The following is a 115,343-nucleotide window of genomic DNA, read 5'->3' on the forward strand; positions in this document are numbered from 1 at the left end:
CCTCGACATTGGTTTTCTCGACGCCCTTGAAGCGGATGCCGACGTCGCGCGACAGGATATCCGCGTTGTAATAGGGGCTGTTCGGGTCGACCGACAGGCGGTCCGGAAATTCGTCGCTCATGATTGTCTCGCTCATAACAGGGTCTCGATTTGATTCCGCAGTCCTTCGGGCCTTGCGGTCGGCGCATGGCGCGCGACCACCTTTCCGGCACGGTCCACCAGGAATTTGGTGAAATTCCATTTGATGGAGGCGCCGAGCAGGCCGGATTGCTGATGCTTCAGGTACTCATACAAGGGGTGCGCGTGGGCGCCGTTGACGTCGATCTTCTCGAACAAGGGAAAAGTGACGTCGTAATGCGTCGAACAGAACGCCTGGATCTCGCTCGCCGGCCCCGGCTCCTGCGCGCCGAACTGGTTGCAGGGAAAGCCGAGCACCGCGAAGCCGCGCGGCGACAGATCGCGGTGCAGATCCTCCAGCCCGCGATATTGCGGCGTGAAGCCGCATTTGCTCGCGGTGTTGACGATCAGCAGCACCTGCCCTTCGAAACGTTTCATCAGCACCTCCTCGCCTGCAAGCGAGTTGGCCTTGAAGTCGTAGATCGCAGACATCGCTAACCTACGGGGTCGATCGGCGACGGCGGCACGCCGCCGGCCTCGATCGCTTCGCCGGCGAGCAGGCAGAGATCCTCGCGATAGCGGCCGGAGACGATGTGCACGCCGACCGGCGCCTTGCCGACGAGGCCGGTGGAGACCACGAGGCCCGGAAGGCCCATGAAGGGCGTCGCGATCTGCGGCATCTGCGCTTCCCAGACGCGCTCGAACGATGCCGCATCCTTGCGGTCGAGGTGATCGGGGAACGGCAACTCGCCGGAGACCGGCGTCAGCACGACGGCATATTTTTCGAAGAACAGCATCCAGTCGCGCGTCAACGTGGCACGGCGGGTCAGCGCCTGCGCGTAATTGGCCTGGTCCATCGGCGTCACCTTGGCGCGGTTGCCGCGGAGACAGGCCAGCGCGCCGGGATCGCCCTCGCGCTCGGCCATTTCGAGCTGTGCTTCATAGGCGTCGCCGAGCCAGAGCTTGCGCTGCCATTCGACGGCTTCGCGCATCGGCGGGGTGTTCTCGATCGTCTCGACGGTCCAGCCGGCGCGCTCGAGCCGCTTGCCGGCGTCGATCACCGCCGCCTTCACCTCCGGCGTGGTGGCAAGGCCGTCCGGATTGAGGCAGAGCGCGGCGCGCTTCGGCACGGCCGGGCCTTCCAGCGGCGCCGGCACGAACCAGGGATCGCGGATGTCGCGGGCCGACATGGCCGCGAGCGAGATGCGGAGGTCGTTCACGGTGCGCGCCAAGGGACCCGAGACTGCCATGATCTGCGGCCCGATCGGGCGCTCCGGCAGCGCCGGGTTGAAGGCGGGGATACGGCCGAGCGTCGGGCGCAGGCCGTGCACGCCACAGGCATAGGCGGGATAGCGGATCGAACCGGCGATATCGGTGCCGTGGGCGATGTGGCCGATGCCGGCCGCGACCGCGGAACCGGCGCCGCCGGACGAGCCACCCGGCGTCAACGAGGCATCGCGCGGGTTCTTGGTGTCGCCATGGACCAGATTGGTGGTGAACCAGCGGTAGGAGAAGGCCGGGCAATTGGTGCGCCCCAGGAGAATGGCGCCGGATTTGCGGAAATTGGCGACCACCGGATTGTCCTCGCGCGCGATCAGGTCGCGCTGGAGTTTCAGGCCGTTGGTGGTGGCAAAGCCCTCCTGGTCGACATTGGCCTTGATGGTGACGGGGACCCCGGCGAGCACGCCGGGATCCTCGCCCCTGCTGATGGCGGCATCGACGGCATCGGCCTGCTTGAGCACGTCCTCGGGCCGGTGGTCGATCACGGCGTTGAGCGCGGGATTGACGGCATCCAGGCGGGCGAGGCCGGCCTTGGCGGCCTCCCGGGCGGACACTTTTTTGGACCTGACGAGAGTGGCGAGGTCGGCGGCCGACAGGCGCCAGAGATCTTGCATGGCTTGCTCCGTATGACCGGCGTCTTTTAGCGCCGGGAACGCAGCAAAGCCATGCGGATTTCGCAGGGGCGAAGGGCGGGTTTGGCGCCTCATTCTCCGTCATTGCGAGCGCAGCGAAGCAATCCAGACTGCCTCCGAGGAAGCAGTCTGGATTGCTTCGTCGCTACGCTCCTCGCAATGACGGGGAGAGAGCGGGGGGTGGCGCTTAATGCCTCGTGGCGGACTGGTCCGGCATGTCCAGCAGGGCCTCGGTGAAGGGGAATTCGAGCACGATTTCCCCGTCGTCGTCGGTGACCTCGATCACCGCCTCCATCAGGGCCGGCTGGGCGCCCTCGGATTTCACGACTTCGAGGATCATCTGGCGGGCGACCTCCCAGGCGCGGTCGGGGTTGCGCAGGTCCTCTCCTTCAGGATCCACGATCAATTCGTCGCCGATGCGGGTGTTGAAGAAGTATTTGGGCATCACCGAATTCCACTTGGGTCGCCTGTACCGGATTGAAAGCTGCACTGAACTCACAACTGCTTTATCAGGACAGGGTTCGCGACCGAATGCGCCAGGCGCAAGGCAGCGTCTCCAGAAGTGATGTTCCACCATGATTTTTTGCGGCGCAACATGACTTTCTCGGGAAAATTTCACTGGCGAACTTTTGCGCCCGCATTACTTTATCCCTTGGGCGGATACGTCCGAATTCGCGAATATGGAGAGCCGAAATGGCCTGGAAAGCCCCGAAGATCGTCGAAGTGCCCTGCGGCATGGAAATCAACATGTATGTGAGCGCCATCCGCAAGTAAGCGGTTGGTGAATTTGCGTTCTGCGCAGGTGGATCTTTCGGTCACGATGCATGTCCGGACGTCAGGATTTGTGTCGGCGTGAGGTCCACCTCGCGACATTGCCTCCAGGAGACGTAGTATGCTTCGCGTCGTCGTCCTGGGCGCCGGGGCTGGCGGCGGAGTCCCGCAATGGAATTGCGGGTGTGAGGGCTGCCAGGCGGCCCGTGCTGGCGGACATGACCTTTTTCGAACCCAAGCCTCGGTCGCCTTCAGCGGCGACGGCGAGCACTGGTTCCTGATCAACGCCTCCCCTGACCTACGCCAGCAATTGAATGCCACGCCGCAGCTGCATCCCAAGGCGGGCGCGCTGCGCCATACGCCTGTTGCAGGCGTGATCCTGACCAACAGCGAAGTGGATGCGGTGGCGGGCCTGCTCTCGATGCGCGAGGGCTCGCCGTTCACCGTCTATGCGCACGAGAAGGTGCTGGCGATCCTGGCCAGCAACAGCATCTTCAACGTGCTGAACGAGAAGAAAGTCAAACGTCAGCCGGTCGGAATCAGCGAGCCGTTCGAGCCGCGATTGCCTGATGGCGCGCGCTCAGGCCTCGAAGTGCTGCCCTTTGCGGTGCCGGGCAAATCGGCGTGGTATCTCGAAGGCAAGGCCCATCCCGGCGGCGAGAGCGGCGACGGTGATACGCTGGGGCTGAAGATCACCGACAAGGCAAGCGGCAAGTGCTTCTATTTCATCGCCGCCTGCGCCGAGGTCACCGACGCGCTCAAGGCCGAGATCGACGGCGCGTCGCTGGTGTTCTTCGACGGCACGGTCTGGCAGGACGACGAGATGATCAAGGCAGGCCTCGGCCACAAGACCGGCAAGAGTATGGGACATGTCGCGATGTCCGGTGACGACGGCGCGATCGCGCGGCTGGCCGACCTCACACTCGACAGGAAGATGTTTCTGCATATCAATAACTCGAATCCGGCGCTGCTGCCCGGTACGCCGGAGCGCCAGGCGCTCGAGGCCGCGGGCTGGCAGATACCGACGGACGGAACGGAGATCGTGTTGTGAATGCCGCGTCCAAGACTGGACCAAACATGACTGGAATGACCGCGCTCTCTGTCGGCAAGGACATCCGCCTCAACTCGGCGGAGGAGCTGGAGGCGACGCTGCGCCATATCGGGGCGACGCGCTATCACAGCTTGCATCCGTTCCATAAGCTCTTGCACGGCGGCAAGCTGAACAAGGGCCAGGTGCAGGCCTGGGCGCTGAACCGCTACTATTACCAGAGCACGATCCCGATCAAGGACGCGGTGGTGATCTCGCGTTTCCGCGACCGCGCCACGCGGCTGGAATGGCGTCACCGCATCGAGGACCATGACGGCGATGTCGGCAGCGAAGGCGGCATCGAGCGCTGGCTGAAGCTGACCAGTGGCCTCGGCCTCGACCCGGGCTATGTGGAATCGACCGAGGGCATCTTGCCGGCGACGCGCTTTGCGGTGGAAGCCTACGTGCATTACTGCCGCGAGAAGTCGCCGCTGGAGGCGATCGCCTCCTCGCTCACCGAATTGTTCGCGCCGAACCTGCACGAGGAGCGCATCTCCGGCATGCTGGAGCATTACGACTTCGTCAATCCTGACATCATGAGCTATTTCAAGCGGCGGCTGGCGCAGGCGCCGCGCGATGCCGGTTTCGCGCTCGACTACGTCAAGGCGCATGCGACGACACCGGAGCAGCGCGCCCAAGTGTGCAACGCGCTGATCTTCAAGACCAACGTGCTATGGGTGCAGCTCGACGCGCTCCAGCACGCCTATGTCGAGGGCCACATTCCGCCGGGCGCGTTCGTGCCCAAAGCGGGTTAAGGAACACGAGCGATGGCCGGGCCGCGGAACATCAGCGTCAGCGAGGCAAGCCGCCCGGTGCTGCCGCGGCATGCCAAGCTGAAATATGACGAAACCCGACAGGTCTGGGTGATCCTGGCGCCGGAGCGGGTGCTGGCGCCCGACGAGATCGCGGTCGAGGTCTTGCAGCTCTGCGACGGCAAGCGCAGTGTCGGCGACATGTCGGATCAGTTGGCCGTGAAATATGCCGCGCCGCGCGAGGCGATTCTCGCCGACGTCATCGTCATGCTGCAGGATCTCGCCGACAAGGGCTTTCTCACCGAGATCAGGGAGAAGACGCCATGAGCGATGTGCTCCCGATCATTCCGCCCGACGCGAGCGACAGCCTCGCGGTGCTGGAGAAGAGCCGCTCGACCGCGGAGACGTTCGGCATTCCGCTCGCGGTGCTGCTCGAGATCACCCATCGCTGCCCGCTGCAGTGCCCCTATTGTTCCAACCCGGTCGAGCTCGACAGGTCCGGCAAAGAGCTGACGACGGATGAGTGGAAGAAGGTGCTGAGCGAGCTCGCCGAGATCGGCGTGCTCCAGGTGCATTTCTCCGGCGGCGAGCCGACGGCGCGCAAGGACCTCGTCGAGCTGGTGAAGCATGCCAGCGACGTGGGCCTGTACACCAACCTCATCACCTCGGCCGTGCTGCTGACGCGCGAGCGGCTGAGCCAGTTGGCCGACGCCGGGCTCTGCCATGTGCAGATCAGTTTTCAGGGCATCGAAGAAGGTCTCGCCGATCGCGTTGCCGGCTACAAGGGCGGCCACCGCAAGAAGCTCGAAGTCGCTAAGTGGACGCGCGAGCTGGACCTGCCGCTGACCGTGAACGCGGTGATGCACCGGCAGAATTTGCACCAGCTTCCCGACATCATCCAGATGTCTGTTGATCTCGACGCCGACCGGCTCGAGGTCGCCAATGTCCAATATTACGGCTGGGCGCTGAAGAACCGCGCCGCGCTGATGCCGACGGTGGAACAGCTCGATGAGACCACGCGCATCGTCGAAGCGGCGAGCGAACGGCTCAAGGGACGGCTGACGATCGACTACGTCATGCCGGACTATTACGCGCTGCGGCCGAAGAAATGCATGGGCGGCTGGGGCCGGCAGTTCTTCAACATCTCGCCCGCCGGCAAGGTGCTGCCGTGCCACGCCGCCGAGAGCATCACCGGGCTCGACTTCGAATCCGTGCGCTCGAACCATTCGATCGCCTGGATCTGGCAGAACTCCGAGGCCTTCAACCGCTATCGCGGCACCGGCTGGATGAAGGAGCCGTGCAAGTCTTGCGAATTCCGCGAGATCGATTTCGGCGGCTGCCGCTGCCAGGCGTTTGCGCTGACGGGCGATGCGGCCAACACCGATCCGGCCTGCGCGCTGTCACCGCTGCACGAAACCATTTTCAAGCAGGCCGAGCACGAGGCCGAGGGCGAGACCAGCCGTTTCCTCTACCGCAATTTCGCCGGCGGCACTCTGGAATCCGGGAATGATGCCTGACGCCGACGCGGCCGCATCGGCCAAACGCGCCGATCCCTTCGCGCCGCTGACCTCCGAGATGCTCGACGTCGGCGACGGCCACGAGCTCTATGTCGAGAGCGTCGGCCGCGCTGAGGGCGTTCCCGCCATCTATCTGCATGGCGGTCCCGGCAGCGGTTGCCAGCCCGATCATCGCCGGCTGTTCGATCCCGAGCGGATGCATGCGGTGCTGTTCGACCAGCGCGGCTGCGGCCGCAGCCGTCCGAAAGGCTCGCGCGCGCACAACACGACGGCGCATCTGATCGCGGACATGGAGACAATCCGCGAAAAATTCGGCTTTGAGCGCTGGATGGTGGTCGGCGGCTCCTGGGGCGCAACGCTGGCGCTGGCCTATGCGGAGGCCCATCCCGAGCGCGTCGCCGGCATTGCGCTGCGTGCAACCTTCCTCGGCACGCGGACCGAAGTCGAGATCGCCTTCACCTCGCGCCTGTCGCAGTTCTATCCCGCGCTGTACGAGGATTTCCTGAGCGTGCTGCCGCCGGAAGAGCGCGCACGTCCGATCGACGCCTATTGGCGCCGCATCCTCGATGCCGATCCGGCCGTGCATGGCCCGGCCTCGCGGGCGTGGCACGACACCGAGCGCGCGCTGTCCGAGCACAAGGCGGCCAAGACGCGGATCGACCTCGCCTCGCTGAACGTCTGGCGTACGCTGCCCGCGACGCCGTTCATGGAGGCGCATTATTTCGTCAGCAACTCCTTCATGAGCGAAGATCAGTTGTTGCGAAACGCCGGCCGGCTCGAAGGCATTCCCGGCATCATCGTGCAAGGCCGCTACGATCTGTTGTGTCCTCCTGAGACATCCGAGCGGCTCGCGAAAGTTTGGCCGGGTTCCGAGATCAGGATCGTGGAAGAAGCCGGGCATTCGCTCTATGATGCCGGCGTGCGGGACGCGGTCATGAAGTCGATCGCCGATCTCGCGTCGAAGGCTGCGCGCTGAGGTCTACCTCCTCATCCTGAGGAGCGCTCGAAGAGCGCGTCTCGAAGGATGAAAGGCCGAGACGTAGCAGCGGGGCCTTCATGGTTCGAGACGGCGCTTGCGCGCCTCCTCACCATGAGGGTCAGGGTTCGCATGGGAAGGACAACAAGAAAATGCCGCTCGCCGGGCAAGGCATGCTGCTGACGTCGATGAATATCGACGCGGCGGAGGAAGCCGATTTCAACCGCTGGTACGATCGCGAACATCTGGAAGAGCGTGTCGCGATCGAGGGATTTCTGGAGGCGCGGCGCTATGTCGCGCATGCCGCCAATCCCAAATATCTCTCGCTGTATTCGACCGCGACACTCGACGTGCTCGACAGTCCCGCCTACCGGGCGCGGCTCGCCAACCAGACCGAATGGTCGCGGCGGACCATGGCGCATTTCAAGAACATGCTGCGCGTCGTTGCGCGCATCACCCTCAGCAAAGGCACCGGTCGTGGCGCTGCGCTCGGCCTCGTGCGGCTGCGGCCGACGGCCGACAATGCCGGCGCGTGGCGTGATGCACTGCAAGAAAAGCTGGCACCGGAGACGCGCGAAGGCATCATCTCGATGCATCTGCTCGAAAGCGAGCCGGAATTGTCGGGCGCAACGGCGGATATTCCGGCGGTGCGCAACGAAGGCGCGCGCGACTGGTTCGTGCTGATCGACGGCACGCATGTCGGAGCGGTCTCCGCTGTCATCGCCGAGCGCTTCACCGGTCCTGCTGCCGCGCCCTTCCCGCTGCCCGTCTCCGTCGGCACTTACAGCCTGATGTGGGACCTCGCGAAGAGCGACATCGCACAGAGCTGACGTCGGGAGATTGCCGCGCCTTCCGCCGCCGCCGTCATTGCGAGCGCAGCGAAGCAATCCAGACTGTCTCCGAGGAAACAATCTGGATTGCTTCGTCGCAAGAGCTCCTCGCAATGACGGGGATGGAGCGCAGCGCAACATATTGCAGCGCCGCATGACTTCATGCGGCCGTTAATGCTGTGCGCGCGCAGCTCCCATGAAAGCATGTGATCGCGAAAATTTGCCGTTGTACTTCGGAACGGTTCTAATAAGCTAACCCAATGACGTCATTCAGAAACCAGATCGAGCCGCGTTAAGCGTCCGACAAGCTCAAAGAGGCCGCCGGGTCTTTGAGCCTGCGCGGACAGGGTAGGAATGAAACCGACCGATATCGCGGCCCCCGACTACTTTCACAAAGTGGTCGATTGTCAGTGGGCCTGTCCTGCGCACACTCCGGTTCCCGAATACATCCGACTGATCGCACAAGGCCGCTACAGCGACGCCTACATGATCAATTGGAAATCGAATGTGTTTCCCGGAATCCTGGGACGCACCTGCGATCGTCCATGCGAGCCGGCGTGCCGCCGCGGTCGCGTCGAGGAAACGCCGGTTGCGATCTGCCGCCTCAAGCGCGTCGCCGCCGATTTCAAGGACGACATCACGCAGCGCCTGCCGCGTCCGACTGCGAAGAACGGCAAGCGTGTCGCGTTCGTCGGTGGCGGTCCGGCGTCGCTGACCGTCGCGCGAGATCTGGCGCCGCTCGGCTATCACTGCACCGTGTTCGACGGCGATCCGCAAGCCGGCGGCATGATGCGCACGCAGATCCCGAAATTCCGTCTGCCCAATTCCGTCATCGACGAGGAGACCGGCTACATCCTCAACCTCGGTGTCGACTTCAAGGGCGGCCAACGCATCGACAGCATGAAGGCGTTGCTCGCGGAGAAATATGACGCGATCTTCGTCGGCTCCGGCGCGCCGCGCGGCCGCGAGCTCGACATTCCCGGCCGCAAGGAAGCAGCCGCCAACGTCCATATCGGCATCGAGTGGCTGGCCTCGGTCTCGTTCGGCCACATCGACAAGATCGGCAAGCGCGTGATCGTGCTTGGCGGCGGCAACACCGCGATGGATTGCTGCCGCACCGCGCGCCGCCTCGGCGGCGAAGAGGTGAAGGTCGTCGTCCGCTCCGGCTTCGAGGAGATGAAGGCCTCCCCATGGGAGAAGGAAGACGCGCTGCACGAGGACATTCCGATCCTCAACTTCCTCGTCCCGGTCGCCTTCGTCCACGACAACGGCAAGCTCACCGGCATCACCTTCCAGAAGGTGAAGGCCGAATACGATGCCAAGGGCAAGCGCAACCTCGTTCCCTCGGGCGAGCCGGACCAGACCATCGAATGCGACGACGTGCTGGTCGCGGTCGGCCAGGAGAACGCCTTCCCCTGGATCGAGCAGGATTGCGGCATCGAGTTCGACAAATGGCACATGCCCAAGGTCGATCCGACGACGTTCGTCTCCACCAATCCAAAGGTCTTCTTCGGCGGCGACGCCGCGTTCGGGCCGAAGAACATCATCTGGGCGGTCGCGCAGGGCCACGACGCCGCGCTGTCGATTCACAAGATGCTGTCGGGCGAGGACATCACCGAGCGGCCTTTGCCGGACGTGCATGTCTCCTCGCAGAAGATGGGCATCCACGAATGGAGCTATGACAACGACATCTCCAACGACAAGCGCTACAAGGTGCCGCATCGCGACAAGGTGATCGCGCTGAAGGACATCCGCGCCGAGGTCGAGCTCGGCTACGACGTCAAGCTCGCGCTGGGCGAAGCCGAGCGCTGCCTGAACTGCGATGTGCAGACGGTATTCTCCACCTCGCTCTGCATCGAGTGCGATGCCTGCGTCGACATCTGCCCGATGGATTGCATCACTTTCACCGCGAACGGCGAGGAAGACGATCTGCGTCATCGGCTGAAGGCGCCCTCGCCGCATCCGGACCAGGACCTCTACGTTTCGTCCGACCTGAAGACCGGGCGCGTGATGGTCAAGGACGAGGACGTCTGCCTGCATTGCGGGCTGTGCGCCGAGCGCTGTCCCACCGGCGCCTGGGACATGCAGAAATATTTCATCGAGATGACTCACGCAGGTTCGACATGTCCGACAAAAAGCCGCTCAGCAGCGTAAACGACTTCGTCGTCCGCTTCGCCAACGTCAACGGCTCGGGTTCGGCCAGCGCCAACGAGATGTTCGCGCGCGCGATCCTGCGCCATGGCGTCCCGGTCTCTCCGCGCAACATCTTCCCCTCCAACATCCAGGGCCTGCCGACCTGGTACGAGGTGCGGGTGACGGAAGACGGCCATCTCGGCGCCCGCGGCGGCGTCGACATGATGGTGGCGATGAACCCGCAGACCTGGGACAAGGACGTCGCCGGTATCGAGCCCGGCGGCTATCTGTTCTACGATTCCACCAAGCCGATGCCGTCGACCAAATTCCGCGACGACATCACCGTGATCGGCGTGCCACTCACCGCCATCACCAACTCGACCTACACCGATCCGCGCCAGCGCCAGCTGTTCAAGAACATCATCTATCTCGGCGCGCTCTCGGCCCTGCTCGACATGGATCCGAAGCTGATCGAGCAGCTGATTGGCGAGCAGTACAAGGGCAAGGAGAAGCTCTTGTCCTCCAACGTCCACGCGCTGCATCTCGGCCGCGACTGGGCGCTGCAGAATTTGAAATGCCCGCTGGGCTTGCGTATCAAGAAATCCGACAAGGTCGGCGACCGCATCTTCATCGAGGGCAACAGCGCCGCCGCGCTCGGCGCCGTCTATGGCGGCGCCACCGTGTGCGCATGGTATCCGATCACACCGTCCTCCTCGGTGGCGGAAGCGTTCACCGCCCACTGCAAGAAGTACCGGCACGATGCGGAGACAGGCAAGGCGAAATACGCGATCGTGCAAGGCGAGGACGAACTGGCCTCGATCGGCATCGTCATCGGCGCCTCCTGGAACGGCGCGCGCGCCTTCACCGCGACCTCGGGCCCGGGCATCTCCCTGATGACCGAGTTCATCGGCCTCTCGTATTTCGCCGAGATCCCGGCCGTGATCATGAACATCCAGCGCGCGGGCCCCTCGACGGGCATGCCGACCCGCACCCAGCAATGCGACATCATCGCCTGCGCCTATGCTTCGCATGGCGACACCAAGCACGTGCTGCTGTTTCCGGAAGATCCGGCGGAAGCGTTCGAGTTCGCTGCGGCGGCCTTCGATCTCGCCGAGCGGCTTCAGACCACGATCTTCCTGATGCTCGATCTCGACATCGGCATGAACCACCGGCTCTGCCGTCCCCTGAAATGGGACGATGCCAAACAGTATGATCGCGGCAAGGTGATGACCGCGGAGATGCTGGACGAGGGCCGCGACTTCGGCCGCTATCTCGATGTCGACGGCGACGGCATTCCCTACCGCACCTATCCCGGCACGCATCCGACCAAGGGCTCCTATTTTACCCGCGGCACGTCGCGCGATCGTTATGCGCGCTATTCCGAGGAGGGCTCGGTCTATGCCGACAACATGCAGCGTCTGGTGCGCAAGTTCGAAACCGCGCAGGATCTGGTGCCGCGGCCGCTGCAGGCCAACGCGGAACGGCCGACCAAATATGGCGTGATCTATTTCGGCTCGACCTCGCCGGCGATGGATGAGGCGGTCGGCTTGCTGGAAGCGCGCGGGCATCAGCTCGATCGCCTGCGCATCCGCGCCTTCCCGTTCCACTCCAGCGTCGCGAGCTTCCTCGCCGAGCACGACTTCGTCTATGTCGTCGAGCAGAATCGCGACGCGCAGCTCCGTCAGCTCATCGTCAACGAGAACGGCATCGATCCCGTCCGCCTCGTGCCGATCGTGCATTACGACGGCACCCCGATCACCGCCCGTTTCATCGCAAAAGCCATTGGCGACCACCAGGATCACCTCAAGGTGACCCCGCTCCGCAAGGCCGTGTCATGACCTACATTGCAAAACCGAAATTCCACCATCCGGGCCTCAAGAAGAACGAGCTCGGCTACACGCATCGCGACTACGAGGGCAAGATCTCGACGCTGTGCGCGGGCTGCGGCCACGATTCGATCACGGCCTCGATCATCGAGGCCTGTTACGAACTCTCGATCGAGCCGCATCGGGTCGCAAAGATTTCCGGCATCGGCTGTTCGTCGAAGACGCCGGACTATTTCCTCGGCAATTCGCACGGCTTCAACACCGTGCATGGCCGCATGCCGTCGGTTCTCACTGGCGCCAACCTCGCCAACCGCGATCTGATCTATCTCGGCGTCTCCGGCGACGGCGATTCCGCCTCGATCGGCTTCGGCCAGTTCGCGCATTCGATCCGGCGCGGTGTCAACATGACCTATATCGTCGAGAACAACGGCGTCTACGGCCTGACCAAGGGGCAGTTCTCGGCGACCGCCGACCGCGGCTCGAAGAGCAAGAAGGGCGTCACCAACACCGACAACGCGATCGATCTCGTCGCGATGGCGCTGCAACTCGGCGCCACCTTCGTCGCGCGCTCCTTCTCGGGCGACAAGACCCAGCTGGTGCCGCTGATCGCCGCCGCGATCGGTCACAAGGGCGCGTCGTTTATCGACGTCATCAGTCCCTGCATCGCCTTCAACAACCACGCCGGCTCGACCAAGAGTTTTGATTATGTTCGCGAGCACAATGACGCGGTGAACCGGCTCGACGTGCTGGTCGGCCGCGATCCCATTGCGGTGGACTATGCGCCTGGCACAGTGCAGGTGGTCGAGCAGCACGACGGCAGCAAGATCGCGCTACGCAAGATCGACGCCGACTACGATCCGCATGACCGGCTCGGCGCCCAGACCTTCCTCGCGAGGCACGCCGCCAAGGGCCAGATCGTGACCGGCCTGCTCTACGTCGATCCCGATGCGGAAGATTTGCACGCGCATCTCGACACGGTCGAGACGCCGCTCAACACGCTGGAAGCGGACACGCTGTGCCCGGGCTCGGCCGCGCTGGACAAGTTCAACGCCAGCCTGCGGTGAGGCATCCGTAGGGTGGGCAAAGCGAAGCGTGCCCACCATGTCTATCAATTGCGTAGAGAGATCGTGGGCACGGCGCGTTGCGCCTTTGCCCACCCTACGACACCTCGCAATGACGGCGGAGACAGCGGCGCCAAGCCGCATCCCGCTTAATTGACGGGCTCAGCCGCAAGCTCAGCCACCGCCACAGGCTCGTCCACAGGGGCCGGTCGCCCGGCACCCCAATATTGCTTGCAGGTCTCGAGCAAGGTCTCGACGTCCATGGTCAGGCCGCCCGCATTGACGATCACGCCGTCGGCGCCGAGTGCCTTGTTCATCAAGGCGCGCGTCAGAAATCCCCCGGAGCATCGCTGAGCGATGAGCGGATCGACCTTGAGCACCACGCATTTCTGCGTGCGCTGCTCTGAAAGCAATATCTTCCTCACCGCGCTCCAGGCGATGGTCTCCTCGGCGAGCCTGGTGTCGCGAATGCCGACGCGGGTGATGAACACCACGGGCTGCCTGGCGGTGGTCAGCCGCCAGAGCATCCGACAGGTGGCAAGGCCGAAAAACACCGCGCCGACATAGCAGGCGGCGAGCTCGAACGTGGTGACGCCCTTGCCCTGCTGCCAGGTGAATGCGAGCCCGGCACAGAGCAGCGTCAGCAGCAAATTGCCGCCGAAAAACATCAGCAGCCGTCCGCGGGAATAACCGATCGTGATGTTGGGCAAGTTCTGACTTACGGACATGGTCGACCGCCACCAGCCTGTTGCAACAACCTGGGGTTTACCAGCGCCCCTTCCTCTAAAATATTAGGGCGGGAACCTTGCGCGAAGCTGCCCGCGGGCGGGCCATGCGGACCTGAACGCGCGGCGTTCGGCTGGCGACTAGCGGTCGATTGGCCCTCATTGTCCCCGATGACCGCGAAGAGCTCGCTGCGCTGCGCCACAAATGATATGTCTCCGGCAAATTCAGGTCAGGGAGATCGCCATGAATCGCCGGAACATCTTGTGGAGCACCGTTACGGCTTTGGGCGAGGCACTCGGCGCCTCCCGCGCGAAAGCTGCGACCGAGGCTCCCGCATCGAACAAGCTCAGGGTCGTCTACCATCTCAGCGATGCCGAGAAGGTCAGTTTCGTGCTCGGCAACATCCAGAACCACATCGACGGCGTCGGCGGCCCCGAGCATGTGACGATCGCGCTGGTGATTCACGGGCCGGCGCTGAAGGCGTTTCAGTGGGTGCAAGCCAACCCCGATATCAGCAAGCGCGTCGGTGATTTCTCCAAGGACGGCGTCGAGCTCGCCGCTTGCGGCAATACAATGAAGGCGCAGAACGTCACGCTGACGGATCTGCTGCCGGGTTTTGTCAGCGCGGAGAAAGGCGGCGTGGTGCGGCTCGCCGAGCTGCAGTCGCAGGGATATCTGTATCTGCGGCCGTAAGGGTCGCGCGGGGCGCCGTCGCCCCATTCTCCGTCATTGCGAGCGCAGCGAAGCAATCCAGAATCCTTCCGCGGAGGGACTCTGGATTGCTTCGTCGCTTTGCTCCTCGCAATGACGGGGAGAAATCACGCTTGACTTATCCATAACCCTACGGTTATGAGTTAATCCATAACTTACTGGTTATGGATTCCACATGTCGACCGCCCCCGATCTCTTGTTCCGGACGCTCGCCGACCCGACCCGGCGGGGGATCTTCGAACGGCTGTGCCGCGACGGCGAGCAGACGGTCGGGGCACTGACGGCGCAATCAGGCGTTTCCCAGCCGGCGGTCTCAAAACATCTCGGCGCGCTGAAGCAGGCGGGCCTGGTGCGCGACCGCCATGAGGGACGCCAGACCCATTACAGCGCGCAGCCCGGCGCACTGAATCCGCTGCTCGACTGGACCAGCCAGATGGCCGGGTTCTGGCAGAACCGGCTCGATGCCCTCGACGATCTCCTGAAGAGGATGGACCAATGACCGAACACGCGACCGAAACGCGCTCTGTCGTCGTCGAGCGCGAATTTGCTTTTCCGGCCGAGCGCCTGTGGCGCGCGCTGACGCAGCCGCATCTGATCGAGGAATGGCTGATGAAGAACGACTTCAAACCCGATGTCGGCCATCGCTTCAATCTGCGCGGCGAATGGGGCGGCGTGCTCGATTGCGAAGTCCTGACCATCGAGCCGGAGAAGACGCTCGCCTACACCTGGAATTTCTCGCATGAGGACGCGGCGTTCGATTTGAAGAGCATCGTGACCTTCACGCTGACACCGACGGGCGCGGGCACGCATCTGCGCGTCGAGCAGGCCGGCTTCAACCCGACGCAGAAGCAGGCCTATGGCGGCGCGCATGCCGGCTGGAAGCAGTTTTTCGCAAGGTTGGACGAGGTGCTGGCGCGGGTGGACTAGCCCGGCCGGCGGCGTTCATTCGATCATCCCGAGAGGAGGTTTCATTGACCGGAAATATGTGGGTTCGGCAGATCCATCGCTGGCTGTCGATCGTTTTCACGCTCGCCGTCATCGCCAACATCGTCGCCATGACGCAGCAGGTCCAGGCAACGTGGATCGGCTTCCTGGCGCTCGTCCCGCTGATTCCCATGCTCATCACCGGGCTATACCTGTTCGCGCTGCCCTATCTCGGCCGGCGCGACGACGCTCGACGGGAGGCGCGGTCATGACGAAGGCCGTGACCGCGAAGAAGGCCGGCGCAAAGGACGCGACCGGGCCCTCGCCCTCCAGGATGATCGACGGCCGGATCAAGGAGCTCGGCGACTGGCGCGGCGAGATGCTGGGACGGGTCCGCAACCTGATCAAGGACGCCGTGCCGGATGTGGTCGAGGAATGGAAATGGCGCGGCGTTCCCGTCTGGGAGCACGACGGCATCATCTGCACCGGCGAGACCTACAAGGAAGTGGTGAAGCTGACCTTTGCCAAGGGCGCAGCACTGGATGATCCCGCGGGCCTGTTCAATTCAAGCCTCGACGGCAATTTGCGACGCGCGATCGATATTCGCGACGGCGATGAGATCAACGAGAAGGGGTTGAAGGCGCTGATCCGCGCGGCGGCGGAGCTGAATGCGTCGAAGGTCAAGAAGAAGCCAGCAAAGCGTTCGGCGTAGAGCGCCCTAAGTCGATCCAAGTATTCCTGATGGCCGCCAGAGCAAGCGCATCGTCCTTCGAGACGACCGCTCCGCGGTCTCCTCAGGATGAGGCTAAGCAGCATCTCTACTGTCGAAATTTCTGCCGCACCCTCCGTCCTCATCCTGAGGGCCCGCCAAAGGCGGGCGTCTCGAAGGATGGCCGCGAGCGAGCTAAAGCCCGATGAGCTAGAGCTGCCGCCGGCCTCAAGCCACCGCCGCCGGGATCGGACGCGGGCTTACGACGTATTCGCGCAGCACCTTGTCCTGGGCATCGACCTCGATCAGCGAGACGTCGTAGGTCCAGAGATCGGCAAGGTGCTGGAGCACGCGCTTGGCGTCGGTCTCATTGAGCTGCGAGCCCTTGATGACGTGGTGATGCAGGATCAGCCGGCGGTCGCCGGAGAGATCGACGTCCACCACCTCGATATTGGCGTCGATGTAGCCGACATCGTGCTGCCGTGCCAGCTCGCGGCGGACGCGACGGAAGCCGCGCTCGTCGTGGATGGCATCGACGCGAATGCCGGCGCGCTCCTCGGGATCGTCGTGCAGGTGGAACATGCGGAGTTGCCGCATCAGCTTCGGACTCAGGAACTGGCCGATGAAGCTCTCGTCGCGGTAATTGGCCCAGACGTCGCGCAGCACGCCCATCACGTCGTTCTTGCCCGCGATGTCCGGGAACCATTCGCGGTCCTCATCCTCGGGCCTGGTGACGATGCGCTCGATGTCCTGCATCATGGCGAAGCCGAGCGCATAGGGATTGAAGCCCGAGAAACGCCGATCGTCGAATTCGGGCTGAAACACCACATTGGTGTGCGATCCCAGGAATTCGAGGAAGTTGCCGTCGCTGATGCGACCCTGCTCGTGCAGCTTGGTCATGATGCGATAGTGGACGTAGGTCGCCGTCCCCTCGTTCATCACCTTGGTTTGGCTCTGCGGATAGAAATATTGCGCTATGTGGCGGACGATGCGCAGCAGCTCGCGCTGCCACGGCGCCAGCCGAGGTGCGCTCTTTTCCAGGAAGTAGAGCAGGTTTTCCTGCGGCAGGCCGAGCAGCTTGCGGCGGCGTTCGAGGGAGATCGCCGACCGGGTCTTCGATGCCCCCTTGGGCACGGTGCGCCAGAGATCGTTGAAGACTTCCTCTTCATGCTGGCGCCGACGGCCGGCACGCTTCTCTTCCTCGCGCAAATCCAGCTTCTTCTTGCCGGGATAGCGGTCGATGCCGTGCGACATCAGCGCGTGCGCGGCATCGAGCGTGCGCTCGACCTCGGTGCGGCCGTAGCGTTCCTCGCAGCTCGTCACATACTTCTTGGCGAAGTCGAGGTAATCCAGGATGCCGTCGGCGTCGGTCCACTGCTTGAACAGATAATTGTTCTTGAAGAAGTGGTTGTGGCCGAAGGCGGCGTGCGCGATCACCAGCGTCTGCATCGTCGCCGTGTTCTCCTCCATGAGGTAGGAGATGCATGGCGAGGAGTTGATCACGATCTCATAGGCGAGCCCCATCAGGCCCTTGCGGTAGGACGCTTCGTGATACGCAAATTGTTTGCCGAAGGACCAGTGCTTGTAGAACAGGGGCATGCCGACCGAAGAGTAGGCATCCAGCATCTGCTCTGCGGTGATGACTTCGATCTGGTTCGGATAGACGTCGAGCCCGAGATCGTTCTTCGCCACCTCCTCGCAGGCATCGGTGATGCGCTGCAAGGTGTGAAAATCCCAATCCGCGCCTTCGAACAATCTTTCCGTCATGGAGCGGCTTTCTCCTGGGCCGTTTCGCGGCGCTGGAACAGGTCGTGGAACACCGGGAATATCTCGCTCCGCTCGCTGACCTTGCGCATCGAGAGCGGTGCGCCGCCGTTGCGCAGGCGATCATAGAGGGTCCAGAGCGAGGAATCGGAGAGATCGAAGGCGCTGCCGCCGGATTCCCCGACCTCGAGATAGGCGAAGAACTGGCAGGCCGGCAGGATCTTGTCGGTCAGCAACATGCCGGTGAGCTCGCCGTCGGAATAGGAATTGTCGCCGTCGGAGGCTTGGGCTGCGTAGATATTCCAGTCCGACGGGTTGAAGCGTTCGCGCACGATCTCGTGCATCGCCTGCAGCGCGCTGGAGACCAGCGTGCCGCCGGAGGCGGGGCCGTAGAAGAAAGTCTGCTCGTCGACCTCCTCGGCGCGGTCGGTGTGGCGGATGAAGACGATCTCGACGTGCTTGTAGCGGCGCTTCAGGAACACGTAGAGCAGCATGTAGAAGCGCTTGGCGAGATCCTTCATGTGCTCGGACATCGAGCCGGAGACGTCCATCAGGCAGAACATCACCGCTTGCGCGACCGGCTTCGGCACCGTCTCGAAGCGACGGTAGCGGATGTCGAGCGGATCGATGAAGGGAATGCGCTTGGTCTTCGCCTTCAGCTTGTCGAGCTGGGCGAGCAGCACCACACGCTCGTCCTCGTCCGTGCAGGCGGCGATCGCGGCTTCCAGCTCCTCGATCTCCTCCTTGCTGGGACGCTTGAGCGCGATGCGGCGCGCCAGCGCACGCCGCACAGTCCGGCTCACCGAGATGTTGGCAGGCGAGCCCGAGGTGGTGTAGCCGGCGCGCTGGACGCCCTCGCTCTCGGTCTGCGCGATCTTGCGCTTGGCCAGATCGGGCAGTTCGAGATCGTCGAGGAAGAGATCGACGAACTCGTCGCGGGAGAGGACGAAGCGGAAGGCGTCCTCGCTGTCGCCTTCGCCGGGGCCGGAATCCTTGGCGCTGCCCTGGCCGGAACGCTGGAGGTAGTCGCCCTCGATGAACTTCTTGTTCCCGGGCAGCACCATGTCCCGCGTTCCGCCTTCACGGCGGAAACGCGGCTCGTGCATGCCGTCGAGCGGTATCGTGATTTCACCACCCTCCAGGACGTCCTTGATGTCGCGTTCCTGCGAGGTCTTCTTGACGGCGCCCTGCACCAGGGATTTGGCCCGACGCAAGAACCGCTGCCGGTTCTCGAGACTCTTGCCGCCTGGATTCAGGCGCCTGTCAATAATGTGAATCGGCACTTTTCCATCCGCCTCAACCGGCCTGCTTCACGCGCATGTACCATTCGACGAGCCGGCGAACCTGACGCTCGGTGTAGCCGCGCTCCACCATGCGTGCGACGAACTCGCCGTGCTTCTTCTCCGTCTCGCCGTCCTTCTTCGACCCGAAGGAGATGACCGGAAGCAGGTCCTCGACCTGGGAGAATATCCGCTTTTCGATCACGTCGCGAATCTTCTCGTAGGAGATCCAGGTCGGATTCTTGCCGCCGTTCTGGGCCCGCGACCGTAACGAGAATTTGACCACCTCGTTGCGGAAGTCCTTGGGGTTGGCGATGCCCGCCGGTTTCTCGATTTTCGTCAGTTCCTGGTTCAACAATTCGCGATCCAGCAGCTGGCCGGTGTCGGCGTCCTTGAAGTCCTGGTCCTCTATCCAGGCGTCGGCATAATCGACGTACCGGTCGAACAGGTTCTGGCCGTAATCCGAGTAGGATTCGAGGTAGGCCTTCTGGATCTCGTTGCCGATGAACTCGGCATAACGCGGGGCGAGATCCGCCTTGATGAATTCGAGATAGCGCTTCTCGACTTCCTCGGGCAGCTGCTCGCGCTTGATCGACTGCTCCAGCGCGTACATCAGATGCACGGCGTCGGCGGCGACTTCCTGCGGATCGTGGTTGAAGGTCGCAGCCAGGATCTTGAAGGCGAAGCGGGTGGAAACGCCGTCCATGCCCTCGTCGACGCCGGCGGCATCGCGATATTCCTGGACGCTGCGCGCCTTCGGATCGGATTCCTTCAGGCTCTCGCCGTCGTAAACCCTCATCTTGGCGAACACCGTGGAGTTTTCGTGCTTGCGCAGGCGCGACATCACCGAGAACCGCGCCAGCGTCTCCAGCGTCGAGGGTGCGCAGGGCGCGGCCGCGAGCTCGGAGCCCTGGATCAGCTTCTCGTAGATCTTCTGCTCTTCCGTGATCCGCAGGCAATAGGGCACCTTGATCACGCAGATGCGGTCGATGAAGGCCTCGTTGTTCTTGTTGGCCTTGAAGCTCGACCACTCGGCTTCGTTGGAGTGCGCGAGAATGACGCCGGTGAACGGGATCGCGCCGATGTTCTCGGTGCCGATGTAGTTGCCTTCCTGCGTTGCGGTCAGCAACGGATGCAGCATCTTGATCGGCGCCTTGAACATCTCGACGAACTCGAGCACGCCCTGGTTGGCGCGGTTGAGGCCGCCGGAATAGCTGTAGGCATCAGGATCGTTCTGCGCGTAGGTCTCGAGCTTGCGGATATCGACCTTGCCGACCAGCGAGGAGATGTCCTGGTTGTTCTCGTCACCGGGCTCGGTCTTGGCGATACCAATCTGGCGCAGCCGCGACGGCTGGATCTTGGCGACGCGGAATTGCGAGATATCGCCGCCGAAGGCTTCCAGCCGCTTGTAGCACCACGGGCTCATCAGGCCGGTGAGACGCCGGCGCGGAATGCCGTACTTCTCTTCGAGCATCGGTCCGAGTTGATCGGGATCGAACAGGCTGAGCGGGCTCTCGAACACGGGCGAGAGTTCATCGCCGGCCTTGAGCACGTAGATCGGGTGCACTTCCATCAGCGACTTCAGCCGCTCGGCGAGCGAGGATTTGCCGCCGCCGACGGGCCCGAGCAGATAGAGAATCTGCTTGCGCTCTTCGAGGCCCTGCGCCGCGTGCCGGAAGAAGCCGACGATGCGCTCGATGGTTTCTTCCATGCCGTAGAAGCCGGCGAAGGCCGGATAGGTACGGATGGTGCGGTTCAAAAAAATACGGCCAAGGCGTGGGTCCTTCGCCGTGTCAATCGTCTGGGGCTCACCGATCGCTGCTAGCAGTCGTTCGGCCGCGTTGGCGTATTTCATGGGATCGCTTCGACACGACTCCAGATATTCCGCCATCGACATGTCGTGCTGGCTTCTCGCCTCGAACGACTTAGCGAAAGCGTTGAATAGAGAATCGTTATACATGATCCCTCTCCGCGTGAGCTCCGCTACACAAGCTGAAACGAAAGCGTTACCGGACCGTTCCTCAGGCCGTTTCGAATCAGCGTGAGCACATGACGATCATTGGACACCCTGGTGCCGACGCGACGCAACGCACAAGGTAGGCACTCGCTGAATTACGAACAGGCACTTGCCTGTAATTTGTGCGAATCTCTATCCATCTTCGCTCATTTCCAGAATTTGTCACTCGCTCGCCACATCCGGGCAATACCGGGGATTCCTCCCCCGGGCACCGCAACATAGGGCGATCCGCGAGCGGCGATCTTATGACGCTTGTAGGGCGATGCCTTGAGCGCCGCCTTGCGCGCGGCGTTCATCTTCGTGGTGCAATGCGGCGCATGAGCTGCTTGCAGCATGGCAATCGCGGCAGGCGCGCAGCAGTGTGTCAAAATCGGTCGCCAGACCCTCCGAGCGGATAACAACCCGACTGTTTTGCCGACTGTCCTGTCGATCGTTCTGCGCGCGGCGCGCCGGGCTGCGGATGGTGCCGAGCTGGCGCTGCAAGGCCGGCGTCGGCGTCAGCACGATCATCTTGTGCCCGCGGCATTCCTCAGCCGAAATCTCCGCGACCGAGTCCCACAATAGAAATTCATTGCCGATGCGGAGGTCGCGGATGCCATAGGGAGTGACGATCACCACGGGCCCCCGTTCGGCGGGCAGCATCCAGATCAACCAGCTGGTCAGCGGGCCAAACAGCGCGACACCGGCATAGCCGATCGTCGTGTCGTAATCGCTACCGCCGTCCCACCAAAGGCCGTCCCACCAGTCGAACGCGAGGCTCGCGCTGAGCAGGGTCATCGCGAATCCCGCCGCGACCAGCAGCCGCAGCCGGGTGGTACATGAACTGATTTCGAGATCGTGAGACGCGTCGATGACAGCGCCCGGCGTGACCGGTTGCGAGCGGTCGGCGACGGCGAGTGCCAAGCCGTCATGATGTGCGTGCATGCTTTCCCCCAGCATGGTCATTCGCGACCGAGCCACGATGACGTTACGCAACGAGACCTTGGCCAACTCCTTCCGGCCAACGACTTTTTACGCAACAACGCCACTTCCACCTGGATCGCCATGACCGCGGCGGAGTTACACTGAGAGTATGACGCTTGTACCCTTGATTGGTTCCCTCGCGGGAGCATGTAGGCTAGAGGATAGCGCGTCAGGACCGGCGCGGAAACCCCTCGCCCGCAGGCTTGGAGATAAATAAGCACCATGAATCCCGTCAAAGAACTGGAAAAGCACGGACAAGCCGTCTGGCTGGACTTCCTCGCCCGCGGCTTCATTGCCAAAGGCGACCTGAAGCGGCTGATCGACACCGACGGCGTCAAGGGCGTCACCTCCAACCCCTCGATCTTCGAGAAGGCGATCGGGAGCTCGGACGAGTACGACGCCCCGATCGGCAAGGCGCTGAAGCGCGGCGACCGGACCGTGGCCGACCTGTTCGAGGCCGTCGCCATCGAGGACATCCAGGCGGCCGCCGACGTGCTCCGTCCGGTCTATGACCGCCTCAAGGGCGGCGACGGCTATGTCAGCTTGGAAGTCTCGCCCTACCTGGCGATGGACACATCAGGCACGGTCGCCGAGGCACGTCACCTCTGGAAGGACGTCAACCGCAAGAATTTGATGGTGAAGGTGCCGGCGACCCCGGAAGGCCTGCCCGCGATCGAGACGCTGATCGGCGACGGCATCAGCATCAACATCACGCTGCTGTTTTCGAAAGCGGTCTACCTCCAGGTCGCCGAAGCCTATATCGCCGGTCTCGAAAAATACGTCGCCGGCGGCGGCGATCCCTCGCATGTCGCGAGCGTCGCAAGCTTCTTCGTCAGCCGCATCGACTCGGTCGTCGACAAGCAGCTCGACGAGAAGATCGCCCGTGCCAACGACCCATCCGAGAAGGAACGGCTCGCCGCGCTCAAGGGCAAGGTCGCGATCGCCAACGCCAAGGTCGCCTATCAGGATTACAAGCGCCTGTTCTCGGGTCCGCGCTGGGACAAGCTCGCCGCCAAGGGCGCCAAGCCGCAGCGCATGCTGTGGGCCTCGACCGGCACCAAGAACAAGGACTACAGCGACGTGCTTTATGTCGAGGAGCTGATCGGCCCCGACACCGTCAACACCGTGCCGCCGGCAACGCTGGACGCTTTCCGCGACCACGGTAAGGCGCGCGACAGCCTTGAAGAGAGTGTCGAGGACGCCTATCGCGTGCTGGAAGAGCTGGAGCGCTCCGGCGTTTCGCTCGACGCCATCACCGAGGAGCTGGTCAAGGACGGCGTCAAGCAGTTTGCCGACGCCGCCGACAAGCTCTACGGCGCCGTCGCGCACAAGCGCGCCACCGTGCTCGGCGCCGCCATCGACCGCCAGCTTCTCTCGCTCGGCGACGGCCTCGGCAAGGCCGTGGCCAAAAGCACCGAGGAATGGCGCGCATCGGCCAAGATCCGCAGGCTGTGGCAGCGTGACAAATCGGTCTGGACCGGCACCGACGAGAACAAATGGCTCGGGTGGCTCGACAGCGCGGCCAAGGCCGACGTCGCCGACTATGAGGATTACGCCAACCGCGTGAAGGGCCAGAAATTCTCCGACGCCGTCGTGCTCGGCATGGGCGGTTCGAGCCTCGGACCTGAGGTGTTGGCTGAGACCTTTGCGAAAAAGGCGGGCTTCCCGAAGCTGCACGTGCTGGACTCCACCGACCCGGCGCAGGTGCGGGCGATGGAGGCCAAGATCGACATCGCCAACACATTGTTCATCGTGTCCAGCAAGTCTGGCGGCACCACCGAGCCGAACGCGATGAAGGATTATTTCCACGAGCGCGTTGCGCAGGCTCTCGGCCCGAAGGCCAAGACCGGCTTCCGCTTCATCGCGGTCACCGATCCCGGCTCGTCGCTGGAGAAGGCGGCGAAGAAACTGAACTACGCCCGCATCTTCCATGGCGAGCCCTCGATCGGCGGACGCTATTCGGTGTTGTCGCCGTTCGGCCTGGTGCCGGCGGCAACCGCCGGCATCGACGTCAAGACCCTCGTCAAGCATGCGCTGGCGATGGCCCGCTCCTGCGGGCCGGACGTGCCGCCAGCCGAGAACCCCGGCGTGCAGCTCGGCCTCGCGATGGGTCTCGCCGGCCTCGAAGGCCGCGACAAGGTGACGATCCTGTCGTCGAAGAAGATCGCCGATTTCGGTGCCTGGGCCGAGCAGCTCATCGCGGAATCGACCGGCAAGGAAGGCAAGGGCCTGATCCCGATCGCCGGCGAGCCGCTCGGCGAATCCTCGCTCTACGGCAACGACCGCTTCTTCATCGACATCCGTACCGAGGGCGAGGCGGACGCCGCACACGATTCCAGCCTTGCCGCGATCGAAGCGGCCGGCCATCCGGTCGTTCGCATCGTCATGAAATCGATCGACCATCTCGGTCAGGAGTTCTTCCGCTTCGAGATGGCGACGGCCGTGGCAGGCAGCATCCTCGGCATCAACCCGTTCGACCAGCCGGACGTGGAAGCGGCCAAGATCAAGACCCGCGAGCTCACCGCCTCGTTCGAGAAGACCGGCGCGCTGCCTGCGGAGAAACCCGTGATCAGCACCGCCGAAGCCGATCTCTACACCGACGAGGCCAACGCCACCGCACTGCGCGCCGCCGGCGCCAATGGCGACCTCACCTCGTGGCTGAAGGCGCATCTGTCGCGCTCCAACCAGGGCGACTACGTCGCCCTGCTCGGCTACATCGCCCGCGACAAGGCGACGATCGACGCACTCCAGGCCATGCGGCTCGAGGTGCGCGAGAAGCGGCACGTCGCGACCTGCGCCGAATTCGGGCCGCGCTTCCTGCACTCGACCGGACAAGCCTACAAGGGTGGACCCGACAGCGGCGTGTTCCTCCAGATCACCGCTGACGATGCCAAGGACCTGGCTGTGCCGGGCCAGAAGGCGAGCTTCGGCGTGATCAAGGCAGCGCAGGCGCGCGGCGATTTCGACGTGCTCACCGAGCGCGGCCGGCGCGCACTCCGCGTGCATCTGAAGGGTCCGCTCAAGAAAGGTCTCGCCGCGCTCAATGCGGCGCTCAACGACGCACTGAATTAAGGGATCATCTCCAATGCAACTCGGCATGATCGGCCTCGGCCGGATGGGCGGCAACATCGTTCGCCGCCTGATACGCCACGGCCATACGACCGTGGTCTATGACAAGGACGCCAAGGCTGTCGCAGGCCTTGCCGCAGACGGCGCGGTGGGCTCGGCGACGCTCGAGGAGTTCATCTCGAAACTGGAGCGGCCGCGCACGGCCTGGGTGATGCTGCCGGCCGGTCACATCACCGAGACCACGATCGACACCATCGCGGGCGTGATGCAGGAAGGTGACGTCATCATCGACGGCGGCAACACCTTCTGGCAGGACGACGTCCGCCGCGGCAAGGCGCTGAAGGCGCGCGGCATCCACTATGTCGACGTCGGCACCTCCGGCGGCGTCTGGGGTCTCGACCGCGGCTATTGCATGATGATCGGCGGCGAGAAACCAGTGGTGGACCGGCTCGATCCGATCTTCGCCGCGCTCGCACCTGGTGCGGGTGACATTCCGCGCACGGACGGACGCGACGGACGCGATCCCCGCATCGAGCAGGGCTATATCCATGCCGGCCCCGTCGGCGCCGGCCATTTCGTCAAGATGATCCACAACGGCATCGAGTATGGCCTGATGCAGGCCTATGCCGAAGGGTTCGACATTCTCAAGAATGCGAACATCGAGGCATTGCCGGCCGATCATCGCTACGATTTCGATCTCGCTGACATCGCCGAAGTCTGGCGGCGCGGCAGCGTGATCCCGTCCTGGCTGCTCGATCTCACCTCGACGGCGCTCGCCGATAGCCCGGCACTGGAAGAATATTCCGGCTTCGTGGAAGATTCCGGCGAAGGCCGCTGGACCGTGAACGCTGCGATCGACGAGGCCGTGCCGGCCGAAGTGCTGACCGCGGCGCTCTACACACGTTTCCGTTCCCGCAGGGAACACACCTTCGCCGAAAAAATTCTCTCCGCGATGCGTGCGGGATTCGGCGGCCACAAGGAGCCGAAGCAACCGGCCGCTTCGAAGCCCAAATAAGACGTAACAAAGCGAAGGCCAATCGTTCGTGACAAAAGATCCGCAAGCAAAGCGCAAGCCGGAAAATTGCGCCTTCGTCATTTTTGGTGCGACCGGCGATCTCACTCACCGTCTGGTGATGCCGTCGCTTTACAATCTTGCCGCAGAACACCTGTTGCCGGAAAAATTCTGCGTGGTCGGTGTGGGCCGCAAAGCCATGTCGGACGACGAGCTCCGCGACAGCCTGATGAAAGGGCTGCGCGAATTCGCAACCCGCCCCGTGGACGATGTCATTGCGAAGAAACTCCTGGAGCGCGTCAGCTTCGTCGAGGCCGATCCCAAAGATCCGCCGTCATTCGACCGGCTGCACGCGCATCTCGACACACTCGAATGCGCACAGGACACCGGGGGTAACCGCCTGTTCTATCTGGCGACCCCGCCGGCCGCCTTCGCGCCGACCGCCCGCGAGCTCGGCCGCACCGGCATGATGAAGGAAAACGGCGTCTGGCGCCGGCTCGTGATCGAAAAGCCGTTCGGCACCGATCTCGCATCGGCCAAGGCGCTCAATGCCGAACTGCTGAAGATCATGGACGAGCACCAGATCTACCGGATCGATCACTATCTCGGCAAAGAGACGGTGCAGAACATTCTGGTGCTGCGCTTCGCCAACGGCATGTTCGAGCCGATCTGGAATCGCAACCATATCGACCACATCCAGATCACCGTGGAGGAGAAGCTCGGCGTCGGTCATCGCGGCGGCTTCTACGACGCCACCGGCGCACTGCGCGACATGGTGCCGAACCATCTGTTCCAACTGATGTCGCTGGTCGCGATGGAGCCGCCGGCGCGCTTCGACGCGCATTCCGTACGCTCCGAGAAGGCCGAAATTCTGAACTCGATCCAGCAGCCGAACCACGAGGACGCGCTGAGAAATTCGGTCCGCGCGCAATATCTGTCGGGGCGCATCGGCGACGACACCATCCCGGATTATCGCAAGACCGAGGACGTCAAGCCCGGCAGCACCACCGAGACCTTTGTCGCGCTGAAATTGATGATCGACAATTGGCGCTGGGCCGGCGTGCCATTCTATCTTCGTACCGGCAAGGCGCTGGGCCACAAGCGCACCGAAGTCGCGATCAAGTTCAAGCAGGCGCCGCTGTCGATGTTCTCGGGGACCACGGTCGACCGGCTCTCGCAGAACTTCCTCACCATCGGCATCGCGCCGACCGAGACGATCGAGCTTCAGTTCAACGCGAAAATTCCGGGGCCGAGCATTACCATCGACGGCGTCGAGATGAAGTTCAAGTACGGCGACTATTTCCGCGCCGATCCCTCGACCGGCTACGAGACGCTGATCTACGACTGCATGATCGGCGACAACATCCTGTTCCAGCGCGCCGACGGCATCGAGGCCGGCTGGCAGGCGGTGCAGCCGTTCCTCGACGCGTGGAAGAGCGCCGGCACCAACGGCATCGAGACCTATGAAGCCGGCAGCGACGGCCCGAAATGTGCTGACGAGTTGCTGCGGCGCGACGGGCGCAGCTGGCGGAAATTGACGTGATGGCGGCGGCCGGCAAGCCGAAGCTGATCGTTGAGAGCGATGCCGAGGCACTGGCGCAGGCCGCTGCCGAGCGGGTGGTGGCGCGGATATCAGCCAATCCCTCGCGCATCGCGATCTGCCTGACGGGCGGATCGAGTCCGAAGAAGCTCTATCAGCTGCTTGGCAGCGATGCCTGGCGCGACAAGATCCCGTGGGACCGCGTCCACTGGTTCATCGGCGACGAGCGCTTTGTCCCCGAGAGCGATCCGCTCAACAACATGGCGGTCGCGCGTGCGACCTTTCTGGATCGCAATGCGCCCTCAGGCCACATCCACCCGATCCCGACGACGCTCGAAAACCCCGATGCCAGCGCTGAAGCCTATGCGCGCGAGCTGCAGGCCTTCTACGGCGGCCAAAACCTCGATCCGGCGCGGCCGCTGTTCGACCTGGTCCTGATGGGCGCGGGTCCCGACGGCCACACCGCCTCGCTCTTCCCGGGCTATCCCGCCATCGCGGAGACCACGCGCTGGGTCGTCGGCGTGCCCCAAGCCCATGTCGCGCCGTTCGTGCCGCGGGTCTCCCTCACCCTGCCCGCTTTGGCCTCTTGCTACGAAATGCTGTTCGAGATTGCCGGGCACGACAAGCAGCCGATCTTGACGCGCCTCCTCAATGGCGAGACTCTGCCGGCTGTACGCGCGCGCTCGAATGGCGAGACCGTCTGGCTGGTCGACCAGGCCGCGCTTCCGGAGGAAATTCGTGGCGGGCGTTGAAGCACCTTCTGCATTGATCGTGATGGGCGTGTCGGGTTCGGGCAAGAGCACCGTGGCGGAGGCGCTGGGCCAGCGGCTCGGCTGGCGATTCGAGGACGGCGACAGCTTTCACCCCAAGAGCAATGTCGAGAAGATGAAGGCCGGTCATCCCCTCACCGACGAGGACCGCTGGCCCTGGCTCAACGCCATCGCCGACGAGATCGCGCGGGTTTGCGGCGAGGGCGGGCACGTCATCATCGCCTGCTCAGCGCTGAAGCATATCTATCGCGACGTGCTGCTGCGCGGGCGCGACGACGTCCGCTTCGTGTTCCTGAGGGGCACCAGGGAGCTGATCGCCGCCCGCCTCGCTGAGCGCAAGGGCCATTTCATGCCGCCCGGATTGCTGACGAGCCAGTTCGACACGCTGGAGCCGCCGGAAACAGGCGAGCACGTCATCACCGTGTCGATCGACGAATCCGTCGAGGCGATCGTCGACGGCGTGGTGCGGCAATTGAAGCTGGGCGGGGCGAAACACTGAGAAACCTGAACCTCAAGGTCCTGCCATGACGAAGATCTCACTGGTCGTCTCCGACGTCGACGGCACGCTGCTGACCAAGGACAAGACGCTGACGGAGCGCGCGAGGTCGGCGGTGCAACGGCTGCACCAGGCCGGCATCGGCTTCACCATCACCTCCAGCCGCCCCGCGATCGGCATGCGCTTCCTGATCGAGCCGCTGGCGCTATGGCTGCCGGTCGGCCCGTTCAACGGCTCCTCGATCGTCGATCCCGAGATGAACCCGGTCGAGCAGCATCTGATCCCGGCGAGCGCCGCCGAACGTGCCCTGAAGATCCTGCGCGAATTCGGCGCCGATATCTGGCTGTTCACCTATGACAAATGGTTGGTCGACAATCCCAACGGCAAATACGTTGCGCACGAGCAGCACACGATCCGCTCCGAACCCACCATCGTAACCGACTTCTCGCCGTATCTTGCCAGCGCCTGCAAGATCGTCGGCGCCAGCGCCGATGCCGCCGGCCTCGAAGCTTGCGAGAAGGCGATGCAGGAGGCGCTCGGCAGCGAGGCCACGGCGGTGCGCTCGCAGACCTATTACCTCGACATCACCCCGCCCGGCGTCAACAAGGGCACCTTCGTACAGGCGATGGCCAAGCGCCTCGGCATCTCCACCGACGCGGTCGCCACCATCGGCGACATGCAGAACGACCTCGCGATGTTCCGCGTCAGCGGCACCTCGATCGCCATGGGCAATGCCACCGACAGCGTCAAGGACCAGGCCACCCACGTCACCGCAACCAATGAGCAGGACGGTTTTGCCGAGGCGATGGAGATGATCCTGAAGCGGAACGGGGTGGGCTGAACGTTCGATCTACGGTGTGGCCTTGGAAATTGAACATCTGACCTTTCAGAATGACGGCGCTCAGCTGTTCCCGCAGGAGCTGGCCTCGAATCAATTGAGCCTGCTCAAGGCCGTCCTGTCCCACCTGCCGCCCGATCATGCTGGACTGAGGCTGAGAGGCGTCGAAGGTCTCGCGCCTTTCCTCGCCGCAAGCGGACATATCGGCAGTTGCGCGGCGTCAATGCTTGGCGACGCCTGCCGCCCGGTCAGGGCCATCCTGTTCGACAAGTCAGCAGCAACGAATTGGGCGCTGGGCTGGCACCAGGATCGCACCGTCGCCGTGAAAGAGCGCATCTCCGTCGATGGTTTCAAAACCTGGAGCGTCAAGAGCGGCATGCAGCACGTTGAGCCACCCTTCGCGCTATTGTCAGGCATGGTGACCCTGCGCGTTCATATCGATGCGGTCCCGGCCAGCAATGCGCCCCTGTTGATCGCGCCCGGATCACATAGGCTGGGGCGGATTGCCGAGGAGGATGTGAAAGACGTCGTCCGGCGTTGCGGCACGGTCGCATGTCTGGCTGAGCCCGGCGACATCTGGCTTTATGCAACGCCTATTCTTCACGCTTCGGACGCGGCCACTATTCCGAAGCATCGCCGCGTGTTGCAGGTGGATTTTTCCGTCGAAATGCTGCCCGGCGGCCTGGAGTGGCTGGGGGTCTAGGTCACTGCTTCGACCGCTGCACCGCCGGCTTGTCGCACTCCTGCCTTGCCGCCGAAAGATTATGCGCGGTGTTGATCAGCGCGATGTGGGTCAGCGCCTGCGGGAAATTTCCGGTCTGGCGCCGGGCGACTGAATCATATTCCTCGGCCAGGAGGCCAACGTCGTTGGCGATGCCGACGACGCGATCGAGCAGGATTTGCGCCTTGTCGAGATCGCCCGCGAGCACATGGGCGTCGGCGAGCCACAGCGTGCAGGCCAGGAACGCGCCCTCGATCGGCTGCTTCTCCTCGGACAGCTCGCATGGGTCGTGCCGCAGGACAAAGCCGTCGCGCATCATGCGCTTCTCGACGGCGGCGATGGTGCCTCGAATGCGCGGATCATGCGGCGGCAGGAAGCCGACGGACGGCAGCAGCAGCACGCTGGCATCGAGCATTTTCGCGCCGTAGGATTCGACGAAGGCATTTTCCTGCGCGTCGAATCCCCTGTTGCAGACGTCGCGATGGATCGCCTCGCGCAAAGCGCGCCAGTGCAGCAGCGGCGCCTTGAAACCGAATGTCTCGGCGCTCTTGATGCCGCGGTCGAAGGCGACCCAGGTCATCACCTTGGAGAAGACGTAGTGCCGGGGCACTCCGCGGCGCTCCCAGATGCCGTGATCCGGCTGGTCCCAGACTTCGGCCAGATGCTGGAGCACCGCGCATTCCAGCGCCCATGTCGTCTCGTCGTCGAGCTTGAGCTTGGCCATACGCGACTGGTGGAAGGCGTCGATCAGCTCGCCATAGACATCAAGCTGGAGCTGCGCATGCGCGGCATTGCCGACGCGTACCGGCTTTGCGCCCTCATAGCCGTCGAGCCAGCCCGCTTCCCACTCCAGCAGCCGCCGCTGGCCCCAGATGCCATACATGATCTGCATGTTCGATGGCGAACCGGCGGCCGCGCGCAGGAGCCAATTGTGCCAGGCCAGGGCTTCCTCGGTATAGCCGGAGTTCATCAGCGCCAGCAGCGTGAAGGTGGCGTCGCGCAGCCAGCAGAAGCGGTAGTCCCAGTTCCTGGCACCGCCAAGCTTTTCCGGCAGCGACGTGGTGGGCGCGGCGACGATGCCGCCGGTAGGACCGAAGGTCAGTGCCTTCAGCGTGATCAGCGAGCGCACGACCAGATCGTGATAGTCGCCGTCGCGGGTGCATTTCCCGCACCACTCGTTCCAGAATGTTTCGGTCTCTTGGAGCGCGACTTCCGGATCAATCGGCGCGGGCGGATCGAGATGCGAGGGGCCGTAGGTCAGCACGAACGGCACGGTCTCACCGGCCTTCACTTCGAAATCAGACACCGTGGTCATGTCCTCGCCACGGGTCTCGACCGGCGTCCGCAGCACCGTCATGTCCTGGCCGGCGATGGCTTGCAGCGAATGGTCGATCCGCCGCACCCAGGGAATATCGACGCCGAAACCGAAGCGGATCACGAGCTCCATCCGCATCTTCACCGTGCCCGTGAGGCCGCGCACCAGCCGCACGATGTCGGAGGCCTTGCCGCGCGGGGGCATGAAGTCGATCAGCGCGACGGTGCCGCCCTCTGTCTCAAAGCGCGTTTCGAGGATGAGGGTGTTGCCGAGATAGCGGCGCGAAATACTTTTGACGTCTTCGCCTGGTGCGATCAGCCAGCGGCCGTTCTTGTGCGTGCCGAGGATTGCGGCGAAGCACGCGTCGGAATCGAAGGCGGGCCAGCACAGCCAATCGATCGAGCCGTTGCGCCCCACCAGCGCCGCGGTCTCGCAGTCGCCGATCAGCGCATAGTCCTCGATCTGCTGTGACAATGTTTCCGAGCCTTGAAAATTCCCGGCGCGTCAACTCCCGCCGGTCAATGAACGTTCCCGCGTCGCGGCTCGCAAGGCCGTGAGATCGACCTTGGCGGCGATCTTGTCGAGCGTCACAGGCAGGCGCTGGCGCCAGTTCGGATGCTCGTCGATCGTGCCGGGGATGTTGGGCTGGTCGATCACGCCGAGCAGGTCTTCCATCGACACTGCCAGCAGCCGCGACGGCGTGCGCGACAGAAAGGCGAGCACCGAATACAGATCGTTGGCGGTGATGCCGTTCTGGCGCAGGATCTGGTCGAGCCCGCCGAGCGCATTCCAACGCTCCTGATCGGTTTCGCCAGGATCGAGCCCGAGCGAGAGCTTCATCCTGAGATCGCTGAAGGAGCGCCAGCCTGCATAGGTGCAGAGATCATGCGTGTTCAGCGTCACCAGTGCGTTCGGCCGGTAAAAGTCGCTGTTGCGGAAATGGCCGGCGTCGTCACGCTCGAACATCATGACGAGGTAGGACCAGATGCCGAAATCCTGCATGGTCTCGCGAAAGCCTTCCGGCACGGTGCCGAGATCCTCGCCGATGACGATGCATTTATGCGCCGCGCTCTCGCGCGCGATGGCGCCAAGCAGCGCCTCGAAAGGCATCTGCACATAGGCGCCGTTATCCGGCCTGAAGCCGCGCGGCACCAGATAAAGCCGCTTCAGCCCGAGGACGTGGTCGATCCGGATCGCGCCGGCATGACGCATCGACGCCGCCAGCATGTCGGCAAACGGCACGAAAGACTGCGCTTCGAGGCCGCCGGCGTTGAAGCCGGCGAGGCCCCAGTCCTGGCCGGCGGTGTTCAGCACGTCGGGCGGCGCGCCGACGGCGAGATGGCGCGAAATCGCCGTCTGCTCGTTCCAGGCATCGAAGCCGTTGGATTGCACGCCGACGGCGACGTCGAGATAAAGCCCGACCCGCATGCCGAGCTGGCCGGCCAGCTCCTTGGCCGCATGCAACTGGCTATCGGCCGTCCATTGCACGAACTCGACGAATTCGACCTCGCGCTTGTCGGGACCGTTACGAAGCTCGGCGCATTTCGCCTCGTCAGGCTGCTGCCATTCCTGTGGCCATTCCCACCACGGCGCCGTGAAGCGGTGGCGCAGCACCTCGAAGCAGGCAAAGCGGGATAGCAGCGGGGCGCGGTCGGCGCGGAAAGCGTCGAATTGATTGCGGCGGACGCCGCTCGCGCTTTTCACGAAGCTGTCGAAGGCCGCGCGCAGGCCCAGCCATTTCAACGCCGCCATGTCCGCATAGGGCACCCTGTCGCCGTCGCGCAGCCGCGCGGCGGTCGCAGCCGCGTCGGGGACGAGATCGGCGGAAAATTCCGGGATCGCCTCGACGTCGATATAGAGCGGATTGAGAAACAGCCGGCTGTTCGGCGAATAGGGGCTGCAATCGGCCGGATGGTTGTCGAACAACACATGCAGCGGATTGAGCCCGACACCGTCGGCGCCGAGTTGCTTGGCGAGCCGGACGAGGCCCGCCAGGTCCGTGAAATCGCCGATACCCCAATTGCGGTCGGAGCGGACGCTGTAGAGCTGCACGGCCAGCAGCCAGCCGCGATCGAAATCCCCGCCAAAGGCGCGCTCGGGTGCCACGATCATGGGCACATCTTCCGTCGCACCTTCGGCGTCAGTCAGTGTCAACCGGTGATAACCGAGCGGCAGCTCGGCCGGCCAGGCGATCACGGGCTCGCGCGTCTCGCCTTCCGCGATCAGCTTGCCGTTACCCGTGATTGTCCATTTCAGTGGCGGCGCGCCGATGGCTGCCAATTCGGTGCGCGCATGTCGCAGAGCGCGCACCACGACAGGCCCGCTGACGAAGCGGTAGACCCGCTTCTCCGGCAAGGCCTCGAGGATGGATGTGAGCGCCTCGGGCGCGGTGACCCGCAGCTTTCCAAGGGCATCGACGAATTCGGACTGAACGCCCTTGATCCGGGCTTGAGCTAAAAGATCCATTCGGCACGCGGTTTGCAGGCCATCGATTGGCCGGGGGCATCGATTTTAACGAGGTGGTGGAAGACGTTAGTCAGGCTTAACTCGCAAACTGCGCTGGCCGTTCCCTGGGGAACTAATGACACACAACCGGCTTTCTATATAGGTATCAAGCGTAGGTTCCCGGCAAGGGAAACGGGCTCCTGCTTTCTTGTCAATGGCATCACCGTGAACAAGACAATTCAAATTGTCGAGAGTGCCGCAGCCGGCAGCGCTTTCCTCATCGAGGACGTCTATCCCTTGATTGACGGCGGCCGCTTCGCCGTCAAAAGGATCGCGGGCGAACGTGTCGAAGTCTGGGCCGACATCGTCCGCGACGGCGATGCCGTGATCGGCGCTGCGCTGATCTGGCGACGAGAGCAGGACCGGGAATGGCGGAGCGAGCCGATGATCTCACACGGCAATGACCGCTGGTCCGGCGCATTCACGCCCGTTGAGCCAGGCCAATATGTTTATGCGATCGAGGCCTGGACCGACGAATTCGCCACCTGGTCCCACGGTGTCGCGCGAAAGCAGCGCAGCGGCGCCGATGTCAGCCTCGATGCGATCGAGGGCGCCGGCCTCCTGACCAAGGCGCATGGCGCGCGGCAGGACGCCGCTTCGGTCATCGTGAGGCAATGCGAGACCTATCTTCAGACCGGCGACGTCGCCTCGTTGCTGGCGGCCGATCTCGGCGAGGCCATGGCCGAGAGCCAGTCGCGCCCCGACCTCACCCGCTCGCAAAACTTCCCGCTGATCATCGACCGCGACAGAGCGCGCTTCGGCGCCTGGTATCAGATGATGCCGCGCAGCCAGAGCCAGGACCCAAGCCGAGGCGCCGGCCGGCACGGTACGCTCCGCGATTGCATCGCGCGCGTGCCCGATATCGCCGGGATGGGGTTTGACGTGCTCTACTTCACGCCGATCCACCCGATCGGCCGCACCCGCCGCAAGGGCCGCAACAACGCGCCGCTGGCTGCCGAAGGCGATCCCGGCTCGCCCTATGCGATCGGCAGTGCCGAGGGCGGACACGATGCGCTGCATCCCGAGCTCGGCACCATCGAGGATTTTCGCGCGCTGGTCGCGACCTGCCTGGAATACGGGCTCGAGCTCGCGCTCGATTTCGCCGTGCAGTGCTCGCCGGACCATCCCTGGCTGACGCAGCACCCGGAATGGTTCAAATGGCGGCCCGACCGCTCGGTGCGGACGGCGGACGGCCCCTATTCCGACATCGTCATCCCCGACTTCAACTCGGTCGACAGGACCGGGCTGTGGAATGCGTTCCGCGACGCCATGCTGTTCTGGATCGACCATGGCGTCACCATCTTCGCCATCGACAATCATGACACCGCGCCGCTGCCGTTCTGGGAGTGGCTGATCGCCGACATTCGCCGCCGGCATCCCGAGGTGATCCTGTTCTCCAAGACCTTTGCCAAGCCGAAGCTGATGAAGGGGCTCGCCAAGCTCGGCTTTGCGGAGTCTTTCACCTATTTCCCATGGCGCACGGCGAAGTGGGAGCTGGAGCAGTATTTTGGCGAGCTGACGCGCTATCCGGAGCGGGATTTCTACCGTCCGAACCTGTTCGTGAACACACCGGACCTGCTGCCCTATCATCTCCAGGGTGGCGAGACCTGGGCATTCAAGTCGCGCGTCGCGCTGGCGGCGACGCTGTCGGGCAGCTTCGGCATCTATGGCGGATTCGAGCTGCTCGAGCACGAGGCAGTGCCCGGCCGCGAAGAATATCAGGATTCCGAGAAGTATGAGATCAAGCAGCGCGACTGGGACAAGCCTGGCAACATCAAGCCCTACATCACCGCGCTCAACCGCATCCGCAACGATAATGACGCGCTTCAGCAGACGGCGCAGTTGCGCTTTCTCAATATCGAGGACGGCGAGACGATCGCCTTCGCCAAGGAGGCGGCCGATCCGGCCAACACCGTACTTGCCGTCATCGCACTCTCGCGCCATGTGCGCGAATTCTGGTTGCCGCTCGGCGACCTCACCATCGACGCCGGCGGCGAACGCCGCCACGTCACCGCACTCGAAAATCTCCTCACCGGCGAACAGTCCCGCATCGAATGGGGCGGGATCAAATTGCGTATCGATCCCGACCGCGATCCGGCGCTGCTGTTCCGCTGCCTGGCGTAAGAGGCGCACGCCATGAATGTATTGTCTTCCGTCGACACCAAGAAAGCCGAGGCTGCCGAGATCGTGGATGAGCTCTGGTACAAGGACGCGATCATCTACCAGCTTCACGTCAAGGCGTTTGCCGACAGCAACAATGACGGCATCGGCGATTTCGCCGGACTGACCGAGAAGCTGCCTTATCTCCAGGAGCTCGGCGTCACCGCGTTGTGGCTGCTGCCGTTCTATCCTTCGCCCGGTCGCGACGACGGCTACGACATCGGCGATTACGGCTCGGTCAATCCCGATTTCGGGACCATGAAGGATTTCAAGCGCTTCATCCAGGAAGCGCAGAAGCGCGGCCTGCGCGTCATCACCGAGCTCGTGGTCAATCACACCTCCGACCAGCACAATTGGTTCAAGCGCGCGCGCCGCAGCCCGGCGGGCTCGAGCGCCCGCAACTGGTACGTCTGGAGCGACACCGACCAGAAGTACCAGGGCACGCGGATCATCTTCACCGACACCGAAAAATCCAACTGGACATGGGATCCCGAGGCCGGCGCGTTCTACTGGCACCGCTTCTTCTCGCACCAGCCGGACCTCAATTTCGACAACCCGCGTGTAGTCAGCGCGCTGATCCAGGTGATGAAGCGCTGGCTGGATGCCGGCGTGGACGGCTTCCGCCTCGACGCCATTCCCTATCTCTGCGAACGCGACGGCACCAACAACGAGAACCTCCCCGAGACGCATGCCATCATCAAGCGGCTGCGCCAGGAGCTGGACTCCTATTCCAAGGGCAAGCTGCTGCTGGCCGAGGCCAATCAATGGCCGGAGGACGTGCAGGAATATTTCGGCCGCGGCGACGAATGCCACATGGCCTATCACTTCCCGCTGATGCCGCGCATCTACATGGCGATCGCGCAGGAGGACCGCTTCCCGATCACCGACATCTTGCGCCAGACGCCGGACATTCCGGCAAGTTGCCAATGGGCGCTGTTCCTGCGCAACCATGACGAGCTGACGCTGGAAATGGTGACGGACGTCGAGCGCGATTATCTGTGGTCGACCTACGCCAACGATCCCCGCGCGCGCATCAATGTCGGCATCCGCCGGCGCCTCGCGCCGCTGATGGACAATGACCGTCGCAAGATCGAGCTGATGAATTCGCTGCTGCTGTCATTCCCGGGCACGCCGATCATCTATTACGGCGACGAGATCGGGATGGGCGACAACATCTATCTCGGCGACCGCAACGGTGTGCGTACGCCGATGCAGTGGAGTCCGGACCGCAATGGCGGCTTCTCGCGCGCCGATCCGGCCCGCCTCTATGCGCCGCCGATCATGGACCCCGTCTATGGCTATGAATCGGTGAACGTCGAGGCGCAGTCGCGCAGCCTGTCGTCGCAGCTCAACGCCACCAAGCGGCTGATCTCGGTACGAAAGTCGACACTGGCTTTCGGCCGCGGTACCATGACCTTTATCCGCCCGACCAATCGCGCGGTGCTCGCCTATGTCCGGCAATACCGCGACGAGGTGATCCTGTGCGTCGCCAATCTCTCGCGCGCCGCCCAGGCGACCGAACTCGACCTGTCGCCATGGAAGGACCGCATCCCGCAGGAAATGCTCGGCCGCAGCCGCTTCCCCGCGATCGGCGAGCTGCCGTACATGATCACGCTCGGGCCCTACGGGTTTTACTGGTTCCAGCTCCAGGAGCGTGACAAGTCCGAGCCGGTGACGCCAAGCGCGGTGCCGGAATTCGAAACGCTGGTAGTGCCGGTGAATTCGAACTGGGTGTCGCTGGCGCGCGAACGTGGCATGTTCGAGCGCGACGTGCTGCCGGGGTTCCTGTCGCGAACACGCTGGTACCCCGAGCACAATCCCAAGCACATCAAGGCCACGCTGACCTCGGCGGTGCCGTTCAGCGACATCGGCGACAACAGGCCCTGGATCGCGTTCTTCGAGACGACCCAGGACGACGTGACGACGCGCTACGTGATGCCCATGCAGATCGAGTGGGTGCGGTTCGACCGCGAGCGCTTCAACCCGAAGGCGCTGGCCGCCGTGCGCCAGGGCGCGCGCGAAGGCACGCTGCTCGACGTCGCAACCGACCAGATCTTCATCGGCCTGTTCCTGCGCGGCCTGTCACAGAACCTGGTGGTCGAGGAGAACAATCTGCGGCTGGAATTCAAGGCGACCAGCCGGTTTTCCGACTACACCATCAAGGAGCCAGAGCGCATCCGCACGATCGAGCAGTCGAACAGCACCGCGCTGGTCGACAACCAGTATGTCGCTAAAATCTATCGCCAGCTCGAAAGCGGCATCAATACCGAGATCGAGATCGGCTCCTACCTCACCGAAACCGCCCGCTTCCCGAACACGCCGGCGTTGCTCGGCAGCGTCGAGCTGGTCGAGGACCCTGGCCGCAGCACGCTCGGCGTTCTGCACGCCTATGTCGAGAACCAGGGCGACGGCTGGGCCGTCACCAATGGCTATCTCGACCGCTATATCGACGAGCAGCGGCTGGCGCCGGTGGACGAAGCACGCCGCGAGACCCAGGAGCAGGCACCCTATCTGCACTTCATGGCGCAGATCGGCCGGCGTCTCGCCGAGCTGCATGTGGCGCTGGCCGCCGCAAAGCCCGACAATCTCGCACCGGAGCCGATCGGCTCGGCCGACGTCAAGCGCTGGGCATCCGATCTCAAGGCGCGGGCCGAACGGGTCTTCGAACGGCTGGCCGACGTCCGCGACGGCCTGCGCGAGGGCGATCGTCCTCTGGTCGACCGACTGGCCGCGGTACGCGCGACCCTGTCCGACCGTCTGAATGCACTCTTGCCATCGGACATCGGCGGGTTGAACATCCGTCATCATGGGGACTTCCGCCTCGGGCAAACTCTGATCGTGAAGGACGACATCTTCATCATCGATTTCGACGGCCATTCGCGCCTGACGCCGGCTGACAAGCGGCGCAGGCTTCCGGCCGCGCGCGACGTCGCCGGCCTGATCCGCTCGATTGACCTTTCGGTGAACGCCGCGCTGAACCGCGCACTCACCGGCGCATCGGACGAGCAGGACCGGCTCGCGACCGCGCTCGGCGAGTGGCGCGAACGTGCCACCGCGACATTCCTCAACGCCTACCGCGAAGCCATGACCGATCGCCGGCTGTGGCCGGAAGGCCGGCAACACGCGGACGGCCTGTTAAGGTTTTTCCTGCTTGATCAAGCCTTCGACGAAGTAGAGTACGAGCTGTCAAACCGGCCTGAGGGGCTTCATGCGCCGCTGACCGGACTGCTTCGCATTCTGTCCAACGAAAGCGAAGCCCATGTCTAAACTGCCAGCCGAGGCCTATGCGATCATCGAGGGGCGCCATTCCGACCCCTTCCATTATCTCGGGCTGCATCCCGAGGGCGGCAAGAGCGTGGTTCGTGCCTTTCTCCCCGAGGCCTCCAATGTCGAGGCGGTCGGCGAGCATGGCGAGATCGCGAAGCTCGACCGCGTCCATGCCTCAGGCCTGTTCATCGGCGCCCTGCCCAACGGCTCCAAGCACTACCAGCTCCGCGCCAAGTTCGGCGACAGCGTCGTCGAATTCGAGGACGCCTATCGCTTCCCGCCGATCCTGACCGATTTCGATCTCTATCTGCTCGGCGAAGGCACCCACCAGCGTCTCTATGACAAGCTCGGCGCGCATCCGATGCGACTGGAAGGCATCGACGGCATCGGCTTCGTGGTGCTGGCGCCGAATGCGCGGCGCGTCTCCGTGGTCGGCGATTTCAATTTCTGGGACGCGCGGCGCCATCCCATGCGGGTGCGGGGCGCCGGCTATTGGGAATTGTTCATCCCGCATGCCAAGGGTGGCGATCACTACAAGTTCGACATCATCGGGCCGCACGGCCATCAGTTGCCGCTGAAATCCGATCCGATGGCGTTTGCGAGCGAGGTGCGGCCGAAGACGGCGTCGATCGTGTTCGACGAGGCGCATCTGGCGCGCCCGCGGCCGGCGCCCGACGGCATCAACGCGCTGTCGGCGCCGATGTCGATCTACGAAGTCCATCTCGGCTCGTGGCGGCGCAAGAACGGCGACGAATGGCTGACCTATCGTGAACTGGCCGAGCAATTGCCGGCCTATGCCCGCGACATGGGTTTTACCCATCTTGAATTCCTGCCCGTAAGCGAGCATCCGTTCGACGGCTCCTGGGGCTATCAGCCGACCGGCCTCTATGCGCCGACCAGCCGCTTCGGCACGCCGGAGGATTTTGCCGCGCTGGTCGATGCCTGCCATCGCGAAGGCGTCGGCGTGCTGCTCGACTGGGTGCCTGGCCACTTCCCCGACGATCCGCACGGGCTCGGCCAGTTCGACGGCACCGCTGTCTACGAACATGCCAATCCGCTCCAGGGCCGCCACCTCGACTGGGGCACGCTGATCTACAATTACGGCCGCACCGAAGTGACGAACTTCCTGGTGTCGAACGCGCTGTTCTGGCTCGAGCGCTATGCGATCGACGGCCTTCGCGTCGATGCCGTGGCCTCCATGCTCTATCTCGACTACAGCCGCCCGCCCGGCGCCTGGATTCCGAACCAGTATGGCGGCCGCGAGAACATCGAGGCGGTCGCGTTCCTGCGCCGCTTCAACACCGAACTGTTCGCGCGCTTCCCGCAGGCGACCACAGCTGCCGAGGAATCCACCGCGTGGCCGCAGGTCTCGCGCCCGGTCGAATTCGGCGGGCTGGGCTTCGGCTACAAGTGGAACATGGGCTGGATGCACGACACGCTGAACTACATCAGCAAGGATCCCATCCACCGCAAGCATCATCACGGCGACATCCTGTTCGGCCTGCATTACGCCTTCTCGGAGAACTTCATCCTGCCGCTATCGCATGACGAGGTCGTGCACGGCAAACGCTCGATCCTGGGACGCATGCCCGGCGACGAGTGGCAGCGCTTCGCGAATTTGCGCGCTTACTACAGCTTCATGTTCGGCCATCCCGGCAAGAAGCTTTTGTTCATGGGCGCGGAGATCGCGCAGAGCCGCGAATGGAATCACGACCAGTCGCTCGACTGGCACCTGCTCGAATACAAATACCATTCGGGCGTCCAGGCGGTGATCCGCGACCTCAACCGGCTCTATCGCGCGGTGCCGGCGCTGCACCAGATGGACTGCGACCCGGCCGGATTCGAGTGGCTGATCACGGACGACGCCAACCGCAACGTGTTCGCCTGGCTGCGCAAAGGCATCGACGAGCACGCGCGATGCCTCGTGATCGTCAACTTCTCGCCCAACGTCTATCGCAACTACCGCGTTCGCGTGCCCTTTGCGGGCAAGTGGAAAGAGGTGTTCAATTCGGACTCCGCCCATTATGGCGGCACCAATGTCGGGAACATCGGCGAGGTGCAGGCTGTTGACGGTGAGCTCCGCCTCACCATTCCGCCCCTGGGCGCAATCTTCCTCGTTCCGGAAAGCTGACCGATGCGCCTGACTGCTGGATCGCCCGCACGCCTCGGCGCAAGCTGGGACGGACGCGGCACCAATTTCGCGTTGTTTTCCGCCAACGGGCAAAAGGTCGAGCTCTGCCTGTTCGACGCTCAAGGGCGCCGCGAACTCGAACGCATCGAGCTGCCTGAACGCACCGAGGACGTCTGGCACGGCTATCTCAACGACGTTTCGCCGGGCCAACTCTACGGCTACCGCGTGCACGGCCCCTACGAGCCCGAGCACGGCCACCGCTTCAACGCCAACAAGCTGCTGCTCGACCCCTATGCCAAGCGGCTCTCGGGGCGGCTGGTCTGGAGCGATGCGCATTTCGCCTATCGCACCGGAAGCGCACGCGAGGATCTGTCGTTCGACCGGCGCGACAATGCCCGCGGCATGCCCAAGGCCGTCGTCGTCGACGAGACCTTCAACTGGGGCCGCCGCGAGATCCGCCCCAACATTCCCTGGGAAGACACCATCATCTACGAGGCCCACATCAAGGGCCTGACGCAGAAGCGCGATGACGTGCCGCCGAACCTGCGCGGCACCTATGGCGGCCTGTCGTCGCCGGCGATGATCGAGCATTTGAAAAAGCTCGGTGTCACCACGGTCGAGCTCCTGCCGATCCACAGCTTCGTCGACGACCGCATTCTGGTCGAGAAGAAGCTCGCCAATTACTGGGGTTACAACACGCTGTCCTTTTTCGCGCCCGAGCAGCGCTACGCCCAGGACAATGCGCTCGATTCCTTCCGCACCACGGTGGCGCGCCTGCACGATGCCGGCATCGAGGTGATGCTCGACGTCGTCTATAACCACACCGCCGAGGGCAATCATCTCGGCCCGACGCTGTGCTACCGCGGCATCGACAATGCGTCCTACTACTGGCTGAACCGCGAGAACCCGCGCTATTACGACGATTTCACCGGCTGCGGCTCCTCGGTCAACCTCACCCATCCGCGCGTGCTCCAGATGGTGATGGACAGCCTGCGCTACTGGGTCGAGGTCTGCCATGTCGACGGATTCCGCTTTGATCTCGCCACCACGCTGGCGCGCGGACCGAACGGTTATGATCGCGGCATCTCGTTCCTCACCGCCATCCGGCAGGATCCGGTGCTCGCAACCGTCAAGCTCGTCGCCGAGCCCTGGGATCTCGGCCTCGGCGGCTATCAGGTCGGCGCCTTTCCCTCGCAATGGTCGGAGTGGAACGACCGCTATCGCAGCGCCATGCGCCGCTACTGGAGCGGCGAAGGCAGCCTGATCGGCGACATCTCCAGCCGCATGACGGCGTCCTCCGACCTGTTCAACCACGACGGACGGCGACCGCGCGCCAGCATCAACCACATCACCGTGCATGACGGCTTCACGCTCGCCGACCTGTTCAGCTACAACGAGAAGCACAACGAAGCCAACGGCGAGGACAATCGCGACGGCTCCAGCGACAATCACAGCAACAATTGCGGTGTCGAAGGCCCGACCGACGATCCGCAAATCCTCACGCTGCGGCGGCAGCTTCGCAAGAACGTGCTGGCCTGCCTGATGCTGGCGCAGGGCGTTCCGCTGATGCTGGCCGGCGACGAGGTCGGCAATTCGCAATCCGGCAACAACAACGCCTATTGCCAGGACAACGAGGTCGGCTGGGTCGGCTGGGACAATCTCGGCAAGGACGGCGACGACATGATCGATTTCGTCGCCGATCTCGCCGACATCCGACGCCGCTTTTCGCAGCTTCGCAGCCATCGCTGGCTCGACGGCCGTCCCAAGGACGGCATCTCCTACGGCGCGCTATGGCTGACGCCCGCGGGCGACGAGATGACAGAGAGCGACTGGACATTCCCGGACGGGCGGTTCCTCTCCTATGTGATGGGGCCGATGGAACCGGGGAGCGCCGCGATCTTTATCGTATTGAACGCCGCCCCCGAAGAGATCGCATTCAAATTGCCAAAGATGCCCGAATACAAGAGCTGGCAGCAGATCCTCAACACGACGGATGCCAAGCTGAACAGCATTGATTTCCTGCCCGGAAGCGACAGCAAGGCGCCGCCGCGCTCGGTGCTCGCCTTCGCGGGGGCGCTATGAGGCCGTCTTTCGGGGCGAGGCCGACGAAGGACGGCGTGTCGTTCCGGCTGTGGGCTCCAGGCGCGCGCCGTGTCGATCTCTTGCTCGACAGGCGACACGCGATGCAGCGCCGGCAGGATGGCTGGTATGTCGCCGAGATCGCCTCTCTCCCCGTCGGCAGCCATTACAAATTCAGGATCGATGACGAAATCGACGTGCCCGATCCGGCATCCGCCTTCCAGCCCGACGATGTCTCGGGCCCCAGCGAGGTGATCAATCACGACGCCTTCGCATGGCGCGCGAAAGATTGGCGCGGCCGTCCCTGGGGAGAGACGGTGCTGATCGAGACCCATGTCGGCACCTTCACGCGGGAAGGCACCTACCGCGCCATGATCGACAAGCTCGATCATCTCGTCGCAACCGGCATCACCGCGTTGGAACTGATGCCGCTGGCGGACTTCGCCGGCCGCCGCGGCTGGGGCTATGACGGCGTGCTGTGGTACGCGCCCGACAGCGCCTATGGCAGGCCCGAAGAGCTGAAGACGCTGATCGACGAAGCGCATCTGCGCGGACTGATGGTTTTCCTCGACGTCGTCTACAATCATTTCGGCCCGGAAGGGAATTATCTCGGCCGCTATGCGCCGCCCTTCTTTACCGACGCGCACACGCCGTGGGGCAGTGCGATCGACTATCGCGTACCGCAGGTTCGCGCCTTCGCCGTCGAGAACGCGCTGTCCTGGCTCACCGACTATCGCTTCGACGGGCTACGGCTCGACGCGGCCAACCACATCATGGCGATCCCCGGTGAGCAGTCGATGTTGCAGGATCTCAGCGCGGCCACCGGCGAGCTTGCCAAGGCGACGGAGCGCCACATCCATCTCGTACTGGAGAACGGCGACAATCGCGCCAGCCTGCTCGATGCCGCGCAGAATCCGCCGAACGGCAAATATCGGGCGCAGTGGAACGACGACTATCACCACGTCTGGCACGTGATGCTGACCGGCGAGCTCGACGGCTATTATGCGGACTACCAGACCCCGCGCATGGACCTGGCGCGCGCGCTCGCCTCGGGCTTCGTCTATCAGGGCGAGATGTCGGAATTCTGGGGCAAGAAGCCGCGCGGCGAAGCCAGCGGCGAGCTGCCGCCGGCGACCTTCGTCAACTTCCTGCAAAACCACGACCAGATCGGCAACCGCCCATTGGGCGATCGGCTGGAGAGCCTGGCATCGCCGCAGCAGATGGAAGCCGCGCTCGCGGTGACGTTGCTCGCACCGATGGTGCCGATGCTGTTTCAGGGCGAGGAGTGGGGCTCGACAATGCCCTTCCCGTTTTTCTGCGACTTCCAGGGCGGCCTTGCCGACGCCGTGCGCAAGGGGCGCAAGCAGGAATATGCCTGGGCCTATGAGAAATACGGCGACGAGGTGCCCGATCCGCTCGATGCCACGACAATGCAATCGGCCGTGCTCGACTGGACCGGCCATACGCCGCAGCAGGACGCCCGGCTTGCGCTGGTGCGGGAGCTGCTCGCGCTCCGCGGTCAAGAGATTGCGCCACGCCTGAACGGAGCGAGCTTCGGCGATGCCGCGGCGGCCGATAGCGGCCTGCTGACCGCGCATTGGCGCATGGGCGACGGTACGACGCTGAGCCTGACCGCCAACTTGTCCGACAAGGACATCACGTATTCCGGCAACGCTCCCGGCGCGCCGATCTGGGGCGGCATGACCGGCGACCGGCTCTCGCCCTGGTCGGTGATCTGGCATCTCGGAGGTTAATATGCCTTCCGCGATTCCTCTCGCAACCTACCGGCTTCAACTCACCGCGGATTTCGACTTCGACAAGGCGGCGGCGGTGGTGCCGTATCTCAAAGCGCTGGGCATCACCCATCTCTACACCTCGCCGGTGATGAAGGCGCGAAAAGGTTCGACCCATGGCTACGACACCGTCGATCACAGCCAGTTCAATCCGGAACTCGGCGGCGAAGCCGGCTTTGCGCGGCTGAGCGAAGCGCTGACCAGGCACGACCTCGGCCTCATCATCGACTTCGTGCCGAACCATGTCGGCGTGCACTTTGCCGACAATCCCTGGTGGCTCGACGTGCTTGAATGGGGACAGGCCTCGCCGCACGCGGTCTCCTTCGACATCGACTGGGATCAACTCGCCTACCGCGCCCGCGGCGGCGTGCTGCTGCCGATTCTCGGCGCGTCCTATGGCGAGGCGCTGGAGCGCGGCGACATCGAGCTGCGCTACGATGCCGACCAGGGAAGCTTTTCCGCCTGGTATTTCGAGCACCGCCTGCCGATCGCGCCGGAGCGCTATGGCGAGCTGCTGCGGATGATCGTGAAGGAGGCGGACGCAGGCGAGAGCGCGGCCGGCAAAAGCCTGCTGTCTCTGGCGGCGCGCTACACCGGCCTGCGCCGGCCCAACCGCAAGGAAGCGCCCGGCTTCAAGGCCGAGTTGAAGGAGATCGCGGGGGCCGCCGACATCATCACACGCGGCCTCGCCGCCTATCACGCCGGCAAGGACCGGCCCGCGCAAACATTGGCGCTGCATCATCTGCTGGAGCGCCAGCACTACAAGCTCGGGCACTGGCGGCTCGCGTCCAGCGACATCAACTATCGCCGTTTCTTCGATGTCAACGGGCTCGCGGGCTTGCGCGTCGAGGATGCGAGCACGTTCGCCGCCACGCACCGGCTGGTGAAGCAGCTGGTTGGCGACGGCAAGCTGCAGGGCATCCGTCTCGATCACATCGACGGATTGCGCGATCCCGCGCAATATTGCCAACGGCTGCGCCGGCTGGTGCGCGATGCGCAGGGCAACACCAAGCCGTTCTACACGGTGATCGAGAAGATCCTGTGCGAGCACGAGCGGCTGCCGCATTTCGCCGGCGTGCAGGGCACCACCGGCTATGAGTGGATGAACGTCATCACCCAGGTGCTGGTCGACGCCAAGGGGCTTGAGGCACTGGACGAGACCTGGCGGCAGATCAGCAACCGGTCGCCGCGGCTCGCGCCCTACGTCAAGGACGCCAAGCGCCGCGTGCTGGAGACGCTGCTGACATCCGAATTCACCGTGCTGACGCGCCTGCTCGCGCGCATCGCCAACGGGCACTATTCGACCCGCGACTTCTCCGCCGACAGTTTGCGGCAGGCGCTGGAATTGTACGTGCTGCACTTCCCGGTCTATCGCACCTATCTGACACATAGCGGCCCAACGGCGCTCGACCGCAAACTGATCGACGACACCATCGCCCGCGCCCGAGCCGAATGGTTCGCCGCCGACGAAGGCATTTTCGACTTCCTGCGCGACGCCCTCACCATGGATCTGCTCAAGGCCGGCCGTCCCCCGCACAGCGCCCCGCGCGTGCGTCGCTTTGCACTGAAGGTGCAGCAATTCACCGGGCCGATGATGGCGAAATCGCTGGAGGACACCGCGTTCTACCAGTTCCACCGGCTGCTCGCGCTGAACGAGGTCGGCGGCGATCCCGCGAGCAATGGTCTTGCCATTCCCGCCTTCCACGAGGCGATGCGCGCCCGCGCCAGGGAGTGGCCGCAGGGCATGACGGCGACCGCGACCCACGACACCAAGCGTGGCGAAGATGCCCGCGCGCGGATCACGGCGCTCAGCGAGATTCCCGGCGAATGGACCAGCGCTGTGTCACGCTGGAAGGTGCTGAACGCCCCGCACCTCGCGCTCAACGGCAATTTTCGCGCGCCTTCGGCAACGTTCGAATACATGCTGTACCAGACCTTGCTCGGTGCCACGCCGCTTCAGGAACCAATCGATGCCGGCTTCGCCGAACGCATCCAGGCCTATGCGCTCAAGGCCGCCCGCGAGGGCAAAGAGGAGACGAGCTGGCTCAATCCGCATGAGGCGTATGAGAACGGCCTCAACAGCTTTATCGAGAAGATCCTCGATCCCGCGTTGTCCGGCGAGTTTCTGGAAGCGCTGCAAACCCTGGCACGCCGCGTCGCGCTGCTCGGCGCGCTGAACTCGCTGAGCCAGCTCACGCTCAAGGCGACGCTGCCGGGCGTGCCCGATTTCTACCAGGGGACCGAATATTGGGACCTGTCGCTGGTCGATCCGGATAATCGCCGCCCGGTGGATTTTGCTGCGCGTAACGCAGCGCTGGCGTCGCTGGAAGCGCCGGACTGGAGCGGACTGATCAAGAGCTGGCCGGACGGCCAGCTCAAGCTCGCCTGGACGCGGCACCTGCTCAAGCTGCGCAATGAGCTCGCCGACGTTTTTGCGCAAGGCGATTATCAGCCGCTGGAGGTCCGCGGCGCGCACGCCGATCACGTCATCGCGTTTGCGCGCCGGCATGGGCGAGACGCGACGATCGTGGTGGCCGGACGTCAGTTCGCACCCTTCACGCAAGCGGGCCGGGAATGGCCGGCGCTGGCGGCAGTTGACGCGACCATCGATATCACCGGCTACACCGCGCCGGGGCTTACGGGCAACGAGCTTCCGGTCGCACAGGCCTTCCGCGATTTTCCCGCAGCGGTCATCCCCGCGCGCGCGGCCAATGTCATCAGACCCGCGCGACAGCGGTCGCCTGCCTGACGCCTACTTTCCCCCGTCCTTCGTCAGCAGCAACTGCCCACGCTTGCGGATCGTCGCCTGCGCCATCTCGGCAAAACGCTGCAACAGCCAGGGCAGCACCACCTCGATTTTCACATGATCGTCGGCGACATCGACCTGCCCGCTCGCGATCTGGCCCATTGCGCGAATGCGAAAGTTCATGGTGTCGCCGCTCCAGCGCTCCTCCTCGACCTGCATCACGGGAATGCTGGCCGCGGCACGGCCGAGCCCGGTCTTGAGCCGGCGCACCGCCTCCTCGCGGCCGAGACGATGCGGAATGGAGACGACAAGCGGTGCTGACATGGTCCTGCCCTGCGATGACTGATGCTCAGATAGTCATGCCGGAGGCAACGGCAAAGGTTCCATGCAAGTTGAGCCCGTTCGCCGTGTTTCAATGAGGGAACTTTAAAACCTGCGGCAAGTTGCCCTCGCACAACGGGACAGGTGCAACGACCCTTTTGACAAAGGGCTGGAGGAGACTGGCATGTCTATCGGTACGATCATTCTGATCATTTTGGTCATCGCGCTGCTCGGCGGCTTCAGCGGCATCGGCGGCGGGCCGTTCTACGGCACCGGCTATTACGGCGGCGGCGGCCTCGGGCTCGTCATCGTCATTCTGCTGATCCTGCTGCTGCTGGGACGGATCTAACGACACGGCGAGAATCTCGTAGGGTGGGCAAAGGCGCAACGCGCCGTGCCCACCTTCTCTCGCTGTATCAAAAAGTTGGTGGGCACGTTACGCTTTGCCCACCCTACGGCTTTCGCGCGCGGAGCGCGGACCTACTTCTTTCCCGCCAACTTCTTGATCGCCGGCTTGATCGACACGGCCGCATCGTCATAGCCATCCCACGCCTTCGATCGCGCCAGCAGGCCCGGCACCGTCCGCACCGTATAGCGCGTCGGATCGAGATCGCGCTTCACCTGCGCCCAGGTCACCGGCATCGAGACGGTCGCGCCGTCGCGCGCACGGGGAGATAGCGGTGCGACTGCCGTCGACATCCGGTCGTTGCGCAGATAGTCGAGAAAGATCTTTCCGTCGCGCAGCTTCTTCGACATGTTGAGCAGATAGCGCTCGGGAGCGTCGTCGGCCATCCACTGGCAGACGCCTTGCGCGAATGCCTTGGCCTCTTTCCAGCTCACCTTGTCGCGGGCACCGTAAAGCAGCGGCACCACCACGTGCAGGCCCTTGCCACCAGTGGTCTTGCAGAAGCTGTCCATGCCGAGGTCGGTGAGACGCTGACGCATCTCCTTGGCGGCATCGACGACATCGGCGAACCCGACATCCGGTGCGGGGTCGAGATCGAACACCAGCCGGCCCGGCGTGTCATAGGCGTCCGGCGCGCAATTCCAGGGATGAAGTTCAAGACCGCCGATCTGCGCGACAGCGGCAAGACCCTCGACCCGATCGATCTGCAAATACGGCTTGCGATCGCCCGAGACCTTGGCGAGTTCGAGCAGGTTCGAGCTGCCCTGCATGGCATGGCGCTGGAAGAATGTCTCACCGCCGATTCCGTCGGGCGCACGCAGGATCGAGCAGGGGCGTCCCTTGATATGCACGATCATCCAGGCACCGACCGCCTCGAAGTAGCGCGCGAGATCGAGCTTGGTGACACCTTCGCCGTCAGCACCGTCAGGCCATAGCTCCTTGTCCGGCTTGGAGATGACGACGCCCATCACCTCGGCGGAGCCGGCGTCCTTCCGTTTGGCAACCTTCGGTGCAACACGCTTCCTGGCCGAGGGTTTTGCCAAATCGGTGTCAACGGGCGTTTCCGCCTCGACCTCGTCGGCCGGCTTGTCCTGCCGCAGGCCCTTGAAGGCGGCCTGACGGATATTGCCGTCGGCGGTGAAGCCAGCGAACTCGATCTCGGCGACGAGCTCCGGCTTCAGCCAGTGCACGTCGCGCGTCTTCTTCGGCGCATTCTTGCCGCCGAAGGGACTTTGCTTGGCCTCCATGGCTTTCAAGGACGGCATGATGCGCTTGACCTTGTCGGCACCGAAGCCCGTGCCGACCATGCCGACAAAGGCAAGGTGATCGTCGCGGTGCACGCCCGCCATCAGCGAGCGGAACTTGCCGTTGGTGGTCTTGTAGCCGCCGATCACGACCTCATGACCCGCGCGGCACTTCGCCTTGGTCCAACTCTCGGAGCGTCCCGAGCGATAGGGCGCATCCAGCTTCTTCGACACGATGCCTTCCAGCTCGAGCTTGCAGGCCGATTGCAGCACCGCATCGCCACCGCTCTCGAAGTGGTCGACATAGCGGATCTGACTCGACTTCCGTTTGCGCGCGTCGAGCAGCGCCTTGAGACGCTCCTTGCGCTCGCCGAGCGGCAAGCGGCGATGATCGAGGCCCTCGGCGAACAGCAGGTCGAAGGCGAAGAAGATCAGCTCCCCGGTCTTGCCGTCCGACAGCGCGGCCTGGAGCGATGAAAAATTCGGCGCACCATTGTGGTCGAGCGCGACGATCTCGCCGTCGATGATGACATCCGGCAGCGAACCGGCCTCCTTCGCGATCGCCGCGAACTTTTCGGTCCAGTCGAGGCCCTTGCGCGTCTTCAGCGCTGCCTTGCCGTCCTCGACGCGGAGCTGCACGCGGTAGCCGTCGAACTTGATCTCGTGGCACCAGCCATCAGCGGCCGGCGGCCGCTCGACCGGGGTGCAGAGCTGCGGCGCCACGAAGTCCGGCATCTCCGAGACCTTGCTGGCGTTCGTCGCCGTCGTGGCTTTCTTTTTCGAGCCCTTGCTCTTTGCAACTTTGGTCTTTGCAACCTTGCCGCTCTTCAACGCGGCCCGGGGCGCCGGCTTGACGGTGCGGCCCTTCGACTCCTCGGCACGGTTGGATTGCCAGACCGCGTCGGCCTTGCCCGTGCCCTTGCCCAGCATGAACGGCTTTGGTGCACGGCCCTTGCCACCCGCAATCTGCGCCATGGCACGACCGGACGCTACGGACTTGTCCGCGCCGAGGACATCCTCGTCCTCGCTGGCATATTCGTCGCGGTGCTTGATCAGCAACCAGTTGGTGCGCTTGCCGCCGGAGCGGTCGTGCCGCATCCGCACCAGCACCCAGCTTCCGTGCAGCTTCTCGCCTTGCAGAGTGAATTTCAGATCGCCTTTCCTGAACCCCGCTTCGGGATCATCCGACTCCCAGGTGCCGCGGTCCCACAGCATCACCGTGCCGCCGCCATACTGCCCTTCCGGAATGGTGCCTTCGAAATCGCCATAGTCCAGCGGATGGTCCTCGACCTCGACCGCCAGCCGCTTGTCATGCGGATCGAGTGAAGGCCCCTTGGTCACCGCCCAGGACTTGAAGACACCATCGAACTCGAGGCGAAGGTCGTAGTGCAGGCGCGTCGCGTCGTGCTTCTGGATCACGAAGCGCCGCTGCTTCGACGGCGCCACCGCCGTCTTGCCCGAGGGCTCCGGCGTCTTCTCGAAATCGCGTTTCTGTCGGTAGGTGGAGAGTTTTCGCAGCACGACCCGTCCCGCATTCTTTTTTGGCGTTGAAGCTTACCACGGCAAAAGTCCCGTCCGGAACCAAAACCCGAGGGAGCTGTTGGGGTTCCAAATCGCCTTGAAAACGCTGGAGAATGGAATGGCCCCCCGTGCCTATTGGAAGGGAACGTTGAAGCTGTCGCTGGTCAGCTGCCCGGTCGTGCTCTACCCCGCAACGACCGCGGCCGAAAAGACGCGGTTTCACATGATCAACCGCGAGACCGGCAACCGGCTCAAGCAGCAGATGGTGGATTCCGAGACCGGCGACATCGTCGAGAGCGACCAGAAGGGGCGCGGCTACGAGATGCGCAAGGGCAAGTATGTCGAGATCGAGCCGGAGGAGCTCGAAGCGGTCCAGATCGAGAGCAACCACACGATCGACATCGAGAGCTTCGTGCCGAGTGACGAGATCGACCAGCGCTATCTCAACCACCCCTATTACATCGCACCCGAAGGCAAGGCCGCAATCGACGCCTTTGCGGTGATCCGCGACGCCATGAAGGATCAGAACCGTGTCGCGCTCGCAAAAATCGTGCTCACCAATCGCGAGCACATCATCGCGATCGAGCCGCTTGGCAAGGGCCTGCTCGGCACCACCTTGCGCTTCCCTTACGAGTTGCGCGACGAAGACCAGTTCTTCGACGACATCAAGAGCCCGAAGATCACCAAGGACATGGTCGAGCTCGCCGGCCACATCCTGCAGACCAAGGCCGGGCATTTCGACCCCAGCAAATTCAAGGACGAGTACGAGACCGCGCTGAAGGCGCTGGTGAAGCGCAAGGCCAGCGGCAAGACAATCGAGCTGCCGGAGCGCGAGGAGAAGCCGAGCAACGTCGTCAGCCTGATGGACGCGCTGAAGCAGAGCCTGAAGGGGCGCGGCGGGAAGAAGACGGCGGCCAAGTCGCATGCGCGGCGGGCGAGCGGGGGGCGGCGAGCTGCCAAGAAGACGCAGCGGTCGACGGCGCGGCAGAGGAAGGCGGGGTGAATCTTCCGTCGTTGCGAGGAGCACTTGCGACGAAGCAATCCAAAATCGTTGCGCGGAGGGACTCTGGATTGCTTCGCTGCGCTCGCAATGACGATGCGGCCATATGGTTGCGTCCCTGACGGACGCGCTAATCCCCCGCCCTCAGCCGGTACCCGATCCCCGTCTCCGTCAGTACATATTGCGGCCGTTCCGGGTCGGCTTCGATCTTCTGGCGAAGCTGGCGGACGTAGACGCGGAGGTATTGTGCGTCGGTCAGTTCGTCCCAGAGCTCCTTGAGCAGGAAGCGATGCGTCAGCACCTTGCCGGCGTGCTGCACCAGCACGCGCAAGAGGTCGTACTCCTTCGGCGACAATTTGACGTCGCGCTCGCCGATCTTGACGATGCGGCGGACGAGATCGACCGAGAGATCGCCGGCGCGGAACACCGGGCGTTCGCCCTGGATCTGGAGCTGGTGACGCAGCGCCGCCCGCAGGCGGGCCAGCAGCTCGTCCATGCCGAACGGCTTGGTCAAGTAATCGTCCGCGCCGAGATCGAGCGCCTGCACCTTGCCGGCCTCGTCGCCGCGGCTCGACAGCACCACGATCGGAACGGCTTCATTGCGGGCGCGGATGGTGCGCAGCAGCTCATGGCCCTGGATATCCGGCAGGCCGAGATCGAGGATGATCAGTGCGGGTTCTTCGGCGAGTTTCTCCAGCGCCATCTTGCCGTTCGACGCCTCGAGGATCTCATAGCCCTGCGTCGAAAGCCCCATCCGCAGCAATTTTCGGATCGGCGGCTCGTCGTCAATGACCAGGACCTTGATCGGGGCGGCACTCATGCGGCGGTATCCAATGCGTGGGTCTGTACGGGGACGGGCAGACGGATGGTGAGGACCGCGCCGCTCCGGTCGCCGCGGTTGGCGGCCGAGATCGTGCCGCGCATCGCCTCGACGAAGCCGCGGGAGATGGCAAGGCCGAGCCCGGTGCCGGGACGGACATGGTCGCCCTTGTGCACGCGATAGAACTTGTCGAACACGCTCTCGAGCTCGTCGGGCGGAATGCCGGCGCCCTCATCAATGATCTCCAGCACGACCTGATCCCGCTCGCGCCGGCTGCGGATCGCGATCGTCGTGTCGGCCGGCGAATATTTTGCGGCATTGTCGAGCAGGTTGAACAGCACCTGCTCGAACAGCACGGCATCGAGCTGGAGCATCGGCAGGTCGGCGGCCAGCATCAGCTCCACCTTGTGAGCCGTGAGTATCTTGGCCGCACGCCGCAGCGCGCTGCCGACGATCTCGCCAAGATCGTGCAGCGCCGTGTTGGGCACGACGGCGCCGGATTCGAGCTTGGTCATATCGAGCAGATTGGCGATAAAGCGGTTGAGCCGCTCGGACTCGTCGATCACGGTGGCGAGCAGATCGCGCTTCTCGGTGTCGGAGAGCGCGCCCGCGAGATCGCGCATGGTCGAGGCCGCCCCGAGCACGGAGGCGAGCGGCGTCTTGAGATCGTGCGAGATCGAGGTCAGCAGCGCCGAACGCAACCGCTCGGATTCGACGGTGCGCTTGACGCGATCCACGTCCTCCACCAGCAGCACGCGCTCGATGGCCAGTGCACCCTGGTCGACGAGCGCATCGAGCAGCCGGCGCTGGTCGGGGGTCAGCAGCGGACCGGTGCGATCGTCGTCGATGCCGATGACCCCGATTGCGCCACGCCCCGTGCGCATCGGCAGGAACAATCGTTTGGCGCCCGGCAGCGTATCCGAGCCTCGGCCGGCGGGGCGGTCGTTGCTCCAGGCCCAGTTGGCGGCGGCAAGATCGGCCTGATCGAGATCATCCTCGGGCGGATAGCCTGATTTCACCGTGAGCAGGCCCTCCTCCGGCAGCAGCAGCACCACACGGACCTTCAGCATCAGTGCGATCTGATAGGCGGTCGTCCACAAAACGTCGTCGAGCGTGCCGGTTCCGGCGAGCTTGCGGCTGAAAGCATAGAGCTGCTCGGTCGTCCGGATGCGACCGATCGCGGCGTCGGCCTGGATACGAACCCGCCCCGCGACGTTCGACACCACGAACGCGATCAGCATGAAGAAGAAGAAGGCCGCGACATTGGTCGGATCGGTGATGGTGAAGGTATAGACGGGCGGCAGGAAGAAGAAATTGTAGGCGAACGACGAGACGAGACTGGCAAGCAGCGACGGCCACAACCCGTAGCGCACCGCGACCGTCACCACGGCGGTGAGGAACATCAGATCGACGTTCTCGATGCCGAAATACGGCTTGATCGCCACGGCCGCGGCAAGACCGAGCCCGGTGATGCCGAGCGCCTTGAGATAGGGCTTGGCATCGAACGGATCCGATTGCGCTGCGGTCTGCACCGCCGTCTTCGGTGCCGGCTGGTCGACGAGCTCGTCGCCGGGGACGACATGCACGCTGATGTTCCCGGCACGGCGCACCAGATCGTGCACGACGGAGCCGCGTGTCATCTCGAACCAGCGCGACCGGGTCGACTTGCCGATCACGATCTGGGTGACGTTGTTGCCCTGCGCGAAATTGATGACGTCGTCGGCAATGCGCCGGCCGATGGCTGGAATGGTCAGCGCCTCGCCACCGAGCGTTTCCGCGAGCCGCAGCGTATCGGCGAGACGGTCGCGGTCCTCGTCGGACAAGTGCAGGGAGCGCCGCGTCTCGATCGACACCGCGGTGAACGGTGCATGCAGCCGGTCCGCCAACCGCTTCGTGTAGCGCACGAGCCCGGCCGCGCGCGGGTCTTCGCTGACGCAGACGAGAATGCGCTCGCCCGCGGCCCAGGGGCCCGAGATGGCGTTCGCCTGCATATGATTGAGCAACTGTTCGTCGACGCGCTCGGCCGTGCGCCGCAGCGCCAACTCGCGCAGCGCGGTCAGATTGCCAGGCGAGAAATAGTGATCCAGCGCCCGCTCGGCCTGTTTGGGCACATAGACCTTGCCCTCCCGGAGGCGCTGGATCAGATCGTCGGGCGTAAGGTCGATCAGCTCGATCGCGTCGGCGCGGTCGAATACCGAATCCGGAACGGTCTCGCGCACCCGCACATGGGTGATCTGTGCGACGACGTCGTTCAGGCTCTCGATGTGCTGGATGTTGACGGCCGTATAAACGTCGATGCCATGGGAGAGCAGCTCCTCGACGTCAAGATAGCGCTTGGGATGACGGCTGCCGGCCGCATTGGTGTGGGCGAGCTCATCGACCAGAGCGATTTTCGGCCGCCGCGCAATCACGGCATCGAGGTCCATCTCCTCGACCATCTGGCCGCGGTAGTCGAGCCGCTTGCGCGGGATCATCTCCAGCCCGCGCACCAGCGCCTCGGTCTCCGCGCGGCCATGGGTCTCGACGAATCCAATCGCGACATCCACGCCGGCCTTGCGCCTGGCGTGGGCGCTTTGCAGCATCTCGTAGGTCTTGCCGACACCGGGGGCGGCGCCGACGAAGATCTTCAGCTTGCCGCGGGCACTCTCCTCCCGCCGCGCGGCCTCCAGCAGCGCTTCGGGGGACGGACGTTGTTCGGGATCGCGGCGCTCTCGGACCATTTTGCCAATATAATCATCGGGGCGCCGCGAGCCTAGACCGCTACTTCGCGAGCGCACGATCCAGTGCGAGGTTCAGCTTGAGAACGTTAACCCGGGGTTCGCCGATCAGGCCGAGCAACCGCCCCTGGGTGTTGGAGGCGACGAGCTGGTTGAGCTGGCCTTCCGACACGTTCCGTGCCTTGGCCACACGCGGCACCTGAAATTGCGCCGCTTCCGGCGAGATGTCCGGATCAAGACCGCTGGCCGAGGTGGTCACCAGATCCACGGGCACGGCGGCGCTCGGATTCTCCGCCTTCAGTCTGTCGACATCCTCCTTCAGCCGGTCGGCCAGCGCCTTGCTGGTCGGGCCGAGATTGGAGCCGCCGGAATTGGCCGCGTTGTAGGGCGCCGGGACCGTCTTGGTCGAGTCACTCGGGTCCGGTGCAAGCGTCGCCGAGAGGCGGCCGTGGAAGTATTTGTCGTCCTTGAACTCCTGCCCGATCAGGGCGGAGCCGACCACCTTGCCGTCCTCCTCGATCAGGCTCCCTTGCGCCTGCGCGGGGAAGATCGCGCCGGCAAGCGCGGTCATCGCGAGCGGATAGGCCAGGCCCGTGATGGCGGTGAGCACCAGCAAGAGAACGATGGCGGGGCGAATTTCTCTGAGCATGTTAGGTCTCCTATGTCTTTCGTCATTGCGAGCGAAGCGAAGCAATCCAGGGTCTTTCCACAGCGGCAGTCTGGATTGCTTCGTCGCTTCGCTCCTCGCAATGACGCGGTTAGGCCAGGTGAATGACGGCGGGGTTAGGCCAGGTGCAAGGCAACGACGACGAGGTCGATCGCCTTGATGCCGATGAAGGGAATGACGATGCCGCCAAGCCCGTAGATCAGGAGGTTGCGGCGGAGCAGCGCTCCGGCACCGACTGCGCGATAAGCGACACCCTTCAGTGCCAGCGGAATCAGTCCGATGATGATCAGTGCGTTGAAGATGATCGCGGACAGGATGGCGCTCTGCGGGCTCGACAGGTGCATGACGTTGAGCACGTTGAGCTGCGGATAAAACGCCAGGAACATCGCCGGGATGATCGCAAAGTATTTTGCGACGTCGTTGGCGATCGAGAACGTCGTCAGCGCGCCGCGCGTCATCAGGAGCTGCTTGCCGATCTCGACCACCTCGATCAGCTTGGTCGGGTTGGAATCGAGGTCAACCATGTTGCCGGCTTCGCGGGCCGCCTGGGTGCCGGTGTTCATGGCGACGCCGACATCGGCCTGCGCGAGCGCCGGCGCGTCGTTGGTGCCGTCGCCGCACATGGCCACCAGCTTGCCCTTGGCCTGCTCGTCGCGGATCAGCTTGAGCTTGTCCTCGGGGGTTGCCTGCGCCAGGAAATCGTCGACCCCGGCTTCCGCCGCGATCGCCGCGGCCGTCATCGGGTTGTCGCCGGTGATCATGACGGTGCGGATGCCCATACGGCGCAGTTCGGCGAAGCGCTCGCGGATGCCGCCCTTGACGATGTCCTTGAGCTGGATCACGCCGAGCAGCTTGCCGTCCTTGGCGACCGCCAGCGGCGTGCCGCCGGCCTTCGAGATCTCGTCGGCAATCGTCTGAACTTCGCGGCCAACCTCTGAAAGCCCGGCGGGCTGGATGGCGCGCGCGGTGTTGCCGGAGGCGACGGCCAGCGGCGTGCCGCCGCCGACATAGTTGAGCATGGCATCGACCGCGCCCTTGCGCACCGACGAGCCGCCGGCATCGACGCCGCTCATGCGGGTCTGCGCCGTGAACGGGATGAAGGTCGCGCCAAGCTCGGCCATGTCGCGACCGCGGATGCCGTACTTCTCCTTGGCGAGAACGACGATGGAGCGGCCTTCCGGGGTCTCGTCGGCAAGCGAGGCGAGCTGGGCTGCGTCAGCCAGTTCCTGCTCGGTGACGCCGCGCACGGGACGGAACGCAGTCGCCTGCCGATTACCGAGGGTGATGGTGCCCGTCTTGTCGAGCAGCAGCGTATCGACGTCACCGGCGGCTTCCACCGCGCGGCCCGACATCGCCAGCACGTTGAAGCGCACAAGGCGGTCCATGCCGGCGATGCCGATGGCCGACAAGAGCGCCCCGATCGTGGTCGGGATCAACGTCACGAACAGCGCGACCAGCACAATCACCGAGATCGAGCCGCCGGCATAAGCCGCATAGCTCGGAATGGTGACGGTGGCGAACACGAAGATGATGGTGAGGCCGGCGAGCAGGATGTTGAGCGCAATCTCGTTCGGCGTCTTCGCGCGCTCGGCGCCCTCGACCAGCTTGATCATGCGGTCGATGAAGGTCGAGCCTTGCGCGGCGGTGATACGGACGCGGATCCAGTCGGACAGCACCTGCGTGCCGCCTGTAACCGCTGAGCGATCACCACCGGATTCCCGGATCACGGGTGCGGATTCGCCGGTGATGGCGGCCTCGTTGACGGAGGCCACGCCCTCGATCACCTCGCCGTCGGAGGGAATGGTGTCGCCGGCTTCGACCAGCACGATGTCGCCGACCTTCAGGCTGGTGCCCGGCACCAGCTTGAAGGCCGGGCCGGCACCGGTCAGGAGCTTGGCCTGGCTCTCGGTACGGGTCTTGCGCAGCGACTCCGCCTGCGCCTTGCCGCGGCCTTCGGCCACCGCTTCCGCGAAATTGGCGAACAGCACCGTGAACCAGAGCCAGAGGATGATCTGGAAGGTGAAGGCCAGGCCTGCACCGCCGGTGAGGACATCGCGCACAAAGATCACGGTGGTGAGCGCGGCCACGATCTCGACCACGAACATCACGGGGTTCTTGATCATCAGCCGCGGATCGAGCTTGGTGAAGGACGCGCCGATCGCGGGGACGACGATCTTGGGATCGAGCATTGCCGAGACGGGTGCGCGTTTTTGTTTCATCGTATCCATGGAGGTCACTCCAAACCAATCAGAAGGCTGTCAATCAGAACACTTGACCGGCGTTCATCGCGAGGTGCTCGACGATCGGGCCGAGCGCGAGTGCCGGGAAGAAAGTGAGACCGCCGATGATCAGGATCACACCGACGACGAGGCCGACGAACAGTCCGCCCGTGGTCGGGAACGTGCCCGCCGACGGGGGAATGGATTTCTTGGCCGCGAGCGAGCCCGCAATCGCCATCGCCGGGATGATCATGAAGAAGCGGCCGACGAACATCGCGCTCGCAAGCGTGAGGTTGTAGAACAAGGTGTTGCCGGTGAGGCCCGCGAAAGCCGACCCGTTGTTGCCCGTGGCCGAAGTGAAGGCGTAGAGCACCTCGGTGAAGCCATGCGGGCCGGCATTCGCCATCGAGGCGACCGCCGCCGGATAGACCACGCCGACCGCGGTCCAGCCGAGATACATCAGCGGCAGCACCAGGATCGCGAGCATCGCCATCTTGACCTCGCGCGCCTCGATCTTCTTGCCGACATATTCCGGCGTGCGGCCGACCATCAGGCCCGCGACGAAAATCGCGAGCACGACGAACAGCAGCATGCCGTAGAGGCCGGCGCCGACGCCGCCGATGATGATCTCACCGAGCTGCATGTTGATCAGCGGGATCATGCCACCGAGCGCGGTGAAGCTGTCATGCATGGCATTGACGGCGCCGCACGAGGCCGCCGTGGTGACCACGGCGAACAGCGAGGACGCGACAATGCCGAAGCGGACCTCCTTGCCCTCCATATTGCCACCGGTCAGACCCAGCGCATGCATGATCGAAGTGCCGTTCGCTTCCGCCCAGTAAGTGACGGCGACGCCGGCAATGAACAGCACGCCCATCACGGAAAGGATCGCCCAGCCCTGGCGCTGGTTGCCGACCATACGGCCGAACACGTTGGTCATGGCCGCGCCGATCAGGAAGATCGACAGCATCTGCACGAAGTTCGACAGCGCCGTCGGGTTCTCGAAGGGGTGCGCGGCATTGGCGTTGAAGAAGCCGCCGCCATTGGTTCCGAGCATCTTGATCGCGACCTGGGACGCGACCGGGCCGACCGCGATGGTCTGCTTCGCGCCTTCGAGCGTCGTCGCCTCGACGTAATCGCCGAGCGTCTGCGGAATGCCCTGCCACACCAGGAACAGGCAGTAGACGACGCAGATCGGCAGCAGCACGTAGAGCGTCGTGCGGGTGACGTCGACCCAGAAATTGCCGACTGTGCGCATCGAGGCGCGCGAAAAGCCGCGGATCAACGCGACTGCGAGCGCGATGCCGGTTGCGGCCGACAGGAAATTCTGATGGGTGAGACCCACCATCTGCACGAGATAGGAGATCGTGCTCTCGCCGCCGTAGTTCTGCCAGTTGGTGTTGGTGATGAAGGAGATCGCCGTGTTGAAGGAGAGATCCTGCGCCACCGCGCCCTGCCCGGCCGGATTGAAGGGCAGCACGGCCTGAAGCCGCATCACGCCGTAAATGATGAGGAAGCCGCCGACATGGAAGAGGAGCATCGCGACCGTATAGGTCAGCCAATGCTGCTCGCGCTTCTCGTCGACGCCGGAGAACCAGTAGATGCCGGCCTCGATGGGACGCAGCACCGGCGAGAGAAACGTCGTCTCGCCGTTGAACACGCGCGTCATGTACCAGCCGAGCGGCTTCGTGAGCGCGACGATAATGGCGCAGAACAGAATGATCTGGAGCCAACCGATCATAGTCATGGAATCAACCCTTCAGACTTGGTGCAATCCTTCAGACCTTTTGCCCGCAGCAACGGCAGGAGCACCGTCAGCAGGCCGGCGACGAGTGCGGCGTCCGCCAGCAGCAATTTGACCAGCAGCAGCATGGCTCAGAACCGTTCCGGCCGCAGCAGCGCGTAGGTGAGGTAGACCAGAAGGCCGAACGAGACGGCGCCGGCGAGTGCATAATCGAAAATCATGATCCGCTCCTCACAGCCGTTCGCAGGCGTAGGTGTAGCCGATCGCGAGGGCAAAGAAGGCGAAGCCCAGCGCCAGCATCAGAATGTCCATCATGGGATTGCTCCTCGTTGCGCCCTCGATCTCGGGCGCAACTCTCTCTCGGAAACCGACGGGGCTCGTGGACAACGAAACACAGCGCATTTCTACGGCACCGGCCGGAACTATTGACCGTGCTGAAGTGCCACCACGCGCATAGGTTTTCGAGATGAGGGCTATGGCGAAGATATAGGAATCTCATAAAGGCCGCGGCGGGTGGCACGACGCTCGCAAGGCAATCTCGCTGTCGCCCCGGACAAGCGAAGCGCAGATCCGGGACCCATAGCCCCAGGGAGTAGTTTGACGAAGACCCGTGGTGGGAATCTCGCGCCACACTTCCCCCTGGGGTTATGGGTCCCCGCCTGCGCGGGGACGACGGCGGAGAATGGGCGCGACCGTGCCTCTTACCAGCACACCACCCCCATTTATGAAATCCCTATATCTCCCGCCCGGTCCTCATCTCGTTTTCAAATGCCGTTTTGGCCATCTTGGAGGGGCCGGCCGACTGACCGACGCCCAATCCAGGAGGCCTGACATGACCGCCGCTCTCCGACGCCTCGACCCACCTTCCCTCAGCCAGCGGCTTCACGCGGCGCCAGTCACGACACGGTCGCTGATGCTCGACATCATCGATCATGCCTGCCGGCGCTTCTCTTCGCTCGACAAGAGCGAGCGTGCGGCGCGCGTGACGCGCCTGATCGATGCCGAGGCCTGGGTGGATGCCACGCTGGCGCTGATGGAGGCGGAGCTGCCGATGTGGCAGATCCGCCGCATCGCCTATGACGAGGGCGAGTGGCATTGCGCGCTCTCGCGCGAGCGCGAACTGCCGGATTGGCTGGATGCCGCGGTCGAAGCCCGGCATGCCGATCTTGCCCTGGCCTTGCTGGCGGCCTTCATCGAGGTGCAGGCATTGGCCGTGGAGGTCTCGCGTCCGAGCGTTCCCACCGTGCGCCCCGCCGCAGGTCCGCTCTACGAGCCGGTCGCCTGCGAGAATTTCAGCTAGACGGGCGCCGATGTGATCTCGACGCCGGGACTTATGGCGCGCCTATGAGATCGCCGCACGGCCTCACTCGAAATCATATTCGCTTGAACAGATATTGATCGGGTGGCCGCGGGACATGCGCCGCGACCCTCGTCAATCGGAAGGAACAGATCCGTGAAATTCGTCGAACCTCCCTCGTGCAGCTCGCCTTCGACCATCGTCTTCATCGGCAAAAACCATCGGGGACAATGGGTCGCGCAGGAACAGAACGGCCTCTATGGCGGCCTGTTCGTCAACCGCGCGCAGGCGATCAAATATGCACTGTTCGAAAACGGCCAGCATCCCGAGACCATCGTCGAGCTGCCGCGCGAGATCGAGCTCGACATGGGCAGACGGCCCAATGCCGCCGCGCCCGGACGCGCTGCCTGAGCAATCCGGCCAAACGCCATGTTCATCCCGCCCTCCGCCTGGTTCACAGGCTTCATTCCGGATCTGCCGACGCCGTTCGATCCGGCCGACGCGATCGATCTCAAAGCGTTCGCCGCGCTCTGCGAGCGCCAGATCGCGGCCGGCGTTCCCGCGCTCGTGGTCTGCGAGACGGCCGGTGAGGCATCGACGCTCTCCCCGGCCGAGCAGGAGCTCGTCATTCGCACCGCGGTCGATGTCGTCCGCGGCCGCGTCCGGATCATTGCCGGCGCGGTATCGAACTCGACCAGCCACGCCATCGCGCTCGCGCGGCGCGCCGAAGCTGCGGGCGCCGATGCCGTCATGTCGGTGGTGCCCGCCTACAACAAACCGATGCAGGAGGGGATACTCGCGCATTTCCGCAGTCTTGCCGGCGCGATCGGATTGCCCGTGATCCTGCACGACGCACCCTCCCGCACGTTGCGCCCGCTCGCCGACGAAACGCTTCTGCGCCTGGTCGAATCCCGCCGCTTCGTGGGCTTGCGCGATGGAAGCGGTGACATCACCCGTCCGATGCGGCTGTCACGTCACCTGCCGGCCGGCTTTCGTGTCCTGTCCGGCGACGACAGTACCGCCTTCGGCTTCATCGCGGACGGCGGCGACGGCGCGATCTCGGAGGTCGCCAACATCGCGCCGGATCTCTGCCGCACGATCTTTTCGCATGTCAGGCAGGGCCGGCTGCAATCCGCCCGCTACCTCGACCAGCGGCTGATGCCGCTCATCGCATGTCTCGCCAAGGAGGACCCGGCGGCGTTGAAATACGCGTTGAGCCTGCTCGGCTTGATGCAGCCGACCACGCGGCTGCCGATCGTGCCGTTGCATCCGGCCGCGCAGAGGGACGTGGTACGGGCCTTTGCCGCAATCGCCGACGAAGAACTGATCGACGGCCTCGGAGCCTGACGGTCGGGGTTCGGTTGGATTTCACATGAGCTCACCGCCGTCGTCCGATGGACATCACAGACTGCTCCGCGCCTGGCAACTGGCGCTGCTGCGTTTTGCCGTCACGCTGGATGATGGCGACAGATTGAATGTCGCGGCACTGGCCGGAGAGCTCGATCGCCTCGACCGGCGCCACGCGGACGATTCTCTCCACTTCTTCCGGCGATCCAGCTCCCGGCTCTGCGCAGCTATCCGTGGAGAGGGGAAGAGCGCGCGAGAGGTCCTGGACCTCTTCTGTGGGGAGATTGACGAGCCGCGGCTGCGGCTGGCTTTTTCATCGGCCGTCGGGATCGTCGGTTCGGGGCCCGTCTCATCCGCGGTTCGTTCGAAACGCAATCGCGATTTGTTTCGAGGACTGCCGACACGGCGGACGGCTTCTTTATGAGATTCCTATGCGGCGAGCCCGGCGCTCATCTCGCAATCCTACGCGCACATGGCCATCCTTCGAGGCAGATTGCGGCGGCCTCGGCCACCGCTACGCTGACGAAGGAATTCTGAGATGTCGTTGCTGACCGATGGCTTTGAACGCCCCATTGACTGGACCGAACGCCCCGCGCGGATCTCGAGGAAACGCAGAGCCCGGCTCAAGAGCCTTGCGTTTGGCGCGCTGACCCTGATCTCGATGGGCAGCGTGCTCACCGCGCTGATCGCGCTGAGGACCACGATCTACGTCTGGCACCTTCTCCCCTGACGGGCATGGGAGACCATCATGACCTTGCAGATGTGTGAAGAAGCCGCCATGGCCGCAATCGCCCTTCAGGCTGCCCATCGCCAATCCGAGGCCCGGACAATCGCGGCACTCAAGCCGCTCGACCCGGATGTCGTCAGCACCGCCATCCCCGCCTTTTTCATCGGACGCAACGGTGCGGGCCTCTGGGTCGCGCGCGAGGCGAACGGGCGCACCGGCGGCCTGTTCCTGTTCAAGTCGTCGGCGGTCGATTTCGCCAACCGGCAGAGCGGGCTGGCGGGTTGCGCGCTGGTGTTTCCCATTGATGCCTTCGAGCTCGACATCGAAAACCGCGGCAATCCGCTGATCGTGCTGGCCGAGGGAGCCCGGCGGCTCCTCGCGCGCGCGATGACGAGGCTGCGGGCATGATCGAACTCAAGATCGCCATCCTGATTACGTTGACGGGCGCGCTACTGCTCGGCATGCGCCTGACCGCGACATCGGACAATTAGCATGCCGCTCCTCAAGGGACATCTGGAGCAGGCCGTGACCACCACCATCCTGACCATGACGCTGAGCCTGATCTGGGGCGCAGTCCTGACTCTCGTGATCACGCTCGTTGCCCGCGGGCTCGGGGTTTAGAACCCGGCACATCGATCGACCATGACCTGACCATGGCTGCCCACGAGACGAGCAGCCGGGCGTGCAGCGCGGTCGCAAGCCCCGTCCGAGGCCACGCCTCACCGCGGAAAACACCCGCCCGATCTGGCGCAATTCTAGGGAACCGTGTAGAGCGGTTTCATGAGCACAAGCAGCGTCAACGTCGTCGCCCACCCCCTGGTCCAGCACAAGCTCTCCCTGATGCGGGAGAAGGACCGCTCGACCAAGAGCTTTCGCGAGATCCTGAACGAGATCGGGATGCTGCTCGGTTACGAGGTGACGCGCGACCTGCCGCTGGAGCTGGTGGAGATCGAGACGCCGATCGCGGCGATGCAGGCGCCGAAGATCGCCGGCAAGAAGCTCACGCTGGCACCGATCCTGCGCGCCGGCGTCGGCTTCCTCGACGGCATGCTGGCGCTGATGCCCTCGGCGCGCATCGCCCATATCGGGCTCTACCGCGACCCCGAGACCTTGCAGGCCGTGGAATATTACTTCAAGGCGCCGCAGGACCTGTCCGACCGCACCGTGATCCTGATGGACCCGATGCTGGCGACGGGCAATTCGGCCTGCGCCGGCGCGTCCCTGCTCAAGGCCCGCGGCGCCCGCGATATCCGCTTCGTCTGCCTGCTGGCCGCCCCCGAAGGCATCGCGCAATTCGAGAGCGAGCATCCCGACGTGCCGATCTGGACCGCCGCAATCGACGAGCGGCTCAACGACCACGGCTACATCGTGCCGGGCCTCGGCGATGCCGGCGACCGGATGTTCGGCACCAAGTAGACAGGCTTGTGCGATCGGGTTAGTCCGGTTGCCATGAGCGCCAATCCATTTTCGCTGCAATCGCTGAGCCGTACCGAAGCTGCCGTCGACCCCGCCTTCGTATTCGACGGCACGATGGTCTCACGCGCGGAATTCTCGGAAAAGGTCGAACGGACTGCCGCCTGGCTGGCCGCACAAGGCATCGGCAAGGGCGACGTGGTCGCGGTCTGGCTGGTCAACCGGATCGAATGGATCGCGCTGCTGTTCGCCGCGGCCCGCATCGGCGCCGTCGTTGCCGCCGTCAACACGCGCTACCGCAGTGCCGAAGTCGCGCACCTGCTCAAACTGTCCGGCGCGAAGCTGATGGTGGTCGAGGCCGCGTTCCGCGCGATCGACTTTGCCGCCATCCTCGCCGATATCGCCAGGAGCGAGGTGCCTGCGCTGCAAAAGCTCGCGGTGGTCGGTGCGGATGCGGTCCCCGCGCACTGGCCCAGTGTGCGCTTCGATGCCTTCGACAAGCCCTATCCGCCGGCGCCGACAACGCAGGAGGATGTCGACCTGCCGGTCCTGCTCTACACGACCTCGGGCACGACAAAGGGGCCAAAGCTCGTCGCGCATTCGCAGCGAACATTGGCCACGCACGCCGCCTCCGTTGCTCAAGCCTTGAAGCTTGATCCGCAGCGCCATTTCCTGCTGGCGATGCTACCGTTCTGCGGCACTTTCGGCATGACAAGCCTGCTCGGCTTCATTGCAGCCGGCGCGACCATCCATGCGCTCGACGCCTTCGAGGCGGCGCCGGCGCTGAAGATCCTCAGTGAAAACCGGATCACGCATTCCTTTGGCTCCGACGAGATGTTCCGTCGCATCCTCTCCCTCACCGATGCGCCACGGCCGTTCCCGCATCTCGAGATCTGCGGCTTCGCCGCATTCCAGCCCGGCTGGCGCGAGCTTGCCGCGGAGGCCGAGGCACGCGGCATGAAGCTGTTCGGCCTCTACGGTTCGAGCGAGGTGCAGGCTCTGTTCTCGATCGCTTGCCCCAGTGATGCCTTCGCCGATCGCATCGAAGGCGGCGGCTGGCCGATGTCACCCGACGCGAAGGTGCGCGTGCGCGACACCGAGACCGGTCAGCTTGTGGCCGCAGGCGTCTCCGGCGAAATCGAGATCAGCGCGCCATCCCGTTTCCTCGGCTACTTCAACAATCCTGAGGCGACGCACGAGGCGATCACCGCCGACGGCTTCTTCCGCACCGGCGACGTCGGCCGATTGCGGGGTGACAACGTCTTCGTCTACGAGACCCGCGCCGGTGACGCGATGCGGCTCGGCGGCTTCCTGGTTGCACCCGGCGAGATCGAGGACGAGCTCAAGGCCTGCACCGGCGTTGCCGACGCCCAGGTCGTCGCGGTCGATCTGAAAGGAAACGCACGCTGTGTCGCCTTCGTGATCCCGGCAAGCGAGCCGCCGCAACAGGACAAGCTATTTGCGCGGCTGCGCGAGCGGCTCGCCGGCTACAAGGTCCCGGCACGAATCTACGTCGTGGACGCCTTCCCCGTGACCGACAGCGCCAATGGCGTAAAGATCCAGCGCGCCCGGCTGCGCACCATGGCGATGGAGCGGATCGCCGCCGAATAGGCCGGCGCGACGCATCCGCACAACGCGCTGTCATGCCCCGCGAAGGCGGGCATCCGGTATTCCAGAGACGTTGGTGATAGGACCGAGAGGCTGCGGCGTACTGGATTCCCTGCCTTCGCGGGGAATGACACCGAGCATGTGGCCTATTTCAGGTAGCTCGCCAGATTGATGCTCAGGATCTTGGCGAGCGCCGAATAGGACGCCGTGAGCTGCGCCTGGTACGTCGACAGCTGCGCCGTGATGGCGGCGACGTCGACGCCGGTGAGGTCGTTCGACAGGGTCTCGGCATAACTCTTGTAGTCGGTCTGGCGCGAGCTCGCCGTCTCGATCGAGGACGCGTTGTTCGACAGCCTGGCCTGCACCGCCGCGGTGTCGTCGAGCGCCGTGCCGGCGAGGTCGAGCGCGCTGGTGATGTCCGAGGACGACAGCGAGGTGCTGTTGGCCACGAATTTGAGAACCCGCATCACCTCCTCGAACGCCGAATCGTCGGCGGTGACGCCATATGAAACCGTCTGGTCGGCGGCGACCCGCACCGAGGCGATCTCGTCGTCACCATTATAGTAGCTGGTGTCGGCCGTGGTCAGGGAGCCGGTACCGGACGCGAAGCTCGTGAGATCGACCGGCGCGGTGTCGGTCTTGCCGCCGCCGAACACGTACTGGCCGTCATATTGCGTGTTCATCAGCGAACCCATCTGCTCCAGCATCTGCTGCGCGGTGGTGATCACCGAATTCGCCTCGGTCGAGCTGCCGGTCGTGGCTGCGCTGAGCTGGGAGCGGAGCTGCGTGAGGATGTCGGTCATCGATCCGACCGCCGAATACATCACCTGCACCTTGCTGTCGGCGAGCGTCGCGGCATCAATATAGGATTGCGCGCGGGTCACCGAGACCTGAAGGTTGACGACGTGCTGCGCATCCGAGCCGTAGCCGCCGAAATCGGTCGAGATGACGCCCGTCGATTCCTGGATCTGCTTGTTGGCCATGACCGACTCCACGCGCATCGCGTCGGCGATCATCCTGTTCGACTGCGCGAAGGTGGCGACCCGCATCGCGACCATGAGCCTCCTCCCGGCCGTTACGACTGCACGGCGGACAGCAGCGCCGAGTACATGGTATTGATGGCCTGGATCAATGCGGAAGCCGCGGAATATTTGTTCTGGAGCGTGCTGAGCGTGGCGGACTCCTCGTCGAGGTTGACGCCGGATTGCGAGGACAGCGAGCTCGCATAGGTCGATTGTGCGGTTTCCTTCGCGGTGTAAGTGTCGGACGCCTGCGAGGCCTTGCTGGCGACGTCGGCCACGATGGCAGAGGCGTAATCGGCCAGCGAACCGGTGGTGGCGGCAATCCCGCCGGCGGCGGCGAATGCCCGGGAATCCGTCAGCGCGTCATAGAAAGCGTTGACGACGGTGGCCGATCCCGACGACAACACGGTGCTGCCCACCGTCAGGCTCGACGAGGAGTCCAGCGTCGCCAGTTGCAGCTCGTTGGTTCCGGACAGGATCTTGCTGTTGACCGCGATGTCGGCCGCGCTCGTTCCGGTCACGAGGTCGTTGAGGCCGAAATACTCGGAGAATCCCTCGGCCGAGCTTCCCACCGAGCTCGTCATCTGATTGATGGCGACGCCGTTGCCCGACCCGGTCGCCGTGATCGAGAGATGGCCGTCCGCATCGACCGAGGCCGACAGTCCGGAGATGCCGTTGATGGCGGTGACAAGATCGCCGACCGTGGAATAGGACGACAGGTCGAGATCGCCAAAGGAGACCAGATTGCCGCTCTGGTCGGCGACGGCAAGACGCACCGTTCCGGTGGCGGACAGCGCCGTGCTGCTGGTGACGCTGGTCGTCCCGGTGAGGCTCGTCGGCGCCGGCACCGCGGACGCGCTGTTCGAGACGCTGTTAATCGCGGAAGCCAGCTGCTGCGCGAGCTGGTCGAGCTGCGACTGCGCATTCGTCAGGGTCGTGTCTCGGAGCGTGACGAGCGCGCCGATGTCCCCGCCTGTAATCTGCGAGGTGATGTCGACCCCGTTCACCGTGATCGCGCTGAAGCCGTTCGACGAGGCGCCAGGCGTATAGCTCGTCGCCGCCGTCACATTGGCCGCCGCAGTATAGCTGATCGTATGCGCGGAGCTGTCGACCAGCGCCTGGCCGGACTTGGTGTAGATCTGAATATCGCCGTTCGATGCCGTGAAATAGTTGATGTTCATCTTGGACGCGAGGTCCTGGAGCGCGGTGTTGCGCTGGTCCTCCATATCCGCGGTCGACTGGCCGGCCGCCGCCGTCTGCTTGATCTGCGCGTTCAAATCCGCGATCTGCTGCAAGTCGGTATTGACGTCGTCGATCGAGGACGCGATGTCCTGGTCGGCATCGGAGCGGAGCTTCTGGATGCTGCTCGACGTCTCCCGCAACTGGCTCGCGACGTCGTCGAGCGCGCTGACGACGTTGGATTGCAGCGAGGCACTGCTCGGCGTACTCGCCAGCGACGACAGCGCCGATTCCAGCGAGGCGATGCTGTTTGCAAGTGACGTCCCGGTCGACGAACTGTCGGTGCTGCTGGTTGAGCCGTAGAGTTTTTCGAGCGACGTCAGGTAGGTGTTGGTGGTATCGGCGGAGCCGAGATCTGAAGTCGCAGAGATCAGCGACTTCAGCAACAGCTTATCGACCGTCGAGGTGATGCCCGTCACCGTGACGCCGGTGCCGACACCATTGGTGACGCTGCTCGACTGGTTCGCGGTCTTCTTGGTATAGCCCGTGGTGTCGGCGTTCGAGATGTTCGACGACGTCACGCTGATCTGCACGGACGTCGACGACAGTCCACTGAAGGCGATCGATCGTGCGATATCGAGAGACACGGGCGGCTCCTCGCTGGTCAGGCGCTGCGGCTGGTGCCGCTGGAAACGGCGCGGGCGGCGGCGACGCGACCGGACGCGCCATAAGGCGACACCGCCGCGATCTGCTCGCGGATCGCCTGCATGACGGCCTCGATCCGGCGGTTGCTGGCCTCGATCGCCGCGCGCAGGCGCACCAGATTCTCGTCCATTGCGATACGCAGCTTCAGGATCCGCTCCATGAGCTGCTCGCGCAGGATCCGGTCGCGCACGTTGAGACTGGTGGTCCCCGCCGCGCATTCGGCGACGGTCTGCTCGAAGATCTCCGCCAGGCGGTTCTTCTCGTCGACCTGCTTCAGGCGCGAGGCCGGCAGGCCCTTGGCGAGCTCGACATTCTCCTCGGCGACCAGCGCGGTCAGCGTATCGATCAGCGTGATCAGCGACTTGATGCTGATATCGCCGTTCGCGGCGTTGGTCCCGGCAATTTGGCTTTTGGCTTGAACTACGGTCATGGTCATTGCCTTCTTCTAATTATGCCGTTTGCCGCGGTCGGCCTGCGAACTGCGCAGATATGCGCCGATCGCGGTCGTCCTGACGGTCGCCTGTCTCATCTCGCCCTCGATCTCCGCGCATTCCCGCAAGAGACCGCGCCGTGCCGTCTCGAAATCGTCGATCAGGGCAAGCAATTGCTTCCGATCATTCCCTTTGACGACTGACGCCCGCGCCACCAGCCGCTTCAGCCGGCGCAACAGCGCTTCTCCGGCCGCGCTCGCTTTGTCATCGCGCATCGCTCACCTCATCGCCGAGATCAGGGTGTCGTACATCTTGTTGACGGTGGAGATGACCTGGGACGCGGCGGAATAGGCCTGCTGCGCCGAGATCATGCTCGAGAACTGGCTTGAGGTGTCGGTGGTCGAGGATTCCAACTCGCTGCCGTAGATCGTGCCCGCACCGTTCTCTCCGGAGGCCTGTAGCGCGGCATTCCCCGACGTCACGGTCGCCGAGTAGAGCCCGTTGCTGGCCGCGGAAAGACCATTCGGATCGGCGAAGGTCGCCACCGCGATCTTGTAGATCGCGATGGTCTCGCCGTTGGAATAGGTGGCGTCGACCACGCCGTCCTTGCCGATCGAGACGCTGGACAGCTTGCCGTAAGACAGGCCGTCGGAGTCGATGCTGGTGACGTTGACCGAGGGCGTGGTCTCGCCGGAGGCGTATTGTGTCAGGCCGTTGGTGCCGCCGACCGTGCCGAGGTCCATGGTGATGGTGCTGTCGGCCGCGCCGTCGGTCCAGCCCGTGACCGAGACGGTTGCCGGGTCCGGGCTGGTGCTGGCCAGCGAGCCATCGCTGTTGAAGGTGATGTCGATGGTGCCGGACGCCGTGCCTGTCGCGGTCGTGGTATCCGACGACGAGGTCGGATTGGCAAAACTCGCACTCCAGCTGTTGGTGCCGGTCTTGGTCCACGTGATCTGCATCGTGTTTGCGGCACCGAGCGAGTCATACGCCGTCATCGAGCTGGTATAGGTGTCGCCGGTCGCAGCATCCGACGGCAGATTGGCCGCGATCGTGGTCTTGGTGGTGGCGCTGCCGCTGGTCGAGGCGATCTGGGTGTTGATGGCCGAGAGGTTGCTGGCCGACTCGCTGCCGACGACATTGCCGTCCGCGTCGGTGCGCCAACCCTCGAGGTAGCTGCCGTTGTTCTCGAGATAGCCGGCATTGTTGATCGTGAAGGCGCCGTTGCGGGTGTAGGACGTGATGCCTCCGGACGCGGCGCTGGTCACCACGAAGAAGCCCGTGCCCTGGATCGCAACGTCAGTGGCGTTGGAGGTCGCGGCGAGCAGGCCCTGCTGGGTGATGTTGGCGCGGCCCGAGATGGTGACGCCGCCCGACGCATAGGAGGTGGTGTTGCTCGAGGCGGTCACGAGCGCATCGAACATCCCCGACGTCGTCTTGTAGCCGGTCGTGTCCGAATTGGCGATGTTGTCGCTGATCATCGACAGGGACTGGCTCTGCGCGCTGAGCGCCGAGATTGCCGAAGACAATGCACCGGTGAGACTCATGATGAAACTCCGAGGAAATCAGGGCGTTGAGATCAGGACGTGACGCCGAGGATGTTGGCGGCGCTGACAGCGACGCCGTTCACCGTGAGTGATGGCGTGGAGGTCGAGGTGTCGATGCCGGTCACCGTGCCGGTGACGGTCGTGTAGCTGAGCACCGAGTTGCCGGCGGAGTTCGTCGCGGTCACCGAGACGGTGTACTGGCCGCCGTCGGCGAGCTGGGTGCCGCTGGAGTCCTTACCGTCCCAGGTGAAGCTGTTTGAACCGGAATTTCCGGTCCCCGTGCCGGTGTAGACGACGTTGCCGGACGAATCCGAGATGCTGATCGACACGTTCGAGGCGGCCGCAGACAGCGAGTAGCCGAACGTCGCCGAGCCGTTGCTCAAGGTCGACGTGTCGGACTTCGCCTCGACGGTGTGGCCGATATAGTTGACCGAGTTGAGCGTCACGAGACTCGAGAACGAGCTCGCAAGCGAATTGAGGTTGGAGTTGATCGACTGCTGCGAGGTGAAATTGGCGTAGGAGGAGAGCTGATTGACGAGGTCCGTGGTCGAGGTTGCATCCAGCGGATTCTGGTTCTGGAGCTCGCTGACCAGCAGGGTGAGGAAGTCGCTGGATGTCAGCGTCGAGCTGGACGACGTGCTCGACGATGACGATGTCGTCGTGGTCGCGCTCGTTGCAGAACTCGTGGCGGAAACGGTCATCAGAAACTCCGGCTTTCTTGCGCTGCCGGAGACGAGATGTCGGTCGGCTGCGCTTGAAATCTGTGTGCTGATGAAACGGGTGGGCGCGGGGATTCAGGCGGGGATTCACGCGTGCGAAAACCGCTTTCGACACGGCAAAATCTGCCGTGTCGTGCGTTAGCGATGCGAAGATTTTAGCGTTGGGAGTGCGGAGGCTTCCGCAACGTCATGGCCGGGCCTGTCCCGGCCATCCACGACTTGCCACGCAGCACCGGAAACGTGGATGCCCGGGACAGGCCCGGGCATGACGACGTCTTGTAATTCGATGCAAGAAAAAGCCCTTCAGCTCCCCGCCGTCTCGCCTTCCGTGCGCGGCTCCGCGGGGTCGCCTTTCATTTTCGCAGCGGCGGCGGCGATGCGGTCGGCGAGGCCTTTGGGGGCACGGACGGGAGGCGCTGCGAGCGCCTGACGCAAGGTGCGCGCCTCGTCCAGCAGGGCTCGCGCAGCGGGGGAGCCCGCCAGCAACTCTTCGGCGGGCAAACGCCGATCGTCGGGCCAGAGGGAGAGATCCTCGCCCAGCCGATCGATCAGTTCCTCAAACTCGGTGACGTCCATCGCCCGCCGATCCCGCCTCGGTCAGGCCACGTCATAAAGCATTGCAGGCACGGCGGAAACCCGATTTCAGCGGTTTCACGCGCCAAAGGCGCCCGCAGCACTACGGAAAGCGGCCGAGACGGCCGGCCGGGGAATCGCCCACCCTCAGGATGGGGCAGCCCGTGCGCTTCAGCCCCGGGGGGCCGAATCGGCCGGCACGGCCTTGCTGCCGCGCGACGTGGCGTCGACCTGCTCCCAGGCCTCCCGCAGCTCAGTCAGCCCGGCGACGATGCGCTCGTAGTTTTCGCGCGCACGCGGACGACCGAAAGCCTTCAGGCTCGCCAGGATCAACGCGTTGTAGGTCTGGAACATCCGTTCCGCCACGGCCCCGCCCCTAGTGAAATCGAGATTGTGGCTCAGCCCGCGCAGGATCGCGGTCGCCTTCATCAGGTATTCGTGGCCCTCCTCGAAACGGCGCGCCTCCTGCGCGGTGACCGACTTCTGAAGGAAGGTGATCGTGCCGCCAAGCAGCATCGAGATCGCCTTGAGCGGCGGCACGGTCGTTGCCGCTCCCCGATAGGCCTGGTTGGCCATGTACGCCATCGGATTATGCATCATCAATCACTCTGTTTCACACGATTAGTCGCTCGATGAATTGAGCAGGGCTTTGAGATAGGTCAGTGTGCTGTTGGCACTCTCGATCGCCGCCTGGTATTTCGCGTATTGCGTCTGGAGTTGCGACTGCAGGGTCGCGGCGGCGCTGTTGATGTCGTCGACCTTCTGCTGGAGATCGTCGTCGCGCGTCGTCAGATTGGTGATCAGCGTTTGCAATACGCCGGTCGTCGACGAGTAATTCTTTGCGATCTGATAGAGCTGCGTGGCGATGCCCGAGGTCGACGTCACCGTGATCGACTGCGAGGTCGAGCCGCTATAGGTGAAGGCCATGCCTGCATAGATCGAACCGGAAGCACCGATGATCGTGTTTCCGCTGACCGTGAAGAGCGACAAGTCGCCGCCGACCGAAGCCGAGGCGAGATTGCCGTCGGAATCGACCGACAGGTCCAGCGTGAAGGATTGCGGCGACGTGCCCGTATTGACGACGCTGAGCTGGCTCGACGACGTCGTCGTCTGCGCCGACAGCAATTTGGTCACACCGCTCAAATTCGTGCTCAGGATGTCCGACAGCGTGCTGGTGTCGAGCTCGAGCTCGTTGTTCTCGTTGAATGACAGGCCCAGATCGGCCATGGTCATGCCGCCCACCGTGCTGTTCAGGGCGTTCTGAAGCGCATCCATGATGTTGCGCATGGTTCCGTCGCCGAACAGGACCGCGCTCGAATCTGCCGTGCCGTCGGTTGCGGTCGTCTGCTGGGCGATGACCTCGTCGCGGAAGGCATTGTAGTTGGTGACGAACGTCTCCACCGCAGATTCGATCTGGCTGGTGTCGGTCTCGATGCTGACGTTGAGCGACGTTCCGTCCGGCGTCGCCTGGAGCAGGCTGAAGGTGACCCCGCTCAGGACATCGGAGATGTCGTTGGTGTCGCGGGTCATCGAGATGCCGTCGAGCGTGAATTCGGCCGACTGGGCCTCCTGAATGACGTTGGTGAAGCTCCCCGAGCTGTCGGTCACGCCCAGCTCGTTCATGATGTCGTCGCCGGACGTGCTGGAATAGGTGATGTCCGCTGCATCCTCGGTGCCGGTCAGCACCATCTGGTACGACGTGCTGGAGACCTGCACGATCGAGGCCTGGACGTTGGTCGTCGAGGTCTGGGCGTTGATGGCGTCGACGACGTCCTGGAGCGACATCGTGCTGGTGACGGTGATGTCGGATGTGCTGCCACCCTCCAAACCGATGGAGAACGTGCCGGAGTAGCCAAGCTCGTCGGTCTGGCTCGATTGCGAGGTGCCGGATATCTTGTTTGCGGTGGCGAGCTGACCGATCGTCAGCGTGTGATCGCCGGTGGCCGCCCCGCTCTTGATGGTCATGGAAAGCGCCGAGGAGGCGCTGACGTCGCCGGTGGAACTGATGCTCGCCGAGCGCGTCGCAAAGGCACTGGCGGACAACGAGTTGACCACCGCGGTCGAAAGCGACGCCAGGCCCGAATACAACGTCTTCAGATCGGTCTGGAGCGTCTGATAGGCCGAGATCTTGGCCTCGTTGTTCGTGATCGTGGTCGAGATCGTGTCCGCCTGCGCGGTCTTCGCGTCGACGGCGGCCTGAATCAGCGCCGACCAGTCGATACTGCTCGAATTGGTGGTCCCGCTCGTGGTGACGGAGACGCCCGAACTTGCGCTGCTGGTCGAACTGACGCTGGTCACTTTGCCTGGTCATCCCTGGTAGGAGCGGGCCGGCATCATGCCGGCCCGCCCGGGTCATCATCAGCCCAGCAGCTTGAGCAGGTACTGGGGCATCTGGTTCGCGGCAGCCAGCGCCGACACGGCGGCCTGGGTCTTCACTTCCGCGGAGGAAAGTTTGGACTGCTCGGCCGCGATATCGACGTCCTTGATCGCCGAATTTGCGGATTGCAGGTTCTGGGTCTGCGTCGAGATCGAGTCGGCGCTGAAGTTGAAGCGCGATTCCTGGGCACCGATGCTGGCGCGGGCTGCCGAGACCGTGTCGATTGCCGTGTCGAGCGACGTCAGCGCCGAGGTTGCATCCGACAGCGAGCTGACGTCGAGCGAGGAGACACCGAGCGAGGACGCGGTGAGGCTGGTGAGCGTGATCGTGATCGTGTCCGAGCCGGAGGAGCCGACCAGAACCGAGACGCCGGAGGCGAACACGCTGGAGCCGTCGAGCAGGCTCTGGCTGGAGTAGCGGGTGCCGGACGCGATCGAATCGATTTCGTCCTGCAGCTGCGAGAATTCCGAGTTGATGTAGGCGCGGCTGGAGTCGGTCGTGGTGCCCGACGCGGATTCGGAGGCCAGCGACTTCATGCGGGCGAGAATGTCGGAGATGTTCGAGGCGCCACCGTCGGCAGTCTGGAGGATCGCGTTGGCCTGCGAGGCGTTGGTCGCGGCCTGCTGGAGCGTGGTCACGTCCGATGAGATGCGGGTGGAGATCGCGAGGCCGGCGGCGTCGTCGGACGCGGAGGTGATGCGCGAGCCGCTCGACAGCTTCGAGAGCGAGCTGGTCTCCTGCGAGGAGTTGATGTTGAGGTAGCGGACCGCGGCGTTGGCGGCGGTGTTGGTATTGATTGCGGGCATTGGAAACTCCTGTGCTGATGGGCAAGCGTGCCGCATCGTTGAAATCGACTTACGACGACGCGGACCGCAGCCCCGTCCGTTCGCTCAAACGGCGGAGTGCAAGGAGATCAGGCGCGAAAATTTTCGCGGAGCAAATTTTATGGTTAGCAATCGGTAAACGCGGTGCGGATGTCGCGTTCGTGCTTGCGAAGCAGCTGACGAAGCTGCTGGCGGCCGCGCTTGAGCAGCGACTCCACGGCAGCCACCGTGGTGTCCATCACCTGGGCGATCTCGCCGTTGCTCATGTTCTCGTGGTACGAAAAGATCACCGCGATGCGCTGCTGCTCGGGCAGGCGCTGCATCGCGAGCTCCAGCATGCCGTTCAGCTCGTTGCGTTCGATGATCTCGACGGCGCCCGGCTGATCGTCGGCGACCTCGGGCACGGTCTCGACATTCTCGTTGCGCGGCTTGCGGCGCAGATCGATGCAGCGGTTGGAGATGACACGGTAGAGCCAGGTCGAGAACTTGGCGCGGCCGTGCTGCCAACGACCACGATGGCTCCAGATCTTGAGCATGGTGTCCTGCACCACGTCCTCGGCGTCCGCCGCGTTGCCGACGATGCGCAACGCGATCGCATAAGCGCGGTCGATGTGCCGCTCGACCAGCATGCGGAACGCAGCCTCGTCGTCGGCCGCGAGCTTGTCCAGAAGCTCACTGTCCTCGTCGTAGACGATGTCGGCGGCAACAGGCGCGCTATCGGGCGCGAGCGGCACCGACGGCATCACCGGCACGATCGCATCGACCGGCACCGTTGTCGTGATCTCGGCCTCGGCGGGAGCCCAGACATCCGCAGCGTAACTCATCCCGCAACCTCCAACCCGCAATGCCGACGGCGCACATGCCACACGGCTTCCAGGCGTTGAACGCAGGGCCAAAACATTCCAGGCGGAGATTTTTTGTTATTTTTCAAGATGTTAGCCGGTATCTTTTGCCGAGCATCGGGCAATAATTGCCGACTGCGCGATGCTTTCGCGCGTCACAGCTGCAATCATCACATCGTCTCGCGCCATGGCGGATCATCCATCCTGAACAGATGTCGTTGAGAGAAAACGCTGACATTACGCGGCACTAGGTGATCGAACGCGGCGCAGGCGAAGCGCATCAGGAAGCGATTGTTTCCGAGTGTGAACGAACGCGAGACGACTTCTGCACTCGGCAATTTTTTCCGAATCACCTTTTTCGAACCTAGCGATTTTTTTGAATCTGTCAGTCGCGACGAACGCGATTTTGAATCGCGCGTGAACTTTTTTCGTTGTCGAGGCGCCTGACTCCGCGCAAGCGCACGTTAATCATCATGGTGGACGGGGAATTGTCGCATGAAGATCGCAACGGCCGGGCTCGAGCCCCGCGCGCGAATTGTTTCTGCTTGGTCGTTCGATGTTTTCGATACATTTCTGCTTCGCGCCTGCACGACGCCGGATGGTGTGTTTGAAAGGACTTACGAGCTATCGGGCATTTCAAGAACTTGTCCGGATGTTTCCGCGAGTTTCGTTCAGCATCGAATCCAGGCCGAATCGCGCGCGCGGCGGGCCGCGAAGGAGAAGCGCGGCGGAAGCGAAGTTCACATCGACGACATCTATTCGTTGTTTCCGTTCAATCTGTTCGGCCTCGCGCGCAGCGATCTGAACCATCTCGTCGAATCGGAATTCTCGGCGGAGCTCGAGCTCTGCCGCGCCAATCCGGACATGTTCCGGCAATATCTGGACATGAAGCGGGCCGGCCACCGCGTCGGATTCATCTCCGACACCTATTGGGATTCCAGCCGGCTGGGGCAATTGCTGCGTGCGTGCCGTCCCGGCCTGACGTGGGATTTTCTCTATGCCTCCTGCGACCATGGCAGCGGCAAGAGCGAGGATCTGTTCGCGAAATACCTGACCGAGCAGGGCATCGACGCCGGCGCCTCCGTCCACATCGGCGACAATGAGCGCGCGGATATCAAGGGCGCGCGGCGTCACGGCATTCGTCCGCATTACTATCCCCAGGCCTCGCGGGAATTGGCCTCGAAGCTGCAACGTGAGACCGCGCTGTTCGAGCTGTTGTGCCCGGGTGCGCCCTCGCGGCTCGATCAGGGTTCGCGCACGCTGCGGCGGATCATGGCCGCGCGCAGCGCCGAGAAATCTCCGGCTTTCCACCTCGGCGCGACGGTGCTCGGCCCTGTGATGACCGCCTTCGACGCCTTCGTCGCCAGGCGCTGCGAACAGGTCGCAGGCGACGGCCGAAAGGTCGCCCTGGGCTTCCTCGGCCGCGACGGCTTTCTGCCGCACCGGATCTGGCAGGAGCTGCACGGCACGAGCTCCGCCTATCTCGAAATCAACCGCCGTGTCGGCCTGATGGCCTCGGCCGACACGATGCAACCGCTCGTCGACTTCCTCCCCAGCATAGCGAAGCTCGACGCACCAACGTTCGGCGAAATGGTCAAGGTCCTGCCGCCGAAAGTCGCGGCGTTCTTCGCGACATCACCCGATGGCATCGTGACCGGCCGGGAGCTCGCCGAGGCGTTGCCGACCTTGATGGAGACCAGCGATCTTCTCGAGCTCGCCGTAATCCTGCGTGCACGACTGCTCGCCTATATGCGCCACGCGATACCGGATTTCGACGACTGTACCGACCTCGTTCTCGCCGATCTCGGCTATTCCGGTAGCGTCCAGAAGGCCTTGCGACGGGTCTTCGACCAGGAAGGGATCAGGATTCGCCTGCATGGTGCTTATCTTCTCTCTCTCGACGATTCCTTCGTCGACCTCGCCGAGGACGATAGCGCCGCAGGCTTCATCTCCGATCTCGTGGTCACCCCTCACGTCAAGCGCATGCTGGTCCGCAACGTCGCGCTGCTCGAGCAGGCCTGCTGTTCCGCCGATGGCTCGGTGCGCGACTATGACGGCGATCAGGTCCTGCGCGAGATCAACCCGCATTCCGCGACCCAGATGGCGCTGACCGCCGAACTCCAGGCCGGGGCCCTCGCCTTTGCGGCGAGCGCCGGGGACGTTGCGCTCGACTTCTGTCTCAGCCCGTATGCCGCACCCGACGTCGCCGCACGCTGGAGCGCCGCGACGCTGGCGCGCCTGTTGCTGCTGCCCGATGACGACGAGCTGGCGCTGCTCGGCGGCCTGCAGCACGACGTCAATCTCGGCACACAGGCGCTGGCGCCGATGCTCGACCGCGATTTCGTCCGCAATCAGATCACCGCCCGCGGCCTCTCCGCCGCCTGTACGTCGGCCGGGCCGCCGATGTGGCTTGCAGGCAGCTTCGCACTGATGTCGCCGTCCTACGCCTATCTCTATGCGCTGTTCGGCGCCAACCGCCTGCCCGCCGACGTCTTCGAAGAAAGTCCCTGCGGGGTGGTTCAGGTCGGCTTGTTTCGTGCCGATGGCGAGGCGAGTCTTGAATCGGCCGCCGTCCACCGGACCGGCCTCGGCGAGATGCGCGTGCGCATTCCGGTCTCGCGTGCGATGGGCATCGCCATGATCGCGCTGCCGCTGCCGAAATTCGCCGCGGAGGGCCTGCTGCACGGCGTGACCATCCAGTCCGCCGACGACGTGCGCGACACCGCCGAGAGCCAGGACGTGCTCGCCATCACAGCCGAAAGCCTGGTCTATGCCGGCATTCAGCGAAACGGCGACCATTATCGCGCCGAGAGCGAGGATGGCTGCCTGCTGATCCCGGTCGCCCCGATGACGCAGGACATCGCGGTCTATTCCGTGGCCATCACGCCACTCGGATCCAATCCCAAATAGTCCGCCTGATCGTGTCACCAGCGCCGTTGAAGACCAGGGGCTTGAACCGGGGGCACGGAATTGACGGACGGGACGCACGAAAACCTTGATCGGCTGCTGCTGACAGGCGGTATCAGGCTCGGCCGGCCCCAGCGCGATCGCCTGGGCTGGTTGGTCGGCGCGTACGGCGCGCCGACGCTCGACAATGCGCCCGACATCAGGCGAAACGGCGTCATCATTCTCAAGGAGCCGCTGAGCGGCGCCGCGGCCGAGCTGTTCTACCGCTCGCTCAATCCCGGCTGCGCCGTCGTCATCCCCAGAAGCGAGAATCCCGGCTTCGACTTCCTCAAGTCCAAGCTGACCGAGTTCGGCACCGTCGGCCCCTGCGGCGCGGACGGCCCGCACGAGATGTGGTGGGGCGGCATCGGCTGGTCGAAACTCCTCACCGCTGCCGATACATCCACTGCCCGCCCCCGCATCGTCTCCTGCTATCCGCGCGGCGGCGACGCAACCGCGGCCTTTACGCTGCGGCACTCGCTCGAGCGGTTCGACCTCGACTGCCACATCGAGCCGATTGAAACGCAATTCGGCGACCGCCTCCTCTGCTTCGAGAAGGCCGAGTTCATGATGCGGATGTGGAACAAATACCGCGAGCCGCTGCTGTTCGTCGAAGCCGGCGCGACCTTGCGCGAAGCGCCGCTGCTGCCGTCCTTCGTCGGTTGCGACGTCGGGCTCCACAAGTGGAATCGCTGGGAAATGTCCGCGCGCACGCTCTATCTCGGCCGCACCAAGCGCGCCGAAATGCTGCTGCACGCCTGGCAGCAGCTCGCCGCGTCACATCCCGCGATCTGGGAGGGCTATCTGCTCGACCAGGCCTGGAGCCTGACCTCCTCGCAGGTGCCGCTCGACACGGTCTGGCTGCCGCGCTCCTATCACGCGCTGAAGGGCGACCTCGGCGCGCTGCGCGCCACGATCCTGCATGACCAGCAGACGACGACACTGGAACTCGGGCCGGATCCCGCCTTTGCAGGCATCGTGCGCTCGGCCCGCCGTGCCGGCCGCACCGGCGCCCGCGATGCCTTCATGGTCATGACCGCCAAGTCCGAGATCGCGAAGCCCGAGACCGCAAACGGCATCGCCGTGATCCTGCGCGACATCTCGGCCAGCGATGCGGGCGCGATTGCTGCGACGGTGGAAGCCGTGACCGGTGCCTACGCCGCCGATTGCGGCGGCTACGGCCGGCTCGAGCTGTCGCTGTGCGCCTGGCAGGAGGACGTCGGCGCCGCGCGCGATGCCGCGGCACAGGCGCGCTACCGCATCCTGGAGATCGCGCCAGGGCAGCGCATCGCCAACGATTTCTTCGCATCCCACGCCACTGAAGATGCGGTCGTGACCGCCCGCCATCTCTTTCCCTGAGGAATTCCGTCGATGCTCAAGACCATCATCCTGCTCACCGACACCGTGCAACAGCAGCAGCCGCTGGCCAATCTGCTTCGCGAGCACAATCGCGACCTCGCCTTCTGCTCGGCGCTACGCGCATCGGACCTCGGCGCGATCGACCCGGACGTGCTGAGCGAGGCCCGGCTGGTGTCCTTTGCTGCCGACATCGCCGTCTCCGAGAAATTCCTCTTCCGGCTCGGCTACGGTGCTTACAAATTCTATGCTGCGCCGACCCAATATCCGGGCCTGCCATCGGCACCGGCCGAGAGCGACGATGATCCGCATTGCTACTCCGTGATCGCGCAGTCGATGACGATCTGGCCGGATTTCAAGAAAGTGGTTGGCCTGGAGACCGTGACGATCCCCAACGGCTCGGTCCCGGCCGAGCGCGAGCGCCTGGTGTTTTCCCGCCTCGCCCATCTGTTCTGGCAAATGTCCGGCATGATCGCCGGCGAGGCGATGGACATTCCCGGGATCATTGGATCCGGCGAGAGCCAGCGTCCGACGTTTGCGATGATGAATTAGGCTAACCCGCCAGACCGCGAAGTTGCGCCGACAGCGCCTCGCGGTGCCCGGGCGCCGCGATCGCGATCATGCGACGCGCACGCTCGGCAAGGCCGCAGCCGCGCAGCTCGGCGACACCCCATTCGGTGACGATGGCATCGATATCGGCACGGGGTGTCGTCACCGTCTCGACATCGGCAACGATCCGGCTGGTCCCGTCGGTCGCTGTCGCCGGGAGCGCGATGATCGCCCTGCCCCCGGGCGATGCATTGGCTCCACGCACGAAATCAAGCTGTCCGCCGATGGCCCCGATAGCGACACCGTTCAGCGTCTCGGAATTCACGCTGCCGTCGAGCCCGACCTGGAGCGCCGAATTGATCGCAACCAGCCGGTTGATCCGCGCCAGCATGTTCTGGCCGTGCGTGTAGGACGTCGGCCGCACCGCGACCTCCTTGTTCTCGTGCACGAAGCGGTAGAGCCGCTGCGTACCGATCACCTGGTTGGTGACCGTAATCCCGGGATCGATGCCCTTTTCCGCATTCGTCACCGCGCCGCGCTCGATCAGATCGACGACGGCATCGTTGATCAGCCCGGAATGGATACCGAGATTGCGCGCATGCGACAGCGAAGACAGGATCGCATCCGGAATTCGACCCACGCCGAACTGGAGGGTGCTGCCATCGGCGATCAGGCTTCCCGCGTGCGCTGCGATACGGCGCGAGATCTCATCGAGCGGCGGCGAGGCCAGTTCCGCCGGCGGTCTGCGGGCAGTCACGCGGAAATGGATCGGCACGTCGCCGGGCCATTCGGCGCCAAACGTAAACGGCGCATCCGGATTGATTTCGGCAATGACGACGCGCGCGCCGCGCGCAGCATCGATCATATAGTCGTTGGAGAGGCTGGCGCTCAGCCGTCCCTCTGATATCGCGAGCTGCACCAGCACGACATCAGCCTTGTGGCGCCGCGAGGCGAAGTCGGCACAGAAGGCGCTGTAATTGCTCGGGATCACGTCGAGACGCCCCGCCTTCGCAAGCCGCCGCGCATTGCCGATCACGCCATAGCTCTGGAACGAGACGTTGGGCGCGCAATCCGCGGAGAACGTGTCGGAGAAGACCGGCCCAACCATCATGCGGAAGGGCGGCAGACCTGCCGCCTGCGCCATCAGCGCTTCCGTCAGGGTGACGGGCTCCGCCGTCGCCTGCCCGCAGACGACGAGATCGCCTTCACGGATCAGGCCGGAAAAATCGATCGGCGCCGTGAGCTCGGGCATGACTGCGTCAGTTCATCGGCGCAAGGCCCGCGGAGGATTCGCCGAGTAACGTCCGCAGCTCCGTCTTCACGATCTTGCCGTAGCTGTTCTTGGGCAGCTCGCCGGTGAGATAATAATGCTTCGGCCGCTTGAAGCGTGCGATCCAGGCGTTGCACATCTGGTCCAACTCGTCCCGCGTCACCGCCCGCCCCGCGATGGGAACAACGATTGCCACCACCTCCTCGCCCCATTCCGGATGCGGCCGGCCGATCACCGAGACTTCGGCGACGGCCTCATGCCGCAGCAGCACTTCCTCGACCTCGCGCGGATAGATGTTGGTGCCGCCGGAGATGATGACGTCTTTGGAACGGTCCTTCAGGGTGAGGAAGCCATCGGCGTCGAAAGCGCCCATGTCGCCGGTGTAGAGCCAGCCGTCGCGCAGCGTGTTCGCGGTGGCGTCCGGGTTCTGCCAGTAACCGGACATGACGGTGTCGCCACGCACGATGATCTCGCCGACCTCATCAGCCGCGACGTCCCGCCCCGCCTCGTCCACGGTGCGGACCTGCACGACACCTTGCGCGATGCCCACCGAAGCGAGCCGCTCCTCATGACGCGGATGACCGGCATCCTCATGCATCGACTTCGGCAAATAAGTGATGGTCATCGGCGTCTCGCCCTGACCGTAGATCTGCGCGAGCTTCGGTCCGAACACGGCCAACGCCGCCTTGCAATCGGCGACATACATGGGACCGCCGCCATAGATGATCGTTTTCAGCCCCGGTGCCGTCGCACCCGAAGCTTCCGCCGCGACAGTCAGGCGCCGTACCATGGTGGGCGCGGCGAAGAAGGAGATGCCGTCGCGCTTCGAGGTCAGCTCAAGAATCTCGTCGGGTTCGAAGCGGCCGCTCTCCGGAATGATCTGCGCGCCCATGCCGAGCACATGCGGGACCATATAGAGGCCCGAGCCATGCGACATCGGGGCTGCGTGCAGCAGTGTCTCGCCCGGGACGACCGGGTTGATCTCGGCGAGATAGTTCAACGACATCGCAAGCAGGTTGCGGTGGCTCAGCACCGCGCCCTTGGGCCGACCGGTGGTGCCGCTGGTGTAGAAGATCCAGGCGGGATCGGTGATCGCGATGTCGGCAATGGCGATGCCTTCAGCCTTCTCCAATCCGCGGTACTCGGCCGAACCGATCTCGACGATACGCGGCTTGGCCGTGCCGAGCGCCAGCGCTTCCGACGCGACGCTCGCCATGTCCTCCGTCACCAACACGACCGCAGCACCTGAATTGTCGAAAATAAACGCGACTTCGCGCGGATGCAGCTTTGCGTTGATGGGAACGGCGACCAGCCCGGCATGCCAACAGGCATAGAGGCAGGCAACGTAATCAGGCACGTTCTTCATCAGCAGCGCCACGCGCTCGCCCCGGGCGAGGCCGAAGCGCTGTTGCAGCGACGCAGCCAGCGAGGCCACCGTCGTCGCTAGCCGGCCGTAGTCGGCGACCGGCGTCAGTCCTTTAAGCAAGGCAGGCGCGGACGCGTCGGCCTTGGCTGCACGCAGGAGATGGTGAGCGAGGTTCATGGCAATCCTGCCGAACGCGCGAACTCAGTAGGACTTGGCGAGGCCCAACACCTTCTCTGCAATGAAACTGAGCGCAAGCTGCGGGCTGACCGGCGCGATGCGCGGGATCAGGACTTCGCGCAAGTAACGCTCGACGTGGAACTCCTTGGCATAGCCAAATCCGCCATGGGTCATCACGGCTTGCTCGCAGGCGTGGTATCCGGCCTCGCCCGCAATGTATTTCGCGGCATTGGCGGCGCCGCCGCAGGGCATGCCCTTGTCGTATTGCCACGCCGCCGACATCACCATCAGCCAGGCTGCTTCAAGCTCGACCCAGTTCACCGCCAGCGGATGCTGGATGCCCTGATTTTTGCCGATCGGTCGATTGAAGACGACGCGCGTCTTGGCGTATTCGGTCGCGCGCGACAGCGCGAGTTTTCCCAAACCGACCGCCTCGGCCGCGATGAGAATTCGTTCCGGATTCATGCCTTCAAGAATGTACTGGAAGCCCTTGCCTTCCTCGCCGATCCGATCCTCCATCGGAATTTCAAAGTCCTCGAAGAACAGCTCGTTGGAATCGACGATCTTGCGGCCCATCTTCTCGATCTCGTGGACCTTGATCTTGTTGCGGTCGAAATCGGTGTAGAACAGGCTCAGCCCATGGGTCGGCGAGCGCACCTCCTCCAGCGGCGTGGTGCGCGCCAGCAGCAGGATCTTGTGCGCGACCTGCGCGGTCGAAATCCACACCTTCTGGCCGTTGACGATGTAGCGGTCGTTCTTGGCCACGGCGCGGGTCTTGAGCTGGGTGGTGTTGAGGCCGGTATTGGGCTCGGTGACGGCGAAGCACGCCTTCTCGCGTCCCTCCACCATCGGCGGCAGCATGCGCTTGCGCTGCTCCTCGGAGCCGAACACGACGACGGGATTGAGCCCGAACACGTTGATGTGCACCGCGGACGCACCGGACATGCCAGCACCGGACTCCGCGATCGCGCGCATCATGATCGCGGCTTCGGTGATGCCGAGTCCGGAGCCACCATATTCCTCCGGCACGCAGATGCCGAGCCAGCCGGCATCGGCCAGCGCCTTGTGAAAGTCATGCGGAAAGCCGCCGTCATGGTCCTTCTTCAGCCAATAGGCATCGGGAAAGCCTTCGCAGATCTTTGCGATGGCATCGCGAATGGCTTCCTGCTGGTCGGTGAGCGCGAAATCCATGTTGTTGATCTCCTTCTTGGGAGCCGCGAGCTCCGATCCTAGCGCCCCATCTGCGAGGGCAGCCAGAGGATGATAGACGGAAACGCCACCAAAATCGCGATCGCGATCAGGTGCGCGATGAAGTGCGGGAAGGTGCCGTGGAACACTTCCGCGACCGGCCGCTTGGCGTAGCGGGCGACGATGAAGCAGTTCAGCCCGACCGGCGGCGTGATCATGCCCACCTCGGCGGTGACGATCTTGATGACGCCGAACCAGATCGGGTCGAAGCCGAGCGTCTTGATCAGCGGCAGCACGATCGGCACGGTCAGCACCAGGATCGCGATCTGGTCCATGAACGAGCCGAGCACGATATAGCCGCACAGGATCAGCGTGATGATCACCCAGCGCGAGGCCGGCAGCGAGCCGATCCAGGCGACGAGGTCCTGCGTGACATGCGTCAGCGTGAAGAAATAGCCGAAGATCGAGGCACCGACCAGGATCATGATGATCATGCAGGTGCCATGGCTGGCGCGCAGCAGCGTATGATACAGCGAGGACGGCGTGATCTTGCCCTTGACGATCGCGAGCAGGAAGGCACCGAACGCGCCGAAAGCCGACGCCTCCGTCGGCGTCGCGACGCCGAGATAGATTGTCCCCGTCACGATCGAGAACAGCACCACCATCGGCGAGACCTGCCACAGCAGCGTAAACTTCTCGCGCCACGGCACCGACTTCGCAGCCGGCGCTCGCGACGGATCCTGCCAGACCAGGAAATAGATCGTGGCCATGATGGTGAAGGTGACGAGGATCGCCGGGATGATGCCGGAGATCAGGAGCTTGCCGATGTTCACTTCGGCGAGGAGGCCGAAGATGACGAGTGCAACACTGGTCGGCAGCAGCATCGACAGCGTGCCTGAGATCGCGACGACGCCGGCGGCCATCTTGGGCTCGTAACCCTGGCGGATCATCGCAGGCAGACTGGTCGAGGACAGCGTCGCGGCGGAGGCCGTCGACGTGCCGCAGATCGCGCCAAAGCCGGCGCCAGCCAGTGCCGTCGCCATGCCGAGACCGCCGGGGATACGGCCGACCCAGGCAGACGCGGTCTTGAACAGATCATCCGCGACACCCGACAGCAGCACGAGGTCCGCCATCAGGAGGAACATCGGGATGGTGATCAGCTCGTAGGCCGAGACGGTCGAGAGCGGCGCGGTTTGCAAGATGCCCAGCAATGTGCCCCATCCGCCGACCATCACGAGGCCGACCGAACCGGAAAAGGCCATGGCGAAACCGACGGGCGTGCCGAGCGCGAGCAGGCCGAACAGCAAAGCGAGAACGATGAAAGGTGTCATGGATATCGCCCGTTACTCGAAGCTGCGTGCTTCGCCGACGCCGGTCACCGGCGGCAGCGGATAGAGGTCGCGGCCGCTGACAAGGCTCAGCACATTGCCGACCAGTTGCAGCGTCAACCGCAGCACCAGCACACCGCAGCCGAACGGCACCAGCGCCGCGGAGATCCAGGTCGGCCAGGGGATCGCGCCGGAGAGGACGTCATGCTGCTCGTAATTCTCCAGCGCGCGCTCGAAGCCGACCTTGCAGATCAGCACGAACACGAACAGGCCGGCGAGCGCGGTGACGATCTCGGACAGCCGACGTCCTGCCGGCGAGAAGCGCGACAGCAGGATGTCGACGCCGACATGCACGTGCTCGCGCAACGCGTCCGACACCGTGAAGAAGAACACGCCAGCGAGGAGATAGAGGCCGATCAAATCGTAGGTGAAGGAGAACGGACTGTTCAGTGCATAACGCATGAACACGTCGGTCACGACCAGCAGCATGATCACGAACATGAACACCACCGCGATCACCGTCAGCGCGCGTTCCAGCGCGCCGAGCACATCCCCTGCCCGTTTGATCACCTCTTGCGCCTCCTTCTCTGTCGGATTGCCCGATGCCTTGCTCGACGTTTTACTCGCTTGACGCTTTACTTGGCGCCGCCCGCGGCGAGCAAATCGTCGAACTCCTTCAGCGCGGCGGACGCCTGCTTGCCGCGGCTGTCGAGCCCGCTCGCCCATTCCTTGCCGACGCCCTTGAGCTTGTCCTTCATCTCGGCGCGGGTCGCCTCCGGCAGCGGATCGAAGCTGATGCCTTCGTCCTGCATCTGCTTCTTGGTGACTTCGCCTTCCTTTTCGACACCAGCGCAGGCTTGCGGCGTAATCGCCTCCGAAGCCTCGTTCATTGCCTTCTTCACATCGTCGGACAGCTTGTCCCAAACCGACTGGTTGATGGAGTAGGAGACGATGAAGCTGCCGAAGCTGACACCTTCGGTGGCGTGCTTGACCAGCTTGTCGAGGCCATAGGACACGACGCTGTCGAGCGGGAACAGCAGGCCGTCCATGGTACCGCGCGACAGCGATTCATAGGCATCGGGTGCGGCCATGCGCACCGGCACGGCGTTGAGCGCACGCAGCGTCAGGTCCTGCGCGCCGCCGGTGGTGCGCAGCTTCAGGCCCTGCATGTCCTTGGTCGTTTCCACCTTCGACTTGATGGTCCACACCTGGTAGGGCGGCAGCACCACGGCCAACAGCAGCTTGATCTTGTTCGGCGCGTATTCCTGCTTGGCCAGAAGGCCTTCGCGCGCGGTCTTCCAGTAAGCGAGCGTGCCCTGGCAGCTGGTTGCGAACGCCCCCGGCAATTGCGCGACTTCCGACAGCGGCATCTTGTCGGAGACATAGGACGGCCCGATGTAGCCGATGTCGACCACGCCCGACTGCGTCAGCCGCAGCATGTCGGCGGCCTTGCCGATCTGCTGGTTCGGATAATAGGTGAAGGTCACCGCGCCGTTGGTGCGCTTGGTGACGTCGTCCATCCAGGGCTTGAGCATCAGGCGGACGAGATAGTGCCCCGCGGGGAAGCTATCGGCGACCTTCAGCTCGAGCGCCTGCGCCGACAATGTCGAGACCGGCAGCGAGAGAGCGAGCGCGGCAGCGGCCCAGACCAGGTTCTTCTTCATATCGTTCTCCTTGACGCGTCCCCATGCCGAAGGCGGCAGCGAGTTGCTGCAGCACCGTCCGGCCCCTCACTCCAGTTCTTGCTTGAGTAAAATGTACATATATGTGAATTTATCTGTCAAGTATATGAACTATGCATAGAGCCATGCGCTTGAGGGCGAGTCCATGGAATTGACTTCCTCATTTTCTGAACTCTAACTCCACGTATATGAATTCATCCAACGAGGCCCCATGGGACCGCTCGCCGGCTTCACCATTCTCGACCTGACCTCGGTGCTGATGGGCCCCTACGGCACGCAGGTGCTGGCGGACATGGGCGCCGATGTCATCAAGGTCGAAAGCCCCGAGGGCGACATCGTTCGCCAGATTGGTCCAGGCCGCACGCCCGGCATGGGCGGGATGTTTCACAATGCCAATCGCGGCAAGCGCAGCATCGTGCTCGATCTCAAAAAGCCGGAGGGCCGCGACACGCTGCTGCGGCTGGCGAAGAGCGCCAACGCGCTCGTCTACAATGTGCGCCCGCAGGCGATGGCGCGGCTGGGCCTCGACTACGAGACGCTTGCCGCCATCAATCCCGCCCTGCTCTATGTCGGCGCGTTCGGCTACGGCCAGGCCGGCCCCTATGCCGCCAAGCCTGCGTATGACGATCTGATCCAGGGCGCGGCGACCATTCCGACGCTGCTTGCGGCGGCCGGCGACGGCACGCCGCGCTACGTCCCCGTCACCATCGCCGACCGCATCGTCGGCCTGATGATGGTGAATGCCATCATGGGCGGGCTGATGCACCAGAGCCGCACGGGCGTCGGCCAGCGCATCGACGTTCCCATGTTCGAATCCATGACGGAGTTCGTGCTGGTCGATCATCTGGGCGGGCTGACTTACGATCCGCCGCTCGACCATGGCGGCTATGCCCGCCTGCTGTCGCGCTATCGCCGCCCCTACAAGACCAGCGACGGCTATCTCTGCGTCCTCATTTACAACGACAAGCACTGGCGAAGCTTCTTCGAGGCGATCGGACAGACTGAGTTCTTGCAGCAGCCCCGCTTCGCCAACCACGCCGCGCGCACGAAACACATCGACGAGATCTACGAGGAGATTGGCCACATCTTCGCCACGCGCACCACCGCGGAATGGCGTGAGCTGCTGGAGCGCGCGGACATTCCGGTGATGCCGATGCATACGCTGGAGACGATCCTGGATGATCCGCATCTCAAGGCGATCGATTTCTTCAGGACGGTGGATCACCCCGTGGAAGGCCGCATCCGCCAGATGCGCGTGCCCTCGACCTGGAGCGCGACTCAGCCGGAACCCGCCGGGCCCGCACCGACGCTCGGCCAGCATGGCCGCGACATTTTGCGCGAGGCCGGTTTCTCGACTGAGGAGATCGACCAGCTCGCCGAGCAGAAAGCAGTTCACCTGGCCGCGCCGCCGTAACGGCGGCGCTGGCCAGAATCGCAACGAGACAGGGAGGAAACGCGATGGCCGGACTTTATTTCGAGGACTTTTCCGTGGGCCAGGAGTTCAGGCATCCGCTGACCCGGACCGTCACGGAAATGGACAACACCATGTTCAGCCTGCTGACCCTCAACCCGCAGCCGCTGCATATCGACGCGCATTTCGCTGAAAAGACCGAGTTCGGCCAGCGCATTTTCAACAGCCTTTACACGCTCGGCATCATGATCGGCATGACGGTCTATGATACCACCATGGGCACAACCGTCGCCAATCTCGGTATGACCGACGTGACCTTTCCGAAGCCGGTCTTCCATGGCGATACCTTGCGGGCGACGACAAAGGTGCTCTCGGTGCGGGAATCCAAATCACGGCCCAAGGCGGGCATCGTCGAGTTCGAGCACCACGCTCTGAACCAGAACGACGAGATCGTCGGCAAATGCCGCCGCATGGCGATGATGCACAAGAGGCCGGTCTGATGCGTTCGATGCTGTTCGTGCCGGGCGATTCCCCGCGCAAATTCGAGAAAGCGAGCGAAGGCAACGCCGACGCGCTGATCATCGATCTCGAAGACTCCGTCGTCACCGACAAGAAGCCGGAGGCGCGCGGGCTGACGTTGGCGATGTTGAAGAGCCGTCCCCGCCCGCACCAGCTCTATGTCCGCGTCAACGCACTCGACACCGGCATGACGCTCACCGATCTCGCCGCTGTCATGCCGGGCAAGCCCGACGGCATCGTGCTGCCGAAATCGCAAGGCGGCGACGACGTGCGGCAGGTCGCGACCTGGCTCGAAGCCTTGGAGGCGTCGGCCGGCATTGCGGTCGGCGCAACGCGCATCGTCTGCGTCGCGACGGAGACCGCCAGCTCGATCTTCGGGCTCGGCAGCTACAAGGGCTGCTCCCCGCGCCTCGCTGGCCTGATGTGGGGCGCGGAGGATCTCTCGGCCTCGCTCGGCGCCACCGAAAAGGCCTCGGGCGGCGTGTTCCACAGCCCCTATCGCCTCGCGCGCGATCTCTGCCTGATGGCGGCGGCGGCGGCCGAGGTGGCACCGATCGACACCGTCTATACCGACATCGACAATCTCACCGGTCTTGAGCAGGAAACGCGCGCGGCACGCCGCGACGGATTCTCGGCGAAGGCGCTGATCCATCCCAAGCATGTCGATGTCGTCAACGCGGCGTTCGAACCGACCGACGCCGAACGGACCTGGGCGGAAAAGGTCATCGCGGCGTTCGCGAGCAATCCGAATTCCGGCACGCTACGCCTCGACGGCCAGATGATCGACAAGCCGCATCTTCGTGCCGCGAAGAAGATTCTCGGCGAGCCCTAGGACACAAGCCCCGCCATGATCGTTCGCCAAGCCGCAAACGTCCTGGAGATCATGGAGTTCTTCGCGCAAACGAGGAAGCCGGCGACGCTTGCCGAGATCGCCGATCATTTCGGCTGGCCGCGCTCGTCGACCTTCAACCTGCTCGCGACGCTGTCGGAGAAGGGCTATCTCTATGAGCCGCGCCCGCGCGCCGGCTTCTATCCGACGCCGCGGTGGCTGGCGATGGCGCGGATGATCTCCGAGGTCGAGCCGCTGCCGCAATGGACGCACACGCTGATCGCCGATCTCTCCGCCGAGACCGGCGAAACCGCATCCATCGTGGCGCCGGCGGGCGTGATGGCGGTGTTCATCGACGTCGTCGAGTCCCAGGCCGCGATCCGCTATTTCGCGACCATCGGCCATCGCGTGCCGATCCACGCCACCGCCAGCGGCCGCGCGTTGCTGCTGCAATATTCGCCGGAGGAGCGCGACTCCGTCTACCGCAAGATCGAGTTCAAGCAATACGGCCCCTCGACCCCGATCAGCATCGACGCCGTCGAGACCGAGCTGCGCAATTCGATCGCGCGCGGCTATTGCCAGAGTTTTGCGGACTACAGCCGCGATCTTGCCGGTGCTGCGATCCCGTTACCGATCGGAGATCGCAGGCTTTCGGTGGTTGTCGCAGGGCCGGAGTTCCGGATCGGGCCGAAGGTTGCGGAGGTGGCCGCGCTGATCGCGCGGACGGTCGACCGGTTACGGCCGAAGGCGGCGGCTTAACTGCGGCCACGTCAACTGCCCTGTCGGGTCGTCATGGCCGGGCTTGTCCCGGGCATGACGACGAGGGAACATCTCGCCCCGATCTGGGCGGCGAGAAGAGGAGAAGATCAGACGATCTTGATCGACATATCGGGCAAACCATCGAGCTTGCACAAGAGTACGTCGCCCTTCACGACCGGGCCGACATTCTCCGGCGTGCCGGAATAGATGATGTCGCCGGCCTTCAGCTCGAAGGCTTCCGATAGCTTTGCGATCTGCTCGGCAACGCTCCAGATCATCTTGCTAAGATCCGAGCTCTGCTTCACCGTGCCGTTGATCGCGAGAGAAATCGCGCCCTTCTCGAAATGACCGGTCTTGCTGGCCGGGTGGATCGGGCCGATGACCGCGGCGTGGTCGAAACTCTTGCCGATCTCCCAGGGCTTCTTCTCGGCGGCCATGCCGTTCTGCAGATCGCGCCGGGTCATGTCGAGGCCGAGCGCGTAGCCGTAGACGTGCTCGAGCGCCTTGTCGGCCGGGATATTGCTGCCGCCGGATTTCAGTGCGGCAACCAGCTCGACCTCGTGATGATAGTTCTTGGTCAGCGACGGGTAAGGATGATCGGCAACCTGACCGACCGCGACGTTCTGGATCGCATCCGTCGGCTTCTGGAAGAAGAACGGCGGCTCGCGGTTCGGATCCGAGCCGCGCTCGATCGCGTGCGCGGCGTAGTTGCGGCCGATGCAATAGATGCGGCGGACCTGGAATACGCTGCTCTCGCCGACGATCGGGATCGCCACCATCGGCACCGCGAAGATCGGCTTGGGTGCGGCCTGCGCTGCGGCCGGCGCGGCCTCGGCGAGGCCCGCCGCGGTCATCGCGGCCGCGGCCGTGAGCACGCTGCGTCGCGTGGTTTTTGTCATGGCTTCACTCCCTGATTTCGTTTCTTTTCTGAACGCCAGTCATAGAGCCAAACGAGGGGCGGGCCAATGGCCCGCCCGCTAGGTCTTAAGTCGCGACGCGATCGAAGAACGCACGAACCTTTTGCGCACAGACGTCTGGGTCGGTCGCCGCGACGTGGTAGGAATCGCCCGGCAGTATTTCGAGCTTCGAGCCCGGAATCGTTTCCTGCCACGCCTTCACGGAGGCGACGTCGCCGAGCCCCGAGCCCGTCGTGGTGATCACCAACGCCGGGCGCTTGATCGACGGAAGCTCACCGGTGACATCGACCGTCGGCACCATCTGGAGGAAGGCCTCCAGCGTCGAGGCCTTGGTCTTCGACATCAGCTTGATCCACCAGTCCAGCGCCGCCGGCGGCAGCGACGAGCCGAGCCGGCCGGCCGTGGTCTCGCGCACCCAGGGCTCGACGCCCTGCTCGCGGATCTGCTTGCGCCAGGTCGGCGCCCGCTCGTTGAACGAAGTGAGCGACGCCGGCGCGCCAACCGCGGCAACCGCGATCACGCGATCGGGATGCTTCGCCGTCAGATGCATCGCCAGCGTGCCGCCGATCTTGCCGCCGACCAGGAACACGCGATCGAGCTTCAGCGCGTCCAGCATCCGAATGATGTCGTCGCCAAGGCCGGCGAAGCGATAGACATAGTCGCCCTGCATCGGCGTGGAATCGCCATAGCCGCGCAAGTCCGGCCGCACCACCAGATGATGCGTGGCGAAATACGGCACCCAGCGCCGGAACGCCTCACCGCTTTCGGCGAGCCCGTGCAGCATCACGACCGGCGGCTTGGTGTCCCAGGGCAGCAGATAGTCGTCGATGCGAACCGCAAGCTCGCAATCGTCGCTGACACCGATCTTCCGCAGCTCGCTACTCATCAGATACACCTCGTTCCACCGCCATCGACATTGATGCAGGTACCAGTAATGAAGGATGCGCGGTCTGAACAGAGGAACGCGACGATGCCGGAGACCTCGTGGGGCTGCCCGACGCGGCCGAGCGGCACCGAGGCAATGGCCGCGGCATTTGTCGCGCCCTGATCCTGCCCCGCAATCGCCGCGCCTTGGGAGATGAGGCTGTCCCAGCGATCGGTCTGCACCGGTCCGGGATTGACGCCGGTGACCAGCACATTGTCAGGCGCGCATTCCTCAGCCAGCGCGAGCGTGAAGTTCAAAAGCGCCGCGTTGACCGCGCCGCCGGCCATATAGGCCGCGCGCGGCTGGTGCCCGCTGCGGCCGATGATGTTGATGATTCGGCCCCAGCGGCGGTCGCGCATTTCGGGCAGCACGTCACGCGCGCAGCGCATGTAACCGAGCAGCTTCAGCTCGATCGACTTGGCCCAAATCGCATCCGGCGTCTCTGCGATCCGCCCCATGGGCGAGGCCCCGGCATTGTTGACGAGGATGTCGACGCGGCCGAAAGCCTCGCGCGCGGTGGCCATTGCGCGCGCGATGTCGTCCGGCTTGGTCATGTCCCCGGCACAGGCGATCACGCGCCGTCCGGTATCGCGCGAGATATCCTGCGCTGCCGCAGTCAACCGCTCGGCGTCGCGCGCGACGATCACGACATGCGCTTGCTCGCGCGCGAGCTCGGCGGCAATGGCACGGCCGATGCCGATGCTGCCGCCGGTGACGACGGCAACCTTGCCGCCCAGATTCAGATCCATGACGCTGTCCTAGTCAACGGTGGCGCCGGAGGCCTTGACGAGCTTGCCCCACTTCGTGGTTTCGTCCGCCATGAACTGCCCGAACGCCGGACCGAACACCGTACCGGGCTCGGCTCCGAGCTCGGCAAGCCGCTTCTTGACGTCAGGCATTTTCAAGATGGTCTCGAGCTCGCCGCTCAGCTTGGCAAGCGCGGGCTCAGGCGTCTTGGCCGGCGCCACCAGTCCGAACCAGGACGACGCCTCGAAGCCGGGAATGGTGTCGGCGACGACAGGCACGTCGGGCAGCGCGCCCGCGCGCTTGGAGCCCGCGACCGCGATTGCATTGATGGCCTTGCCCTGCACCTGGGGCAGCACCGCCGGCATGTTGTCGAACATGAACGGGATCTGGCCCGCGAGCAGATCGTTCATCGCCGGCGCGGCGCCGCGATAAGGCACGTGGACGATGTCCACGCCGGCCATGCTCTTGAGCAGCTCACCGGCGAGATGGTTGGTCGAGCCGATGCCGGACGAGCCGAAATTGAGCGAGCCGGGCTTGGCCTTGGCGAGCGCGATCAGCTCAGCCACGTTCTTCGCCTGCACCGATGGATTGACGACCAGCACGATCGGCACCGAGGCAATCAGCGCGATCGGCGCAAACGCCTTGGCCGGGTCGAACGGCAGCTTCTTGTAGAGGGAGCCGTTGATCGTCAGCGGAGGCGGTGCAGTCAAAAGCAGGGTATAGCCGTCCGGCTCCGCGCTCGCGACCGTCTCGGCGCCGATATTGCCGCCCGCGCCGCCGCGGTTCTCCACCAGGAAAGTCTGGCCGTTCCGCTCGGTCAGCTTCTGGGCGACGATGCGCGCGATGATGTCGTTGGAGCCGCCAGCCGGGAACGGCACGATGATCTTGACGGGGCGGGACGGATAGTCCTGCGCCACCGCGAAGCCGGAGAACAGAACGGCCGCGCAGGCGGCCAGAAAGGTGCGTCGCATAACCCCGCGCATGGGCACTTCCTTGATGTTTGTCTTGTTGGTGATTGAATCATCACGCGGCGAGCAATGGCCTCAACTTCCCGATGTCGTCAAGCCGTTCGAGATTGCCGATCCGGTCGACTGGCCTCTCGGCCTTGCAATGCCCTGCACCATTGCGGTCAGGTCTCGCTTCCTCCCGGGCGTGCTTTCGTTCTCAGTTAGTTTCCCGGGAACGCAGGCCGCAGAAATATCTAAAAATTGGCGAGGCATTGACTATTCTTGCGGCAAATCCCGCCCAATGGCCCTAGCATGGAACTTGCATAAATTCTGGGCGACATGGACGCCGCATGAACCTCATCAGTCTCGACATCCGCATGCTCCGGTCGCTGATCTCCGTGGTCGAGACCGGCAGCATCACCGAGACCGCCCGCCGGCTGGGCCGCACCCAGCCGGCGATCACGCTGCAATTGCAGCGGCTGGAAGAACTCACCGGCAAGCAATTGTTCGAGCATAGCGGCCGAAGGCTGATGCTGACCGACGACGGCACCATCGTCCTCACCTACGCCAAATCCATCCTGAGGTTGCATGACGAGCTGATTTCGCAACTGGCGTCACAGGAGATCGAGGGCCAGGTGGTGCTCGGCACCCCGGATCTCTACGCGGCGTTCATGCTGCCGCAGATCCTCAGCGTGTTCCGAAAATCCTTTCCGCGCGTGCAGGTCGAGCTCAATTGCGCGCTGTCAACGCCGCTTGTGGGTCTCGTCAAGCGTGGCGACGTCGATATCGCGCTCGTCACCCGCATGAACGATTTCACCGGCGGCCAGGTAGTGCGGCGCGAGCAGCTGGTCTGGATGACCGGCGAGCAATCCACCGCGCATCAGGAGCGTCCGATCCCGCTGGCGCTGCTGCCGCCAGGCAACATCTATCGCGACTACGCCATCGACACGCTGGAGCGTGCAAATCTGCGCTGGCGCATCGCCTGTGTCAGCGAGAGCGTCGGCGGCCTCCAGGCCGCGGCCTTCGCCGGGATGGCCGTCACCGTCCTCGGCCGCAGCGCACTGGTGCCGGCGATGCGCGAGATCGGCCTCAACGAAGGACTGCCGCCGCTGCCGAAGATCGAACTGCTGCTCTACAAGTCGAGCGGCGCGACCTCGAAGGCGGCAACGGCGCTTCACGACTACCTCGCGCACTATCTTCGCCTCGACGAAGAGCTCAGCGTCCGCGGCGCGCCGATCGAGTTGTCTTAGGCCAACGCGATTTGCGGCCAGAATTTCGCCCAGGGTTGCGCCGCTTCGAACGCGGCGGCAATGCGGAAGATGGTGGGCTCGTCGAGCCAGGGCGCGACGATCTGAAGCCCGATCGGCATTCCATCGCGATCGAAGCCGCACGGCAGCGTTGCGGCCGGAAGACCGGCGAGATTGATCGGCCAGGTGAAGGGCGACCAGCCGAGATGCGGATCGACCATGCTGCCGTCGATCGTGCCGACGCCGAGCCGGCCCGCCTCGAAGGCGGTCACCGCGACCGTCGGCGTCACCAGCGCATCGACCCGCTCGAATAATTTCACGAAAGCATTGCGCGCCTGGCCGCGGCGGTAGCTGGCCTCGATATAGTCCGTACCGCTGTAGCGACGGCCGGCACTGACGACGTCGCGATAATCGGCCTCTGAACCCGCGAGTTCGGCCGTGGTCTTGGACGCCACAGCCGCCGCCTGTTCGGTGAATGCGATCGGCTTGAGCGTGTGCTCCAGAATTCCGGGATCGAGGCCCGGACCATCCATGGTGACCTGCGCGCCGCAGGACTCGAGAATGGCGAGCGCCTTCTCGAACGCCGCACGCACGTCGGGGCTGATCGCGGCGTAACCGAGATCGGCGCTGGCGCCGATGCGAATGCCGTTCAATGGAGCGGCGTTGGTGTCGAAGCGGCGGGACGGCACGGGCAGGCTTGCGGCATCGCGCATATCATAGCCGGCGATGATCTCCAGCGTCAGCGCGGCATCCGCCACAGTGCGCGTGATAGGCCCGGTATGGGCGAGCGAGGCCCATGACGGCGGCGAGAAGCCCGGCGAGCGCGGCACGAGGCCAAAGGTCGGCTTCAGTCCGAACACCCCGCAGAAGGACGACGGCACGCGGATCGAGCCGACGCCATCGGTGCCGATCGCGATCGGCCCGCAGCCGGCGGCAACGCCTGCCGCTGCGCCACCGCTCGACCCGCCGCTGGTGCGGCCGGTATTCCAGGGGTTGCGCGTGGTGCCCGTGACGGGGCTGTCGGCCGTCAGCTTGTAGCCGGACTCGCAGGTCGTGGTCTTGCAGGTGATGATCGCACCCGCAGCCTTCAGCGCCGACACCACGGCCGCATCTGCCTCGGGCACGAACGTCTTGTTCATCGGCGAGCCGCCATAGGCCGGCACCCCCGCGACAAAGACGAGATCCTTGATCGTGACGGGAACGCCAGCGAGCGGTCCCTTTGCTTCACCTGCGCGCATCTCTCTCGTGATACGGTCGGCGTCTGCCCTCGCCTGCTCGTACATCGGCGTCACCACCGCGTTGCAGGTCTCGTTCGTCGCTTGGAGCGCGGCGATGGTGTCGTCGACGACATCGCGCGGGGTGAATGCCTTGCGCCGGTAGCCGGCCACGATCTCGGTTGCAGAAAGCGCGCCAAGGCCAGTCGGCGCCGGCGGGAAGGCCGTTCGGCCGGAACCATCAGTCATCATCAACCCTGAGAGTTAGCTGAGCGCCGCGTCGACGGCGCGCTTGGCCATGACCGTGACGAGATGCGCACGGTAGTCGGCTTCGGCGTGGATATCGGAGGTGAGACCGTCGGTGTCGATCTTGATCGCCGCGATCGCTGACGGATCGAAGTTTTGCGACAGCGCCGCCTCCATGGGCGGTACGCGGAACACGCCGGAGCCTGCGCCCGTCACAGCCACGCGAACCCCATCGGCGAATTTCGCGACGAACACGCCGACCAGCGCATAACGCGAGGCCGGCGCCTTGAATTTGGCGTAACCGGCCTTGAGCGGCACGGGGAAGCGGATCGCGGTGATGATTTCGCCAGGTTCGAGCGCGGTCTCGAAGAGACCGAGGAAGAACTTGTCGGCGACGATCTCACGCGTGCTGGTGACGATGGTGGCGCCGAGCCCAAGCACGCCAGCGGGATAATCGGCTGCCGGATCGTTGTTGGCAACGGAGCCGCCGATAGTGCCGCGGTTGCGCACCGCGGGATCGCCGATTGCCGAGGCCAGCGCCGCGAGCCCGGGGATTTTTGTTTGAACGAGCTTCGAGGCCGCCACCACCGCATGCGGCGTCATCGCGCCGATGGTGATCGCGGCGCCGCCGTCGGTGATACCCTTGAGGTTTCCGAGTTTGGAGAGATCCACCAGCGCGGGCGGATTGGCCAGCCGCTGCTTCAGCGTCGGAATCAGCGTCATGCCGCCAGCGACGAGCTTGCTGTCCTCGATCGAGGTGAGGAGCTTGGCCGCCCCCGGAATCCCGTCCGGCTGGTGATAGGCAAACGGTTTCATTGTTATCCTCCCCTATTCCGCCGCGACCGGTAGCGATGCGTTCTGAAGCAGGCGCCAGATCCGATTCGGCGTCGCCGGCATGTCGACATGCGTGACGCCGAGATGCGACAGCGCATCGACCACGGCATTGATGACGGCAGCGGGCGACCCGATGGTGCCGACCTCGCCGCAGCCCTTCACACCCATCGGCGTGTGCGTGCAGAGCGTCGAGTGGGTCGCCACCTTCATCATCGGCATGTGGTCGGCACGCGGCATGCAATAGTCCATCAGCGAGCCCGACAGCAGTTGGCCGGAACTCTCGTCATAGACCGCGTTCTCGAACAGCGCCTGGCCGACACCCTGTACGATGCCGCCGTGCAACTGGCCCTCGACGATCATGGGATTGATGACGGTGCCGACATCGTCCACCGCGGTGTAGTTGACCAGCGTCACCGTGCCGGTTTCAGGGTCGACCTCGACCTCAGCGATGTGGCAGCCGCCGGGATAGGTGAAGTTGACGGGATCGTAATAGGCCTGCTCTTCCAGCCCGGGCTCCAGCACTTCGAGCGGATAATTATGCGGGACATAGGCCGCGCCTGCGATCTCCTCGAATGTCTTGATGCGGTCCGTGCCGGCGACCGAGAATTGTCCAGCCTCGAACTGGATATCCACCTCGGCGGCCTCGAGCAGATGGGCGGCGATCTTCTTGCCCTTGACGATCACCTTGTCGGTCGCTTTCGACAGCGCCGCGCCGCCGACCACCAGGGAACGCGAACCATAGGTGCCCATGCCGAACTGCACCCGATCGGTATCGCCGAACACGATGTCGACATTCTCGAAGGCGACGCCGAGCTTTGCCGAGACGATCTGCGCAAACGTCGTCTCGTGGCCCTGGCCGTGATTGTGGGTGCCGATCATGACCGTCACCTGACCGGTCGGATGCACACGGACCGTGGCGCTCTCATAGAGGCCGCCGCGTGCGCCGAGCCGCCCCGCGAAGCGTGAAGGTGCAAGGCCGCAGGCTTCGACATAGGTCGAATAGCCGAGCCCGCGGAACTTGCCCTTGCTGGCCGAGGCCGCCTTGCGGATGCCAAAGTTCTTGACGTCGGCTGCAACCAGCGCGCCGTCGAGGCAGCCCATCGGATCGCCGGAATCATACTGCACCAGCACCGGCGTCTGATACGGGTAGGCTTCCTTCGGGATCATGTTGCGGCGGCGGATCTCCACGCGGTCGATGCCCATCTCGCTGGCGGCGACATCGACCATGCGCTCCAGCACGAAAGTCGCCTCGGGCCGGCCCGCGCCGCGATAGGCATCGACCGGCACGGTGTTGGTGAAAACCACCTTCACGTTGCAGTAGATCGCGGGCGTGGTGTAGACGCCGCCGAGCAGCGGCGCATAGAGGTTGGTCGGAATGTTCGGCCCGAAGGTCGAGAGATAGCCGCCCATATTGGCGAGCGTGTTGACGCGGAAGGCGAGAAACTTTCCGGTCTCGTCGAGCGCGAGCTCTGCTTCGGTGACGTGATCGCGGCCGTGGCGATCCGAGACATAGCCCTCCGAGCGGCTTGCGACCCATTTGATCGGCCGATGCACGCGCTTGGCGGCCCAGGTGATCACGGCCTCCTCACCGTAATGGAACTGCTTCACCCCGAAGCCGCCACCGACATCGGGGGCGACCACGCGCAGCTTGTGCTGCGGGATGTTCAGCACCAGCGCGCCCATCAGGAAGCGCACGACGTGCGGGAACTGGCTGGTGGTCCACAGCGTGAAGCGGTCGGTGCCCGGTTCGTACTCCGCAATCGCCGCACGCGGCTCCATCGGATTACCGATCAGGCGGTTGTTGACGAGGCTCAGCTTTGCCACATGCGCAGCCTTGCGAAATGCGGTCTCGACCGCGGCCTTGTCGCCGAGCTCCCAATCGCAGCAGATGTTGTTCGGGACATCGTCGAACAAGAGCGGTGCACCGGGCCTGACCGCTTCGAGCACGCCGACCACGGAAGGCAGCACCTCATAGTCCACCGCCAACAGCTCGGCCGCCACGTTCGCCTGCTCCGGCGTCTCCGCGATCACAAACGCGACCATGTCACCGACAAAGCGCACCTTGTCCTGCGCCAGCATCGGGAACGGCGGCTCCTTCATCGGCACACCCTGCGCGTCCGAGATGCCCCAGCCGCAGGGCAGCGAGCCAAGTCCATCGGCCTTGACGTCCTCGCCGGTCAGCACCGCAATGACACCGGGCGATGCCAGCGCCGCGCTCTTGTCGATGCCGCGCAGCATCGCATGGCCATGCGGCGAGCGCACGAACACGCCGGCCGTCATGCCGGGACGCTTGATGTCCGAGACGTAATTGCCGCGGCCGGTGAGGAAACGCTGATCTTCCTTGCGCTTCGGTGCGGCGCCGATGCCGATCACATTGCCCATGGTCACTCTCCCTTGGCGGCGTTCATGGCGGCAGCGCCAGCCATCACCGAGACGACGATGTTCTGGTAGCCAGTGCAGCGGCAAATGTTGCCTTCGAGGCCGTGACGGACATCCGCTTCCGTCAGGTTCGGCTTCTCCGCGGCCAGCGCGATCGCAGTCATCAGCATGCCTGGCGTGCAGAAGCCGCATTGCAGGCCGTGATGCTCGCGAAACGCATCCTGCATCGGATGCAGCTGGTTCGAACCGGGGGCTCCTTGCAGACCTTCAATGGTGAGCAGCGTCGCGCCGTCGAGTGCGGGCGCCAGCAGGGTGCAGCTCTTCACGGGCAGCCCGTCGAGATGCACGACGCACGCGCCACACTGGCTGGTATCGCAACCGATATGGGTGCCGGTCAGGTGGAGCTGCTCGCGCAGCAGCTCGGCGACGAGGGTTGCCGGCTCGGTTTCCACCGTGGTTGGCCGTCCGTTGAGTGTGAAGGATATCTGCACGATCATACTCCTGTGCGCGCCGGGTCTTCAGGCGAGTGGCAACGCGCTGCCGGTGGCCCATGTGGCCATCACGACATCGCCGACGGTGAAGGGATCCGCGAAGAAGGTCTTTTCCGGCACGTAAGCGACGAACTCGTCGTCCGGCACCGTGTCGAGCATGACCTTGACGAAATAACCCTGGTATTCGATCGCAAGCACGCGGCTCGGCAGCGACGTCGTGTAGCCCGGCGGCAAGTCCTTGCCTGGCCGGACCAACGCGACGTCGTCGCGGCGCACCGCGATATCGACCTTGTCACCGACGCTGACATGCGAGCGCGCCTGCAACGGCACTTCGATGCCCGATGGGGCAGCCTGCGCGAGCGTAAAGCTCGCGCCGTTGACCTTCTCGACACGGCCGGACAGCACGTTCTGGCCGCCCATGAACTCCGCAACATAGCGGTCGTGCGGATGGGCGTAGACGTCCCGTGCCGCCCCCGCCTGCTTGATCCTGCCCTGCTCCATCACCACCACGAGATCCGCAAGGGCAATCGCCTCGAGCTGGGTATGGGTGACATGGATGAAGGTGATGCCCAGTTCGCGCTGCATTCGCCGCAGTTCCTGGCGCATCTGCACGCGGAGCTGCTCGTCCAGTGCAGACAGCGGCTCGTCGAGCAGCAGTACGCGCGGCTCGGTGATCGCGGCGCGCGCCAGCGCCACCCGCTGCTGCTGGCCGCCAGAGAGCTGCGCCGGCAACCGGTCGGCGAACTGCGTCAGCCGCACCTTCTCGATCATCGCGTCTGCCGCCCGCAGGCGGTCGGTCCTGGATTGGCCTCGGACACGCAACGCGAAGGCGATATTTTCGCGCACGGTCAGATGTGGGAACAGCGCATAGGACTGGAACATCATCGCCGTGCGGCGCTGCACCGGCGCAAGCCCGACGACATTCTGCCCGCCGATGACGATCTCGCCGGCGGTCGGATCCTCGTGGCCGGCGATCATGCGCAGGATCGTGGTCTTGCCGCAGCCGGAGGGGCCGATGAAGCAGCAATAGGCGCCGTCGGCAATCTTGAGATTGACGCCGTCGACCACGTTGGTCACGCCGTCAAAGCTCTTGCAGACGCCCGCCAGTTCGATATCGCCGCGATCGCTCTTCATTCTCAACTCGACCCTTGCTCAACCTTTGGCCTGGCTGCCGCGCTTCTTCTGGATCAGCACGATGCTGCCGAGACTGGCGCCAATAACGATGAAGGAAACGATCGTGGTCACGGTGCCGAGCGCATAGAGCGACGGCGACGTGACGTTCAGCGTCATGCTCCAGATTTCCAGCGGCAGCGTGTTCAGCGATCCCGCCGTCTGGAGGCTGCGCGCGAACTCATCATAGGAGAGCGTGAAGCCGAACAGCGCGACGGCGACGAGCCCGGGCGCCAGCACCGGAATCATCACCAGCCGGATCGACTGCCAACGGCTGGCGCCGAGGTCGTAGGCCGCCTCTTCCCAGACATGGTTGAAGCGCGACATCACCGCGAACATCACGAGCACGCCGAACGGCAGCGTCCAGGACAGCTGCGCGCCGAGCGCGGAGGTGTACCAGCTCGCGTTCAGCCCGAGCGCCTGGAACAGAAGCCCCGTGCCCAGGCCGAGCACGAGGCCCGGCGCGACCAGGCTGCCGATCATCATGTAGAAAACAAACGTGTCGCCGCGAAAGCGCTTGCGGAAGCCGAGGCCGGCGAGGAACGAGACCACCACCGTGATGACGGTGACGATGACCGCGAGCTTGATCGAGCGGTCGAACGAGCCTTTGACGTCGCCGGTCCGCACCTGGGTGAAGAGATCGACGAACCAGTGCAGCGAATGCCCCTTCATCGGGAAGACGAGACCGCCTCGAATGTCCTGGAATGACAGGATGTAGATGCAGAACATCGGGCCGTAGAGCGCGATCACGTAGAGCCCGAACAACGTCGCCAGCACGTAGAATGTCCAGGGTCGCCCGCCCATGCTCGGGGCAATCGCCTTGGTCGTCACGGGCGCCACGACTTCGGGCATGTCGGCGAGAACCGCGCTCATCTCGTGATCTCCTGCCTGATGTCGACGGTGCGCAGGATCAGCGACACGATCGCGACCAGCACAAGCGTAAGCAACACGGCACTTGCCGCCGCGGTCGGATATTGCAGCACGCCGACATCCTCGTAGAACGCGCTGACGACCGAGGCTGAGCCGCCGCCGGACATCACCTTGACCACGAAGAAATCGCCCATCACGATCGAGACCACGAAGATGGTGCCGAGCGCGATACCGCTCTTCGACATCGGCACCACGATCAGGCGCATGATGTCGAAACGGCTGGCGCCGGCGTCGATCGCGGCTTCGATCAGCTTCTTGTCGATCCGCGCCATGGAATTGAAGATCGGCACGATCATGAAGATGGTGAGCTGGTGGACATAGGCGATGACCACCGCGAGATCCGAGAACAGCAGCACTTCCAGCGGCTGGCGGATCACACCAATCGCGAGCAACGCCTGATTGATCAGGCCTTCCTTGCCGAGCAGTGGAATCCACGAGATCATCCGGATGATGTTCGAGGTCCAGAACGGCACCGTGCACAGCAGGAACAGACCGATTGCCAGGAGCTGGTTGCGGACGTGGAACACCAGGAAATAAGCGACGAAGAACCCGATGATCAGCGTGAAGACCCAGGTCAGCACGGTGAACTTGACGGTCGCCAGGTACAGCTTGAGTGTCAGCGCCGAATGCAGCACCTCGACGTAGCTCGCCAGCGTGAAGCCCGGCGTCAATCCGCCGAAACCGTCAGTCGCAAAGAAGCTCGCCGCCAGCACGACCAGGATCGGCGCCACGAAGAACGGCACGAGCACCAGAACCAGCGGCGAGACATACAGCCAGCCGGCGAGATTGGCGCGTGGTGGACTCTGAGCTGGACTTGGCTGCATGTCAGCGAACGCCTCGAAGTATTTCTTCTCGCACCGGCGCGTCACGGCACCGGTGCATCGCTCAAGTCGGAGAAAGCAGGTTTCAGGCCACCTTGAAGTCGTTCCAGCGCTTGTTCATGTAGGCAGCCTCGTCCATCAGCGTGTTCCAGCACGAGATGTTTTTGACGCGGTCGAGGAACGAACCACCGTCACGCTTGGTGCCGGCCTTCTCCATCGGCACGCCATAGGGATCATTGATGACTGCGGGCGCCGGCTTGCCGTCGTACCAGAAGTCCCATTCGGCCGCGGTCAGGAATTTCTTCGCGGTCGACGGCACCGGGCTGTAGTAGCCGTAGCGTCCGACAAAGCCGCCCTGCCAGCCCGAGAGATACCAGTTGAGATATTCGTAGGCCGCATCGAGCTTCTTGCCGGAGAGATGCTTCATCAGGCCCATGCCGTTGCACCAGCCGCGATAGCCTTCCTTGCCGTTCTTGACGTTGACCGGTGCGTAGACGCAGGGGATTTCCTTGACGCGGACGGCAGCGACCGCCGGCGACCACATCGACTGGATCACCACTTCGCCCGCCGCCATCAACTGCACCGACTGGTCGAAGGTGGTCCAGGTCGCGCGGAACTGGCCCTGCTTCTTCAGCTCGATCAGCTTGTTGCAGGTGAAGTCGATCTCCTCCTTGGTCATGTTGCCCTTGTTGCCGTACTTGATCAGCCCGGCACTTTCAAAGCAGAGCGCCGCGTCCATGATGCCGATCGCGGGCACGTCGAGGATCGCGGCCTTGCCCTTGAACTTGGGATCGATCAGGTCCTTCCACTCGGTCACTTCATGGCCGACGAGATCGGGCCGATAGCCGATGGAGTCGGCGTTGTAGACCTGCGGCAGGAACGTCGCCCATTCGGTGACGCCGTCGTTCAGATCGGTTGAATCCGGCTTCGCGATATACATGGCTTCATAGGGCGAGATACCCTGACGCGGGATCTTGTGACCGTCGATCTCACCCTTGGTGAAGATCGGCAGGATGTTGTCGAACTCCTTGATCTTCTTGACCTCGATGCCCTGGATCACGCTGCGCTTGGCGGCGAGCTTGGCCTGCCAGCCCTCGAGATCGGCGATATCGACCGTATTTGGCTGGCTTATGAAGCGGTTGATGGCGGCGGAGGTGTCGAGGTTCTGCATCGTCACCTTGAAGCCGAGATCCTTGGCGGCCTGGTCGCCGATCGCCTTCACGACCGAATAGGAGACGCCGACATGGCGCAGCTCGATGTCCTTGATCTCCTGCGCCCAGATGGTCGGGAAGCCGCGGATCGCATCCGATCCAGCGGCTGCGCCCGCAACGGCCGCCGCACCCTTCAACAGCGTGCGCCGGCTCAGCTTTTTCGCAGGCTTCGCCTCCGTTCCCGCCGGCTCGGAAGTGAATGTCCCCTTGGCCCCGTCAGACATGGCAACCCTCGTTGGTTACGATGAACGCTCGCACCGATCGCCATTGACCGGCTGCGGAAGTGATCAGATGGGCGTGAAGCTAGGGGCGGGATTCTGCGAAGTAAAATTGGAAGTAAAAATTCGCTGCATAAACGCGGCTAATGGATCAGGCCGCTGCATTGGCTTTCAGCAGCCGCGCATAAGAAGGCGTCAGGGCGTGCATACAAGGCAGCGCGCGTGAATGCGCAGGCCCGTTCACGCGGCAAATGTGGTCAGGTTTGCGATACGGATTGCCGCAGGGTTGTGCGCGGCGCGCGCCTGAGACAAAGCAGCGCGCCGCCGGACGATCTCAGGATTTCAGCGCGTCCTTCGCCGTTTCCGGCGCCATCAGCGTCGCAATGATCGTGATGATCGACAGGGCGATGATGTAGACCGACACCGGCCAGTACGATCCGGCCCATGCCAGCAGCGCGGTCGCAATCAGCGGCGAGAAGCCACCGCTCAGCGCAGCCGCGACATTGGCCCCGAGCGATGCACCGCTGTAGCGCACCTGGGTGCGGAACAGTTCCGGCATGAACGCCGCCTTCGGCCCGAACAGCAACGCATGCGTCAGCGTCATCGTGACGACGAGGGCAAAAATGATCAGCGCCGGCTCCTTGCTGTCGAGGAACCAGAACAGCGGAAACGCCAATGCCACCGAGAACACGCCGCCCGCGAGATACAGCGCCTTGCGGCCGAAGATGTCGGAGAGCCATCCCGCCAGCGGCAGCGTCGCGAACTCGACGATCGCGGCGTAAACCACCGCATTCAGGATCACCTGCCGCGGCAGGCCGAGCTTCGTCGTGGCATAGAACACCGTGAAGACGGTGAGGAGATAAGCGAGCCCGACCTCCGACACCGTGATGCCGATCGCGAGCAGAAAGCTGCGCCAGTCGCGGCGCAGCACCTCGAGCACCGGCTGCGCCAGCACTTCCTTGCGTTCCACGACCTCCTTGAAGTGCGGCGTCTCGGCAAGCCTCAGCCGCACGATGAAGCCAACGCCGACCAGCAGAATGCTGATCCAGAACGGCACGCGCCAGCCCCAGCTCAGGAAGTCGGCCTCGGGCAATTGCGTCATCAGGGCAAAAATGCCGGTTGAGGCGGCAACGCCGACGGGAAAGCCTATCTGCACCAGGCTGCCATAGAAGCCGCGGCGGTTGCCGGCATGCTCGATCACCATCACGACCGCGCCGCTCCACTCGCCGCCCAAGCCGATGCCCTGGACGAAGCGCAGCATGACGAGAAAGATCGGCGCCCAGACGCCGATCTGACTGTAGGTCGGCAGGCAACCGATCAGGAAGGTGCCGAGCCCCATCGCGATCATGGTCGCGACCAGCATGGTCTTGCGGCCGAGCCGGTCTCCGTAGTGCCCGATGATCGCGCCGCCGATCGGCCGCGCCACGAAACCGACCGCATAGGTCGAGAACGCCGCGAGCGTGCCGACGAAGGGATCGAAGTTCGGAAAGAACAGCTTGCTGAACACCAGGGCCGCAGCGGTGTTGTAGATCAGGAAGTCGTACCACTCGATCGCGGTACCCAGCGCACTTGCCCACACCACATGCGCCGTCGTCGATTTCTCCGCCGAAGCGGAGACCCCCGTTGCTGCCGTCATGCCCTGCGCCCCAAAGATTCCGGATGGCATCATGGCCAATCGTGATGGTCGTTGCAACCTGCGGGGGTGTTGTCTCTCACAGGATAACGACGCGAGATTTTGCGCGTTGCTGCTTCAACACCCGTCATCGCGAGGAGCTCTTGCGACGAAGCAATCCAGACTGCCTCAACGGAGAAAGTCTGGATTGCTTCGCTGCGCTCGCAATGACGGGTGTTAGGGCAGTACGCACCCAACGGTCATGGTCGTCCCGGCGATCAGGGAACCGGGTCGAAGCCATAATTCGCCATTGACAAACTAATTCGCTAATATCTAACTTACGTCCAGAATAACCAGCCGCGCCAAGCGGCCCATAAAGAGAGGGAACGACAATGAGAGGGCTTTTGGCCTGCGCCATGCTCGCGGCCATGACTTCAGCTGCCATGACCACAGTTGCGTGCGCGCAAGTTTCCGACGACGCGGTGCGGATCGGGGTGCTGACGGATCTGTCGAGCTGGGGCCGCGACAACAGCGGGCCGGGCTCGGTCGAAGCGGCCAAGATGGCAGTCGAGGAGTTCGGGCCGACCGTGCTCGGCAAGCCGATCGAGATCATCAGCGCCGACCACCAGATGAAGACCGACGTCGGCGTGCAGATCGTGCGCGGCTGGTTCGACAATGGCAAGGTCGACGCCGTCGTCGACATCCCCAATTCCGGCATTGCGATCGCCGTGCACAACATGGTGCGGGAGCGCAACAAGATCGCTCTGCTTTCCGGTCCCGGCGCGAGTTCGCTGACCGACGAGCTGTGCAGCCCGAACACCGTGCATTTCACCTACGACACCTACGCGCTGTCCAAGGTGACCGCGTCCGCCGTGATCAAGGAAGGCGGAAAATCCTGGTACTTCATCACCGCCGATTACGCCTTCGGCCAGCAGCTCGAAAAGGACGCCACCCGCTTCATCAACGAGATGGGCGGCAAGGTGCTCGGCGGCGTGAAGCACCCGACCAACACGGCGGACTTCTCCTCCTTCGCGCTCCAGGCGCAGAGCTCGAAATCCGATGTGGTCGCTTTCGCCAATGCCGGCCAGGACACCGACAACGCCATCAAACAGTCCGGTGAATTCGGCCTGGTCCAGGGCGGCCAGAAGCTCGTCGGCCTCTTGATGTTCGACACCGACGTGCACGCCGTCGGCCTCAAGGCCGCGCAGGGCACCTACATGACCACGGCGTCGTACTGGAACATGGACGAGGCAACCCGCGCCTGGTCCAAGAAGTTCTTCGAGCGTACCAAGGTGATGCCGACCATGATCCAGACCGGGGTCTACGGCTCGGTGCTGCATTACCTGAAAGGCATCAAGGCCGCCGGCACCGACGATCCCGCCAAGGTGATGGCCAAGATGCGCGAGCTGCCGATCGAGGATATCTTCGTGCATGGCGGCAAGTTGCGCGAAGACGGCCGCGTCATCCGCGACATGTATCTCGCCAAGGTGAAGTCGCCCGAACAATCCAAGGAGCCCTGGGATTATCTGGAGATCGTCAAGACCGTGAAGGGCGAGGACGCGTTTCGCCCGGTCTCCGAGTCCAAATGTCCCCTGCTGAAGAAGTGAGGTGAGACATGACCGGCAACGAGCGCAACGCAATTGAGACTTACGAGTGCGATGTGCTCGTGGCCGGATCGGGCTGCTCCGGCATGTCGGCCGCGATCACCGCGGCCTCTCGCGGCCTGAATGTGCTGATCGTCGAGAAGGAGCCGCGCTTCGGCGGCACCACCGCCCGCTCCGGCGGCTGGCTGTGGATTCCCGGCACGTCGCTGGCAAAGGCCTACGGCATCGCGGAGACGCCGGAGCAGGCCCGCACGTACTTGCGGCACGAGGCCGGCGATAATTACGACGCCGCCCGCGTCGATGCTTTCTTGAGCGCCGGCCCCGAGGCGGTCGATTTCTTCACCACCAAGACGTCCCTGCGCTTCGACATGCCGCTGGTGTTTCCGGACTATCATGCCGAAGCGCCCGGCGGCACCCAGGGCGGCCGCTCCATGGTGGCGCGTCCGTTCGACGGACGCGAGCTCGGTGATCAGATCAGGACGCTCGGCATGCCCCTGCCCGAGCTCACCGTGTTCGGCATGATGCTGGGCTCGGGCAAGGACATCGTCCATTTCATGCGCGCGACGAAGTCGTTGATCTCTGCAGTCTATGTCGCCAAGCGCCTGTCGCGGCATCTGAGGGACGTGCTGCGCTATGGCCGCGGCATGACCCTGACCAACGGCAATGCGCTGGCCGGACGCCTCGCAAAATCCGCGCAGGATCTGAAGATTCCGATGTGGCTGTCCTCGCCGGTGCGCGAGCTGACGGTCGAGAACGGCACTGTCACCGGCGCCATCGTTTCGCGTCAGGGACGCGAATTGCGCGTCCACGCGCGGCAGGGCGTCGTGCTCGCCTGCGGCGGCTTCCCGCACGATGTCGAGCGGCGCAAGAAGATGTTTCCGCATGCGCCGACCGGCAACGAGCATTTTTCGCCGGGGCCGACCGGCAACACCGGCGACGGCCTGCGCCTTGCGGAGTCCGCCGGCGGGCATGTCGAGAATCGCCTGCCGAACGCGGCGGCCTGGGTACCGGTGTCGCTGACCACGCGCAAGGACGGCTCGAAGGGCGTGATGCCGCATTTCATCGACCGCGCCAAGCCGGGCGTGATCGCGGTGATGCGCGACGGCAAGCGCTTTGCCAATGAGGGCAATTCCTATCACGACTTCGTCCAGGCCATGATCAAGGCGGCCAAGCCCGGCGAGGAGATCGCGGCCTATCTCGTCTGCGATCACCAGACCCTGCGCAAATACGGCCTCGGCTGCGTGCCGCCGTTCCCGATGCCAACAGGTCATCACCTCAATACCGGCTATCTCATGCGCGGCGATACGCTGGAGGCGCTGGCCGCGAAGGCCGGCATCGATGCAGGAGCGTTCACCGAGACGGTCAAGCAATTCAATGCGACCGCGCCGTTGGGTCACGACGCTGCTTTCGGCAAGGGTTCAAAAGCCTATAACCGCTATCAGGGCGACGCCATGCACGGCCCGAATCCGTGCATCGCGCCGATCGAGAACGGCCCGTTCTACGCCATCAAGATGGTGATCGGCGATCTCGGCACCTATGCCGGCATCGTCACCGACGAGAACGCGCGGGCGCTGGACGCCGAAGGACGGGTGATTCCCGGGCTCTATGCCGCCGGCAACGACATGGCGAGCATCATGGGCGGCAATTATCCCGGCGCCGGCATCACGCTTGGGCCGGCGCTGACCTTCGGCTACATTGCCGGCCGACATCTCGCCGACAGCGCCGCCAGGCGCAACGCGGCGTAAGCCAACGCCTGGGAGACGCATGAAGAGAGAAAGCCGCGGCATCCAGTCGATCGAGGTCGGCGGAGAATTGCTCCGCGCGCTGGCCAGGAGCGGCGAGCCGATGATGCTCCGCGATCTCGCGCGCGAGGCCGGCATGACGCCGGCCAAGGCGCATCCCTATCTCGCCAGCTTCTCGCGCATCGGGCTGATCGAGCAGGACGAGACCACCGGCCGCTACGAGATCGGCGCATTGGCGCTGGAGCTCGGCCTGATCAGCCTCCGCCGTCTCTCCGGCGTGCGCATCGCCGGACCGAAGATCGCCGCGCTGGCAAGCCAGATCGGACACGCGGTCTCGCTCGCAGTGTGGGGCACGCATGGCCCGACCGTCGTGCAACTCGAAGAGCCCGGCCAGCCCGTACACATCGTGATGCGCGCGGGCTCGGTGATGGCGCTGCTGGAGACCGCCACGGGGCGGGCCTTTGCAGCGTTCCTGCCGGAGAAGACCATCAACGCCGCGCTCGAAAGCGGCCTCGACCGCCACGGCGTCGGCTACAATCCCAAGCGCGCGGTGAAAGGCGCAAAGGTTGCCGAGATGCTCACTGAGGTCCGCAAGCACGGCCTCGCCCGCGCGCTCGGCGATCCCCTGCCCGGCGTCAATGCGTTCTCGGCGCCGGTGTTCGACCATTCCGGCCATGTCGCGCTGGTGATCACCGCGATGGGGCCGGAGGGCACGTTCGATGCACGCTGGGACAGCCAGATCGCGCACGCGCTGCGCGACTGCGCGGGCGCAATTTCGAAGCGGCTGGGTTATGGGATGACGGTCGCGGCGGAGTGAGGCTGTAGGGCACGCCCGCTCCACATACTCCCGTCATCGCCCGGCTCGACCGGGCGATCCAGTACGCCGCAGCGCCTGTGTGATGCGGAAAGGCCGCGGAGTACTGGATGCCCCGCCTGCGCGGGGCATGACAGCGGTGGGTGTGTGCGACGACTTCCGCCCTACTTCTCCTTCACCGGCACGGTGTAGTTCAGGATCAGCCGCCCGCCATCCGGGTAGATCGTCTGCCCGGTGATGTAGGACGCATCGTCGCTCGCCAGGAACGCGACGACCGAGGCGACCTCGCTTGGCTCGCCGCCGCGGCCGGCCGGCGTGCGTGACATCACGGTTTTTCGCGCGTCCTCGGAGGTGTAGATCGACGACGCCACCATGTCGGTCAGGATCGTGCCTGGTCCGACCGCGACCACGCGGATGTTGTGCGGAGCCAGCGCGACGGCGGCGACCGAGGTCAGCTGCTTCATGCCGCCCTTGGACATCGCGTAGGTCGCAAGCGCCGGAATCGCCAGCAGCGCGTTCACCGAGGACATGTTGATGATGACCCCGCCGCCGCCCTGCGCAATCATCTGCCTGGCTGCGGCTTGCACGCCGAAGAACGCGCCCTTCAAATTGATGCCTATGACTTCGTCGAACTCCTCTTCGGAAATCTCGAGGATGTCCCGGTTGCGGGCGACGCCAGCATTGTTGACCATGATATCGAGCCGGCCGAACTCGCGGACCGCGGTCGCCACCGCACGATCGACGTCCGCGCGCCGTGCGACGTGGCAGGGCACGGCGTACAATTCCTTGGGCTTGCCCAGCTCGTTGACCGTCTTCTCGAGCTCATCCGTATCGACGTCCGAGATGACGACCTTGACGCCGTCGTCGAGGAATCGCTTCGCACAGGCCTTGCCGATGCCCCGCGCCGCGCCGGTGATGACGGCGACCTTGCCGGATAATTTCATGGTCTCACTCCAGGACTAGCTGCTTGGGCTGCGAGCTATCCTGGAGAGGACTCCGGTTCAAGCCGCTGCGAAGCCCAGATGAGCACGGAACCGGTTCTTGATAAAGACGGCATCGCGCGAGGGCAGCGAGCGCGGTGGATTTTCGGCCAGAACCTTGATGACAAAAAGCCGCGGGCCGTCCGCAGGCTGGGCGATTTGCGCGGCGAGGTGCTGAACCTCCTCGAGCGTCCGTACGGTCGCAGTCGTGGCAAAGCCGCAGGCCGACGCAATCGCGGTCAGATCGACGCCACGTCCGGTATGGCTCGCCTGCATCCCGGTCTCGCCAAAATGCTGGTTGTCGAGCACGACGATGTCGAGATTGCGCGGCCGCGCGACACCGATGGTGGCGAGGCCGCCAATGCCCATCAGCTGCTCGCCGTCGCCGGTCAAAGCGAGGACGCGCTTGGAAGGCTGCGCCTGTGCCAGCCCAAGCCCGATCAGCGCGGCGCCGCCCATCGCGCCCCACAGATAGAAATTGCCGTCATGGTCGCCGACGGAATGAAGGTCATAGGTCGGCGAGCCGAGGCCGGAGACGACCAGCGTGTCCTTGCGATCCTTCAGGAGAGCCGCGACGGCCGCACGACGATCGAGTTGAGAGGGAACGGACATCGCTATCACCACTTCTTCTTGCCGATCAGGCGTTGCCCGATCAGGACTGCGATCTGCTGGTCGGATTCGTAGGCGAGCGAGGCCGCGGATTCGACGGTCTCGACCAGATCTTCCGCTGTCTCAGCCCGCATCACTTTCAGGCCTATCGCTTCCAGCGAGGGCTGCGTCGCCCGGCTCATCGGCACCTGCCAGGGATTGAACTCGGCCCATTCGCCGCGCATCGTCACCAGCATCAGTAGCGGAAAGCGGCCGATCGCCGACAGCGACAGCATGTTGATGCAATTGCCGACCCCGCTCGACTGCATCAGCAACACGCTGCGCTGCCCGCCAAGCCAGGCGCCCGCAGCAATGGCGATGCCTTCTTCTTCCGTCGTCAGCACATTGGTGGTGACATCGTTGTCGGCCGAGAACATACGGATGAGCTGGCTGTGGCCGGCATCGGGGACATAGGACATCTGCTTGACGTCGGCGGCCTTGAGGACCCGATAGAGCTCGGACGGCCAGTCGATTTCGGGA

General features: G+C 64.1%; 104 protein-coding genes (2 of these 104 cut by a window edge). 50 read left to right on the plus strand and 54 right to left on the minus strand.

Annotated features, from left to right (window positions below; all coding sequences use genetic code 11):
* The 4 genes from AB7532_RS28605 to AB7532_RS28620 all read right to left on the minus strand — a co-directional run.
* Positions 1-136, minus strand: the 5' portion of a protein-coding gene (locus tag AB7532_RS28605) for a DUF3297 family protein (RefSeq protein WP_441238025.1). It extends 128 nt beyond the left edge of the window; the window shows 136 of its 264 coding nt (coding positions 1-136); it begins with the start codon at positions 134-136; the stop codon falls past the left edge of the window.
* The gene (locus AB7532_RS28610; RefSeq protein ID WP_441238026.1) at positions 133-609 is read right to left on the minus strand and encodes a glutathione peroxidase; all 477 of its coding nucleotides are present in this window, start codon (positions 607-609) and stop codon (positions 133-135) included. Before AB7532_RS28610 ends, AB7532_RS28605 begins: the two co-directional genes overlap by 4 nt.
* Before the next feature lie 2 nt (positions 610-611).
* Positions 612-2,012 carry an amidase family protein gene (locus AB7532_RS28615; RefSeq protein WP_441238027.1) on the minus strand — a complete coding sequence of 467 codons (1,401 nt, stop codon included), beginning with the start codon at positions 2,010-2,012 and terminating at the stop codon, positions 612-614.
* A 205-nt stretch (positions 2,013-2,217) separates the two neighbouring features.
* On the minus strand, positions 2,218-2,475 hold the full coding sequence (locus tag AB7532_RS28620; RefSeq protein WP_441238028.1) for a DUF6894 family protein: 258 nt from the start codon (positions 2,473-2,475) through the stop codon (positions 2,218-2,220).
* Positions 2,476-2,723: 248 nt separating this feature from the next.
* On the opposite strand from AB7532_RS28620, the gene pqqA reads away from it, so the two are divergent.
* From pqqA to AB7532_RS28670, 10 genes are all read left to right on the plus strand, one after another.
* Entirely contained in the window at positions 2,724-2,804 is an 81-nt protein-coding gene (gene pqqA / locus AB7532_RS28625) for a pyrroloquinoline quinone precursor peptide PqqA (protein ID WP_172786990.1), read from the plus strand.
* Positions 2,805-2,922: 118 nt separating this feature from the next.
* Positions 2,923-3,852: a pyrroloquinoline quinone biosynthesis protein PqqB gene (pqqB, locus tag AB7532_RS28630; RefSeq protein WP_441238029.1), complete on the plus strand. Its 930-nt coding sequence runs from the start codon at positions 2,923-2,925 to the stop codon at positions 3,850-3,852.
* A gap of 35 nt (positions 3,853-3,887) precedes the next feature.
* Positions 3,888-4,643: a pyrroloquinoline-quinone synthase PqqC gene (pqqC, locus tag AB7532_RS28635; RefSeq protein WP_441239372.1), complete on the plus strand. Its 756-nt coding sequence runs from the start codon at positions 3,888-3,890 to the stop codon at positions 4,641-4,643.
* Between the two features lie 12 nt (positions 4,644-4,655).
* Entirely contained in the window at positions 4,656-4,967 is a 312-nt protein-coding gene (gene pqqD / locus AB7532_RS28640) for a pyrroloquinoline quinone biosynthesis peptide chaperone PqqD (protein WP_441238030.1), read from the plus strand.
* Positions 4,964-6,157, plus strand: a complete 1,194-nt coding sequence (gene pqqE, locus AB7532_RS28645; RefSeq protein WP_441238031.1) for a pyrroloquinoline quinone biosynthesis protein PqqE — start codon at positions 4,964-4,966, stop codon at positions 6,155-6,157. The genes pqqD and pqqE overlap by 4 nt, the downstream gene beginning before the upstream one ends.
* Positions 6,147-7,133, plus strand: a complete 987-nt coding sequence (pip, locus tag AB7532_RS28650) for a prolyl aminopeptidase (protein ID WP_441238032.1) — start codon at positions 6,147-6,149, stop codon at positions 7,131-7,133. The genes pqqE and pip overlap by 11 nt, the downstream gene beginning before the upstream one ends.
* A gap of 152 nt (positions 7,134-7,285) precedes the next feature.
* On the plus strand, positions 7,286-7,963 hold the full coding sequence (locus tag AB7532_RS28655) for a hypothetical protein (protein WP_441238033.1): 678 nt from the start codon (positions 7,286-7,288) through the stop codon (positions 7,961-7,963).
* Between the two features lie 354 nt (positions 7,964-8,317).
* Positions 8,318-10,117: an FAD-dependent oxidoreductase gene (locus AB7532_RS28660; protein ID WP_441238034.1), complete on the plus strand. Its 1,800-nt coding sequence runs from the start codon at positions 8,318-8,320 to the stop codon at positions 10,115-10,117.
* Positions 10,087-11,934 (plus strand): 2-oxoacid:acceptor oxidoreductase subunit alpha, encoded by a 1,848-nt coding sequence (locus tag AB7532_RS28665; RefSeq protein ID WP_441238035.1) that lies wholly within the window; start codon positions 10,087-10,089, stop codon positions 11,932-11,934. The genes AB7532_RS28660 and AB7532_RS28665 overlap by 31 nt, the downstream gene beginning before the upstream one ends.
* Positions 11,931-12,986: a 2-oxoacid:ferredoxin oxidoreductase subunit beta gene (locus tag AB7532_RS28670; RefSeq protein WP_441238036.1), complete on the plus strand. Its 1,056-nt coding sequence runs from the start codon at positions 11,931-11,933 to the stop codon at positions 12,984-12,986. The genes AB7532_RS28665 and AB7532_RS28670 overlap by 4 nt, the downstream gene beginning before the upstream one ends.
* A 146-nt stretch (positions 12,987-13,132) precedes the next feature.
* Here AB7532_RS28670 and AB7532_RS28675 read toward each other — a convergent pair whose 3' ends face one another.
* Complete coding sequence (locus AB7532_RS28675; protein WP_441238037.1) at positions 13,133-13,711, minus strand: STM3941 family protein; 579 nt, start codon at positions 13,709-13,711, stop codon at positions 13,133-13,135.
* A gap of 241 nt (positions 13,712-13,952) precedes the next feature.
* Here AB7532_RS28675 and AB7532_RS28680 point away from each other — a divergent pair, with 241 nt between their 5' ends.
* From AB7532_RS28680 to AB7532_RS28700, 5 genes are all read left to right on the plus strand, one after another.
* Positions 13,953-14,402 (plus strand): DsrE family protein, encoded by a 450-nt coding sequence (locus AB7532_RS28680; protein WP_441238038.1) that lies wholly within the window; start codon positions 13,953-13,955, stop codon positions 14,400-14,402.
* Positions 14,403-14,595: 193 nt separating this feature from the next.
* Entirely contained in the window at positions 14,596-14,919 is a 324-nt protein-coding gene (locus tag AB7532_RS28685; protein ID WP_441238039.1) for an ArsR/SmtB family transcription factor, read from the plus strand.
* Positions 14,916-15,347 carry an SRPBCC family protein gene (locus AB7532_RS28690; RefSeq protein ID WP_441238040.1) on the plus strand — a complete coding sequence of 144 codons (432 nt, stop codon included), beginning with the start codon at positions 14,916-14,918 and terminating at the stop codon, positions 15,345-15,347. Before AB7532_RS28685 ends, AB7532_RS28690 begins: the two co-directional genes overlap by 4 nt.
* Before the next feature lie 44 nt (positions 15,348-15,391).
* The gene (locus tag AB7532_RS28695) at positions 15,392-15,616 is read left to right on the plus strand and encodes a hypothetical protein (protein ID WP_441238041.1); all 225 of its coding nucleotides are present in this window, start codon (positions 15,392-15,394) and stop codon (positions 15,614-15,616) included.
* Positions 15,613-16,056: a DUF1801 domain-containing protein gene (locus tag AB7532_RS28700; protein WP_441238042.1), complete on the plus strand. Its 444-nt coding sequence runs from the start codon at positions 15,613-15,615 to the stop codon at positions 16,054-16,056. The genes AB7532_RS28695 and AB7532_RS28700 overlap by 4 nt, the downstream gene beginning before the upstream one ends.
* A gap of 225 nt (positions 16,057-16,281) precedes the next feature.
* On the opposite strand, the gene AB7532_RS28705 is transcribed toward AB7532_RS28700, so the two are convergent.
* The 4 genes from AB7532_RS28705 to AB7532_RS28720 all read right to left on the minus strand — a co-directional run bounded on the left by AB7532_RS28705 (position 16,282) and on the right by AB7532_RS28720 (position 22,059).
* Positions 16,282-17,820: a SpoVR family protein gene (locus tag AB7532_RS28705; protein WP_441238043.1), complete on the minus strand. Its 1,539-nt coding sequence runs from the start codon at positions 17,818-17,820 to the stop codon at positions 16,282-16,284.
* Positions 17,817-19,094, minus strand: coding sequence for a YeaH/YhbH family protein (locus AB7532_RS28710; RefSeq protein ID WP_441239373.1), 1,278 nt, complete (start codon positions 19,092-19,094; stop codon positions 17,817-17,819). The genes AB7532_RS28705 and AB7532_RS28710 overlap by 4 nt, the downstream gene beginning before the upstream one ends.
* 19 nt (positions 19,095-19,113) lie before the next feature.
* Positions 19,114-21,057, minus strand: coding sequence for a PrkA family serine protein kinase (locus tag AB7532_RS28715; RefSeq protein ID WP_441238044.1), 1,944 nt, complete (start codon positions 21,055-21,057; stop codon positions 19,114-19,116).
* A gap of 300 nt (positions 21,058-21,357) precedes the next feature.
* Entirely contained in the window at positions 21,358-22,059 is a 702-nt protein-coding gene (locus AB7532_RS28720; protein ID WP_441239374.1) for an STM3941 family protein, read from the minus strand.
* 240 nt (positions 22,060-22,299) lie between these two features.
* Here AB7532_RS28720 and AB7532_RS28725 point away from each other — a divergent pair, with 240 nt between their 5' ends.
* Genes AB7532_RS28725 through AB7532_RS28755 form a run of 7 tightly spaced genes read left to right on the plus strand, consistent with a single transcriptional unit; the run spans position 22,300 to position 30,505 of the window.
* Entirely contained in the window at positions 22,300-25,149 is a 2,850-nt protein-coding gene (locus AB7532_RS28725; protein WP_441238045.1) for a bifunctional transaldolase/phosoglucose isomerase, read from the plus strand.
* A gap of 13 nt (positions 25,150-25,162) precedes the next feature.
* A complete protein-coding gene (gene gnd, locus AB7532_RS28730) occupies positions 25,163-26,161 on the plus strand; it encodes a phosphogluconate dehydrogenase (NAD(+)-dependent, decarboxylating) (protein WP_441238046.1) in 999 nt (332 codons plus the stop codon).
* Positions 26,162-26,189: 28 nt separating this feature from the next.
* Positions 26,190-27,701 carry a glucose-6-phosphate dehydrogenase gene (zwf, locus tag AB7532_RS28735; protein ID WP_441238047.1) on the plus strand — a complete coding sequence of 504 codons (1,512 nt, stop codon included), beginning with the start codon at positions 26,190-26,192 and terminating at the stop codon, positions 27,699-27,701.
* Positions 27,701-28,450: a 6-phosphogluconolactonase gene (pgl, locus tag AB7532_RS28740; RefSeq protein ID WP_441239375.1), complete on the plus strand. Its 750-nt coding sequence runs from the start codon at positions 27,701-27,703 to the stop codon at positions 28,448-28,450. The genes zwf and pgl overlap by 1 nt, the downstream gene beginning before the upstream one ends.
* Positions 28,437-28,967 carry a gluconokinase gene (locus AB7532_RS28745; RefSeq protein ID WP_441238048.1) on the plus strand — a complete coding sequence of 177 codons (531 nt, stop codon included), beginning with the start codon at positions 28,437-28,439 and terminating at the stop codon, positions 28,965-28,967. The genes pgl and AB7532_RS28745 overlap by 14 nt, the downstream gene beginning before the upstream one ends.
* Positions 28,968-28,992: 25 nt before the next feature.
* Positions 28,993-29,805 carry an HAD family hydrolase gene (locus AB7532_RS28750; RefSeq protein WP_441238049.1) on the plus strand — a complete coding sequence of 271 codons (813 nt, stop codon included), beginning with the start codon at positions 28,993-28,995 and terminating at the stop codon, positions 29,803-29,805.
* Positions 29,806-29,821: 16 nt separating this feature from the next.
* Positions 29,822-30,505, plus strand: a complete 684-nt coding sequence (locus AB7532_RS28755; RefSeq protein WP_441238050.1) for a phytanoyl-CoA dioxygenase family protein — start codon at positions 29,822-29,824, stop codon at positions 30,503-30,505.
* Between the two features lies 1 nt (position 30,506).
* On the opposite strand, the gene AB7532_RS28760 is transcribed toward AB7532_RS28755, so the two are convergent.
* Together AB7532_RS28760 and malQ are read right to left on the minus strand one after the other, a co-directional pair.
* Complete coding sequence (locus AB7532_RS28760; RefSeq protein WP_441238051.1) at positions 30,507-32,312, minus strand: glycoside hydrolase family 15 protein; 1,806 nt, start codon at positions 32,310-32,312, stop codon at positions 30,507-30,509.
* Between the two features lie 30 nt (positions 32,313-32,342).
* Positions 32,343-34,304 carry a 4-alpha-glucanotransferase gene (gene malQ, locus AB7532_RS28765; protein ID WP_441238052.1) on the minus strand — a complete coding sequence of 654 codons (1,962 nt, stop codon included), beginning with the start codon at positions 34,302-34,304 and terminating at the stop codon, positions 32,343-32,345.
* 204 nt (positions 34,305-34,508) lie between these two features.
* On the opposite strand from malQ, the gene AB7532_RS28770 reads away from it, so the two are divergent.
* From AB7532_RS28770 to treY, 6 genes are read left to right on the plus strand one after another with little or no spacing between them, the layout of a single operon-like run.
* On the plus strand, positions 34,509-36,467 hold the full coding sequence (locus AB7532_RS28770) for a maltotransferase domain-containing protein (protein WP_441238053.1): 1,959 nt from the start codon (positions 34,509-34,511) through the stop codon (positions 36,465-36,467).
* Between the two features lie 12 nt (positions 36,468-36,479).
* Positions 36,480-39,770, plus strand: a complete 3,291-nt coding sequence (gene treS / locus AB7532_RS28775) for a maltose alpha-D-glucosyltransferase (protein ID WP_441238054.1) — start codon at positions 36,480-36,482, stop codon at positions 39,768-39,770.
* On the plus strand, positions 39,763-41,901 hold the full coding sequence (gene glgB, locus AB7532_RS28780; protein ID WP_441238055.1) for a 1,4-alpha-glucan branching protein GlgB: 2,139 nt from the start codon (positions 39,763-39,765) through the stop codon (positions 41,899-41,901). The genes treS and glgB overlap by 8 nt, the downstream gene beginning before the upstream one ends.
* Before the next feature lie 3 nt (positions 41,902-41,904).
* Positions 41,905-43,983 (plus strand): glycogen debranching protein GlgX, encoded by a 2,079-nt coding sequence (gene glgX / locus AB7532_RS28785; protein WP_441238056.1) that lies wholly within the window; start codon positions 41,905-41,907, stop codon positions 43,981-43,983.
* Entirely contained in the window at positions 43,980-45,734 is a 1,755-nt protein-coding gene (treZ, locus tag AB7532_RS28790) for a malto-oligosyltrehalose trehalohydrolase (RefSeq protein ID WP_441238057.1), read from the plus strand. Before glgX ends, treZ begins: the two co-directional genes overlap by 4 nt.
* A gap of 1 nt (position 45,735) precedes the next feature.
* On the plus strand, positions 45,736-48,522 hold the full coding sequence (gene treY / locus AB7532_RS28795; RefSeq protein ID WP_441238058.1) for a malto-oligosyltrehalose synthase: 2,787 nt from the start codon (positions 45,736-45,738) through the stop codon (positions 48,520-48,522).
* Between the two features lie 3 nt (positions 48,523-48,525).
* Here the strand turns inward: treY and AB7532_RS28800 are convergent, their stop codons facing one another.
* Positions 48,526-48,843, minus strand: coding sequence for a polyhydroxyalkanoic acid system family protein (locus AB7532_RS28800; protein WP_441238059.1), 318 nt, complete (start codon positions 48,841-48,843; stop codon positions 48,526-48,528).
* A gap of 181 nt (positions 48,844-49,024) precedes the next feature.
* Between AB7532_RS28800 and AB7532_RS28805 the strand changes: the two genes are divergently transcribed.
* Positions 49,025-49,189, plus strand: coding sequence for a DUF3309 family protein (locus AB7532_RS28805; protein WP_007595743.1), 165 nt, complete (start codon positions 49,025-49,027; stop codon positions 49,187-49,189).
* Between the two features lie 131 nt (positions 49,190-49,320).
* Here AB7532_RS28805 and ligD read toward each other — a convergent pair whose 3' ends face one another.
* A complete protein-coding gene (gene ligD / locus AB7532_RS28810) occupies positions 49,321-52,011 on the minus strand; it encodes a DNA ligase D (protein WP_441238060.1) in 2,691 nt (896 codons plus the stop codon).
* 118 nt (positions 52,012-52,129) lie between these two features.
* On the opposite strand from ligD, the gene ku reads away from it, so the two are divergent.
* Positions 52,130-53,014 carry a non-homologous end joining protein Ku gene (gene ku, locus AB7532_RS28815; protein ID WP_441238061.1) on the plus strand — a complete coding sequence of 295 codons (885 nt, stop codon included), beginning with the start codon at positions 52,130-52,132 and terminating at the stop codon, positions 53,012-53,014.
* 127 nt (positions 53,015-53,141) lie between these two features.
* Here ku and AB7532_RS28820 read toward each other — a convergent pair whose 3' ends face one another.
* From AB7532_RS28820 to AB7532_RS28855, 8 genes are all read right to left on the minus strand, one after another.
* Positions 53,142-53,831, minus strand: a complete 690-nt coding sequence (locus AB7532_RS28820) for a response regulator (protein WP_441238062.1) — start codon at positions 53,829-53,831, stop codon at positions 53,142-53,144.
* Entirely contained in the window at positions 53,828-56,551 is a 2,724-nt protein-coding gene (locus tag AB7532_RS28825; protein WP_441238063.1) for a DUF4118 domain-containing protein, read from the minus strand. The genes AB7532_RS28820 and AB7532_RS28825 overlap by 4 nt, the downstream gene beginning before the upstream one ends.
* Positions 56,552-56,591: 40 nt before the next feature.
* Complete coding sequence (locus AB7532_RS28830) at positions 56,592-57,197, minus strand: K(+)-transporting ATPase subunit C (protein WP_441238064.1); 606 nt, start codon at positions 57,195-57,197, stop codon at positions 56,592-56,594.
* A gap of 134 nt (positions 57,198-57,331) precedes the next feature.
* Entirely contained in the window at positions 57,332-59,443 is a 2,112-nt protein-coding gene (gene kdpB, locus AB7532_RS28835) for a potassium-transporting ATPase subunit KdpB (RefSeq protein ID WP_441238065.1), read from the minus strand.
* A 34-nt stretch (positions 59,444-59,477) separates the two neighbouring features.
* Entirely contained in the window at positions 59,478-61,181 is a 1,704-nt protein-coding gene (gene kdpA / locus AB7532_RS28840; protein WP_441238066.1) for a potassium-transporting ATPase subunit KdpA, read from the minus strand.
* Positions 61,178-61,306, minus strand: a complete 129-nt coding sequence (locus AB7532_RS28845; protein ID WP_441238067.1) for a hypothetical protein — start codon at positions 61,304-61,306, stop codon at positions 61,178-61,180. The genes kdpA and AB7532_RS28845 overlap by 4 nt, the downstream gene beginning before the upstream one ends.
* Positions 61,307-61,309: 3 nt before the next feature.
* A complete protein-coding gene (locus tag AB7532_RS28850; RefSeq protein WP_018641117.1) occupies positions 61,310-61,399 on the minus strand; it encodes a K(+)-transporting ATPase subunit F in 90 nt (29 codons plus the stop codon).
* 10 nt (positions 61,400-61,409) lie between these two features.
* Positions 61,410-61,565: a hypothetical protein gene (locus AB7532_RS28855; RefSeq protein ID WP_441238068.1), complete on the minus strand. Its 156-nt coding sequence runs from the start codon at positions 61,563-61,565 to the stop codon at positions 61,410-61,412.
* Between the two features lie 445 nt (positions 61,566-62,010).
* Here AB7532_RS28855 and AB7532_RS28860 point away from each other — a divergent pair, with 445 nt between their 5' ends.
* From AB7532_RS28860 to AB7532_RS28900, 9 genes are all read left to right on the plus strand, one after another.
* The gene (locus AB7532_RS28860; protein WP_441238069.1) at positions 62,011-62,478 is read left to right on the plus strand and encodes a hypothetical protein; all 468 of its coding nucleotides are present in this window, start codon (positions 62,011-62,013) and stop codon (positions 62,476-62,478) included.
* Positions 62,479-62,631: 153 nt separating this feature from the next.
* Entirely contained in the window at positions 62,632-62,886 is a 255-nt protein-coding gene (locus tag AB7532_RS28865) for a hypothetical protein (protein WP_441238070.1), read from the plus strand.
* A gap of 18 nt (positions 62,887-62,904) precedes the next feature.
* Complete coding sequence (dapA, locus tag AB7532_RS28870) at positions 62,905-63,822, plus strand: 4-hydroxy-tetrahydrodipicolinate synthase (protein ID WP_441238071.1); 918 nt, start codon at positions 62,905-62,907, stop codon at positions 63,820-63,822.
* Positions 63,823-63,847: 25 nt separating this feature from the next.
* Positions 63,848-64,246, plus strand: coding sequence for a hypothetical protein (locus tag AB7532_RS28875; protein ID WP_441238072.1), 399 nt, complete (start codon positions 63,848-63,850; stop codon positions 64,244-64,246).
* Positions 64,247-64,360: 114 nt separating this feature from the next.
* Complete coding sequence (locus tag AB7532_RS28880) at positions 64,361-64,552, plus strand: hypothetical protein (RefSeq protein WP_441238073.1); 192 nt, start codon at positions 64,361-64,363, stop codon at positions 64,550-64,552.
* Positions 64,553-64,570: 18 nt separating this feature from the next.
* Positions 64,571-64,957 (plus strand): hypothetical protein, encoded by a 387-nt coding sequence (locus tag AB7532_RS28885; protein WP_441238074.1) that lies wholly within the window; start codon positions 64,571-64,573, stop codon positions 64,955-64,957.
* 84 nt (positions 64,958-65,041) lie between these two features.
* A complete protein-coding gene (locus AB7532_RS28890; RefSeq protein ID WP_441238075.1) occupies positions 65,042-65,170 on the plus strand; it encodes a hypothetical protein in 129 nt (42 codons plus the stop codon).
* Positions 65,171-65,329: 159 nt separating this feature from the next.
* Entirely contained in the window at positions 65,330-65,965 is a 636-nt protein-coding gene (gene upp / locus AB7532_RS28895; protein ID WP_441238076.1) for a uracil phosphoribosyltransferase, read from the plus strand.
* Positions 65,966-65,998: 33 nt separating this feature from the next.
* Positions 65,999-67,573, plus strand: a complete 1,575-nt coding sequence (locus AB7532_RS28900) for an AMP-binding protein (RefSeq protein ID WP_441238077.1) — start codon at positions 65,999-66,001, stop codon at positions 67,571-67,573.
* 143 nt (positions 67,574-67,716) lie between these two features.
* On the opposite strand, the gene AB7532_RS28905 is transcribed toward AB7532_RS28900, so the two are convergent.
* From AB7532_RS28905 to AB7532_RS28955, 11 genes are all read right to left on the minus strand, one after another.
* Entirely contained in the window at positions 67,717-68,628 is a 912-nt protein-coding gene (locus AB7532_RS28905) for a flagellin (RefSeq protein WP_441238078.1), read from the minus strand.
* 17 nt (positions 68,629-68,645) lie between these two features.
* Positions 68,646-70,418, minus strand: coding sequence for a flagellar hook-associated protein FlgK (flgK, locus tag AB7532_RS28910; protein WP_441238079.1), 1,773 nt, complete (start codon positions 70,416-70,418; stop codon positions 68,646-68,648).
* 17 nt (positions 70,419-70,435) lie between these two features.
* A complete protein-coding gene (locus AB7532_RS28915; protein WP_441238080.1) occupies positions 70,436-70,912 on the minus strand; it encodes a flagellar protein FlgN in 477 nt (158 codons plus the stop codon).
* Between the two features lie 9 nt (positions 70,913-70,921).
* On the minus strand, positions 70,922-71,182 hold the full coding sequence (locus tag AB7532_RS28920) for a hypothetical protein (RefSeq protein WP_441238081.1): 261 nt from the start codon (positions 71,180-71,182) through the stop codon (positions 70,922-70,924).
* A gap of 3 nt (positions 71,183-71,185) precedes the next feature.
* Positions 71,186-72,451, minus strand: coding sequence for a flagellar hook protein FlgE (gene flgE, locus AB7532_RS28925; protein ID WP_441238082.1), 1,266 nt, complete (start codon positions 72,449-72,451; stop codon positions 71,186-71,188).
* Between the two features lie 32 nt (positions 72,452-72,483).
* The gene (locus tag AB7532_RS28930) at positions 72,484-73,152 is read right to left on the minus strand and encodes a flagellar hook assembly protein FlgD (RefSeq protein WP_441238083.1); all 669 of its coding nucleotides are present in this window, start codon (positions 73,150-73,152) and stop codon (positions 72,484-72,486) included.
* A gap of 321 nt (positions 73,153-73,473) precedes the next feature.
* A complete protein-coding gene (locus AB7532_RS28935; RefSeq protein WP_441238084.1) occupies positions 73,474-73,746 on the minus strand; it encodes a hypothetical protein in 273 nt (90 codons plus the stop codon).
* 168 nt (positions 73,747-73,914) lie between these two features.
* Positions 73,915-74,343, minus strand: a complete 429-nt coding sequence (locus AB7532_RS28940; protein WP_441238085.1) for a flagellar export chaperone FliS — start codon at positions 74,341-74,343, stop codon at positions 73,915-73,917.
* A gap of 21 nt (positions 74,344-74,364) precedes the next feature.
* Entirely contained in the window at positions 74,365-76,041 is a 1,677-nt protein-coding gene (gene fliD / locus AB7532_RS28945; protein WP_441238086.1) for a flagellar filament capping protein FliD, read from the minus strand.
* Between the two features lie 60 nt (positions 76,042-76,101).
* Positions 76,102-76,926, minus strand: a complete 825-nt coding sequence (locus AB7532_RS28950; RefSeq protein WP_441238087.1) for a flagellin — start codon at positions 76,924-76,926, stop codon at positions 76,102-76,104.
* A gap of 143 nt (positions 76,927-77,069) precedes the next feature.
* Entirely contained in the window at positions 77,070-77,768 is a 699-nt protein-coding gene (locus AB7532_RS28955; RefSeq protein WP_441238088.1) for an RNA polymerase sigma factor, read from the minus strand.
* A 513-nt stretch (positions 77,769-78,281) separates the two neighbouring features.
* On the opposite strand from AB7532_RS28955, the gene AB7532_RS28960 reads away from it, so the two are divergent.
* Genes AB7532_RS28960 through AB7532_RS28970 form a run of 3 tightly spaced genes read left to right on the plus strand, consistent with a single transcriptional unit; the run spans position 78,282 to position 82,640 of the window.
* Entirely contained in the window at positions 78,282-80,696 is a 2,415-nt protein-coding gene (locus AB7532_RS28960; RefSeq protein WP_441238089.1) for an HAD family hydrolase, read from the plus strand.
* Positions 80,697-80,756: 60 nt separating this feature from the next.
* A complete protein-coding gene (locus AB7532_RS28965; RefSeq protein WP_441238090.1) occupies positions 80,757-82,091 on the plus strand; it encodes a hypothetical protein in 1,335 nt (444 codons plus the stop codon).
* 12 nt (positions 82,092-82,103) lie between these two features.
* Positions 82,104-82,640 carry a hypothetical protein gene (locus AB7532_RS28970; RefSeq protein ID WP_441238091.1) on the plus strand — a complete coding sequence of 179 codons (537 nt, stop codon included), beginning with the start codon at positions 82,104-82,106 and terminating at the stop codon, positions 82,638-82,640.
* 1 nt (position 82,641) lies between these two features.
* Here AB7532_RS28970 and AB7532_RS28975 read toward each other — a convergent pair whose 3' ends face one another.
* From AB7532_RS28975 to AB7532_RS29000, 6 genes are all read right to left on the minus strand, one after another.
* A complete protein-coding gene (locus AB7532_RS28975) occupies positions 82,642-83,889 on the minus strand; it encodes an acetyl-CoA hydrolase/transferase family protein (RefSeq protein WP_441238092.1) in 1,248 nt (415 codons plus the stop codon).
* A gap of 7 nt (positions 83,890-83,896) precedes the next feature.
* Positions 83,897-85,450: a class I adenylate-forming enzyme family protein gene (locus AB7532_RS28980; protein ID WP_441238093.1), complete on the minus strand. Its 1,554-nt coding sequence runs from the start codon at positions 85,448-85,450 to the stop codon at positions 83,897-83,899.
* 24 nt (positions 85,451-85,474) lie between these two features.
* Positions 85,475-86,641 (minus strand): acyl-CoA dehydrogenase family protein, encoded by a 1,167-nt coding sequence (locus AB7532_RS28985; protein WP_441238094.1) that lies wholly within the window; start codon positions 86,639-86,641, stop codon positions 85,475-85,477.
* Positions 86,642-86,679: 38 nt separating this feature from the next.
* A complete protein-coding gene (locus tag AB7532_RS28990) occupies positions 86,680-87,969 on the minus strand; it encodes a TRAP transporter large permease (protein ID WP_441238095.1) in 1,290 nt (429 codons plus the stop codon).
* A gap of 12 nt (positions 87,970-87,981) precedes the next feature.
* Complete coding sequence (locus tag AB7532_RS28995) at positions 87,982-88,536, minus strand: TRAP transporter small permease (RefSeq protein WP_441238096.1); 555 nt, start codon at positions 88,534-88,536, stop codon at positions 87,982-87,984.
* Between the two features lie 65 nt (positions 88,537-88,601).
* Positions 88,602-89,630, minus strand: coding sequence for a TRAP transporter substrate-binding protein (locus AB7532_RS29000; protein WP_441238097.1), 1,029 nt, complete (start codon positions 89,628-89,630; stop codon positions 88,602-88,604).
* A gap of 229 nt (positions 89,631-89,859) precedes the next feature.
* On the opposite strand from AB7532_RS29000, the gene AB7532_RS29005 reads away from it, so the two are divergent.
* The 4 genes from AB7532_RS29005 to AB7532_RS29020 are packed head-to-tail and all read left to right on the plus strand — an operon-like array spanning position 89,860 to position 93,166.
* Positions 89,860-91,062 carry a CaiB/BaiF CoA transferase family protein gene (locus tag AB7532_RS29005; RefSeq protein WP_441238098.1) on the plus strand — a complete coding sequence of 401 codons (1,203 nt, stop codon included), beginning with the start codon at positions 89,860-89,862 and terminating at the stop codon, positions 91,060-91,062.
* Positions 91,063-91,106: 44 nt separating this feature from the next.
* The gene (locus tag AB7532_RS29010; RefSeq protein ID WP_018318495.1) at positions 91,107-91,559 is read left to right on the plus strand and encodes a MaoC family dehydratase; all 453 of its coding nucleotides are present in this window, start codon (positions 91,107-91,109) and stop codon (positions 91,557-91,559) included.
* On the plus strand, positions 91,559-92,410 hold the full coding sequence (locus tag AB7532_RS29015; RefSeq protein WP_441238099.1) for an HpcH/HpaI aldolase/citrate lyase family protein: 852 nt from the start codon (positions 91,559-91,561) through the stop codon (positions 92,408-92,410). The genes AB7532_RS29010 and AB7532_RS29015 overlap by 1 nt, the downstream gene beginning before the upstream one ends.
* Before the next feature lie 15 nt (positions 92,411-92,425).
* Entirely contained in the window at positions 92,426-93,166 is a 741-nt protein-coding gene (locus AB7532_RS29020; RefSeq protein WP_441238100.1) for an IclR family transcriptional regulator, read from the plus strand.
* A 107-nt stretch (positions 93,167-93,273) separates the two neighbouring features.
* Here the strand turns inward: AB7532_RS29020 and AB7532_RS29025 are convergent, their stop codons facing one another.
* The 4 genes from AB7532_RS29025 to AB7532_RS29040 form a co-directional block, all read right to left on the minus strand.
* Positions 93,274-94,065 carry a fumarylacetoacetate hydrolase family protein gene (locus AB7532_RS29025; RefSeq protein ID WP_441238101.1) on the minus strand — a complete coding sequence of 264 codons (792 nt, stop codon included), beginning with the start codon at positions 94,063-94,065 and terminating at the stop codon, positions 93,274-93,276.
* 85 nt (positions 94,066-94,150) lie between these two features.
* Positions 94,151-94,969: an alpha/beta fold hydrolase gene (locus AB7532_RS29030; protein ID WP_441238102.1), complete on the minus strand. Its 819-nt coding sequence runs from the start codon at positions 94,967-94,969 to the stop codon at positions 94,151-94,153.
* Positions 94,969-95,757: an SDR family NAD(P)-dependent oxidoreductase gene (locus AB7532_RS29035; RefSeq protein WP_441238103.1), complete on the minus strand. Its 789-nt coding sequence runs from the start codon at positions 95,755-95,757 to the stop codon at positions 94,969-94,971. Before AB7532_RS29035 ends, AB7532_RS29030 begins: the two co-directional genes overlap by 1 nt.
* Before the next feature lie 9 nt (positions 95,758-95,766).
* Entirely contained in the window at positions 95,767-96,738 is a 972-nt protein-coding gene (locus tag AB7532_RS29040) for a Bug family tripartite tricarboxylate transporter substrate binding protein (RefSeq protein ID WP_441238104.1), read from the minus strand.
* 314 nt (positions 96,739-97,052) lie between these two features.
* Here AB7532_RS29040 and AB7532_RS29045 point away from each other — a divergent pair, with 314 nt between their 5' ends.
* Complete coding sequence (locus tag AB7532_RS29045) at positions 97,053-97,952, plus strand: LysR substrate-binding domain-containing protein (RefSeq protein WP_441238105.1); 900 nt, start codon at positions 97,053-97,055, stop codon at positions 97,950-97,952.
* Here the strand turns inward: AB7532_RS29045 and AB7532_RS29050 are convergent.
* The 9 genes from AB7532_RS29050 to AB7532_RS29090 form a co-directional block, all read right to left on the minus strand.
* Positions 97,949-99,412: an amidase gene (locus AB7532_RS29050; RefSeq protein ID WP_441238106.1), complete on the minus strand. Its 1,464-nt coding sequence runs from the start codon at positions 99,410-99,412 to the stop codon at positions 97,949-97,951. The genes AB7532_RS29045 and AB7532_RS29050 overlap by 4 nt on opposite strands.
* A gap of 15 nt (positions 99,413-99,427) precedes the next feature.
* Entirely contained in the window at positions 99,428-100,225 is a 798-nt protein-coding gene (locus AB7532_RS29055; RefSeq protein ID WP_441238107.1) for an FAD binding domain-containing protein, read from the minus strand.
* A 12-nt stretch (positions 100,226-100,237) separates the two neighbouring features.
* Positions 100,238-102,625, minus strand: coding sequence for a xanthine dehydrogenase family protein molybdopterin-binding subunit (locus tag AB7532_RS29060; protein ID WP_441238108.1), 2,388 nt, complete (start codon positions 102,623-102,625; stop codon positions 100,238-100,240).
* Between the two features lie 2 nt (positions 102,626-102,627).
* Positions 102,628-103,119, minus strand: coding sequence for a (2Fe-2S)-binding protein (locus tag AB7532_RS29065; protein ID WP_441238109.1), 492 nt, complete (start codon positions 103,117-103,119; stop codon positions 102,628-102,630).
* Between the two features lie 21 nt (positions 103,120-103,140).
* On the minus strand, positions 103,141-104,247 hold the full coding sequence (locus AB7532_RS29070) for an ABC transporter ATP-binding protein (protein ID WP_441238110.1): 1,107 nt from the start codon (positions 104,245-104,247) through the stop codon (positions 103,141-103,143).
* Positions 104,248-104,265: 18 nt separating this feature from the next.
* Complete coding sequence (locus AB7532_RS29075; protein ID WP_441238111.1) at positions 104,266-105,156, minus strand: ABC transporter permease; 891 nt, start codon at positions 105,154-105,156, stop codon at positions 104,266-104,268.
* The gene (locus AB7532_RS29080) at positions 105,153-106,037 is read right to left on the minus strand and encodes an ABC transporter permease (RefSeq protein WP_441238112.1); all 885 of its coding nucleotides are present in this window, start codon (positions 106,035-106,037) and stop codon (positions 105,153-105,155) included. The genes AB7532_RS29075 and AB7532_RS29080 overlap by 4 nt, the downstream gene beginning before the upstream one ends.
* Positions 106,038-106,119: 82 nt before the next feature.
* Positions 106,120-107,469 (minus strand): ABC transporter substrate-binding protein, encoded by a 1,350-nt coding sequence (locus AB7532_RS29085; protein ID WP_441238113.1) that lies wholly within the window; start codon positions 107,467-107,469, stop codon positions 106,120-106,122.
* Between the two features lie 328 nt (positions 107,470-107,797).
* Complete coding sequence (locus AB7532_RS29090; protein ID WP_441238114.1) at positions 107,798-109,099, minus strand: MFS transporter; 1,302 nt, start codon at positions 109,097-109,099, stop codon at positions 107,798-107,800.
* Between the two features lie 368 nt (positions 109,100-109,467).
* Here AB7532_RS29090 and AB7532_RS29095 point away from each other — a divergent pair, with 368 nt between their 5' ends.
* Genes AB7532_RS29095 through AB7532_RS29105 form a run of 3 tightly spaced genes read left to right on the plus strand, consistent with a single transcriptional unit; the run spans position 109,468 to position 113,238 of the window.
* Positions 109,468-110,682: an ABC transporter substrate-binding protein gene (locus AB7532_RS29095; protein ID WP_441238115.1), complete on the plus strand. Its 1,215-nt coding sequence runs from the start codon at positions 109,468-109,470 to the stop codon at positions 110,680-110,682.
* Positions 110,683-110,690: 8 nt separating this feature from the next.
* Complete coding sequence (locus tag AB7532_RS29100) at positions 110,691-112,424, plus strand: FAD-dependent oxidoreductase (protein ID WP_441238116.1); 1,734 nt, start codon at positions 110,691-110,693, stop codon at positions 112,422-112,424.
* A 19-nt stretch (positions 112,425-112,443) separates the two neighbouring features.
* Complete coding sequence (locus tag AB7532_RS29105; protein ID WP_441238117.1) at positions 112,444-113,238, plus strand: IclR family transcriptional regulator; 795 nt, start codon at positions 112,444-112,446, stop codon at positions 113,236-113,238.
* 161 nt (positions 113,239-113,399) lie between these two features.
* Here the strand turns inward: AB7532_RS29105 and AB7532_RS29110 are convergent, their stop codons facing one another.
* The 3 genes in view from AB7532_RS29110 to AB7532_RS29120 are tightly spaced (at most 57 nt apart) and all read right to left on the minus strand, a layout consistent with a single transcriptional unit that may run on beyond the window.
* Positions 113,400-114,179 (minus strand): SDR family NAD(P)-dependent oxidoreductase, encoded by a 780-nt coding sequence (locus AB7532_RS29110; RefSeq protein WP_441238118.1) that lies wholly within the window; start codon positions 114,177-114,179, stop codon positions 113,400-113,402.
* Positions 114,180-114,236: 57 nt separating this feature from the next.
* Complete coding sequence (locus AB7532_RS29115) at positions 114,237-114,827, minus strand: thiamine pyrophosphate-dependent enzyme (RefSeq protein WP_441238119.1); 591 nt, start codon at positions 114,825-114,827, stop codon at positions 114,237-114,239.
* Between the two features lie 5 nt (positions 114,828-114,832).
* Positions 114,833-115,343 carry the 3' portion of a thiamine pyrophosphate-binding protein gene (locus tag AB7532_RS29120; protein ID WP_441238120.1) on the minus strand. 20 nt of this gene lie beyond the right edge of the window, so only the last 511 of its 531 coding nucleotides appear in the window; the start codon falls outside the window, past its right edge — the gene reads right to left on this strand; it ends in the stop codon at positions 114,833-114,835.

Source organism: Bradyrhizobium sp. 930_D9_N1_4 (genome assembly GCF_052076015.1).
In the GTDB taxonomy this organism is placed as follows: Bacteria; Pseudomonadota; Alphaproteobacteria; order Rhizobiales; family Xanthobacteraceae; genus Bradyrhizobium.

What these genes read in the sequence shown, in the direction of transcription:
- AB7532_RS28610 (WP_441238026.1), bottom strand. Translation starts at nt 609, where the DNA reads ATGTCTGCGATCTACGACTTCAAGGCCAACTCGCTTGCAGGCGAGGAG.
- AB7532_RS28615 (WP_441238027.1), bottom strand. Translation starts at nt 2,012, where the DNA reads ATGCAAGATCTCTGGCGCCTGTCGGCCGCCGACCTCGCCACTCTCGTC.
- AB7532_RS28620 (WP_441238028.1), bottom strand. Translation starts at nt 2,475, where the DNA reads ATGCCCAAATACTTCTTCAACACCCGCATCGGCGACGAATTGATCGTG.
- pqqA (WP_172786990.1), top strand. Translation starts at nt 2,724, where the DNA reads ATGGCCTGGAAAGCCCCGAAGATCGTCGAAGTGCCCTGCGGCATGGAA.
- pqqB (WP_441238029.1), top strand. Translation starts at nt 2,923, where the DNA reads ATGCTTCGCGTCGTCGTCCTGGGCGCCGGGGCTGGCGGCGGAGTCCCG.
- pqqC (WP_441239372.1), top strand. Translation starts at nt 3,888, where the DNA reads ATGACCGCGCTCTCTGTCGGCAAGGACATCCGCCTCAACTCGGCGGAG.
- pqqD (WP_441238030.1), top strand. Translation starts at nt 4,656, where the DNA reads ATGGCCGGGCCGCGGAACATCAGCGTCAGCGAGGCAAGCCGCCCGGTG.
- pqqE (WP_441238031.1), top strand. Translation starts at nt 4,964, where the DNA reads ATGAGCGATGTGCTCCCGATCATTCCGCCCGACGCGAGCGACAGCCTC.
- pip (WP_441238032.1), top strand. Translation starts at nt 6,147, where the DNA reads ATGATGCCTGACGCCGACGCGGCCGCATCGGCCAAACGCGCCGATCCC.
- AB7532_RS28655 (WP_441238033.1), top strand. Translation starts at nt 7,286, where the DNA reads ATGCCGCTCGCCGGGCAAGGCATGCTGCTGACGTCGATGAATATCGAC.
- AB7532_RS28660 (WP_441238034.1), top strand. Translation starts at nt 8,318, where the DNA reads ATGAAACCGACCGATATCGCGGCCCCCGACTACTTTCACAAAGTGGTC.
- AB7532_RS28665 (WP_441238035.1), top strand. Translation starts at nt 10,087, where the DNA reads ATGTCCGACAAAAAGCCGCTCAGCAGCGTAAACGACTTCGTCGTCCGC.
- AB7532_RS28670 (WP_441238036.1), top strand. Translation starts at nt 11,931, where the DNA reads ATGACCTACATTGCAAAACCGAAATTCCACCATCCGGGCCTCAAGAAG.
- AB7532_RS28675 (WP_441238037.1), bottom strand. Translation starts at nt 13,711, where the DNA reads ATGTCCGTAAGTCAGAACTTGCCCAACATCACGATCGGTTATTCCCGC.
- AB7532_RS28680 (WP_441238038.1), top strand. Translation starts at nt 13,953, where the DNA reads ATGAATCGCCGGAACATCTTGTGGAGCACCGTTACGGCTTTGGGCGAG.
- AB7532_RS28685 (WP_441238039.1), top strand. Translation starts at nt 14,596, where the DNA reads ATGTCGACCGCCCCCGATCTCTTGTTCCGGACGCTCGCCGACCCGACC.
- AB7532_RS28690 (WP_441238040.1), top strand. Translation starts at nt 14,916, where the DNA reads ATGACCGAACACGCGACCGAAACGCGCTCTGTCGTCGTCGAGCGCGAA.
- AB7532_RS28700 (WP_441238042.1), top strand. Translation starts at nt 15,613, where the DNA reads ATGACGAAGGCCGTGACCGCGAAGAAGGCCGGCGCAAAGGACGCGACC.
- AB7532_RS28705 (WP_441238043.1), bottom strand. Translation starts at nt 17,820, where the DNA reads ATGACGGAAAGATTGTTCGAAGGCGCGGATTGGGATTTTCACACCTTG.
- AB7532_RS28715 (WP_441238044.1), bottom strand. Translation starts at nt 21,057, where the DNA reads ATGTATAACGATTCTCTATTCAACGCTTTCGCTAAGTCGTTCGAGGCG.
- AB7532_RS28720 (WP_441239374.1), bottom strand. Translation starts at nt 22,059, where the DNA reads ATGACCATGCTGGGGGAAAGCATGCACGCACATCATGACGGCTTGGCA.
- AB7532_RS28725 (WP_441238045.1), top strand. Translation starts at nt 22,300, where the DNA reads ATGAATCCCGTCAAAGAACTGGAAAAGCACGGACAAGCCGTCTGGCTG.
- gnd (WP_441238046.1), top strand. Translation starts at nt 25,163, where the DNA reads ATGCAACTCGGCATGATCGGCCTCGGCCGGATGGGCGGCAACATCGTT.
- pgl (WP_441239375.1), top strand. Translation starts at nt 27,701, where the DNA reads ATGGCGGCGGCCGGCAAGCCGAAGCTGATCGTTGAGAGCGATGCCGAG.
- AB7532_RS28750 (WP_441238049.1), top strand. Translation starts at nt 28,993, where the DNA reads ATGACGAAGATCTCACTGGTCGTCTCCGACGTCGACGGCACGCTGCTG.
- malQ (WP_441238052.1), bottom strand. Translation starts at nt 34,304, where the DNA reads ATGGATCTTTTAGCTCAAGCCCGGATCAAGGGCGTTCAGTCCGAATTC.
- treS (WP_441238054.1), top strand. Translation starts at nt 36,480, where the DNA reads ATGAATGTATTGTCTTCCGTCGACACCAAGAAAGCCGAGGCTGCCGAG.
- glgB (WP_441238055.1), top strand. Translation starts at nt 39,763, where the DNA reads ATGTCTAAACTGCCAGCCGAGGCCTATGCGATCATCGAGGGGCGCCAT.
- glgX (WP_441238056.1), top strand. Translation starts at nt 41,905, where the DNA reads ATGCGCCTGACTGCTGGATCGCCCGCACGCCTCGGCGCAAGCTGGGAC.
- treZ (WP_441238057.1), top strand. Translation starts at nt 43,980, where the DNA reads ATGAGGCCGTCTTTCGGGGCGAGGCCGACGAAGGACGGCGTGTCGTTC.
- treY (WP_441238058.1), top strand. Translation starts at nt 45,736, where the DNA reads ATGCCTTCCGCGATTCCTCTCGCAACCTACCGGCTTCAACTCACCGCG.
- AB7532_RS28800 (WP_441238059.1), bottom strand. Translation starts at nt 48,843, where the DNA reads ATGTCAGCACCGCTTGTCGTCTCCATTCCGCATCGTCTCGGCCGCGAG.
- AB7532_RS28805 (WP_007595743.1), top strand. Translation starts at nt 49,025, where the DNA reads ATGTCTATCGGTACGATCATTCTGATCATTTTGGTCATCGCGCTGCTC.
- ku (WP_441238061.1), top strand. Translation starts at nt 52,130, where the DNA reads ATGGCCCCCCGTGCCTATTGGAAGGGAACGTTGAAGCTGTCGCTGGTC.
- AB7532_RS28820 (WP_441238062.1), bottom strand. Translation starts at nt 53,831, where the DNA reads ATGAGTGCCGCCCCGATCAAGGTCCTGGTCATTGACGACGAGCCGCCG.
- AB7532_RS28825 (WP_441238063.1), bottom strand. Translation starts at nt 56,551, where the DNA reads ATGGTCCGAGAGCGCCGCGATCCCGAACAACGTCCGTCCCCCGAAGCG.
- AB7532_RS28830 (WP_441238064.1), bottom strand. Translation starts at nt 57,197, where the DNA reads ATGCTCAGAGAAATTCGCCCCGCCATCGTTCTCTTGCTGGTGCTCACC.
- kdpB (WP_441238065.1), bottom strand. Translation starts at nt 59,443, where the DNA reads ATGGATACGATGAAACAAAAACGCGCACCCGTCTCGGCAATGCTCGAT.
- kdpA (WP_441238066.1), bottom strand. Translation starts at nt 61,181, where the DNA reads ATGACTATGATCGGTTGGCTCCAGATCATTCTGTTCTGCGCCATTATC.
- AB7532_RS28845 (WP_441238067.1), bottom strand. Translation starts at nt 61,306, where the DNA reads ATGCTGCTGCTGGTCAAATTGCTGCTGGCGGACGCCGCACTCGTCGCC.
- AB7532_RS28850 (WP_018641117.1), bottom strand. Translation starts at nt 61,399, where the DNA reads ATGATTTTCGATTATGCACTCGCCGGCGCCGTCTCGTTCGGCCTTCTG.
- AB7532_RS28860 (WP_441238069.1), top strand. Translation starts at nt 62,011, where the DNA reads ATGACCGCCGCTCTCCGACGCCTCGACCCACCTTCCCTCAGCCAGCGG.
- dapA (WP_441238071.1), top strand. Translation starts at nt 62,905, where the DNA reads ATGTTCATCCCGCCCTCCGCCTGGTTCACAGGCTTCATTCCGGATCTG.
- AB7532_RS28875 (WP_441238072.1), top strand. Translation starts at nt 63,848, where the DNA reads ATGAGCTCACCGCCGTCGTCCGATGGACATCACAGACTGCTCCGCGCC.
- AB7532_RS28880 (WP_441238073.1), top strand. Translation starts at nt 64,361, where the DNA reads ATGTCGTTGCTGACCGATGGCTTTGAACGCCCCATTGACTGGACCGAA.
- AB7532_RS28885 (WP_441238074.1), top strand. Translation starts at nt 64,571, where the DNA reads ATGACCTTGCAGATGTGTGAAGAAGCCGCCATGGCCGCAATCGCCCTT.
- AB7532_RS28890 (WP_441238075.1), top strand. Translation starts at nt 65,042, where the DNA reads ATGCCGCTCCTCAAGGGACATCTGGAGCAGGCCGTGACCACCACCATC.
- upp (WP_441238076.1), top strand. Translation starts at nt 65,330, where the DNA reads ATGAGCACAAGCAGCGTCAACGTCGTCGCCCACCCCCTGGTCCAGCAC.
- AB7532_RS28900 (WP_441238077.1), top strand. Translation starts at nt 65,999, where the DNA reads ATGAGCGCCAATCCATTTTCGCTGCAATCGCTGAGCCGTACCGAAGCT.
- AB7532_RS28905 (WP_441238078.1), bottom strand. Translation starts at nt 68,628, where the DNA reads ATGGTCGCGATGCGGGTCGCCACCTTCGCGCAGTCGAACAGGATGATC.
- AB7532_RS28915 (WP_441238080.1), bottom strand. Translation starts at nt 70,912, where the DNA reads ATGACCATGACCGTAGTTCAAGCCAAAAGCCAAATTGCCGGGACCAAC.
- AB7532_RS28920 (WP_441238081.1), bottom strand. Translation starts at nt 71,182, where the DNA reads ATGCGCGATGACAAAGCGAGCGCGGCCGGAGAAGCGCTGTTGCGCCGG.
- flgE (WP_441238082.1), bottom strand. Translation starts at nt 72,451, where the DNA reads ATGAGTCTCACCGGTGCATTGTCTTCGGCAATCTCGGCGCTCAGCGCG.
- AB7532_RS28930 (WP_441238083.1), bottom strand. Translation starts at nt 73,152, where the DNA reads ATGACCGTTTCCGCCACGAGTTCTGCAACGAGCGCGACCACGACGACA.
- AB7532_RS28935 (WP_441238084.1), bottom strand. Translation starts at nt 73,746, where the DNA reads ATGGACGTCACCGAGTTTGAGGAACTGATCGATCGGCTGGGCGAGGAT.
- AB7532_RS28940 (WP_441238085.1), bottom strand. Translation starts at nt 74,343, where the DNA reads ATGATGCATAATCCGATGGCGTACATGGCCAACCAGGCCTATCGGGGA.
- AB7532_RS28950 (WP_441238087.1), bottom strand. Translation starts at nt 76,926, where the DNA reads ATGCCCGCAATCAATACCAACACCGCCGCCAACGCCGCGGTCCGCTAC.
- AB7532_RS28955 (WP_441238088.1), bottom strand. Translation starts at nt 77,768, where the DNA reads ATGAGTTACGCTGCGGATGTCTGGGCTCCCGCCGAGGCCGAGATCACG.
- AB7532_RS28960 (WP_441238089.1), top strand. Translation starts at nt 78,282, where the DNA reads ATGAAGATCGCAACGGCCGGGCTCGAGCCCCGCGCGCGAATTGTTTCT.
- AB7532_RS28970 (WP_441238091.1), top strand. Translation starts at nt 82,104, where the DNA reads ATGCTCAAGACCATCATCCTGCTCACCGACACCGTGCAACAGCAGCAG.
- AB7532_RS28975 (WP_441238092.1), bottom strand. Translation starts at nt 83,889, where the DNA reads ATGCCCGAGCTCACGGCGCCGATCGATTTTTCCGGCCTGATCCGTGAA.
- AB7532_RS28980 (WP_441238093.1), bottom strand. Translation starts at nt 85,450, where the DNA reads ATGAACCTCGCTCACCATCTCCTGCGTGCAGCCAAGGCCGACGCGTCC.
- AB7532_RS28985 (WP_441238094.1), bottom strand. Translation starts at nt 86,641, where the DNA reads ATGGATTTCGCGCTCACCGACCAGCAGGAAGCCATTCGCGATGCCATC.
- AB7532_RS28990 (WP_441238095.1), bottom strand. Translation starts at nt 87,969, where the DNA reads ATGACACCTTTCATCGTTCTCGCTTTGCTGTTCGGCCTGCTCGCGCTC.
- AB7532_RS29000 (WP_441238097.1), bottom strand. Translation starts at nt 89,630, where the DNA reads ATGAAGAAGAACCTGGTCTGGGCCGCTGCCGCGCTCGCTCTCTCGCTG.
- AB7532_RS29005 (WP_441238098.1), top strand. Translation starts at nt 89,860, where the DNA reads ATGGGACCGCTCGCCGGCTTCACCATTCTCGACCTGACCTCGGTGCTG.
- AB7532_RS29010 (WP_018318495.1), top strand. Translation starts at nt 91,107, where the DNA reads ATGGCCGGACTTTATTTCGAGGACTTTTCCGTGGGCCAGGAGTTCAGG.
- AB7532_RS29015 (WP_441238099.1), top strand. Translation starts at nt 91,559, where the DNA reads ATGCGTTCGATGCTGTTCGTGCCGGGCGATTCCCCGCGCAAATTCGAG.
- AB7532_RS29020 (WP_441238100.1), top strand. Translation starts at nt 92,426, where the DNA reads ATGATCGTTCGCCAAGCCGCAAACGTCCTGGAGATCATGGAGTTCTTC.
- AB7532_RS29025 (WP_441238101.1), bottom strand. Translation starts at nt 94,065, where the DNA reads ATGACAAAAACCACGCGACGCAGCGTGCTCACGGCCGCGGCCGCGATG.
- AB7532_RS29030 (WP_441238102.1), bottom strand. Translation starts at nt 94,969, where the DNA reads ATGAGTAGCGAGCTGCGGAAGATCGGTGTCAGCGACGATTGCGAGCTT.
- AB7532_RS29035 (WP_441238103.1), bottom strand. Translation starts at nt 95,757, where the DNA reads ATGGATCTGAATCTGGGCGGCAAGGTTGCCGTCGTCACCGGCGGCAGC.
- AB7532_RS29040 (WP_441238104.1), bottom strand. Translation starts at nt 96,738, where the DNA reads ATGCGCGGGGTTATGCGACGCACCTTTCTGGCCGCCTGCGCGGCCGTT.
- AB7532_RS29045 (WP_441238105.1), top strand. Translation starts at nt 97,053, where the DNA reads ATGAACCTCATCAGTCTCGACATCCGCATGCTCCGGTCGCTGATCTCC.
- AB7532_RS29050 (WP_441238106.1), bottom strand. Translation starts at nt 99,412, where the DNA reads ATGACTGATGGTTCCGGCCGAACGGCCTTCCCGCCGGCGCCGACTGGC.
- AB7532_RS29055 (WP_441238107.1), bottom strand. Translation starts at nt 100,225, where the DNA reads ATGAAACCGTTTGCCTATCACCAGCCGGACGGGATTCCGGGGGCGGCC.
- AB7532_RS29060 (WP_441238108.1), bottom strand. Translation starts at nt 102,625, where the DNA reads ATGGGCAATGTGATCGGCATCGGCGCCGCACCGAAGCGCAAGGAAGAT.
- AB7532_RS29065 (WP_441238109.1), bottom strand. Translation starts at nt 103,119, where the DNA reads ATGATCGTGCAGATATCCTTCACACTCAACGGACGGCCAACCACGGTG.
- AB7532_RS29070 (WP_441238110.1), bottom strand. Translation starts at nt 104,247, where the DNA reads ATGAAGAGCGATCGCGGCGATATCGAACTGGCGGGCGTCTGCAAGAGC.
- AB7532_RS29075 (WP_441238111.1), bottom strand. Translation starts at nt 105,156, where the DNA reads ATGAGCGCGGTTCTCGCCGACATGCCCGAAGTCGTGGCGCCCGTGACG.
- AB7532_RS29080 (WP_441238112.1), bottom strand. Translation starts at nt 106,037, where the DNA reads ATGCAGCCAAGTCCAGCTCAGAGTCCACCACGCGCCAATCTCGCCGGC.
- AB7532_RS29085 (WP_441238113.1), bottom strand. Translation starts at nt 107,469, where the DNA reads ATGTCTGACGGGGCCAAGGGGACATTCACTTCCGAGCCGGCGGGAACG.
- AB7532_RS29090 (WP_441238114.1), bottom strand. Translation starts at nt 109,099, where the DNA reads ATGACGGCAGCAACGGGGGTCTCCGCTTCGGCGGAGAAATCGACGACG.
- AB7532_RS29095 (WP_441238115.1), top strand. Translation starts at nt 109,468, where the DNA reads ATGAGAGGGCTTTTGGCCTGCGCCATGCTCGCGGCCATGACTTCAGCT.
- AB7532_RS29100 (WP_441238116.1), top strand. Translation starts at nt 110,691, where the DNA reads ATGACCGGCAACGAGCGCAACGCAATTGAGACTTACGAGTGCGATGTG.
- AB7532_RS29105 (WP_441238117.1), top strand. Translation starts at nt 112,444, where the DNA reads ATGAAGAGAGAAAGCCGCGGCATCCAGTCGATCGAGGTCGGCGGAGAA.
- AB7532_RS29110 (WP_441238118.1), bottom strand. Translation starts at nt 114,179, where the DNA reads ATGAAATTATCCGGCAAGGTCGCCGTCATCACCGGCGCGGCGCGGGGC.
- AB7532_RS29115 (WP_441238119.1), bottom strand. Translation starts at nt 114,827, where the DNA reads ATGTCCGTTCCCTCTCAACTCGATCGTCGTGCGGCCGTCGCGGCTCTC.